Genomic DNA, 115,343 nt, shown 5'->3' with positions numbered 1-115,343 from the left:
TCCACACCACCGATTACGCCGGTTTGCAGTGCCGTATACACTTCGGTTAGCGGCATTGGGGTCGGGCTGACTTTGAGCGAAGTCAAGAAGTCAAGAATGGTTGGGCTCGGGGTCGTTCTCAGCTTAAAGTTCTCCAGATCCTTAATTCCTGTCACCGGCTTCGTAGCCAAGAAGTATCGGAAACCGGAGCTTGCATAGCCTAAGCCTTTGACATTGTCATTCGTTAATGTATCAAATAAGGCCATGGATTCCGGGCTTGTCCACAATTCGTAAGCTTGCTTGTGGTCATTCACCAGGAAAGGCATTAACCATGCGCCAAAGGCAGGGGAAGAACTGCTCAATTGAGCTGTGGTGATGATCGCCATATCCAGAGATCCGGTATTTAACTGCTGCATCATATCGGTTTCGTTACCCAATTGCCCTCCCGGGAACAATTGAACGGTAATCCGGCCGTTGGTTTTGGCCTTAAGCTCTTCACCTATTTTCCATGCCGTTTGGGCGAGTCCGCTGTTCTCCTTCGTAATGTTGGCGAATTTCAATACCAGCTTTTGTTGATTCTTCCCGTCATCACCGCTGCTTGTCCCCCCGGCGCTCTCGCCTCCGCCACCGCATGCGGCAAGCAAGGACGCAATCATGATCCCGATTGCCGCGGTTTTAAACACTTTTTTTGTTTTTCTCATTCTGTAAGCCTCCTAACTTAATGTGCACACATGATACAAGAGTAAAAATAGTTCTATATACAGGGCTGGTTTAACCAGTCTGAATAGAATCCAAATCGCAGCTACCCTTCATGAAAAGGGTGTAAAAGCCAGGGTGTAAAAGCCCATGAGCGGAGGCAACCTGCAGCCATTAGCGGCACTCATCGGGCTTCGTTCCCTTTGTCACGTTGCAATCGCAAATCTTTGCCAGGCACGTCCGTACTTCAATCCGTCATTTTCACAATAAGACCTGCTATATACCTATATCGGCATTCCTGCTGCCTTTTTTTCTATCATTTTGACCATTTTTTGCAAATGGTTTTATCACGCATGAATTTTATTGGCCTTTGGAATAATAACGTACCTCAAACGTCTTACAGCCATTTGGAGATATCCAAGGGCCGTGCTTCATACCCGGAGGTCGGCAAGCTACCATTCCCGCTGTAAATTCCTGATTGAGCGTCAGGTCAATCAAGGAGCCTTCGATCACGTAAAGCTCTTCCCAAAAATCATGAATTTGCACACCGTTCGGAGTGGTGTCCGTGCCCGGTTCGAAGATAAGAATCCGTGTAGCCACTCCCGTTTCCGGGTCCTTCGCAATCACTCGTTCACTTAGACCCTTTACGTTGGTAAAAGGCTTTTGTTCAAATTTCGTATAATGGGTAAATTCCAGTTCCGGTTTTGCCATTGTTAATCCACCTCTGAGTCCTTTAAAATTTTGGTTTCATAATTTATGGTAAGTTTTCTATTGTTTATCTTATCATGAAGTTCCGCCTTGAAAATACCTCCAAAGTAAAATTTTTCAGTTTTCAAGGGAAGCGTTCCGCAATACAGTGCAATACCAGGGCTGTCATACCCGCGCTGCTTTACCAATTCAAGCAAATCCATCGGATTCAAAAAGGCGCTAAGCGTACCTGATTGATACAGCACTTCTTCTCCGTCAACTTGAACCCAGCTGTTCAGCTCAATCTCGTCCCAGTGTTCGGAAATCGACTCAAACGTCCACAATTGCTTGGAAATGATTTTGGCGCACACCTGTTTTGACTTCTGAATCGATACGGCCTCAAGCACACGATCGGTATGGTCACTGCCCAAACCGATATACCAGGTGCCGTCGATATCCAGCAGTACGACCTCCGCCTCGCCGCTGCTGTCATTGCCGACAACGCTGATCACGTCAGTATTGCTTAATAATTCCGGCGCCAGGTCGTACATCATCGGAACCTGCCGGGGAGCCGGTATCCCCAATTCTTTTAATTCTTCAATATGGTGTTTGACCGCTTCCTGGTCTTTATTGGTATATCCCGCTATAACCAATCTTTGCGGTACAAAATTTAATATTTTTCTCTCGTGCTGAAATTCCATGTCTGTATCTATCCTCCCGGGTTTATCATTATAAAACGCGATGTTTTAGAGAAGGGAAGACTTCACGAATTTGGTCCACTTGCTCAGGATGGATTTCAGTTTTCACAATCGTTTCGTGTTCCCCGCCGGATGCGACAACCGTTCCCCATGGATCCACAACTCGGCTGTGGCCCCCCATGAAGACGTTTCTTGTCGTTCCGACGCAATTGCAAGAGATGAGGAAACATTGATTCTCCAATGCTCTGGCTGAATTAAACAGCTGCCAATGCGCCAAGCGGGAATGCGGCCATGCCGATGTAACGAGCAGCAGCTTGGCGCCTGCGTCCACCTGCTTACGGTATAATTCAGGAAAGCGCAGATCATAGCAGGTGGTGAGTCCGACGCGTCCGAATTCGGTATCGTAGACTCCAATGTCTTCTCCCCGCGTCAACAATTCGCCTTCCAATGAACCATAGCGGAACAAATGGATTTTGCGGTACGTACCCACGATGGCTCCCGTCCGGTCAAATAACACGCTCGTGTTATAATACTTATCCCCGTCTTTCTCCACAAAGCTTCCGGCAAACAAGTACGCGTTCATTTCTTTGGCTTTTGCGGAAAACCGCTTTACGAACGGGCCGTCCATAGGTTCGGCTTCCGCCTTGTAGCGGTCAAACGAGAAATACCCGGTAGCCCAAATCTCAGGCAGCACGATCAAATCGCTGCCCTTGGCCTGATCCAGCAGACCATCCGCCCGTTCGATTCTTTGTTCTTTCGTTTCGCTGTCCTTGATTTCTAATTGAATGGATGCTACTTTCATGCCCTCAGTTCCTTTCTGTTAAGCAGATCCGGAATTATCCTACCTCGATTTCTTTTTCCGTTTTTGCCGTTTCATTCCCAGGCAGCCCGTAGCTTGCCAGGAAGCGGTCAACGATAGCAACCGGCTCTCCGTATCCGTAATTGCGGAACGAGTACCCTTTAACCACAAACGGAGCTCCGTTGTAGAACATTTCGTACTGCTGGTGGCGTCCGCCGAACTCAGATCCGATAATGTCCCAGGCCAATTTGAACAGTTTTACTTTTTCCTCCCCTTTGGCCCCTGTGGAGGAACGGATATATTTTCTCATGTCGTCTTTCGTTTCAGGGTTTATCATTTCCTTATAGGAGGAAGGCACCTGCAGTACGCCGCCGCCTACCAATTCTCTCAAGATGCGGATAACAGACGAATAAATGGTATCCTGCATCCCTACGACGCCATACAGATAACGCGCATTCGGGCGGGCTACGCCGTTCTTATCGATGCTGCACTGATATTCCGAGGCCATCAGCATGCCTTCCACCATGGCCGCTTGCGACGCCAGCTCCCCAAGCCGCTCCTGAACCTGCGGGAATTTATCAGTACCGTTCATTTCCGTTACTTTCCTTGCCACGCCGATCACGAACTTCAGCTTGGCGGACAAGCGGGTTTGCGCCTGGTTGTTGCCCAGGACGTGAGCAGGCGTTCCGTGGAACTGCGCGCGGGTTGCTTCGATGTCTTTGTACACGAATACGTGCTCCCAAGGGATAAACACATCCTCAAATACAACAAGCGAATCGCTCTCATCATACTGCGTCGACAACGGATAATCGAAAGTGCTCGGCTTGTCGGCTGCGAAGCTGGGACGGGCATAAAGCTTCAGTCCCGGTGCATCCATCGGCACGACGAACGAAATCGCATAATCCTCGTCTCCTGGACGCAGCGGTGTAATGCAGCTGCAGAACAAATAGTTGCTGACGGCCGAGCTTGTGCCGAGCATTTGCGAGCCGCGCACGACAATACCGTCTTCTCTTTCCTCGTATACACCTACCGGCAGGAACTTCTCTTCCTGTTCGTTGGCTGCTTTGCTGCGGTCAATTTGCGGTGGAATGATGACGTAAGTGACGAACAGATCGTTGTCCCTTGCATATTTGTAAAAATCAATCACATACTTGGCACGGTCGCCGAATACCTCGGGATGGCTCGCGAACCCTGCCAGGAAACTGGCCACATGATCCGGGCTGCGTCCGGCAAAACCGCAGGTGGCTTCCGCCCATTTATACATTGCCTCACGGCGTGCAGCCAAATCCTCTCTGCTTCTTGGAATCATAAACATCTTGTTGGCAACCGTACCGTCTTCCGTTGTGTACGTCATGCCGTTAGCCGGATCAGCGGACATATCGTACATCTTGGAGAAGGTGTTCACGATTCCTGCGAATGCCGGGTGGGTCGTCACATCTTTTACACGCTCTCCCCCGATATAAATGGTTCTGTTATCCTTCAGAGATTCTACATATTGTTTGCCGTTTCTCATGCTTTTGATCTTCCTTTCCGAAGGTAAATATATATTTTTGAATTGTACACTGTGTGATGTATACACTGATAACGATAATTAAGCGTTATAGATGGCCTCTTTGACCTCAGTATCGAGTTTTTTGACCAGGTCAGCATTATATGTTTTAACAAATTCAAGCTTCGTAGTGATTTTCCCGCCGTAGAAAATAATATCTCTGATTCCTTCTACCTGTACTTCAATCAAGGCAAGCTTCAAGGTCAGCCCTTCGGTTTTGGCTACTTTGACAGAAGCTTTTCCCGTTAAGGAGAATACGGACTCTTGAGCAGTAAAATTCAAAAGCACCGCAGGATCTTGTTCAATGATTTTGATGAAATCGGACTTAGCGTCGATCGCAAAACGAATCGTTGTTGCGTTTACGGCATACACCCAAGACAAAGCCGTCGAATAAATAGCCCCGCTTTCCTTCTCAACCACATTAAGCAGCACGATGTTGTTTCCCTGCAGCGCATCCACCATTTCGGGAGTCAATTCCGTTAAAACTTTTGACATGGCATTCCTCTCCTTTTTGGAATATCAGATCTATAGGCATTTTATAAATCAACAGTGTAATAAAACAGCGGGCTTTGGAGCAAAATAGGAAAGGATTTCGTCCACTGTATGATGTATACACAAAAATTTTGTCGTTTTTAATCTTAACTTAGTGACTTATGTTATGGGATAAATAGTAATATAGTTCGATTTTGTTGTCAATATTTTTTTCGCTTGAATGTTACGTTATATAACATGTACTCGTTTTTTTGGATTTTTGTCGAATAACGTCAAATATTTTCCCATATTGACGACGCTTACAAAATAGAATATTAAAATTTTTCCATTTTTACTATTTTAATAAAATACAGAATTTTCAAGCTCACTAAAGCGTTAGTTGAACTGAGAAATTCTGTATCAGGTTTGAAGAGACTCCGACAGAAAAAAGCTTTCAGCGGATCTCCAGTTTTTCTTAATCTACTTTTTCCAGGATTCCTTGGTCTTACTCAAATGATGGATCATGGCTTTAGCTGCCAAATCCGAATTTTTCTTTTCCATACAAAGGATAATATATTCGTGTTCCGATAAAACCTCCCTCATCCGATTTCTTTTTTTAATCGCTCTCAGACCAATCAATTGAGATAAATTGTGCAAGTTCAATAATACCTGCTCAATCAAGTGGTAATCTGCAAATCGGGTTAAAGTGATATGGAAGGTTTGATCCAGGCTGATAAATGAAATTTCATCATCCTTCTCCATGGCTTCCTGCTGATTTTGATAAATTTGTCTTAGCTGCTCCAATTGCTCAGGTGTGATCGTTTCGGTTAATTTCTTAATGACCTCACCCTCAATGGTGGTTCTAAGCAAAAAGATTTGTTCGGCTTCGCTTTCCGTTACGTTCCGCACAGCCATCCCTTTTCTGGGAATCGTAACAATTAAGCCTTCTTTTAATAAATCTTGAAGCGCTTCCCGAACCGGAGTGCGAGAAGTATTCAGCAGTTCGGCCAGCTTCACCTCCGTGAATATTTCTTCTGAAGAAATATACCCATTTAAAATGACATCCTTAATTTCGTTATATGCTCTCTCTTTGGTTGTAATTTGTTTATCGATGGGTTTCAGATTAAAACTAGGCATCATTAACCACACTTTCTTTTCTTTGTGTATACATTGTACATTATACAGTGCACGTCTTATGTTAGTCAATCGTTTTCAAAAGCCGCCTTAAAATCTTTTTTTCGTATGTTCAATCTACACCCTGCCGTTTCGGGATCCTATCGAAATCTTCTTAACATACGACGCGTCGAGGCACCGTTTCCGGGCACCTCGACGCGTCGTATTTCATCTTTACTTTTGAGCTATATTACATCGAATGAATTCCTAACCCCAGCGCATTTTCGGCTGCCTCCATGATCATTTCCCCAAGCGTTGGATGAGCATGAATCGTTAAAGCCACATCTTCAAGCGTCGCTCCCATTTCAATAGCCAATCCCACCTCGGCTATCAAATTTGATGCTTCAGGACCTACAATTTGAGCGCCGATCACTACGCCCTCCTTCTTATCGGCAATCAGGGTCACCGATCCTTCCGCTGCATGCAGGGACAAGGCTCTGCCGTTGGCTGCATAAAAAAATTTCCCTACCCTGGTTTCAATCCCTTGGTCGTTGGCTTCTTTTTCCAATACGCCCACCACAGCGATTTCAGGATCCGAGAACACAACCGCAGGAATACAACGGTAATCGACCACACTTCCCCTGCCGGCAATCACTTCCGCTGCTGCCTTTCCTTCATAAGAAGCTTTGTGTGCCAAAGCAGGGCCGGGAACAATATCGCCTATGGCATAAATATGGGATACGTTTGTTCTGCACTGGCGATCCACAGCGATCAATTTTTTGTCATTTACTTGTATGCCCGCCGCTTCCAAACCTAATTGATCCGTGTTGGGCTTGCGTCCAACCGTAACCAATACATAATCGGCTGTGAGTTGTTTTTCCTCCCCCGCTGCTTCAAAAGTGACGGTGACCTCATGATTCTTTTCCGAGCAATGTTTAGCAAACGCCTTGGTATATACATCCACGTTCGCCTTTTTCAAATTTCGGTTCACTGTGCTTACTAAACGTTTGTCAAAGCCGGGCAGGATGGAGGCTCCGCCCTCAAGAATGGTAACCTTTGTGCCGAATTTGGCAAAAGCTTGACCCAGTTCAATTCCTATGTATCCGCCGCCGACCACGGCCAGCCGTTTAGGCACTTCTTCCAAATTCAATGCAGCTGTTGATGAAAGAACTCTTTGACTGAACGGCAAATCGGGCAGCTCCATCGGCCGGGAGCCCGCTGCAAGAATACAATGCTGAAAATGGTAATGGTCGGAGCCGTTTGCATGGGTAACGACAATTTCGTTCTTGCTGACGAAGCGGGCTTCGCCTTGGATGACTTCAATCTGATGTCCTTTCAGTAAACTGCTTACGCCGCCGGTCAGTCTGTCAATCACGCTCCGCTTCCACTTCTGCACTTTGGCATAATTTAGTTTGACATGATCGGCATCGATTTCAATGCCCATTTCCTGATAGCGTGACACATTTTGATAGGCTTCAGCCGCCGAGATTAGCGCTTTGGAAGGAATACAGCCTACGTTCAGGCAGACTCCCCCCAGATTCTCTTTCTCAATCACCGTCACTTTTTTACCTAATTGGGCCGCGCGGATGGCTGCCGTATATCCTCCGGGACCCGCACCGATCACCACGACATCAAGCTCAAGAGCCATCTTTCACTCCTCCGTTCCTATTTAAATATTTTTCCAATTTTTGAAATAAAATAGAAGACAGCACAGATACAACCAACCCGTTCCCGATAATGTTGCCTGCCATAGGATGGAGCTGCCTGCAGCATCATAAATATCCCGAGAGAGCTCTGTTTTTTGTACCAGTGCCATCGATTGAATGCTGACCACGATATGGGTTAACATAATCGAACCTGTTGAAGCGAAGCCGCACCAACCATGAAGAAGGTATTGCTCAAAAAAACGGAAGTGTCCGATGCATTGAGGTTAAACAAATGCGCAATGGATAACACCCCTTTAATCCGCAAATGGCCAGAAACCAGGCAAGTCTTTAACTGCCTGGTTTCATCCTATGCCGTATGGTGGTTACAACATCAATCCCGGGGTCTCCAGATAGTCGGCAATCGATTTCAGCAGCTGCGCAGCCGGGGCTCCATCTGCGGCCTGATGGTCCCAAGTCAGTGATAACGATAGAATAGAACGGATCTCGATCCGGTCTTCTACTACCCAAGGACGCTTCAGGATTCTTCCCAGGCCCAAAATGCCGGTTTGGCCGGGATACAATATAGGAGTAAACGTATCGACTCCACTCGCTCCCAGATTGGTGATCGTAAAATTGCCGTTCTCCACATCGCGGGACTCGAGTTTCGAGTTTCTGGCTTTCGTCACGATATCGTTCAGCTCCCTGGCGACCGCTGCCAGCGATTTGCTTTGTACATCCTTGATGATCGGCACCACGAGCCCTTTGTCGGTAGCCACAGCCACATTCAAATCGACGCTTGGGGGGATGACGATCTTCCCGTTCTCCAGCTTCCCGTTGAAGCGCCGATGTATCTGCAGCGCTTTGGCCACAGCCAAAATGATGAATGCTGTAAAAGTGATCTTATCCTTTTGGACCTTTTTTACCGATTCCAGCAGAGCCACGGCATCGGTAACATCGACATCCCTGGTCATCGTAAGCTGCGCCGTCGACTGAAGACTGTGCAGCATTCGTTCTCCGCTGATCGCTTCAATGCGGTTCAACTGATAAATTTCCATGTTCTGCGGCTGCGGCGGGCTGTGATCCTCTGCCTGCGGTTGTTGAATCTCTTCACGGTCCTCAACAACCGTATTCGCCGCTTCTGCATAATTTTGTATATCCTGATGGACAATGCGCCCGTTGGGACCTGTCCCCTTCACCTTGGATATATCTACCCCCAAGGTATGGGCCAGCCTGCGGGCCGATGGGGATATTTTGATGAAGGAATTATTCGGTTGGACATCTTTCCGCTCTTCTTGCTGAGGCGCGTCCGCCTTCGCCGCTGCGGCTCCAATCTCCGCAATCACAGCGCCTACAGGCACATCATCGTCTTCTTTAAAAAATTGTTTGATCAAAATGCCCTTTTCGGGGGCTTCAATCTCCATATTCACTTTATCGGTGGACACTTCCGCTATCACTTCATTGGCTTCCACGGGATCCCCTTCCGCTTTAAACCATCGGGTAAGGACGGCACTATCCATATTTGCGCCGAGTTTGGGTAAGATGATTTGCATGGAAATCCCTCCTTTCACATCGCTTTGTCCATGGCCTTCGCTTAAACAAGGGACAAGACCGCATTCTCAATTTTTTCGGGAGACGGAAGTGCAGCATCCTCGAGCGGCTTGCTGTGAGGAATCGGAACATTCTCCGTCCCTATTAATTTCGGTGGGGCATCCAAATAATCAAACACCTGCTCCATTACTTCATAGATGATGGATGTTCCGATCGAGCCCCATTTGTGCGATTCTTCCACAACGATAAGCCGTCCCGTTTTCTGAACCGATTGCTTCACGGTTTCCAAATCAAACGGTACCAGCGTACGGGGATCGATAATTTCGCAGGAGATTCCTCTTTCCTGCAACCGATGGGCGGCCTCTTTGGCAAGCTGTACCATCCTTGATACCGCTACAATGGTCACATCGCTGCCACTTTGGATCACGTTGGCTTTGCCGAATGGAATCGGATCCCCGCCCACTTCTACCTCATCCCTTATTCCGTAAAGCAATTTATGTTCGAGAAAGATGACCGGTTTGTTGTTGCGCACTGCGGTTTTAAATAACCCGTAAGCGTCATTGGGGCTGGATGGAAGCACGACCTCTATACCGGGCATATTACAAAATAACGATTCAAAGCTTTGCGAGTGCTGCGCACCGTTGCCTCTTCCCGCGCCCTGCTGACCGCGAAACACGACCGGAACCGGAAACTGGCCGCCCGACATATATGTCAATTTGTTCGCCTGATTAATCAGCTGATCCATGGCAACCGCACAAAAATCCATATATAAAATCTCCACAACCGGCCTTAACCCGGTCAGCGCGGCTCCGATCGCCATTCCGAAAAATCCCGTTTCCGAGATGGGGGTATCCAATACCCGGTCTGATCCAAACTGTTCCCACAGCCCCTTCGTAACTTGGAAGGCACCTCCCGGTTTGCCGATATCCTCCCCGAACAAAACGATCCGGTCATCACGTTCCATTTCTTCCTTGATCGCCAAATTGAGCGCTTGAGTATAGGTCATCTTCTGAGCCATATGTATTTTCCTCCTATTCTGCGTAATATAACCCGTCAAATAAATGCTTCGGATCCGGCCAAGGGCTTTCTTTGGCAAATTTGACCGCATCTTCGATTTCCTGTTCTATGGACGCATCCAGCTTTTTCACATCGACCTGCAGTTGGGACAGCTTCTCCGCTGCCGTCTTCAGCGCATCTCTGGCCGCCCAGGACGCAACTTCTTCCCTGCTGCGATAAACTTCCTGATCCCCGCACATATGGCCGACAAGCCTATACGTTTTCATTTCCAGAAATATCGGACCTTTTCCGGCACGAATGTCTTCAATCGCTCTTTTGGCCACTTCGTAGACTTCCTCTACATTGTAGGCATCGACCATATGGGCGGGAATTTTATACGCCTCCGCGCGTTCGGCCATATGCTCGACCGGTACGATTTCTTCAATCGGAGTCATTTCCGAATACAGGTTGTTCTCACAAACAAATAATACGGGAAGCTTATATACGGCGGCCAAATTCAACGCCTCATGAAACGCACCCTGGTTCGTCGCTCCATCGCCGAAGATCGTCACCGTCACATAATCTTCTTTGAGATATTTGGCACTGTACGCCGCACCAACGGCGTGAGGAAGTCCTGCGGCCACAATCGCATTCGCTCCAAGCACGCCCCGGCTTACGTCAGTAAAGTGCATCGAGCCTCCGCGTCCTTTATTGATCCCGGTCTCCCTTCCCAGCATTTCTGCCATCAGCAGTTTCACCGGTGTTTTTCTTGCAATGACATGTCCATGTCCGCGGTATGTCGTGGTCATTTTATCCTGCGGCGCCATCGCTAAACCAACGCCTGCAGCTACCGCCTCTTGACCGATCGACAAGTGAATGGAACCTCTGATGAAATTCTCGGCGAATAATACGCTTAACGTCTCTTCGAATCTTCTGATGGTCTTCATTATGGTATAAGCTTCTGTCAGCAAATCTTTATCCATGGGAACCTCCTGTTAAGTTTGATAAAATGGGGGCTACACGATCAGTTGGCCCCCATTGACATCGAGACATACACCTGTGATGTGGATAGCCTCTTCACTGGTTAAAAATACAATGGCCTGAGCAATTTCTTCTGGAGAAGCCAACGTTCCACGGGGAATCTCTTTCCCCCACAGGTCCATGACCTCTTCTCCTCTTACGGCGATAGCGCGATCCGTCTTCGTTGTGCCTGGAGCTACGGCATTCACCCGGATCCCATAGGGTCCCAGTTCCGCTGCGAGAACTTTTGTCATGGATTCAACCGCAGCCTTGGCGCAGGAATAATGAATCGGCGTGTTTTTCAGGGCGGTGCGGGCTGCTATGGAGCTCACGTTAACGAACGAACCCTTTCTTGAATACATCATCCGCTTGGCGAACTCCCTGGAGCTGTAGAATATACTGTGCATATTGAGCCGAATGACTTTATCCCATTCCTCATCGGTTAAATGGATCGTGGGTGTATAGCCCGTAAACCCGCCTGTACAATGGATAACGGCGTATAAATCCGTGCTATCCCCTGCAATTTCGGCGAACCTGCGAACCTGCTCCGGTTTGGTCGCATCGGTTTTAACATACGTGATCCGTCCGCCCCGTTCTTTGATCTCCCGGCATAGCTTCATGCTCTTTTCTTCGTTAATATCCGCCAAATAAATGTCAGCCTGCTGTTGTGCATATAGAAAGGCGCACGACTTTCCAATTCCTTCTGCGCCTCCCAAAATAGCAACTGCTTTGTTCCGGAAACATGTATAATGCGCCAAATAAATTCATTTCCTCTCTCTTAACGTTAATTTAACGTTAATTCCATGCGAGAAGCCTCTTCCTGACGACTTACCATATAATTCAAAATTTGGAATTCTGAAATTTCATCTCCTTCCAGATTCGCCTTCAGCTCTCCTTGATGCATGACAAGCACTCTGTGGGATATCCCCACAATCTCCGGAACATCCGAGGAAATCACGATAATGGATTGGCCGTTTCTGGAAAGATCGGCAATCAGATCATATATTTCAGATCTGGCTCCTACATCAACCCCTAGTGTCGGCTCGACAAAAATCAAAATTTTGGCTTGAGCAAACACCCCTCTGGCAATCAGGACTTTTTGACGGTTCCCTCCGCTTAACGTATCCACATGATAATCCACATTCACGGCGCGTACCTTCAATCTTCCCGCAAGCTCCTCAACGTCTTCGGTTTCCTTTTTCCGGTTGATCCTCACGCCGTTGGAATAGTTCCGAATTGCAGGCAGGCTGACATTTTCACAAATCGATTTGGATAAATACAGAGCTTCATTCCGGTTGTCGGGAATCAAAAATATGCCTTTATCAATGGCGGCTTTCGTATTGTGAACACGGGTTTCCTCGCCGTTTATTTTAATCAACCCTCTATCCGGCTCCATTCGTCCGAACAATGCCTGGGCCAGCTCGGTTTTCCCGCATCCCATCAATCCGGCGATGCCAAGGATTTCTCCCTCATGCAGTTGAAAACCGACATCTGAAAAATGCGGTAACAAGGATAGCCCTTTCACTTCGTAAACGACCTTGCTGCCTTTCCTCACTTCCTTGGCAGGGTAAATATCCCCGATTTCTTTGCCGACCATCCAATGAACGATTTGTTTTTCGTTGATTCCTTCCGCAGGTGTCGTCGTGACTTTCCTGCCGTCTTTAAGAACGGTGATGCGGTCGCTGATGCTTAATGCTTCCTTCAAATGATGCGAAACGAAAACAATTCCCGCGCCCTGATCCTTGAATTTTTGTACGACCTGAAACAATTTTTCCCGTTCATGCGGGGTTAGTGCGGTAGCCGGTTCATCCAAAATAAGAACCCGTGCGTTATTCAGAAAGGCCCGCGCCAGCTGGACCAGCTGTCTTGTGGCAATATTGAGATGCTTAACCGGAATGTCGGGATGAACGGTGTCCAGACCTACCTGCTTCAGCAAATCCGCCGATCGTTCAATCATGAGGGATTTATTGATTTTCCCCATATGGCTTGGAATCTGGCCCATGAAAATATTCTCTGCGACGGAGAGTTCGTGGAACAGCGCCTCTTCCTGAAACGCTGTACTGATCCCCGACCGGATGGCATCCAACGGACTGTCAAAATGGACCTCCTCATTTTGAACAAATATTTTACCGTAATTTGGGGTGATAATCCCGGCTATGACTTTGATCAATGTAGATTTGCCTGCACCGTTTTCCCCGAGAAGGGTATGGACTTCTCCCGATTGAACATCAAATGATACATCGTCCAAAGCCAGAACCCCGGGATATTGCTTCGTGATTTGTTCCACTCTTAATACTTCAGCCATTTCCCGCCCTCCTCCGTGAGAATCCATATGCTGCTTCCGGTTTTATTGAGCGACCGAAGGTTTGTAATGATCAGGCGCCAAATACTTGTTCACATCAAAACGATCGATATTCTCCTTTGTGATCGTTTCCACAGGAACTCCGATCCGTTTCGGGAGATTTCTCTCGCCGTTCAAATAGCGCACCATTATGTTGACCAGCATTCTCCCCTGCTCCACAGCCTGATAAGGCAGGGACATCGTAATTTCGCCATTTTTAATGAGCATCTGCGTATCCTTACCGATTCCCGACATGGTCACCACTTTGATTTGGCCTGTCTTTCCTACCGCTTTAATCGCATCCGCCACCCCTGCCGCAATCAGATCGGCCCCCGCATAAAAGGCATCGATATCGGGGTTCGCCTGCAGCGCATCCTGGGCGGCGTTGAGTCCCTCGGCCCTGTCGTTTTTACCGTAATGTTTACCTACAATCTCGATATCCGGATGGTTTTTTTGCATGTATTCTATAAATCCCTTTTCTCTGCCGAGCGCCCAGGAAGAGCCCGCTACCCCGGACAGCATATATACTTTACCTTTACCGTTCATTTCCTTGCCCAGGTATTCAGCCGTCATTGCGCCCAGCATTTCTTGCGTCGCCTGAATATCCGTAACAATTTTGTCGGTATTGATTCCTACGGCAAAATTGACGACAGGGACTTTTGCTCTTTCAGCCACCTCTACCGCAGTCACCAATGCATCAGGATTGGCAGGCCCTAGCAGCAGGCCGTCGATACCGCGAGAGAGTAAATCTTCCACTTGCGCAATTTGCTCTATGTGCTTATGATAACCGCCTGCGGCCGTAACGTAAGGCTTGGGCAAGCCCAGCTTTTCCAACTGCTGCTCTATCCCATATTGGAAGCCAACCCAAAGCGGATCGGATAGATAGACAAGCGATGCTCCGATTTGATATTTCTCTTTAGGCACGGGGTCCGGCTGCTGCAGATACCATTTCAGAGCCTCTTCCGGTTCAAGATCGACTACACTGGGTTCATTGGATGCCGTGCCGGCGGGCGTAGTGGCGGGAGCCGAACCTCCCTCGGCGGTTTCGCCGCCTTGGCTGCAACCCGCTGCTATAGCAGTCAGCGCAAAAACAATGGCCATTAGCAATAAGGTCTTCTTCTTGTTCTGTCCGATCATTCTCCGTTCCCCCTTAGCCCGGTTTATGTTTGGTGACGTTTTTTCCTTCTGCGAATTTGATCGAGGCTGACTGCCAATACCAAAACGACGCCGAGTGCAATGTCCTGTACATAAGAAGAAATACCGATCAAGTTCATGACATTATTTAAAAGAGCCAGCAAAAGGACGCCGAAGGCAACGTTGATGATGCTTCCCGCTCCCCCCGATAGTGACACCGCGCCGATCGCTACAGCAGCGATGGCCTCCAGCTCCAGTCCCTCGGCAATCGTCGGCTGCCCGGAATTTACCCTTGATGCAAGCAGAATTCCGCCGATTGCCGCAGCCAATCCGCTGATGACGAAAACCGAAATATCAATTTTGCGAACATTGATTCCGGTAAGCTTCGCCGCCTCTTCATTACCGCCCTTGGCATAAATGTGCCGGCCAAACACGGTTTGGGTTAAAACATAATACGAAACGGCAAGCAAAACGCAAACAATCAGCACGACTTGCGGAATGGGGCCAATAAAGCTGACAACGATTTCTCTGAAAGCAGGAGGAAGCCCGGTAACCGGCTCTCCGTTCGTAATGAGAAGACCAAGTCCTCTAAGAATCGTCATCATGCCCAAGGTGACGATCAGAGAGGGAACCATGGAATAAGCAACCAATAGTCCATTGATCAAGCCGATGACTACCCCGAGCAGCAGACCGGCAAGGATGCCAAACGCTATTCCGTATTGATTTATCGTCATCGCGGTGACCACACCGACAATAGCCGCATTGGCAGCTACGGACAGATCAAAATTTCTGGTCAGCATGACAAAGGTTTGCCCAAAAGCCAAAATAGCCAGAAAGGAAGCCTGAATCAACAGGTTTTGAAAATTGAACAAAGTGAAAAATCGGGGTTGAATGATCGTCGTCAACAGCGCTACCACAACAATAATCAAGGGCAGCATAAGGTTAGGCGTGACCTTCATAGCGGACTTTGTCTTTTTCGGTAGTTTGGTTGGTTCTATCGTATTGTTCATAGGCTCCCCCTCTTTTTACATTTTCAGAACCTTTTCAATGAAATAAGGAACGATCGCCCCCCAATCCCGGTCGCCCCAACCGTCCGCAACCGCTGTCGTATAGGAAAGAAACGTTATACTGGCGGCCGGAGTCGGAACTCCATAGAATTGACCGGCCGATATCATATTGGCCAGATCCTTTTTGACCCCCTTGATATCGAAGGATACTTCTTCCGTCGCTTGAAGTATCGCCGGAATCTTAACGGGAAGGACCTTGATTCCCGCAGGACTTTCCGCAATGAACTCGAGCATGGATTTCAAATCAATACCCGCCTTTACGCCTATGGCCAAGGCCTCCGATAAGGCGTAGGAGTATATATTCATCGGCATATTCAAAACGAGCTTCATTACCATGCCTGTTCCCGCAGGGCCGATATGTTTCATGCTTTTACAAAAAGTCCCCAAAACAGGCTTCGCCCGGGAAATGCTCTCTTCATCTCCGCCCATCAAAGCAATCAGGCTGCCTTCGCGGGCATGCACCACTGTTCCTGATACCGGCGAATCGATCAAACTCCCGCCTTTTTGGCAGATCATTTCCGCTAATTCACGGATGGTGGCCGGATGAACCGTGCTCATTTCAATAAAGAGCTTACCGTTAAGGCCGCCTTGCAGCAGGCCGGCTTCGCTTATATACATCTCTTTAACCGCTTGATCATCTGCAACCAACGAAAATAAGATTTCGCAATTTTCAGTTAATTCTAGCGGAGTTTCCGCCCACTTCGCACCTTGATCCAACAAATCTTGGGCCTTGGACTTGGTCCTGTTCCAGACGGTCAGATCAACGCCTGCCTGCAATAATCTTTGTGCCATAGCAAAGCCCATTCTACCCAGTCCTGCGAAACCGATTTTCATGTTATCCCTCTTTTGTTTCATAAATTGAAACACTTATGCAGGCCGGTTTAAAAATGGGTTACCCGCCAATCAGATGACGGGTAACACCCGGTTCATTTTAGTTTTTATAGTTCGTTTCCGTTACGTTAGTGAGATCTTCCTTGGCCACAAAAGCGGCTCCCTCGGCATTTGCGCTCGTATTCAATACCAGCAGGCGCCCGGTTCCCCCGCCGACATTATTAAAGCCTCTTAATACCCCTGGCGGAACCGAAATCACGTCCAATGGACCTAATGTTGCTCTCTCTTCGCCGTTAGGACCCCAAAAGAATTCCCATAGTCCATCGAGAGGCATAAAAATTTCTTCGACTTCATGGTCATGCAATCTGGCTTGGGGACCAGGTCCCGCTTCAATAATGCCCAACGAAATTGCGCTGTCCATCAGCACCGGCGGAATGGTGGTTTCCGTAGCCGCCAATGTGCCGATATATCTGTAAGTCGCTTTCTTAAAATCCGGAAATGCATCCCAATTGGCTTTTACATCCTGTCTGCGAATTACACGTTTGTGAACATCCTTTAGATTACTCATTGGTATTCCTCCTCAAAAAATTTTTTTATGTGGAAAATCAAAATTGATTTTCACTACCTCTGTCGTTTTTTTAATATAAAATGATGGCCGCAAACGCTTTCAGAAAGCGCAGGAGAAGCAGCCTGATCCACTTGATCATCCCGGACTGCAAAGATATTGAACGGATGTTGGGGCTTGCCGGGTTGAATTTCACCTCTGATAAACCTGATAATCACCTCCTTCAAAATCATAATAGCCTAAAGATTGCGAGGCTTGTTTGGCAATCATACAAACCTTCTGGATATACTCGTCTTTATGATGTCTGTATCGTTCGACCGGCATCGTCACGGAGTAGGCTGCTATCGGTTTTTTATTCGCTCCAAAAACCGGAGCTGCGATGCAGCAGATCCCTTTCATAAAATCTTCATCGTCCAAACAATAGCCACGCTTTTTGATTTCAGCCAACTCCGTTTTTAATTCATCCAGGTTGGATGGGGTCGATTCCGTTAATTGCTCGAACGGATTGTCTTTAAAATAATTCACGATTTTGGATTCAGGCCAAAACGCAATGACCGATTTAGGCAGAGCACGGGCATGGGGATATTCCTTATACCCGATATAAAGCGTTTTCACTTTTACGGCTTGAGGACAATCGATAATGCCCGTAAGAATCACGGAATCATCAATCTCTTTGCCTAAATAGGCCGTTTCCTGCGTAATGTTGGAAAGCTCCTGCAAATACATGTTCAGTGTGGCATCAGGGGTCATCGATTGCAAAAAAGCATTGTTTAAAAACGGGATCTGATAACCTACCGAGTAGACATCATCCTTGGTTTTGATGACATACCCGTAATCGAGCAGCGTATTGATTAAATGGTAAGTCGTGCTTAAGTTTAAGCGGAGGTCAATACTGATTTCCTTGATGAGCAATCCTCTCGGGTTTTTCCCGAGCAGATTTAAAATTTGAAGTGCCTTGGAAACCGACCTTATCCTAGTTTTCTCCTTTTCCATAGCATCACCCTAATGAAAATATAACAGTGAATATCGTTTAATTCAATGAAAATAAATTCATAATATGAAATATTTCAATAATTCAAAAATATCTGATCATATACGACAAAAAAACCCCTGAAGTTTCAAGGATTTTCGAGTAAAAACGCTAATTTGCATCAAATCAACAGGCTTATTTTATAAGCATTGGGGCTGCACTAAAAAAAGCAAATCGATTGATCAGGGGCAAACGCTTTCCCCCAGCGTTCCTATCAGATCCATTTCAACCCGTTCGCCGGCGGCATACCCTTTTTCCCCGGGCACTCTAACCAGGCAATTGCTTTCCAGAAAGCTGGACAGGATACCGGAAGCCTGCTTGCGGGCAATCTTCACCCGCAATTCACCCGAGGAAGAAATATAAGCGAACCCGCGTAAAAAACGGGTATGAGGCATCGGCATCATGGCAATCGGTTCGTCGCATATCCCGGTTAACCGTTGAGGCAGCGGATTCCTCCGCCCGCACATCCTGCGAATCGCCGGCAACAAATAAAGCCAAGCGTTTACGTAAGACGAGGCCGGATTTCCCGCTAAGGCAAAAATGGGCTTATCCTGCCAGGTTCCAAACAGCGCAGGCATCCCTGGACGGATTAATGTTTTCCAGAACACCACTTTTGCGCCGATTTTCTCAAATGTATTTCCGAGGAAATCATAGTCCCCCATAGAAACGCCTCCGCTGGTGACCAGAACATCCACCTGCTGAAGCGCTTCGGTTATGCGTTTTTCCAGCTCTTCCGGGTGATCCTGCACAATCCCTAAATAAACCGGGTCGCCTCCGGCCGCTCTCACCTGTCCTGCCAGCATGACACCGTTGCTGTCACGGTGTTTCCCGGGGGAGATCTGTTGATCGACAGGCAGCAGCTCGCTTCCCGTCGAGAGAATCCCGACCTTAGGTTTATCGTAAACCGGAACAACCCCGACTCCAAAAGTGGACAGAAGACCCGCCTCAACAGGTCCGATAAAGGTCCCTTCCGGGAGGATGATTGTGCCCTCCTCTACATCCGCTCCCTTCCTTAGAATCGATTCGCCGGCCGTAACCGAACGGTAAATCCATACGCTTGATCGCCCCTCATCTTCCCCAATCTCCGTCTCCTCCACTTTGACAACCGCATCCGCGCCTTTGGGGATAGGCGCTCCCGTCATAATGCGGCTGGCCATGCCCGGGGCAATCTGCTTCTCCGGTATATGTCCGGCGGGAATTTCTTCAATAGTGTTCAGCTTCACAGGGGTTGAACGGCTGGCCCATTTCACGTCCTCCGCCCTCAGGGCATACCCGTCTACCGTAGAACGGTCATACATCGGGACGTTATGATCGGACAGCACAGGGTCCGCAAGACAATACCCGTACGCTCGGGATAAAGGAATAGAAGCGACCGGAAGGGGACGAACTGTGGCGAGAACAAGACGCTGCGCCTCCTCCAACGGAATGGGCGAAGCATTAGGTATATATAACGCCATATCGGTTTCAGCCTCCAATGTAGGACATCTCGATTTTCTTTTTCTCCGGGTTCTTGGTGTGGAGAAGCCGCTCGTCGGAGTAACGGTCCCGGCGGCTGCCCCATACCCCCATAATCAACCGGCGTATCTCTTCATCCTCCGCTCCGGAATGGATCAGCGAACGCAGATCTGTTCCTTGAGAAGCAAACAGACAGGTGTACAGGAAACCGTCCGCCGACAGGCGAGCCCTTGTACAGGTCGAACAAAAGGAATCGGTTACGGAAGAAATAACGCCGATTTCTTCGTCCGTTCCCTCATAGCGGTAGCGGTCGGCCACTTCCCCCAAATACTCGGAACGCATTCGTTCCAAAGGCATCTCGGCATGAATGCGTTCGATGATTTCTTGCTTGGACACCACATGCTTGAGATTCCAGCCGTTGCTGTTTCCGACATCCATAAACTCAATATAACGTAAAATATGCCCCGTCCCGCGGAAAAATCGGGCCATAGGCACGATATCCTGATCATTGATCCCTCGAATGACGACCATGTTCACTTTGACTTTCATCCCGGCTTTCGATGCGGCATCGATGCCTTCCATTACCGTTCGGACATCGCATCGCCCGCCGTTCATTTGGCCAAACCGGTTCTCGTCTATGCTGTCCAAACTGACATTGATCCGCTGAAGACCTGCATTCTTCAGCTCCTCTGCATATTTTGCCAGCAGTGAACCATTGGTGGTTAAGGTGACGTCATTCACACCTTCGATCGACCGCAGCATCCGGATTAGATTCGGCAGTTCCTTGCGCAGCAGCGGCTCTCCGCCAGTGATGCGGATTTTTTCAACGCCGAGGGATGCGAAGATGCGGGCTAAACGGGCGATTTCCTCAAAACCGAGCAGCTGATCTTTTGGAAGGAACAGATGGTCTGGACCAAACAACTCTTTCGGCATACAATAACGGCAGCGGAAATTGCAGCGATCGGTTACGGAAATCCGCAAATCACGTAGAGGGCGCTTTAATGCGTCTGTCATTTTGCTGTTCTGATCCATCTTCTCTCCCCCTCATGTTACTTTTTATTTTTGATTTTCAACAGCTCGGCCATAATGCTGACACTGATCTCCTCAGGCCCTTCCGCACCGATACTTAAACCTATAGGTGAATGCACCCAATCAGGCAAAGCATCGGGCGCCATGAGGCGCGTGGTTCTCAATCGGGGTCCCAATACCCCCAGATACTGAGGCGGCGATGCAATCAAATCGCGTAAAATCGTTTGGTCCCGCTGGAAGCTGTGCGTCATAATGAGTACATAGCTTGTTTGGGGAATGTTATTTTTTTGCAGATAAGTCTCCGGATGCTCAGGGATCAATTGATCCGCCGTTGGAAAAATTTCTGCGTTACAGCGACTGGTTTTGGGGTCGATAATGGTAACAAAGAAATCCAAATGAGAGGCCAGTCTGGCTATCGGTTCCACATCCGGCCCTGCCCCGAAAATGTATAGCTGCTCTCTGGGTTCGTACAGCTCAAGTAAGAATTCGCCTTCAATGTCTGCTAAACGGATTAATTCAATCTTCCTGCCGCTGATTAAAAACCGCTTTAACTCCGGTATGATCTTCTCCTTCAAGCCTGTTTCCGCGTCCCCAAGGACCGCCCCGTTGTCCGTATAAAATAAATGCACCCTTTGCGCGTCATCGTCACTTACACGTTTTGCGCTTGCAACCTTGCTGCCGTTATTCAGAACCGATTCCACTTCAGGCCATATGGGCTGATGGTGATCAGGAGGGATATATTCCCATTCATTAGGCTCCACATAAACCCTGATGCTCCCGTTGCAGCCGGCTCCCTGCCCCCAGGACAAATCGTCCTCCGACCTTAAGTCATAAATGACTGTCTTGGGCTGCCGATGGTTAATGATCTCACGGGCATGGTAAGCTAAATCTTCTTCCAAACAGCCGGCGCTAATCGTTCCATATTGGCTGTCGTCTTCCCCGATTAACATTTTTGCTCCCGGGTGGCGGTATGTGGAACCATCTACGGCAATGATCGTCGCCATGGCGAATCGTTGTTGTTTCTTTTCTTTCATTTTCTTTAGAATCCGGTAAGAATCATTCATAGCCATTACTCCTCCGACATGAATATATTTTTCATACGCTGCTTTTCTCTTCAACTATTCATTGGATTAGCTCAGAGCCGAGTGTCAACAAGCACTTTCGGGTATTTGGAGGCAATATCCGAGTGGCATATGAATTATTTCTTAAATACATAAAAGGATTGGGAGACTTGATTCCATCCATGCCCAAATGGCGGATAGCGCCTTCCGTTACATCCTGAATCAACGTGTCGGAAGCTGCCTTTGCGCGTCTCAACCAAACGCCGGAATTGCCCTCGGACATGGGTCGGGAATCAATGGATTTATCCAATAATAATTGTGCGCTGTGTGAAAGCACATCGATTTGGCCTAGCCATCTCACGATCTCCATGTCTTCATTTGGTTTGACACAGCGCTGTCTTTCTTTCTCTATAAAAAGCTCTATTCCTAAATCGGCCATGCCGATGTTGATAGCGCATATTCCAAGGGGGAGAATGTCGGGATGGGTTAAACCCGTAATCGCTCCAGGCTGTCCGACCAACTCAGCCGGAGATAATGGATAGGATTTGAAACGGACGCTGTAGGTAGAAGAAGCGACCATGGCATCCAGACCATTGGATTTGATCACTTCAACGGCCGGATGCTTCCCGTTAACCAGGCAAAGCTGTAAAGAGTCCATCGATGGCTGACTCCACTCGGGCTGTGCAAAAACAACATAATAATCAGCCAGACCTGCAAGAGTGCAGAAATCCTTTTGGCCGTTGAGAATCATCGAAGCATGGTTTTGCGATATTCGGGTAGAAAAATCATACCTGTAGTCTCTTCCGTCCTCTGACCGGGCAAGCGCAAACAGGCTTGCATCATCCAGCCATGTTTTCAGGCGGCTCCGAAACGTTTTCTTTCCCAGCTCATACACCATGTACACAGCAACATTATGAACATGAACCGCCAGGGTCAATGCTCCGTCCCCGTAAGCCAATTGCCTTATCACCTGCAGGTAACTTCTCAGATCCAGCCCCAGTCCTCCGAAACGGGAGTCCACCAGCATGCGGTGAAACCCGGCTTGTATGAGCTGCGGCCAAACTTTTAACAGCACCCGTTCCTTATCCGCCTCTTGATCCATATGATTTCGAATGACTTCGGCAAGGTCTTTAGCAGTATCCAATAAGTCTTTCCATACCATAGGTTGCTGTCCCACCATCCTCCCCACCTTCCCCTATTGAAAAATCACACCAAAACCGCTATAAACCACAGACTTGTCTTCCAGCGATTTTGGTGCTCGTGAAATGAAGTTCGAATATTGTCAGCCGTCATGCAGCGTCGCTGCGTGTCATTCAGCTTGCTTCTTTCTTCATCGCGCTAAAAAATTGCCCCATTAATAAACTGGCTACACCCGACATCATCCGCTGTCCGATCCCGGCAATCACTCCCCCGACCGTAGCCTCGCCTTCGCATATGACGTTGGTTCGGTTGTCGGCCACCTGCTCGAGTTTGATCAGCATTTCCTGCTGTACAAATCCTAACGGCCCCTGGCCGTCCATACTCAACCGGAATTGTTCGCCTTCCACCGCATCAAACAGCTTTACCGTCCCTTTGTAACGCCCTTTCACCATCTTGATTCCAACCTCCAGCTCTGCACTGTAAGTATTGTCATCAATGGCTTGCAGTGATTTCAGCCCTGGCATGGTTCGGATCAAAACATCAGGATCCGTAAGCAATTGATATGCCGTAGCCGAATTGGTCGGAAGTTCATAAGTACCGGACACCTTCATTCATTCCACTCTCCTTGAGCATTGTTTATTGAAGAAAAACTTCCCGGGAGAGAACTCCCGAGAATCGTGTCTTTACTTTTGATTTAACGTTCTCCATATCGATTCCGCAGTCAAAGGCAGATTCAGAAGCTTAAACCCCGGACGGTCGATCGCATCTGTGATCGCACTGGCTAAGGTAGCGGGGACCGGTCCCGGAATTCCCTCTCCCTTGCCCTTTGTGCCCAAAGGTGTATAAGGAGTGGGAACGTTGTACTCGATCATTTCAATATCGGGAACATCGGCAGCCGATGGCATATGATACTCCATTAAGGTCGTGGATAAAGGCTGGCCCGTTTCATCGAAGTAATATTTCTCATACCGGGTGTTGCCTATTCCCAAAACTACACCGCCGTGAACTTGCCCGCGAACGATCATGGGATTAATCGGAACTCCGCAATCGTCTACGACGACATAACGTAAAATCTTGTAATCTCCCGTTTCCGGATTCACTTCAACCACCGCACCGTGTACACCAATACTCAGCATCCCGGCAATATCCGCTTCAAAGTAAGCGGTCGCTTCCAAACCGGCTTCCATTCCGGCCGGAAGTTTGGTTGGCCCCAGTATCGCTACATCGGCGATATCCCTAAGCTTTATTCTTTTGCTCGGTTCTTTATTCCAAATGACTTCTCCATTGGCAAAAGTAAAATCTTCCGGTTCGGCGTCTACTCCCAGGATGTGGGCGGCGATTTTTTGGATTTTCGGCTTCAGCTTCCGGCAAGCCAGAACAGCGGCACTAACCGTATAGGACGCTCCCCGGTTCCCCAAGGTTCCCGAAGCGAATGGAGTACCGAACGTATCGCCATAACTGATATATACATCGTCAATCGTAATCCCAAGCTCGTCCGCTACGGCTTGCGCAATGGTCGTTTCATGGCCCTGCCCTTGCGGGGAGTCCCCTTCAAATACCTGAACCATGCCATGAGCATCAATCTTAATGGTAGCCGCCCCATAACCCGGTTGATTTTCCATCGGCACAAAGATTTGCGAGCCCAGACCGGACATTTCACAGCCCATAGCAAAGCCGACACCGATCAAACGCCCGTTCTTTCGCGCTTCTTTTTGCTCCTCTTTCACCCGGTCATAATCGAGGTGTTCGAGAAGCTTTTGGAAAGCGCCTTCATAATCTCCGCTATCATGCGTGATTCCTGTAGCTGTAACATGGGGGAACTGCTTGATGATATTCGTTTCAAACACTTGACGGGGATCCAGTTTCAGCTCCCTCGCTACCAAATGCATCGCATAATCCATTGCAAACCGGCCGGGGAATTCTCCGAACGCCCTGCTGGGTGTAGATGAAGGCTTGTTGGTTACTACGCAAGACAAATCGATATGGACACTTGGAACATCGTAAGCGTTCGTTAAGTACGCCGCACCTAACCATGACATGACAAATCCCAGGTAAACTCCGATTCTGCCATCCCCGACATCGGCAATCATACGGTTTCTAAGGCCGAGAATTTTGCCATCCTTGCGAACGGCAAGCTCCAGATTATGAATTTGGTCACGTTCATGACCGATCGTCATCAGGCTTTCCATTCGGTTTTCGACCCATTTGACAGGTCTTTTCAGCTTTAACGCCAAATAACTGATGAGAAGTTCTTCACGATAGACAGGAGCCTTGGTTCCAAAGGCGCCGCCGACGTCCTTGGGAGCGATGACCCGCACCTTATGATGAGGAATGTTCATGATTTGCGATATCGCCATCCTCAAAATATGCGGCCGTTGTGAATTGACATGAACGGTCAAACCCTCAAATCCGTCATAGGTGGCAAGCGCCCCCCGCGTTTCCATCGGAGCCGCCCCCGTACGATGACCGTAAAACCGTTCGGAAAGGATAAAATCCGCTTCCTCAAAAGCTTTATCCACATCTCCGTTGGCGAGTACGCCATGCCAAAGCACATTATTTTTCCAATCCTCATAGATCTTCGGAGCTTCGGGCTTGAGCGCTTCCTCCGGATTGATAAGAGCAGGCAAAGGTTCATATTCAATCTCGACCAGCTGCGCCGCATCCTCGGCAATATATTTGCTTTCCGCTATCACAGCCACGACCGGATCGCCTACCCATAGGACTTTATCGATCGCCAGCGGATAAACGGTCGGGAGCTGCAGTTCCCCGCCCAAATTTGGGATAATGGATGGAACGAGCATCGGCTTCATGGCTGCGGCCACTTCCGCACCGGTCACAACCGCTACCACACCAGGGTAGTTCTCCGCCTTGCTGATATCGATATGGCGAATTCGCGCATGCGCATGAACACTTCGTACCACATGAAGATATGTTGTTCCGGGTAAGGTGTAATCGGCAATATATTTTCCCTCTCCCACTAATAACCGGGGGTCTTCACGACGACGAATAGGCCGTCCCACCCATTTCGTCTCAGATGCAGTTGTAGTAGTCATACACCGAATCCTCTCCTTAATAGAGAATAGTTATTTATCCTAGTTAGCCAATAATTTATCCCGCTGCTCCTTAGGCATAGAGGCTAAACGATCTGCGGCATATTGTACCGCTTCGATAATGTGCTGATAACCGGTACATCTGCATAAGTTGCCGACCAGCGCTTCTCTGATTTCGGTATCGGATGGATGCGGATTGACCTTTAATAAATTATATGCGGACATCATCATTCCGGGGGTGCAAAAACCGCATTGCAGGCCGTGTTTTTCCCAGAAGCCTTCCTGAATGGGATGAAGATTATCGGCCTCTCCCAGTCCTTCTACGGTCATAATGTTGGAGCCTTCGGCCTGAACCGCCAACATCAAACAAGATTTGATCGCCTCTCCGTTCAGCACCACGGTACATGCTCCGCATCTTCCTTCCACCGAACATCCCACGTGAGTCCCCGTAAAGCCCAGCTCTTCCCGCAAGAAATCCACCAGCAGCATACGGATCGGAACCTGCTTCTCTACGATCCGGCCATTGACGCGCACCTGAATCGTTTTTGTTCCATCTACACCGGCCGTTTGAACGCCCTGTACTGAATTCGCCATTAGAGAATTTCCCCCTTTGCTCTTCGGATTGCTTTGGATAACACATTAACCCCGTATTCCTTGAGAAGAACCTTGCGGTAGGAAGCTGTCGCGCGCATATCGGATTCCACTTCGATTTCCTGGGCCAGGACATCCGCTGCTTCCTGCAGAAGCTCCGTTGTAACCGTTTTCCCGACAAGGAACTTTTCGGTGTCTACAGCTCGCTGCGGACGGGGGTTCACTCCGCCGACGTAAATTCGGGAAGATTGACAAATATCGTCCGCCAGAGTAACCCGGGCTCCAACGCTAATCACCGAAAAATCGCCAAACACGACGGCGTGCTTACTGTAGGCAGATCCCGATCCCGGCTCCGGGGATGGAATGTCAATATATACAAGAAGTTCGTTATCCTCGACAACCGTCGTCATCAAACCAAGGAAAAAGTCTTCTGCAGAATAAATGCTCTCGCCTTCCTTCGAACGAATCCGGAAGGTGCCGTCCAAAACCAGGATCGGTACCGGAAGATCGGCTGCCGGATCCGCATGAACCAAACTGCCCCCAATGGTTCCTCTATTTCTGATCTGTACATCTCCTATATATTTTGCCGCATCAGAAATAATAGGATATTTGGATAACACCAAAGGATGGGTGGCCAGCGTTTTGTGTCGGGTCAATGCACCGATTCTGAGAATCCGATTTCCCGGTTCCCGGAATCTTTCGCCAAATTCCTGAATTTCCATCACCTTGTTAATGTCAATGACGGCTGATGTTTCCATCATTCTCAGCTTCAATATAGGCAGCACGCTTTGACCGCCGGCGACAATCTTCGCCTGGCTTCCGTACTGATCTAGCAGCTCTAAGCACTCCTCTAATGATGACGGAGCATAATATTCAGATATCGGTGCCGGATACATAAACTTTTCACCTCTTAATTTTAAAGTTATGCTTATGTCTACTGACCCTGTGGAGCAGCTACCATATCCATCTTGCTTTTTTAAGTCATATTCATCACCCCTTCATATTTTATAAGTGATCGGGCATTCAACATTTTGCTGCTTGTCATAGCAGAATGTTCTGTATAATATTTCCGGAATTAAGAGTAGTATAACAATTCAGGAAAGCGTTATCAATGAAACTGTTTTCATATTATGAAAAAAAAGATTTTCCTAGTTTTATGTTAAAAAGGCTGTTGATTTACCATCAACAGCCCCGGAAAAAAACAAACTATAACCAGCATATGCTGTGATAAAAAAAGTGTACAGCACCGCTGCAAATGTATACCTTCGATCCTGGAAAATGCGCGGGAGCATCCGCAATACTAAGAAAACGGATACTGCCGAGGTTCCTGCTGGACGGAAATCCATTTCACCGTTGTGAATTCCTCCAAAGCTGATTCTCCGCAATACCGGCCCAGTCCGGACGATTTTTCCCCGCCGAACGGGATATGGGATTCCACGTTTACGGTCTGATCATTGACGTGAATCATGCCCGTTACAATTTGCTGCGCCACTTTAATCCCCCGCTCGATCGATCCGGAGTGTACCGCGCCGCTTAATCCAAAATCGCAATCATTCGCGATCCGGATCGCTTCTTCCTCGCCGTCTACAGGAATAATAACCGCCACAGGGCCGAAGATCTCCGTCCTGGCGGCAGCCATATCGTTCGTTACATCCGTAAGAATATAAGGCTCGATGACGTTTCCTGCGACTTTGCCTTCAAGCTCAAGCTTGGCCCCTTCACTCAGGCTTTGTGTGATCAGGCTTTGAACCTTTTCGATTTGTTTTTGGTTGATCATCGGACCGATAATCGTATCGGGCTCGGCCGGGTTTCCGGCTTTCACTTTTAAAGTCGCTTCTTTAAATTTCTCAACAAATTCCGGATAGATTTTGCGATCTACGATAAAACGGTTGGTTGCAATACATATTTGACCCTGATGCAAATACTTGCCGAAGGCTGCGGAAGCGACGGCTTGATCCACATTCGCATCGTCAAGAATAATAAATGCGTTGTTGCCGCCAAGCTCTAAGGCCACCTTCTTCAAATGCCTGCCCGCAATTTCGGCAACTCTTTTCCCTGCCGCTGTAGAGCCCGTAAATGAAATCACTCTTGGAATCGGATGCTCCACAAAATTGTCGCCGACTTCTTCCAGGTCGTACACCACTACGCTGAACAATCCCTTCGGTATTCCCGCTTCTTCAAAGATTTGGGCTATGATCAGGCCGCCTGTGATCGGGGTCTGGGAATCCGCCTTTAATACAATCCCGTTACCGGTCGCAATCGCCGGCGCCACCACCCGGATACTCAAATAGAACGGCCAGTTCCAAGGTGTAATCGCTCCGACGACACCGACCGGATTACGATAAATACGGTTCTCCTTTCCCGGTATAAAGGAAGGAAGAATCTCGCCGTTCATCCGGAAGCAATACTTGGCCGCTTCCTTGACATCCCCGATGGCAGCGCCCACTTCAATCGATGCCTTTAATTGCGAGCTTCCGCTTTCTTCCACAAGCCATTTGACAATCTCCTCTTGACGTTCGGCTATAAGTGCTGCAGCCTTTTCCATCAGTGCGGCTTTCTCATGCGGGGGTACCTGCGCCCATTCCGCTTGAGCCTTCCTTGCCGCTTCATAGGCATCATGGATGTCCTGCTTATTGGCGAGCCTAATTTCAGTGATCACTTCATCGCTGAATTTGTTGGTAACCGCTGCGGTCCGCTGACTGGATCCTTCTTTCCATTCGCCGCCGATAAAAATTTTATTCCATAACGTAGCAGGAGACACCGTAGACATGCCGCTTCACTCCTCATTAAGTTTATTATCGATCCTTGACAACCATCATCATCCGGTTCAGTTGTGAATTTACGGCCTTAGCGTGTGTAAGGAACAGACATCACCTCCCCTAAGAAATGCCAACCTGCCTGTCACCACGTTCTTTAACACCTCCTTTTATCGAAATCGAATAGCGCCGCTCCGCTGATGCAACCAATGTCTTCCCCTGTTCATCCGGTCCGTGGTCTCATCTCAACGGGCGGGAAGGAATTAAAATTTCTCCGTTATTGATGTTAATCACCCCTTGGGAAGTCAGCCTTACCTTAGGCAAATGAGTGGAAGATAAAAATTCAAGCGAATAAATCGGGTCGGCAAAACCAAAGCCCGATTCGCGCAGGAGCTCAAGCAATCGTGACGTTTCCGCAATTAAGGCGTCCATATCCAGCAGACTCATCGTACCCAATAAGGGCAGGGACAAATCGAAACGCATGTCCCCTTGATGAACCACGCAAATCCCGCCTTGACCCGCAAGGACATGATTGGCCGCCCGGGCCATCTGAACCGGATCTCTTCCCAGAACGATCAAATCGCCTGTAAGAGAATAAGTAGAGGCCAAAGCATCCACTTCGCCAAAACCCTTCATCACGCCCACCGTGATCCATTCCCCTCTGCGGTCAAGAAGCGAGACGTACACATAACCCGGTGAATCGGTCAGCCGCACTTTTCCGTCGATGACGGTCAGCCGCTCCAATCGATTATGAGTAATCACGGCATTGACCAGTTCGATCACCGGTATTTTATCCTCCGCGCAATATACCTCGAACCATTCCGGCTGTACGCATGGATCCATGACGGCAAGGGGCCCGATACCATACCTGCTCCATTCCACCTCAGGAAAGGAGGCGGTCAGCATCCCCCTCTCAGCAGCGATCCGCCCATTGGCCATCACTTTCACAGGAGTGGGATTCCTCAGATCTTCCAGAAAGACAATATCCGCGATCCGTCCCGGACTGATTCCTCCCAAATCCTGATCAAGACCGTAATAGACGGCAGGATTAAGCGATGCCATCCGGTAGGCGTCCACCGGGTCCAATCCTGCGTCGATGGCGATCCGTATACAGGCATCCGTAAATCCCTCGGCAAGGAAGAAGGGCGGTGAGCCGTCGGTTGTCAGCATCATCCGGTCCCAGTAGCGGCAGCCGGTATTGAGCAAGCCTTTGATCAATTCACCCAAATCAGGCCGGATCGAAGAATGACGAAGGGTGGCATAGTAGCCTAAACGAAGCCTTCTCATCACTTCTTCCGCCGTAATACTTTCATGGCAGCCGGTCGCGCCCGCAGCCGCTACAGCATTCAAGGTTTCTACGGATGCGCCGGGGTTGTGGGTTTCGATCCTTTTGCCGGCGAGACGCGCTTCCCGCATGCGAGCGATCATAGACGGATCGCCGTTAATGGCTTCCTTCCAATAGGTAAGCTCCCCCGCTTGCAGCACAGACGGATTCCGCAGCATGCGCCGAACGCGGTCAACTGTAAACTGCCGCTGCATCTCCTTTTCCCTTACGTTCGGGTCCAGGCGCGCCCACCAAAAATTTTTGACCGGCATCCCCTCTAAAGCCTCGATCAATCCTTCGAATTCATGCTGCTGCAGCTGAAGAAAGAAGGATATATTATCATGCAGGATCGTTGTTGTTCCCCGGGCTAACGCATATTCGCCCAGCGACCGCGGATTGTACATATGAAACGAATGGGCGTGAGGTTCGATGTAGCCCGGCACAAGGGTATACCCTTGTGCCTCGATGATTTGGGTATTCGCATCGGTCAAAGGCTCTTTTTCACCCACGTAGGCGATGCGGTCTTCAAAAAGGACGACATTTTGTTTACTCCATTCGCCGGTATATAGGTTAAGTATGTGGGCTTCCTTGATCCAAGCGGTTGCCGGTGCTCTGAACCGGGAGACAGAAATCAACTCGCTTAATTTTTCCTCTGTAAAATGACGTAAAGTGCTGTTCATGATTTCTACCCCCTTCTCATGATGAGTGACCGCCAGAAACCTCGAATCCGGCTCTGTTCATGCCGCTACCTGCTTTTTCCTTCCAGGTGAATTGAACGGACTCCCGCTTCGGAATTCACATAATCCTCCAATTCGATCTTTTCGAATCCCGGAATCCGAACCCGCAAGTACCGCATGGGCTCGCTTTGCAGAGGAATCGTGCAGTCGAGCCCCATTTTTGCCCCCGTCCCCTCGTCCGTAGAGGGATCGAGCTTGGAGCCCTGTGCTCCATGGACGACCACCAAATCCCTATCCGCCTGAAAACGCGTGGCGATCGCCCATTCCACTTCCTCCATATTGAAGATGTCCACGTCTTCATCCACAACGACGACATGCTTGATGTCAAAGCTGTTTGCAAAGGCGGCGAATATCGCGTTTTTGGCTTCCCCTTCGTTTCTTTTTTTGATGGAAACGACAGCATGGTAGCGGCAAGTCCCTCCGGCGCTCATATGGACTGCCCGGACCGTCGGTACGGTTTGACGAATCGTTTGGAACAGGCTCGCTTCCCGGGGAATGCCCCCAAGCAGCAGATGTTCATAGCCTGCGGGAACGATGGTGTAAAACATCGGATGATTGCGGTGTGTCACTGCGGTAATTTGGACGACTTCTTTATCGCTGCGGGGACCATAGTACTTGGGAAATTCACCGAAGGGCCCTTCCGGCTCGCGTACGTGAGGCAGGATTTGGCCCTCCAGCACGATCTCCGCATACGCCGGGACGTCAATATCGACCGTTTCGCAGCGGACTACCTCCAGGGGCTCTCCGCGCAGGGCTCCTGCGATTTCCAGCTCATCTACCCCAAACGGAGTGCTGGCTTGAGAAGCCAGCAGCGTGACCGGATCAACGCCGATGACAATAGCGCATTCCAGCGGCCTGCCGGCCTCCTCGGCCTGTTTAAATAAGTGGTGCGTATGGCGGGGCAGCAGCAGGGCTCCCAGTTTGTCTTTTCCCGAAACCTGCAAACGATGAATCGAAACGTTCTGTTTGCGCGTGACCGGATCGCGCACGATAAATAACCCTGCGGTGATGTAATTTCCCGAATCCTTCTCATGGTGAACCGGAATCGGCAGCATCTTCATCAAATCGATATGCTCCCGAATGATATTTTCTTTGACAGGCGCTTCCGCGCGATCAACCGGTTTGCAAGGAAGCGGAGAGGAGACGGCCTGGGTAAACCTCGGAATGACTCCGTTTAGATCGGTTTCCAATGCTTCCGCAAAATCTTCCCGCGTAGAGCATATTCCCGACACAACCGGAATCGGATAGTCCTCCACGTGTGAGAAATATACGGCTTTCACACCGTCAAGCTTTTTGGCGACAGCCGCCGCTTCGTACTGCAAGCTGACCTTTTTGTCAACGACCGCCAAACGGTCTTTGGAGTGAAGGTACTCTATCCATGTGCGAAATGTCTTGGCCTTCATAAAGAATAGCCTCCCCGCATGATTGTTTCCTGCTTGCTTACACTGCGGCAGGCTTACCGAATATATCCTTAAGCCGCCGTTCGAACATTTTGGTTAAACGTTCACGCCCGCGAACTTCAGGAGGCGTCGGATACTCCTTCCCGTTCACGACGACCGGCTGGTCATAACGGATCAGAATGTACGGAAGATAATCGTCGTACACTGCGCGAATACGCTTGGCATGGACAGGATTGCGTGCAAACAGCTTCAACATGCGCAGTCCGAAGCCGACATGGCGGCCCTCGTCTTCCTTAATGCGGGCGAATCCTTCCGCCAGTCCCGGGAGCAGCCCTTTGCTTCCGTATACCGCTTCAAATACTTCGTACCCGGTCATGGCCTGAACGCCTTCAATGATCCCTTGGTAATGGGTCAGCCCTTCTACCAGTGCGGCCTCACGGTCCCCGGGTCCTTGCTCAAGAGCCGCCAGCATCTTTTTCACCCGATCATCGAGCTTCTGCTGAACGATATTTTTCACACCGGGAATGCGTTCCTTACCGAAAACCTCCTTGAAATAACGCATGAAAAACTCCGTATGCTTAAATTCCTCAAGCAGCTGAGTGCTTAAAAAAGCCTGCTGCTCCGTAGAAGAACCGAGCATAATCCACGGACAGAACTTTAGGGCCACGTTTTCTTCCGCATCCAGGAAGCCTGTGCAAAAATGAATGAGATAGCCTTGAAGATCCGGATCAAGAGACTCAAAATCAGCTTTGTCCTGACTCAGATCAATGGCGGCCGGGTCCCAGGTGCCGAAGCGGATCGCTTTGCGGTACAAGTCCCACGCCACTTCATCCGTAGACCGGTCAATGCTTGGGATCAGATCCCCGGATTCAACTTGCTTCTCGTTTAGACTCATCATCAATTACCTCCCCAATATAATATACATTCTTTGTAAAACTAGAAAATTCCTTCTAATAACTCCAATACTTCATGTTCCGTCGGCGTACGCGGATTAAACTTCATCATACCGCTTTTGAATGAATCCCTGGCGATATCCGTCAGCTTCTCTTCCGGTACGCCGACATCCCGAAGCCGGGTTGGAAGCCCGATATCGCGCACCATCTGGTCAACAGCCGATGCGGCTCCTTCCGCTTTGGTTCCCGCACCATTGGCTATGGCAACCATCAGCTGGGCAATCGTCGCCGCCTTTTCCGGACGGACGGAGGCGTTGAATTCGACGACGGAAGGAAGCAGCAGCCCGATCGCGACCCCGTGCGGAACGTGGCAATGTCCTGACAGAGCGCTGCCTATCGCATGGGCCAAGCCTAAAAATCCGTTATTGAAAGCCATGCCGGCGAGCAAGCTTCCATGGGACATTCCGATGCGGGCCTCGATATCGGACCCGTCATGAACGGCACGGCGCAAGTTGGCGCTGACGGCGGCAATGGCCCGCATGGCCAGGGCATCGGATGCCGGGCGGGATCTTACGGAGAAGAACGTTTCGATCCCGTGCGCCAAGGCATCAATACCTGAAGCCGCCGTCATCCTTGCCGGCAGATTCATCGTGAGCTCCGGATCAACCAAAGCGATCGTCGGAGCCATGTGCTGGCTTGTTACGGTTACTTTCACTTGATTATGCCAATCCGAGTAAACGCCGAATATTGTTACCTCGCTTCCCGTACCGGAAGTCGTCGGGATGGCAATAAGGGGAACGGGATTGGCCGCAGGAATTCGATTGACACCGGCATAATCTCCGATACTTCCCCCGTTGGCCGCTACTGCGCGAATGCCTTTGGCGGCATCGATCGAGCTGCCCCCGCCGACGGCAACGATGCCGTCGTAAGGTTGGGTCCTGAATGCGGCAGCTCCGCGATCGATCGTCTCCAGGCCGGGATCGGGCTCCACATCCGTATAGAGATCGAACGTGATCCCGGATGACCGCAGCGATTCCGTCATCGCGGTAAGCAAGCCCGCTGACGCTACCCCTTTGTCGCTGACTATGAATACTTTTCTTACATCAAGCTGCAGCAATCTTTCTCCAAGACGAGCCGCCTTGCCGTATCCGAACTCAATTAACGTAGGAAGATGGAAGGAAAACTCAAATTCCTTCGGTTCGACCGCCAGCTTTCCGATCATCGTTGTCCTGCCTCCTCTCGCAATCCGTTGGTTAATCCATTTCAAAATGGATATGCTTGGTTTCGCAGTATTCCATCAGGCCGTCCACACCTCTGGTCCGTCCCAGACCGCTCTGCTTGTAGCCCCCGAATTCGGCCTCCGGAAAGTTCTTATTATAGGTGTTGATCCAGACAGTCCCGGCCTGAATTTCGCGGGACATCCGCATCGCACGGTTCAAGCTGGACGTCCACACCCCCGCCGACAAGCCAAAGTCGGTATCGTTGGCCAGCGCAAGCGCTTCTTCGTCACTGGAAAAGGATTGCACCGCAAGCACCGGGCCAAAAATTTCTTCCCGGACGACACGGCAGTCCGATGAAAGATCGTCAATGATCGTTGGCGCAAAGAAATAGCCTTGATCGTACGCTCCGCCAGTCAGACGGTAACCGCCTGTAATGATTTTCCCTTCCCGGCGGCCGATTTCACAATATTCGTTCACTAAATCAAGCTGACTTTGCGAAACCAGCGGGCCCATATCCGTAGATTCCAGCAGTCCGTTGCCGACTGAAAGCTTCTCGGTATATTGTTTCAAGCGGAAGAGTACCTCCTCCTTGACGGACTCGTGAACCAATAGTCTGGAGCCGGCCATACAGATCTGTCCGGCGGAAATAAAAATGGAACGTCCGATCAGAGGTATCGCTTTATCCAACGGGGCATCCTCAAACACGACATTCGGCGACTTGCCGCCCAGCTCCAAAGCCAGTTTTTTGATGTTGCTTGCGGCAAGCGCCATGATCGTTTTCCCGGTGGATGTATCTCCCGTAAAGCTGATCATATCTATTTTTTTACTCGATCCCATGACGGCGCCGATCGATTGTCCGGGACCGGTCACAATACTGACAATGCCTTTGGGAAAATGCGGGACCTGATCAATCAGTTTAAACAGCTCTACGGAAATGATCGGCGTAAGACTCGCCGGTTTGACAATGACTCCGTTGCCTGCCGCCAAAGCGGGGGCCAGCTCCCGAATCATCAGCAGCGCCGGCCAGTTCCAGGGCGAGATAATCCCTACGACGCCGATGGGCTCTTTGGCTATAACGCCGAAATTCCCCGGCTCCAGCTGTACCGAGCGGCCGAATACGGTCCGGGCGGCGCCCGCAAAATATTTCAAGGTATCCACACACCCCGCAAGCTCCACACGGGATTCACGGATCGGCTTTCCTTGCTCCATCGTCATCAGCCGGGCCAAATGTTCGATATTGTTCTCGATTTGCCGGGCCAATTCCAATAAAGCTTCATAACGCCGCTTCGGATTCACTCCCCAGTCACTGGTGCGATAGGCTTCGTATACAGAATCGATGGATTGCAGAATATCCGTCTCCGTTGATTTCTGCGCATAGCCGACCAATTCCCCGGTAGCCGGATTTCGCGATTCCAGCCATTCCCGCGATGCGGACTCCGTCCATTCGCCGCCGACGTAATTGTAATAAACAGCCGGTTTCTGTTCGGTTAAAGAAGACATGTTTATCATCTCCCGCAGCATGATAATTTTGCAGTGCAGACGCGATTACTTGAACTCTCCCTTGGTTTCCGGTATGATGACGCTTCCAATCAGATAGATAACAAAAATCCCTATGGTAAAATAGCCGAGCATCGCAGGAATGTTTTGCGTCGTTCCGCTGGCTAATTGAACAAATGTCGGCATGATGCCTCCAACCGCAAACCCCATATTCCAGGAAAGTCCGGTACCGGTGGACCGTATGGCTGTAGGGAAACGTTCGTTGAGGAAAATGAGAACCGGGGCGTATGCGGCATTGCCCAAAAAAGCCAGCCCCCAGACATAAGCTGTGATGGAAGCAATTCCGGTTGCGCCTCCCAATTGGTTATAACAGATGGGAAGCATGACAAGATTGATCGTTCCGATGATCAAAAACGTTTTTTTGCGCCCGATAAAATCGCTGAGGGTACCAAACAACACGGAGGATATAATCGCGATCACACTGGCGCCCATGAGAATCATCGATGCGGTTTCCGCAGGGATCTGGTTGATGATTTTAAGAAAAGTGGGGAGATACCCGCTGGTCAGGTAATATGCCGTCCCGCCGCCGGCCACAATCATTACATTCACAATCAGAATGGAGCGGTAATTCCGCGAAAATACGACACGGGCAGGCGCTTTTTGGGGTTTGGAATCGTCTTGGGCCTGCTTAAGCTGCGCCCAGTAGGGGGACTCCTCCAGCGACTTGAAAACAAAAAGGCCAAGGATGGAACTGAGAATCCCAGTAAAGAACATAAACCGCCAGCCCCACTCGCCGAAGGCCTCTCCCGGAAAGATGGCCGATACGATAAAGTAAACAATGGAGGCAAGCAGTGCACCCAGTCCGGCTCCGCCGCCGCCGATCAGCCCTGACATGAATCCGCGATACTTGGGCGGAACCGATTCGGTGCCGATCGTATGTGTGGAGGCAACGACACCGCCGACGAATATACCCTGCACCAAACGCAGAATGATAAACAGGACCGATGCAAAAATCCCGATCTGCATAACGGTAGGCAGCGCTCCGAACAGGGCGGTAGAAATACCTACGCCGGTAACAGCGATGGTCATCGCCCGCTTTCTGCCGGTTCTGTCCGCCAGGTTGCCGAAAATCGCCGAGCCGAGCGGTCTCATAATCAGAGTGATGGCAAACGAAGCATAGACGGCAGCCAAAGAAAGTGTCGGTATACTCGTTGGGAAGAAGAGCCTTCCGATCTCAGGCGCCACAAAAAGCAGGATAAACAAATCAAACAAATCCAACGACCAGCCCAAAAGTGAAGCAATTGAAGCATTAATCATTTGTCTGCGGCTTACCGTAACATTCGGCACATTGATATTGGTATTTTCCTGAGTAGCGAGTGACATCTTCTTTCCCTCCGATATTGGGTATGTGATGCATGTGATCGCTTTGCCCCCGGGTTGAAACAATCAACCCGGGGCGGATGAATAACCATTTACTTGCCGGTAAAATTGGGCTTCCTTTTGCTGTAGAAGGCATCCACGCCTTCCTTGAAATCATCTGTGCTTCTAAGCATTCCGTATGCATATCCCTCGATCTCCAGACCGCTGCTGAGCGGACCCTCCTGAGAGGCGTTAAGCACCTGCTTCAAGGTCCTGAGCGCCAAAGGCGAGAATTCCAGCAGCTCATCCACCAGGCTTTGTACCGCAGCCTCCAGTTCATCCTGCGGCGTTACCAGGGTCAGTAGTCCCCATTGATAAGCCTCCGCTGCAGGAATTCGCCGTGCGCGCATGATCATGTCTTTGGCACGGCCCAGTCCTGCGATTCTTGCGACTCTCTGGGTGCCGCCGCTTCCCGGAATCATTCCCAATTTCAGCTCCGGCAGGGCAAGTAAAGTCGTGTCCGATGCGACCCGGAAATCGCAAGCCAGGGCGATCTCCAGCCCGACTCCGAACGTATAGCCCTGCAGCTGGGCGATGACCGGCTTAGGAGAACGTTCCGGAGCGGCTACGTTCTTGTGCAGTACGGAAAGCTCTTCCGGGGACCGCTCCAAAAATTCGCCGATGTTGCCTCCGGAAGTAAACGCCTTATCCCCCTCCCCTTTGATAATAATGACACGCACTTCGTCATCCTTGTTTAACTGTTCGAATATTTGATTTAGATGAGATCGCGCAATGTAGCTGAGCGTATTCATTTTTTCGGGACGATCCAGAATAATGGTCGCCGTCTTGCGTTCCGGTCTTTTTTCCACGCGGATATGATCCCATTCGATTTGTCCTAGTTTTTGTTCCATTTACGAAGCACTCTCCTTTTTCAGATATAATTCTTCATATTCTCCGCTGCGCAGCTTCCGGCGCAATATTTTCCCGACGGGACTCTTCGGTATGGCGGCAACCAATACATACTTCCTCGGTCGCTTAAAGTTGGATAATTCATTGCTCTCCTTGCAAAATTCGTCCAGCTCCTCTACCGTCAGAGAAGAATCCTTAGGGACTATAAAGGCGGTGACCACCTCTCCGAAACGCGGATCGGGCAAGCCTGCTACAGCCACCTCGGCTACCTTCGGATGCTTCGCAATTACATCCTCAACCTCCAGCGGATGGATATTCTCCCCGCCGGATATAATCGTATCGTCCAGACGTCCGAGGACAAACAGGTCGCCGTCTTCGTCGAGCATCCCCATATCGCCCGTGAAGTACCATCCGTCCCGGATCGACTTCTTGGTGGCGTCAGGACGGTTCCAATATCCCTGGAACGCTTCACTCGACCTTAGATCGACGATAATTTCACCCGGCTCACCGTAAGGCACGATGTCATCGGGAGTGGAGTTGCCTTCCGGATCGGGAATGACTACGCGAAGATGCTGATGAAATCCGGCTTTTCCCGCACATCCCGCTTTTTTGTTCAAATAATTGCAATAGGAGAACGTATACACCTCGGAGGAGCCGTAATGATTAACAAAAACCTCAGGCTTCAGCTTGTTGAAAATTTCCTGTGTCAGGACTTCCGTCATCGCCGCCCCAGCATATCCGACCTTCTTTAATGAAGAAAGATTATAATTTGCAAACTCGGTATGGTATACTACATCATGGAATATGGTTGGCACCAGATACACGCAGCTGATTTTTTCCTTTTCGATCAGCTCAAGAACAGCTAGCGGGCTGTAATCGGGTATCATCGCCATCTTTCCGTTCAGGAAAGCCATCGATAGGAGGGAACGCATGCCCATGGTATGATACAAGGGCATGACGCCTATGGTGCTTTCCTGAACTTCATATTGGTTTTGGATAATATGGGCGATTGCCGCCGTGTACTCATTTTTGTGGCTTCGCGGTACGCCTTTGGGACGTCCGGTCGTGCCTGACGTATATAGCATGAGACAAATGTCATCATCGTGAATTTTCGGCTGAACCGGTTTTCCCGATCCCTTTTCCCGCAATTGTTCGTACGTCACATCGGCACCCTGCGCGCCCTGCACGCTGATTTTCAAAACTTGCAGGTCTTTGACCGCTTCCAGCACCGTTTTTTCGCTTATCGGTTCATAAACGATGGCTTTAGCTGCCGCATCCTGCACACAATACTTGATCTCCTCCTGGGACAGCCGAAAATTGATCGGAGTAAAAACGGCTCCAAGCTTTTGGACCGCCCAATACAGCGTCACCATTTCGAGGCGGTTTTTCAGTACCGGCACTACCCGGTCGCCCTGTTCCACCCCCATGGCTTGCAGAGCGGAGGCCACCTTATTAATTTCAACGTTGATCTCTCTATAAGTGAACCGGGTGTTCCCCTGAATGAGAGCTTCGAACTGAGGATGCCTCTCGACCGCAAATTCAAACAGTGTCCCCAGATTCATTGACGTTCTCACCGTCCTTTCGTCTGATCGCCTCTTTCTCAATCGCTTCAATAATCCCCTTGTAACCGGTACATCGGCATAAATGGCCTGACAGCATTTCCTTAATCTCATCTGTCGTCGGGTCGGCATAAGTACCCAGGAATTCGACAGACGACATGAGGATACCAGGGGTACAGAAGCCGCACTGCAAAGCGTGGCACTCGTTGAATGCCTCCTGCAGGGGATCCGGCCTGTCGTCTTTGGCCAAGCCTTCCACAGTTGTGATCTCCATGCCCTCCGCCTGGACGGCGAACATCAGACAGCTTCGGACCGCCGATCCGTTCACCAGTACGGTACACGCTCCGCAGACTCCATGCTCGCAGCCGATATGCGTACCAGTTAATCCGCAATCCTCGCGCAGAAAGTCGCTCAGCAGCTTTCGAGGCTCCACGCGTTCGGCGTACACCTTGCCGTTAATGTTCACACGAACCTCTATCGTTTCGTTAGCGGACACTTGAATCATGCGTCCCCCTCCTTTCCGGTCGCTCTGTGGTAAGCGGCTTTTATTGCCTTCTTGGCGAATACGCCCGCCAAATGAAGCCTGTATTCCCGGGACGCATGGAGATCCCCTTCCGGATCGACATGAGCGGAAGCCAGCGTTCCCGCTTCTTCCAATATTGACTCCGTCAGTTTCTCTCCTAGAAGGAGGTCCGCCGCCTCTTCCGCCAGCAGCGGAACGGCATCCACTCCGCCCAATGCGAGCCGTGCGGTTGTAATTCGTCCCTCTGCATCGGTATCGATCACACAGGCGGCCGCCACCAAGGCAAAGTCGCCATGCCGCCGGCTGTATTCGTGAAACGAGTACCCCTTGGGCATCCCCTTCAGCGGGATTTTCAATTCCGTAAGCAGCTCGCCGGGCATAATGTCAGTGGTCAGATACGTGATGAAAAACTCGCGCAGCTCTACCTCCCTGGTTTCGTCGGCGCTTTGAATGACGGCTCTTCCATTTAGCGCCAGTAGCGACAAAGGAAGCTCTGCCGTAGGATCCGCATGGACCACGCTGCCGCCTACGGTCCCCCGGTTGCGGGTTTGCATATGCCCGATGAACGGAACCGCCTCCGACAGAAGCGGGCTTAGCTCCCGAATCAGTCCCGAGCGCTCCACATCCCGCTGCCGGGTTGTGGAGCCGATTCGGATCCATTCGTCCTCCCGGCGGATATAGTTCATATCCTGCAACCCGCTGATATCAATCAAGCACCCCGGAGCAGAGAGCCGCATATTCAAAATCGGTATAAGACTTTGTCCTCCGGCGATAAGCTTTCCCTCGTCCCCGGACTGAGACAGCAATTGAAACGCTTCTTCCACCGTCGAGGGACGGAAGTAATCAAAGGATGCCGGTTTCATGCCCTTCCCTTCCTCTCGTAGCTAGGCTTGTGTTCTATGCTTTAGAACCGTTCCTACGCCGATTGTTTGTCATTTTCAATTTCTTTTTTTATTTTTTTGAAAAAATCGCCGATAATCAGCTTCGCCACTCCACCCAGCATTCTTTGCCCGATCGCTGCCACTTTCCCGCCGACCTCCGCGTTATAGCTGTAAAAGAGCGCCGTTTTTCCATCGTCCAGCGAGGTCAGCCGAAGCTGCCCTTCCGCATCCAGAAAGCCCGGCCCTCCTTCCCCATGCACAATTAACTTGTAACTGGCCGGGGCCTGCACATCCGCCAGCGTGATCGTCGCGTCATATTTTCCCTTTACCGCCGCAATACCGACCGTAAGATCCGCACGGTATTTTCCTTCCTCCACCAGCTCCAGCTTCTTGCATCCCATGATGCACTCTGCCAGCACATCGGGATCCATTAATTTGTTCCATACCTGATCGATAGGCGCATTCAAGCTGATTTCACCACTGCCGTTCATATAACCGGTTCCTCCTTTAACAGCTTCGTTCTATTTCGGGCTTCCTGCATTAAAGTCCATATTCGATTCGGCGACAAAGGCAAGCTGTCAATCGAGATACCCAAAGGCGAGAGAGCGTCGGCAACCGCATTCGCGATCACAACCGGGGCGCTCATGGTGTTCCCCTCGCCCAGGCCTTTGGCGCCCAACGGCGTCAGCGGGGAAGCCGTTTCGCAATGCTTGATCGTCACCCTCGGCATTTCGGTCGCCGTCGGGCACAAGTAGTCCATGAAGCTTCCGGTAAGAAAGTGACCGTTTTGATCATATACCAACTCTTCGTATAACGCTCCGCCGAGCCCGTGAGCCAATCCTCCCATAATTTGACCGTCAACGATAAGCGGATTGAGCAGTTTGCCGGCATCATGAATCGTGATATAGTCGAGGATCTTTACTTCTCCCGTATCCGCATCGACCTCGACCGTGACCGCATCAGCCACAAAGCCGTAGGTGGCCGAACCGTTAACAAAGTCGTTCTCATCCGGCGGAAGCGCAGTCGGAATGGAATAAAAAGCGGTTTCATGGATGCCGGGCTCCACCCCCGCCGGCAGGCCCTGCGGGTTCCAGTGCGCCGAGCCGATGAGTCTTTTCAATGAAATTTGCTGCTGCGGATCGTCCAAGGCCACCACTTTACCGTTCTGAATGTCCAGACTCTCTGTAGGCTTGTTCATTTGACCAGAAGCAATATTCAGTAATTTTTGTTTAATTTTTCCAGACGCTTGATAAACGGCGCTTGACCCGATCGGGGCAAACCGGCTGGAATAGCTCCCCGATGCCACCGACCAGGGACTCGTCAGGGTATCCATCTCGGCAATCACCCGGACTGACCGCGGATCTACGCCCAGCACTTCCCCTACGATTTGAGCCGCAACCGTTTCATGGCCTTGACCGGTTGGCGTCGTGCTGATGCGGACGGAAATCCCGCCTGAGGGATCGATCGATACGGTGGCCCCTTCGGCGCATCCCGATTTGGGCAGTGACTTCGCCCGTTGCTCCGGAGTGAGGGCAATAGTGATATACCCCATATTCGATCCGGAAGGTTCTACGATACACGCCAACCCGATTCCCAGATATTTGCCTTCCTTCCGGGCCTGCGCCTGACGCTCCCGGAACCGCCTATAATCGACGCTCTCCAGAGCTTTCTCAAAGGCAGCGTGATAATCTCCGCTGTCGTATATCCCTCCGGAAGCGGTATGATAAGGAAATTCCTCCGCCCGAATCAGATTTCGTCTGATGACATCTGCCGGATCCATTCCAAGCTTGTCGGCGACCATTTGCATGATCCGTTCGAGCGGAAAATACAGCTGCTGACCGCCGTATCCCCGAATCAGACCCGTAGGGCACTTGTTTGTCATGACGGCGATGGTTTCCATAAACAGATTTTGAATCCGGTACGCTCCGGTACTGTTGGAGTGCGTTCGATACAGGCAGGCCGGCTCAGGAGCCCGGATGTAGCCGCCGACGTTATCGACCATTTTCATCTTCAACCCTGTTACGGTTCCGTCCTTTCGCACCGCCGCCTCGATCCAGGTCACCCTGTCGGTTCCGCTGGAGCTGGCCATCAGGTGCTCCTGACGATCCTCGATCCATTTGACCGGCAGCCCGAGCTTTTTGGAGACCACTCCCATCAGGACCATGTAAGGGAATACGCCCGATTTGATGCCGTAGCTGCCGCCCACATCCTTGGGGATGATGACCCGCAGATGATTGCTCGGCATTTGCAGCGCGGCCGCCATCACCGACTGCAGCGTGAAGGGCCCGTGAAAATTCGACCAGATTGTCAAATGGTTGCCGCTGGACTCGTAATGGGCAATCACCCCATAGGTCTCTACCGGGGTGGCGCTGTATTTTGGATACAGAAACTTATGCTTTAATACGATATCCGCTTCAGCAAAAGCTTGATTCACATTCCCGTAATCAAAAGTACGATGATTGGCGACATTGGAGCCGACCTCCTCATGGAGCAGCGGAGCATCCGCTTCCAGCGCTTCTTCAATGTCAACCACGGCAGGCAGCGGTTCGTATTCCACTTCAATCGCCTCAAGCGCATCCTCCGCCAAATACCGGTTTTTCGCTACGACCACAGCGACAGGCTCGCCTACAAATCGCACTTTCCCGACGGCCAGCGAATAATATTTTACCGGCGCGGTAACTCCTACGGGGAACGGCGCTGTCATCCCCGCAATGTCCTGTCCGGTAACAATCCCCTTTATCCCCGGCATTTGCGCCGCCCTGTCCGTTCGAATCGCTTTGATTTTTGCGTGGGGATACGGGCTGCGCAGGATCGCCGCATGATGAATATTGGGAAGCGGATTCATGTCCTCAATGTAGGTGCCCTGTCCCGAAGTCAGTCTGGCATCTTCCACCCGGGACATCGGCCGGCCAATTCGATTCGGATTCATCGATGGAAGCCTCCCTTCTCCTTCAGTCTTTCATAGTCTTCATAGACATCAATATCTTCCGGCTCGGCTGCCGGCACATGGACCAGCCGCCGCGCCTCCGCGTATTTCTTGATCAGCTCCCGCCCGCCTTGATCGCCGGTGACCTGCTGCAATTCATCGAATACCGTCCGGCTAAACAATACGGGGTGACCCGGCTTGCCCTGATACGCGGCCTGGACTATCGGCGCCCCGCTGTTCTCGTAATCCGCCAGCACTTGCTCGATGACGGACGGATCCATTCCCGGCTGATCCGCCAGCAGCATGCATCCCGCATCCGCCGATACGCGGGCGAGGTAATCCACCGCTAAACGGAGAGAGGAGCTCATCCCAAGATGGGACTCGGAGTTGGACAAGACGACCAGAGGCAAATCGTGAATGGCGGCGGCCAGTTCGGGAAATTCGGCATTAACGACAACGACGACGCCGGCGGCTTTTACACGCAGGGCTTTTTGGGCCACATAGCGGAGCATCGGCTCCTCCCCAATCGGCAGAAGCTGCTTCCGCATGCCCATGCGTCTGGAATAACCGGCGGCAAGGATGACTAACCATACCGATGGTTTCATAGGTTCACCACAAGAAGCCCGCCGCTATACTGCCGTTCATGCAGGAGCCCCTTGCGCAGCCGGAGGGATTGGCCGCTGCGCGCGTTTTTGCGGCAAACCAGTTCGGATAGAATGCTTAAAGCGATCTCCTCCGGCGAATCCGCTCCGATATCCAGACCGACAGGGGAGTGAAGCTTTTCCAATGACTCCTCGTTCAGCTCTCCACAGTCCGCCTGAATCTCATCGAGCATACGCTGAATCCGATTGTGGGATCCCAGCACCCCCAAATACGAGATCGAACCGGGGAGCAGCGATTGAACCAGCATGCGGTCCAGCTCGTAGTTGTGCGTCATCACGACAACATAAGCTTCATTCATAACGGACATATGCGAATATTGATGTCGGGACATCAGCACACGCTCATCCGCTGCCGCAAAATGATCCCGATCGAGGTAATCCTGGCGATGGTCCGCTACGGTCACATGCCAGTGAAGCCTCTTGGCTCCCTCCACCAGCGGAACGACATCTGCACCGGCCCCGAATATCATCAATCTGGGCCTGGGCTTCACCGTTTCTACAAACAGCTTAACGGAAACGCCGTGTACCGTATTGTTCGCAAGTCCGCACGTTACACCGGCACTGGCAGGATCCCCGAATTCCGTTTCCCCGCGGTTTAAAATCAAATATGAGCCCGCCGGAACCCGGGCCGGATCTTTCGATTCCAGCACCAGGCCCGATGTATATTCATTAAGAGCGGACACCCTTTGTTCAAACGCTTGCAGCTGCCGCTGCGCTTGTTCGGGTCGATGCACGGGGTCAAAAGGCTGAAGCCAAATCGTCAGGGCGCCATTGCAGCCCACTCCCAATCCCCAGAACAGGTCACCTTCCGACCTGAAATCATAGCGGATCTCCCGGGGGATGCCCGTGTCTATCACCTGCCGCGCATGCTCGAGCAAATCCCCCTCCACACAGCCGCCGCTGAGCGTTCCGATGACGCTCCCGTTTTCCAGGACCAGACACCTTGCTCCTTCCCGCCGGTATGCCGCACCATCCACATCCACAATCGTCGCCAATGCGGCTCGTTCCTTGTTCGTCCAACATTGCTGCAGCGCTTTCGCGATCTCAAGCATGTGTCATTCACCTCACTCGTCGTCTCTGCGAGTCCGTATTTTTATTGTAAAAAAGATTCGTCAGGAACGGTTTTGTTATTGCTTCAATCTCATTTTAACAATTATGCTAATTATTCATTAAATTGGAAAACAAGCTTCGGTACTCTGTAGGCGTCTTCCCTTCCAGCCGCTTAAAGGTTGTGGCAAAATAGCCGGCATTCGCAAATCCGGTATTATTCGCAATGACTTCAATCGGCAGCGAGGTCATTTTGATAAGCCGCTTCGATTGTTCCACCCTGTATTTCGTCAAGTATTCGATAAACGTAACGCCCATCTCCGCTTTAAATAAACGGCTGAAATGAGAAGCGCTAAGATACACCCAATCGGCCACTTCGTTCAAGGTAATCGGTTCGTAGAAATGGTTGTGAATATACCGGATTACGCTTTGAATCGGATTTCCGAGATCCATCTCGACCGGTTTGGAGGGGGATGGCGGGGTCCCCAAATAATTGGTTTCCATCATTAACCCCGGAAGCAGAAGGCCGTCCAAGGCCGTAAGCAGCTCCATGTCGGTAAGCGGTTTCAGAAAATATTTGGAAAATCCTGCGTTCATGGCCATTTGTACGGTTTCGAACATTTTCAAATACGTCGCTACGATGATCGAAACCTTCGGGTTCATTTCCATCATCTTTTTCCCCAGCTTGATCCCGTCCAAATCAGGCAAAGACAAATCCAGGATGACGATGTTCGGCTGATTTTGCTTTAACAGAAACAACCCCCGCTCGGCAGAAGCCGCTTCATAAACGGAGAGGTAGTTGTACTGGCTTTCTTCAATGATTAAACGAATGGCTTGGCGACTTTCCGCTTCATCGTCTACAATCAGTAGTCCAGTCAAGACCGTCCCTCCTGCCTTATAATTCCGTGATCGTTAAATGTTCTTTCCGCAATTCGCGGCGCAGCGTTTTTCCCGAAGGGCTTTTTGGAATCTCGTTGACAAAAACGTATTTCCGCGGCCGTTTGAAATTGGACAGCTTGGGATGCTGCTTACAGAACTGATCGAGTTCCTGGGCCGTGAGACTGCTGTCTTTGGGTACGATGAATGCGGCAACAATCTGTCCCCAGCGTTCATCCTCCTCACCCATAACTACGACTTCCCATACCTTAGGGTGCTGAAGCAAAACCTCCTCCACTTCCGTAGGAGCAATGTTTTCTCCCGCCGAAATCACCATTTCATCCACTCGGCCGACCACATACAGATCTCCGTCTTCATCAAAGTATCCCAAATCGCCCGTATGATACCAATGATTCCGGATCGCTTTTCTAGTTGCGTCCGGCCGGTTCCAATACCCTTTAAAGGCTTCTATCGATTCGGCCTGGACCGTGATTTCCCCGATTTCTCCCGGGCGGATGATGGTATCGGAAGAAGAGGCTTGGGAGCCGTCGGTTGGAACCAGCCGGATTTTTTGATGAATCCCGGGCCTTCCGGCGCATCCCGGCTTTTTATCCAGGTTCGAACAGGTGGTGAAGGTATAGATTTCCGTACTCCCATAATGATTGATAAAGTGAGCCGGTTTTAACATCTCAAAACACTTTTTGGTTAGCGCCGCAGACATCGGTGCACCTGCATAGCCGATTTTCTGAAGAGAGGACAGATCAAAATCTGAAAAACGGGGATCCTTCAACAATTCCAGGTACATGCTCGGATACATATAGAGGCAGGTGATCTTTTCTTCAGCCAGAAGCGCAAGGGCTTTTCGAACGTCGAAGTCCGGGGATAGCACATATTTGCCGTTCAATACGCACATGGAAAGAAGCGAGCGGATCCCCATCGTGTGATATAAAGGCATGGCCCCCAGCGTGCTGTCGAATATTTCATAGCGGTTTTGGATAATGTGCGCCATCGTGGAGGCATATTCATTTTTGTGATATCTCGGGACCCCCTTGGGCACCCCGGTCGTGCCTGAAGTGTACAGCATGACGGCTATATCGTCGCTATCATTATGGGAAAAACCGGAAAAATCGCCGATCCCTCTGGAAATCAACTCCTGATAAGAAAGGTCGCCTTCATCCGGATCGAGACTGATAAGAATGGGACGCTCATTAAATTTGGCGCATTGAACGGAGCGCTGACTGAATTTCTCGTATACAACGATTTTGGGTTCCGCATCATTGATGCAGTACTGCGTATCCTCGGGAGAAAGGCGAAGGTTAATCGGCGTAAAGATCGCGCCCAGTTTTTGTACGGCCCAAAACAAACAAACCGTCTCCAGCCGGTTTTTGAGCAGCGCCATAACCCGGTCCCTCTTGACGATTCCCAGTTTTTGAAGAGAAAAGGCCAGCCGGTTTACTTCTTCATTCAATTGCTGAAAGGTCAACACTTTATGGTCCTGCACAAGAGCGATTTTGTTCGGGTATCTCTCAATGGCATAATCAAACGCTGTTCCCAAATCCATTGTGACCGACTCCTCAAACGTTTGTTATTTCTATTGTACAATGATGGCGGCACTACAGTTTTTGTAATTTTGATATTCGGTCTTTTAGAAACCGATCACATTTTTTTCCTTTCTGTAATAAACATTCGTTAATGACCGGCAAAAACCCTCTTGCCTTGAGGCTAATATCGCTTTCACATTCGGCCGATCGAAAGAAAAGAGCTTTTGAAGCGAAGCCCTTTCGAGGAAGAACCATTCGTGGTTTAGATGAAGCTTTTGATGGAGTCTGTCTGACCACCCGCCGTACAGTCCCAACGCGCGCCTCACATACCGGTAATGCTAAGCTTGCCTCAAAGCAGCCGCCCAGCCCTCCAAATTGTTCGTGCAGACCAGCAGGTCGGAATAAGCGGTCAAAGAGCTTAGCGTCTTCTCGTCGTCCGGTGTCCAGACGATCAATTGAACGTTCTCGGCCCGGCACATTTCCATATAGGCCTGTGTCAAAAAAACGTACTTCATCGACAAGTAACGGATGTTCCATTCCTTCATATACGGGAAAACCGCCGGAGCTGCACCATAAATAATCAGCCCCAAATCAAGCCCGTTATGCAGCTTGCGCGTCCGTTCGACGGCATAGTGGTCAAAAGAAGTCACAATGACCTGCTTCTCCATCCCGGTGCGCCGGATCACATCCACTGCCGCTTCTTCCAAGCCCGGATAAAAATCGCCGGTTTGCTTCAGCTCTATATCAACAATCATTCTGTCCTTGGCGAACAGCAACGCTTCTTCCAATGTCGGAATGCGCTCGCCATCCCCCGCATCCAGCTCGCGAAGCTCCTGAAGCGTATAAGACTTGACGAGTCCTTGCCCATTTGTTGTCCGATTGACGCTGGGGTCATGAATGACGACGGGAACCCCGTCGCGTGTCAGATGCACGTCAAGCTCCACGTGGGTAAAACCAAGCTCCAAAGCGGCTCGGAAGCCGCGTATTGTGTTTTCCGGGAATTTTAGAGGATATCCTCGATGGGCTAAGCCTCTGATTTCCATCCATCACTACCTCCATATTATGAACTATTCCATGATTCCGAAGCAGCCTTCCCCTGCCAGCCTACTACTACCTGTTACCATATCTCCCGAATTTGTGCTGCGGTATATTTATTTAAAGGTTGAATTGGCCATAGCGGCCACAATATGCTTTTGCATAAGCGAAAAGATAATCACAATAGGGATGATCGCCATCACACTCGCCGCCATGATGATATGAAACTCCATGGCTTCGTTGCCGGCGATGGAATCGCGCAGCATGGCAATCCCGACGGTCAATACACGCATCTCGTTGGAATTGGTCATGATTAACGGCCAGAAGTAGGAATTCCAGCCGGATATAAAAATGAGAACGCCCAGCGTCACAACGGTCGGAAGCGCCATAGGAAGCAGAATGCGGTACAGCAACCCGAACCGGCCGGCACCGTCGACGCGGGCCGCTTCCAATACATCGTTATTGAGGGACTTCAGCGCCTGACGAAGCAGAAAGATGCCGAATGCCGATGCGCCGTGCGGGACGATGAGCGCCCAATAGGTGTCCAGCCAGCCCAGCTTGGACATCATGACATATACGGGCACGAAGGTGACCTGATCCGGAACAATCATAGCTGCGAGCACGAGGAAAAACAAAGGCTCCCTTCCCGGAAAACGCCCCTTGGCAAAGGCGTACGCCGCCATGAGCGATACGTTCAATTGCAGCACCACCATCCCGAGGGACATGATGAGCGTGTTGCCGAAAAAACGCGCATAGGGAATCACCTGAAAGGCTGCCATATAATTTTCCCATGCGAACGATTGGGGCCATAATGTCGGAATGGCCGACCTCATTTCAAACTGGGTCTTCAGGGAGCTTACCAGCATCCAAAACACAGGAAAGAACATGAGCAAGGTCACGATGACCGCAGCTGCGGCTCTTACCGCGGCCGTCAGACGGTTTCGGCTACCCCTCATAATGCACCTTCTTTCGGCTGATCATCCATTGTACAAGAGTAAGCGCCAGAATCATCACAAACAAAATGATGACCAAGGCCATAGCCCGCCCTGTCTTGAATTCGTCGAACGCCATGGTGTAAATCCAGTAGACCAATGCGTTGGACGCCTTCAGCGGCCCTCCGTTCGTCATAATGTCTACCGATTGGAATACCTGCATGGATGAGATGAATGTCGTGATCACCAGAAATAATGTCATAGGCGACAGCAAAGGCAGCGTAATATGACGGAATAAATGGTACCGGCCGGCACCGTCGATGGACGCCGCCTCATAATATTCTGACGGTATGCCGCGCATACCGGCGATAAATAAAATCATCGCAAAGCCCGCGCCTTTCCACACGGAAACGGCCACAAGCGCGGGAAGCACCGTCTTTTGATCCACCAGCCAATTGACCGGCTCGAATCCAAGCATGCCTATGAGATAATTAAGCAAACCGTATTGATTGTTATAAATCCAAATAAATACCATCGCGGCTACGACCATCGATACATAATAGGGCAGAAAGATCACGCCGCGCATAAAAGCGTAAAAGCGGGAATTGGCCACATTAAACAGCAGCGCCAGCAGCAATCCGGCGCCCAGCGTGAACACGACGTCCATCCCGGTATAGATCATGGTGACCTTCAAAGATTGGTAAAAATCCTCACTGGTTAACAATCGGACATAATTGTCCGCCCCGACAAATTTTTTGATGGGACGGGTCATGTTCCAGTTTGTGAAGCTGATATAAATGGAATAGAAGAGCGGATAGTACAAAAAGAGACCTAAAAATCCCAATGCCGGCAAAGCAAACGAAAAATCCTTCAGGGCTTCCCACCGTAGGGGACCGGATCGGCGGCGAGAGGAAGCGGCTTCCGTAACGGACGCCGCCTTCCCGCTGTGATGAGCATGCCATTCCTTCTTCATGTTCATTTACTCGAAATCCGCCAAGATATCGTTTATTTTGTTAGCGGCTTCCTTCATCAGGGGGACCGGGTCTTCATTGTTTAACGCCATTTTCCCCATCACTTCCAAATACTGCTTGCTGAATTCCGGATAAGCCGGATGCTGAAGGCGAGGGGTCACGCTGTCGAAATTATCGAATACCGCTTTATACTGCGGCCATCTTTTGAAATATTCGCTGCCTTCGTTCGAGGAAATCGCCGATTTGCGCGTCGGCAAATAGCCAACCGATTCGGCCCACTTAATATTGTGTTCGGAAGACGTCATGAACTCGATGAATTTCCAGGCGGCTTCCTTCTTTTTCGCATCCTCCTGCTCCATCATGACGATACCCGCTCCCCCGATATTGGAGGTGCGCTGTTTGTCACCCGGCAGGAACGATACGCCCACTTCAAACCCGGCATTTTCCCGATACATTTTCAGCATGGCGGACGTGTGCTGAACCATGGCGATCTGACCGTTCAGGAACATTTGCCGCATGTTGTCGGATGCCCCTTTTCCATATCCGATATGCATGTGCCCTTCATTTTTCCACTTATAGAATTTTTCAATATAGCGTAGTGACTCCGGTGTCTCCACAGCCGATTTTTTCATATCGGAGGTGAGGATCGTTCCTCCGCCGTTCACCAGCCACGGATCGTAGTACCAGGTATCCCAGCCCGGCACGGAGAAGGCATAGCGAACCGTCTTTCCATTCTCCTTCTGCGTCACCTTCTCGTTGAAGGCGTCAATGTCGCTCCACGTTTGCGGAGGCTGCACGCCCAGCTGATCCAGCAAGGTTTTGTTATACACGAATACGCTTGTGCTGACAATCAGAGGGAAGCCGTACTGCTTGTTGTTATATGCGTAAGCCTGCAGCATCCCTTTGGAGAAGTCATCCAACTGCACCTTGTCTCTTTGAATCCATGGCGTTAAATCGGCGAATACACCGCTGTTGGCAAAGTTCGGCAGGGAGGATACTTCCACGTTGGTAACGGCCGGCACGTCTCCCGCCGCAACGGCTGCCTGCAGCTTTTTATGGAGTTCGGCGTAAGCGCCTTGGAAAACGGGTTCTACCGTAATATGGGGATATTTCTTGCTAAACTCGGCGACCATGTAGTTCAAGCCTTCCATTTGGGCCTCGGCATGGGAGTGCCAGTATTGAATGGTTACCGGAGTAGTATCATCCTTCAACCCGGCATCCGCCTGAACCGTTCCTTCCGTCGTTGTTCCGCCGGAGCAGGCAGCCAAGCTCGCCGCCAGTGTACCGGCTGCCATCGCTGTCATCCATTTTTTCATTTTCATGCCGCATTTCGGCTCCCTTCACTAGTAAAAATCATTGGAAATTAAAAAAGAGACTTCAAGAAACCCGACCAAAAGACAGACCACCCCCTACAAAATACATCGTAAGCAGCGCGCTTTTGGGTTTTCTCATCGTCTCCACCCGTCCGCTTCATTATGAAATTGTTTCCATATCCCGCTTGTAAGCATCAGGCATGGAGCTTTAGGCAGAATCTTGTGCTACCAACGGAATCAAGATTAATCCCAGTCTACTACCCGATTGTTATGAGAATGTTATGGTATTGTTATGGTTTTGTAATGTTTTGACGAGTTTGCTCGGGATACACGGTCACCTTTTCACCGTCGGACACAAACAAGACGTTTCCATTCAATCCGGTGCTGTATACCGTCGCGTTTTCCTTCTCATAGCGTTTAAGAATATCCAGGCTTTGCAAAACATTCGCGCTGATCATTACAATCTCCGGCCGAACGCTTCTAATAAACGGGCCGGATGAAGAGGTCATGTCTCCGTGATGCGGGGCGTGCAGCAGCTTGGCCTGCAGACGATCTCCATACTTCTCGACGAGAGCGTATTCCTGGTTTTTGTACAAGTCGCCTGTCAAAAGAATGCGGTTGCTCCCATGGGTAATCAGCAGCACCAGCGAATGATTATTCAGCTCCTCGGTTCCCCATTTTTCGAAAGACCCGGGCGTTGTGCCGACCGGAGGATTCAACACCTCGACCGTTACATCCGATGCCCACGAAAGCCGGTCTCCTTCAAGGAGCTTCGTCTGCGGAATGCGCTTATCCTCCAGCAGCTTCTGCACCTTCCTGTACGTTTCCGTATCGTGAGGAATTCCGTTGTGATAGTATGCCCCTACCGGTTTCGTCAGAAGAAGCGTGGTTAACCCGCCGATATGATCGATATGCGGATGGGTGCTGAGAACCGCATCAAGCTTATGGATGCCAAGCTTGTTAAGCCTCTCCTCGATTTGCGGTCCGGCGGATGGAATACCGGCATCGACAAGCAGCTGCCTGCCGTCAGGAGCCGTAAGCAGGATGGCGTCACCCGATTTTTCCCCGGCTTCCAGGTCAAAGTATCGGATGGCCAGTTTGTCTTGATGCAGTGACGTGTCATAAAACGCCGCTTTCTTTACCGGATTCGAAAACGATTCGCCTTCAGCCGCCCCCCCGCTTGTGCTCGGTTCGCCCGTACAGGACACGAACAGCAGCAAAGCCGTCACAGCCGCGATACCTGTCAGCTTCAATCGCCGGAACCGATTCTTTTTGTGCTCCATCATTCATCACCTCCTGCAACCAAATGAATATCCAAGCCTTGCACAGTACAAGCGGATAACGTTCTAAGGTTAACCTTCGATTGTTAGGACAGTGTTAATGGAGTGTAAAACATATCTTGGACCGCGCGCGGAACCTTCCCGCATGAACGGACCGCTATAGAACGATAGGTAGCCAGGCTTCTCTCGGGATTTCCCGCATCGGTTTCGAAGCGAATTCATTGAGCAGGCCGTATCTAATCCCTATTTTATATATAGGAATTATACGAATTTTGTATTGACGACTGTACCGTCCGGACAGTATAGTAAATTATGGAGGTGAGCCATGAACCGAAATTCGAAACGCACCACGATTTTGCAGGTAGCCTGCCGGCTGGTCAGAAAGTTGGGGGCTTCCCATCTGACGCTGGATGCCGTTGCCAAAGAGGCGGGCGTTAGCAAAGGCGGTCTGCTCTATCACTTTCCCACGAAAGAAGCGTTGATTCAGGCTGCCCTGGATGACTTTCTGGACCGGTTCGATTCGGACACGGATGAAGAAGCCGCCCGCAACACCGCGCTTAACAACCGGTGGGCGCAGGCGTATCTGATCAAGACGTTCGAGATCAGCAAGGAGGATCTGGAGATGAGTTTCGGTATTCTGGCGGCCGCCGCGAATCAACCCAATCTGCTTGAACCCATGCGGCAGCGGTACCTGCTCTGGCAAAGCCGGATGACGGAGGAATGCAAAGACCCGGTTGAAGCGACGGTTGCCCGGCTGGCGGCGGACGGATTATTCTTTTGCGAGCTGTTCGGGTTCGCTCCGCTCGACGATCAGCTTCGTTCCGAAGTGCTGGCCTACCTGCTGACTAAGGTGGAGAGCCGTGAACCGCAACCGTAGGGGGCGGCCGTACGTGTACTTTGGCGGGCTCGGGCGCCCGGACTGAAAGCTCCCACGGCTTTCCGGCGATGGTACCGGGGGGCATCCCGCCGGTTTGCGCTGCAGGGAGCTGCGCCTTTACGCCAATCAGGCCTGTCTCCTCCCGATCGGTACGGCTTGCGCCGTATTCACAGGAATCGGCTCAGCCGGTTCCGTGGCGGCAGGCATCCTGCTGTTCCATGAAACATACAGCAAACGGAAGCTGTTCTAAACTAAGCGCCATCGCTGCGGGCATGATCGGACTGCGCCTTATTTCGTCATTTTGCCACAAAAAACCTACTATTTCAATCTGATTAATAAGTTTCGAACGAAAGGATGTGATCGTGTGGCCATCAAAATCCGCCAATCCAACGGCCGCCGGTCGTCCCCGGGAAATGGCTTTTATCTCGCCATTTCCGCCTGCTCGGTCATCGCCGTCCTGCTGTTATGGTGGATAGCCAGCCGCCATGCGTGGGTAAACCCGCTGTTCCTTCCCTCCCCTTCGGAGGTATGGTCGGCATTCGCCGATATCGTCCATGAGGGTTACAAAGGATCGACCCTGCTTGCCCATATCGGCGCAAGCTTCCGGCGGATTTTCCTCGCCTTGATCCTGGTCTTCCTTACAGCGGTGCCGCTTGGGATTGTCTGCGGGAGAAATCGTCTGCTCCGCGCCATCTTCGATCCGTTCATCGAGTTTTACCGGCCGCTTCCGCCGCTTGCCTATTACTCGCTGCTGGTGCTCTGGTTCGGGATTCAGGACACGTCCAAAATTGTTCTGCTGTTCCTCGGCGGCTTCGCCCCGATGTTCATTGCCGCCGTGTACAGCACCCGCCGCATTCCCGTCGACCGGATCAACGGAGCCCGCTCGTTAGGCGCGAACGGACTCCGCCTGTACCTCTTTGTCATCTTCCCTTCCTGTCTGCCCGATCTGTTAACCGGCCTGCGGACGGCGGTCGGAGTAACCTACGCCACCCTCGTGGCGGCGGAAATGGTCGCAGCCGTTTCGGGCATCGGCTGGATGGTGCTGGATGCCAGCAAATATTTGCGAAGCGATATTATTTATGCCGTGATCATCATTATGGGCATCATTGCGATTCTCATCGATTTGGCGATAAGGCTGCTGATTCGGCGGGTATCCCCCTGGATTGAACAATAACAATGGATTAGGAGCGATTAACCATGAACCGATTCGTCAAAATATCTTCCCGTTTGTTCGCCGTTTCCCTCATTGCATCGCTGCTGCTGCTTATTGCCGCCTGCGGCGGCGGCACAAAGGAAACGACCGGTACCGGCGCCGCATCTGCCGGCGAACCTAACGCAGAGCTGCCCAAAGAAATCCGTATCGGCTACCAGGTATCCCCGAACGGCGAACTGATGGCCAAGGCTCTCGGACTCGCAGAGAAGAAATTTCCCGGCGTAAAAATTTCTTGGCTGAAGTTCGATTCCGGACGGGACGTCAATACCGCCATCGCCAGCGGAAGCATCGACTTTGGCCTGGTCGGTACACCGCCGGGCGCTTCGGGCATCGCCCAAGGGCTGCCGAACCAAATCTACTATATACATGACGTCATCGGAGAGAGCGAAGCGCTTGTCGTGCAGGAGAAATCCGGTATCCGGTCGCTGCAGGATTTGACAGGCAAAACCATCGCCACGACCTTCGGCTCCACCTCCCACTTCAGCCTGCTGTCGGCGCTGAAACAAGCCAATATCGATCCGGGGACGATCAAAATCATCGACATGCAGGCGCCGGATCTTCTTGCAGCCTGGCAGCGGGGAGACATCGACGGCGCTTATACCTGGCAGCCTGTTCAATCGAAGCTGCTGGCCGCAAGCGGCAAGGTCATCATCAACTCGAAAGAGGTTGCCGATCAAGGCGCACCGACCGGCGAATTCGGCGTCGTCCACAACGACTTTATCGCCAAATACCCGAACGTCGTCAAACAGTATATCGAAGTGCTTGACGAAGGAACAAAGTACTACCGCGACCACCCGAAGGAAGCAGCCGAGTCGCTGTCCAAAGAGCTTGGCCTGACGCCGGAGGAAACGCTCAAGGCGATGAACGAGATTACCGTGCTCGACGCCTCCCAGCAGACGGACGCCAAATATATGGGAACGCCGGAACAGCCGGGCGCATTCGGTGCGCTGCTGAAAGCAACGGCCGACTTCCTCGTTGAGCAGAAATCCATTAAAAGCGCGCCGGATGCCGATGTCTTCCAAAAGGCCATCCGCAGCGATCTGTATACCAAGTAACGCAACAACCCTATCTCGGAAAGGTGGCATGATCATGTGCGCATATGTTGAATCGCCGGCCGTTCCCGGCCTGACGGAACCCGGTCGACCGGCGTTATCCGCTTCTCCTCCAAAACCGGCGGACACGGCGGGGATCCGACTGACGGACATTGCGTTAACGTACCGTCAAGGCTCCACACCGCTGCATGTGCTTCAGGACATCAACCTTGCTCTGGAACCCGATGAGTTCGTTTGCGTGCTGGGGCCTTCGGGCTGCGGCAAGTCCTCCTTGCTGAACATTATCGCGGGCTATTTGGAACCGACCGACGGCTCGGTGCGCATCAACGGCGCGCTTCATACGAAGCCCGATCCGCAGGTTGGCGTCGTCTTTCAACACGCCAACCTCTTCCCGTGGCTGACCATTGCCGGAAACGTCGCATTCGGCCTGCGGATGGCCGGCGTCCGCCGGAAAGAGCGCAGGCGCATAGCCGCCGACTATCTGGCCCTGGTCGGATTGGAAGCGGCGGCCGACCTGCTGCCGCATCAGCTTTCCGGCGGTATGAAGCAGCGCGCCGCATTGGCGAGGACGCTGGCCGCGAAGCCCAGCATTGTACTGATGGATGAACCGTTCAGCGCGCTGGACGCCCTCACCCGGGAATCGATGCAGCTGCATTTACGCGACATTTGGCGGCGGACGCTTACATGCATGTTTTTCATTACCCACGATGTGGACGAAGCGCTTCTGCTGGGCCGTCGTATTTTGGTCATGCAGCCGGACCCCGGGCGGATCGTGCAGGACTTTGTCAATCCGCTGTTCCGGCGGGAAGGCGGCGTGTCGTTCAATGAACTGCGCGCCGACAAGGAATTTGCCGCATTACGGCAGCATTTGGTGTCCCTGATCGCAGGAGGCCGCACAGCACAATACTAGGAGGAATCGACGTGGAAATGTTTTGGTATTTGCCCACGATGGGCGATGGGAGGTATCTGGGCACCACGAAAGGCGCCAAAATCACGAATATGCACTATTTCCGCCAGATCGCGCAGGCGGTGGACCAGCTCGGTTATTCCGGAATGCTTGTTCCCACGGGACACGCCTGCGAAGACGGATGGGTCGTGGCTTCGGCGCTGATGCAGGCGACGGAGAAGCTGAAGTTTCTCGTTGCGGTCCGTCCAGGCGGTATTTCGGTAAGCATCGCCGCCCGGATGGCGGCGTCGTTTGAAAGGCTGTCGTCCGGACGGCTGCTGATCAATGTGGTGACCGGCGGCGATCCCGCCGAAATGAAGGGCGACGGCATCTTCCTCTCACACGGAGAGCGTTACGAAGCGACCGACGAATTCCTGACCGTATGGAAACGGCTGATGAGGGGCGAAACCGTTACCTTCCACGGAAAACATATCCGGGTGGAAGGGGCGAAACTGCAATACGTCCCTTTCAGCCGGCAGTCTCCGCCGCTCTTTATAGGCGCCTCTTCGGAGGCGGGCCATGCCGTGGCTGCCAAGCATATCGATACGTACCTGACGTGGGCCGAAACGCCCGCCATGGTAGCGGAAAAAATCGCCGATGTGAGAAGCCGCGCCCAAGCCCTCGGCCGCCGGATCAAATTCGGACTTCGCGTCCAGATTATTGTCCGCGAAACGGCGGAAGAAGCATGGGCGGCAGCCCGGAAGCTGATACAGTATGTGTCTGAAGAGGACGTTCGCGAGGCGCAGGCGATGCTCGACCGGTTCGATTCCGTCGGCCAGCGCCGCATGACCCAGCTCGTACGCGACAATCGGCACAAGCCGGAAGTCAGCCCGAATCTTTGGGCCGGAATCGGTCAGGTGAGAGGCGGCGTTGGAACCGCACTGGTCGGCAGCCCCGACGAAGTGGCGGAACGGCTGAAGGAATATGCGGCTCTTGGAATCGATACGTTTATCCTTTCCGGTTATCCGCATCTCGAAGAAGCGTACAGAATTTCGGAGCTGCTGTTCCCGAGATTGCCCGTCACGTATCCCCAACGGCCGAAGGAAACGGAATGGACGCCGATGGGCGAGCTGCTGGCGGAAAACATAAAGCCCAAATCATCTTGAACAAACAAAAGCCCCTCCCAACAAGAGGGGCTTTCCCGACATTTTCGGACAGCTTTCGCACCGCCTGATCATCAGACCCCTGAATACGCCATGAATCCGCCGTCTACCGGAATCGTAATTCCGGTTACGAAGCCCGACATCTGCTCATCGGCCAACCAGATCATCGTTCCCAGAAGATCTTCGGGAGATCCGAATCTCCGCATCGGGGTATGGGCCAAAATTTTATTCGATCTTTCCGTTAAAGACCCGTCTTCGTTGGTTAACAGCTTCCGGTTTTGTTCGGTCAGGAAAAAACCCGGAGCAATGGCATTGACGCGAATGCCCACATTCGCCATATGCACCGCCAACCATTGAGTCAGGTTGTCAATCGCGGCTTTGGCCGCACTGTAGGCAGGAACCTTGGTCATCGGGGACGGCGCGCTCATAGAGGACATATTAATGACCACCGCGCCTTTGCGGTTTATCATTTTCCTGGTGAAGATTTGTGTCGGAATGAGCGTACCCATTAAATTCAAATCAAAAACATATTCGAACCCTTCTTTGCTCAAATCAAAAAAAGTCGTGATTTCATGATTATCAATATCTTCCAATTTTAAGATTTCATTCGTCGTCGTTCCTTTGGGATGATTACCTCCCGCTCCGTTGATCAGGATGTCGCAAATGCCCAGCTCTTTCGAAATGATTTCCTCGGCCTTCTTTACGCTCTCCACATCCAATACGTTGCAGGGGACAGCTATGGCCGTACCGCCTGAATTTCTGATTTCCTGAGCCACCTTTCGGCCCTTTTCTTCATTCAGATTCAAAATGGCCACTTTGACGCCTTGTCGTCCAAGCTCTTTGGCCATGGCCCCGCACAGGACTCCGCTTCCACCGGTAACGACCGCGACTTTCCCTTGCAAATTGCTGTTCAACTGCAGCATTACGCTCTCTCCTTTTGCAGTCTGTCTAGTGTATCCCAGATTCCCCACAGGTACATGATGCCGAGAGCCCTGTCATAAAGCCCGTAGCCGGGACGGCACTCTTCATTCCAGATATGTCTGCCGTGGTCGGGTCTGGCATACCCGGTAAACCCGTTTTCATGATAAGCTTTGACGATATCATATATGTCTACCGAACCGTCCCGGGTTCGATGGGAAGTCTCAATAAAATCGCCGTTATCGTACACCCTTACATTGCGGATATGGGCGAATGGAATCCGGTCCGCGAACTCCCGAACCATCTCCGCTATATTATTGTTTGGATTCGCGCCCAAAGAACCGCTGCAAAGCGTGACGCCATGGTATGGATTATCGACAAGCTTTAACAGCCTTCTGATGTTCTCCCGATTGGTGATAATTCTCGGCAGTCCAAATACGGACCACGGCGGGTCGTCGGGGTGAATCGCCATACGGATGTAGTTCGCCTCGGCTACGGGAATAATCTGCTCCAGGAAATAGTGCAGGTTATTCCATAAATCTTCCTCCGTTACATGCTTATAGGCTTCGAATAATTGGGAAAGATAAGCTAATCTCTCCGGCTCCCAGCCCGGTATCGTAAACTTTGGATTGTCCGCAATTTGATGTACCAATTCCATCGGGTCTATCTGATCCAGCTTCGCCTTTTCATAGAAGAGGGCGGTGGAGCCATCCTCCAGCTCCTTGTACAAGTCGGTTCGTATCCAATCAAAAACCGGCATGAAATTATAGCAAATCACCTTTACACCAACGGACGCCAGCTTCTCTATCGTTTTTTTATAGTTTTCAATATACTGATCCCGGGTAGGAAGACCCAGCTTAATATCCTCATGAACATTCACGCTTTCCACGACATCGATGTTGAACCCATAGTGTTCGGCATGGTTTTTAACTTCAATGATTTTGTCCATGGGCCACTCTTCCCCGACGGGAACGTCATGAAGCGCCCATACGATACCCTCTACGCCGGGGATTTGTTTAATTTGGTCAAGAGAAACATGATCGTTTCCCTCGCCAAACCATCTGAATACCATTCTCACGCTTGCTCCTGCCTTTCAGTCATTATCGGGATTCCACACAGTAAACATGCACATCAGCTTTCCAACGGCCTCCAATCGGGCAGCAGCCCGCATCTTATTCGGGAGGATAGCAAAGAATCACTTTCATCGGCTCCTTACCGGTATTGATCCAGATCACTTGCTCAAGAACAGCAGGAAAAAAGATCTCGTCCGCTTGGCTGACGTCTTGGGCTTGCCCCCGGCAAACGATGGTTCCCGTGCCGGAAATCACAATAGCGATAGAAAATGTGCCGTTCCCTTCGACCTGCAGCTCGTCTAGAATCTCCAGCAAATGCATGCGGAACCGGTCTGTAGAGCTTTGATCAATGAGTGCGTACTCGCTTCCGCCGGCCAGCTGTCTGACTAAAACCGGTTCTTTCTTCCATCGGCTCAATGTTTCCTGTTCGTCATAGGCTTCATAATGGAAGCATTCCAGCATCCGCTCAAAGCCTAACCCTTGATGGCAGGCCTGATCCGGCAGCGAATGGCCTCTGGGCGTCGTTCTTTCCACCCGTAAGGTGTAATCCGTAGGCTCTTGAATTTCGATTAAAAAGCATCCGCTCCCGATGGCATGCGGAACCCCGCCTTCCACAAGAAAGACATCGCCCGGCTGCACAGGAATTTTATGCAGCGCGCCGATCATGCCCGGAATATCCTGATCTTCAAAAAGCTGCTTCCATTTGGCCTGCGTCATTCCCGGTTTGAACCCGAGCAGCACATACGGATCTTCCCCGCCGATGGTGCGGCCTCCGAGAATATACCAGGCCTCCGTTTTGCCGAATACGGATTGGAAGGCGGATTGCGCGAATTCACGGTCCGGATGAACCTGAATCGTCAGCCTCTCCCCGGCGTCCAGAACTTTCCCCAGCACCGCCGTTTCGGAACCATATTTCGCCGTATGCCGACGGCCTAAGATATCTTCCGGATTGGAACGGATGAGATCCTTTAAAGTGATGGACTTTCCATTCTCCAGTACAATCTCGCTTAATCCTTCCACCACTTCTTCTCTTCCTGCATTCGAAGCGATCACCGTCGAGGCTACCCATTCCTCGGGAAAAGAGCTGTCCGATGGATGGGAGCCGCCCTGCCACCGCTCCAGGCATTCCCCTCCGGCATATGTTCGCCAAACCCGGTTTCTCGATAATTTAAACGGCTTTAATTCGATCTGATTCGCAGCCACGCTTTTCACCACCTGCAAAGTCTAAAGGATTCTACTTCAGTCCGGTCATACTCACGCTTTCGATAATATATCTGCGCAAGAAGATAAACACTATGAGAATCGGCAAAACGGAAATCACTGCACCGGCTGAGATAATATTGAGCTCTATTCCGAATGAAGATTGCAGCATGGCCAGCCCAAGCTCCATCGTATAGTAGGTTTTCTTCCCCATGACAAGAAGCGGCCAAACGAAAGCATTCCATGCCTCGATATAGGCAAAAATGGCCAGTGCGCTCATCGGAGATTTGCAAAGCGGAACAATAATTCTAACAAAAATTCCCCACTCCGACGCACCTTCCACTCTTGCGGATTCAATGATTTCATCGGGAATTTGTTGAATGATGTTTTGCCTCATGAAGAAGATCCCGAAGCTCATAATCAAATAAGGGATAAACAAGCTTTGGAAGGTATTGATTAAATCCAATTCCTTCATTTGCAAATAGAGCGGGATCATATAAATCTCAAAAGGGACGATCGCCGTTGCCAGAACGAGCGCAAACAAGAAGTTCTTGCCTTTGAACCGGAACTTGGCGAATATATATCCCGATAACGTCGAAGTAAAAACGATCGACGCCGCTGAGATCAAGGCCATGCCCAAGCTGTTTCTCAAGTACAGTGGAATTTCCACTTTACTAAACACCTCTGCAAAATTGTGCAGGTTCCATTGCTGCGGCCACATACTGGGCGGCCATTGGTTCAGTTCCGGAGCTGTTTTGAATGCCGTCAGAATCATCCAGATAAAAGGGATCAGCATGACGATCGAGCCCAGCATCAGAACGCTTCCCGCCAGTATGTTTTGTAAACGTACAGTACGAATCATCAGCTCAGCCCCTTCTTCGAGGACGTTCTTTCTTTAGCCAATCCCAATTGAATCAACGTTAAAGCGAGTACGATCAAGAATAAAATAACGGCTTCGGCAGAAGCATATCCCATTTTAAAGAAGCGGAATCCGTTCTCGATCATGTCGTACACAAGCACCCTTACCACATAACCCGGAGCGCCTTGCACGTCGGATGCCAGAATATAGATTTGACTAAATACATTGTAGCTGTGGATTAAGGTGATGACCGAGACAAACACCGTGATGGGCTTGAGAATCGGCACCGTAATGTGCCAAAACGCCTTAATCCCCGTCGCTCCGTCAATGGCAGCCGCTTCGTAGTATTCTTTGGAAATCCCTTTAAGCCCTACCATGAAAATGACCATATTGTACCCGAGCGTTTTCCATACGGTCAGCATAATGACCGAAACAATAGCCAGCTTGGGATCCAGCAGCCACGCTTTGGAGGAAATGCCGAAGAATGAAATAAAGTAGTTCATTAATCCATTGTTCGCATCCAGAATCCATTTCCAAATCACCGTCACCGGAACCATGGGTGCAATAAAGGGCAGGAAGTAGATGGCCTCATACCATGACTTGAACCGAACCTGGTTTAATATAAGCACGGCTAACATTAAAGCGAACGGTACGCTGAATAGAAAGACATTAAAAGCGATAATCGTCGTGTTTTTCAACGAGATCAGAAAGTTTTCATTCTGGAACAAGGTGATGTAGTTTTGCAAGCCGATAAACGGCTTCTTAGGAGAAACCATGTCCCATTGAAACAGACTCATATAGAACGTTTTGACAATAGGAATGAGACGGATATAAGTAAATAAGGCAAGGATCGGCAGCAATCCCAGGAAACAAAACCAAGTCGCTGATCTTGTCAGTTTATTGGAACGCTTCACACGTTTAGCCGGCGAACCTTCCGGTTTAATCGTTGTTGATGACAAGAGAACGATTCCCCTTCCATTAGGATATTGACAGATCCGGCCATACAATGACCGAATCTGCCAATTTGTCATTGATTATGGAGCCAGATGTCCGTATTGTTTCAAGATGTCATTCGTTTCCTTGGCAGCCTCGGCCAACAACGCTCTGATTTTGTCCGGATTGTCCACTAAGCTGGCATCGGTAAATATTTTATTGGCAAGCCTGTCTGCAAACTTGGTCATAATTTCATCAAACTCCGGCAGTGGCGGATACGTTTCCAATTCACGTTTTTCAAAGAAGCTCTTGTATTGAGGGACTTCCTTGAACAGGCTCTCCAAATCCAAATCCTCCCTTGCGGGCTGCCAGCCGGTCATGCGCATCAGCTCCACTTGATTTTCAGGCTTCATCATAAAGCGAATGAAGTCCCAAGCGGCCGCCGCAACATTGCCTTCCGCCGACTTGCTGACATGGAAGTTAAAAGGAACAACCAAAGTCGCCTTCGGCATGGGGGCCGTATCATACTGCAGATTTGGAGCTTTCTTCTGAATATCGCCGACCACCCAGGACTCCCGTGAGAAGAAGGCCGCCGCTTCCATTTCAAAAGCTTCTGCATCGTGCTTCAATGTCGGATCATCGGTTTTATATTTGTGAACCATGTCCACATACATTTGAACCGTCTTCAAACCCGCATCGTTGTCATAATTCGCTTTATATTGCCCGTCGCTTATTTTCTTCACGACGCTGCCGCCGTTTTGCATGAGCAAAACCCAGAATTTCTCGGCAACGCCGCTGCCGCCGCCGCTCAAGCGGAGAGATTGTCCGGCTCGAATCAGCTTTCCGGACGCGTCTCGTTTTGCTGTTTTTTGCGCATACTCCAAATATTGATCCATCGTGGTCGGAGGACCGCTAAGACCCGCTTCTTCAAACATTTTTTTGTTATAGAATAAAACGGCTTTCGATATATGAAGCGGAATGCCGTATACATTGCCGTTATAATTTGCGGTCTCCGAAATGATCTTAGGGAAGCTGCTCTCCGTGTTGACCAATTTGGCCAGATCTTCCGGGGCCTTATGCAGCATATCGCCTTCAATATATCGCAAAGCCACGACAGGATTGATCGTTACAATTTCCGCAGCGCTTTGGGAAGGCAGGGCCGCTGCAATTTTCTTTTCAAAGTCACGCAGAGGAAACGATGAAATCGTCACGTTTACATTGGGCTTCTCTTTTTTATATTCTTCAGCCATTTTCTTATACCAGGGATCGATTTCCGGATGGCCTCCCCAAAGATTCAATTCAACCGGGTCCGTAGAAGCGCTGCCGGGTGAAGCTGGCGCCTCTTCGTTACTTGAACATCCTGCAAGCAGCGTTGTTGCTGTAAGAACAGCAAGCGGAATGGAAATGAGTGCTTTCTTCATGTTTTTGACCTCCTAATGATCATATGAATTAAAGCGTTTACAAAAAGAACCTTCATCCGTTGCCCCTTATCACCACCTTATGTTAATTCAGAATATGTATCCGCTTTCAAATCCGATCCGCTCCTTGTTTGCAAGGAAGCGCTTTATCTATTTGAAAAAGGCGGGATATTTCATTTTCAACGCATCCCGATCGTGAATAACCAGATTCAGATGCTGCCGTATGATGGTTTCAGCCCGATCGGACCGCCGTTCTTTGATCACTTGTACGATCTCTTGATGCTGCATCAGAATGTCGGTCCAATTGTAATCCGTAGCCAATCTCAGCATACGAATCCGGTCCAGGTCCATCTTCATGGATTGAATCGTCTGCCATGAGCGCTTTTTATTGCAGCCTTCAAAGATCGTTTGATGGAATTGCTCGTCCAGTTCAAACAATTTGGTATAGTCGTGCTCCTGAGTGCAAAGCTCCTGCATTCTCAGATTTTTTTCAAGCTCAAAGAGATATTCCTTTGGAAAATGGTCACAAGCCAAAAGAATGACGGCTTTTTCTACCTGCTCGCGCATAAATCTGGCTTCTTCCACCCGTTCCAGATCAATCAAAGAAACAACGGTACCTTTTTGTGGATATATTTCCAGCAGGCCCTCTTGAGCCAAGCGAAGAAAAGCTTCCCTTATCGGGGTTCGGCTCACTGTGAATTTTTCAGAAATCTCATTCTCCGAAATGTTGGTTCCGGGTTCCAACTGCATGTTTAAAATGTTTTCTCTTAGTAATTGATACACATGATCCCGGGTAGATCTGGCCATCATCTTTCTTCCCCATTCCAATCTGGATCAACTCCTCCCACACTAGTATACAACCACACTACCATTCTTGTATATAAGTTTTTTAAAAAAATCAACAAAAAAACGATCGTAAGCAAGGTTGTTTTTCAACCGTTCCCGCGATCGTCCTATCTATTTCGTTATCGCACTTATTTTTGGTCGTTTTGATCATGCAGCAATTCATATCTATTGACGGGACGGCCTATCGTGCCGTAATGTACCTCGAGACGCACGATCCCGCGTTTCTCAAGAAATTCCAGGTATCGTCTTGCCGTCACGCGGGAGATGCCTACTCCTGCAGCCGTTTCCTCCGCGGACAGGCGGCCGCCCTGATGCTCCATGACGCTGAGCACCTGTTTAAGCGTCGCCGCATTAAGCCCTTTAGGCAGATCGTCAGACGAAATTTGCCAATAATCCACCGGCGTTTTCTTCATTTCCGCTTCACCTGCGGATTCGCCGCTAATCAGAATGTTATCCAACTGATCCTGGGTTACCGATGCTCCGGGCTTAAGCGTCATGTGCCGTTCACGGTACCGCTCCAACGTCTTGTGAACCCGTTCGATCTTGAACGGTTTAATGATATAATCAAACGCGCCGTTGCGCATCATCGAACGCACGGTCTCGGCATCTTTGGCAGCCGTCACGACGATCACGTCGACAGGCATCGTTGCAGAGCGGATGCGCTGCAGGGTGGCAATTCCGTCAAGCGAGGGCATGAAGATGTCAAGAAAGACCAGATCCGGCTTCAACTGCTCAATCAGCTTCAGTCCCTCTAAACCGTTGGTTGCCATGCCTACAACATGAAAACCTTCCACCTGCTCCACAAACTGGCGGTTCACTTCCTGGACCATAGGATCATCCTCAATCAACAGCACCCGAAAATACGGCTTCTCTGTGTTATTCATCACGTGTACCTGTCCCGCCTTTCATCGGAAATATGATTTCCATCGTTGTGCCCAAACCGACCGACGATTCACATGTTAACTTGCCGTTGCCTTTGGTTACAATATCGTTCAGCAAATACAGGCCCATCCCCCGATTCTCCCCCTCCTTGGTGGAAAAACCGCGTTCTAGCATGCGGTCAATCGTCTCTTGCGACATGCCGCACCCGTTGTCTTCGACCGCGATGGACAGCAGTTCCTCATTCTGCTCAATGCTGACATATACTTCTTTATGCTCGGCTTCCACATCGGCAAGGGCATCGAAGGCATTTTCGATCAGGTTACCGAGCAGCAGTACGAAGTCATGGCGGTCAAGAAGCTCCGGAAAGCGTTTCAATCTGCTGTTCGGGTTAATGCGGAGCTCAATGCCAAGCTCCTTGCCGCGGCTGATCTTGCCCAGAAGCAGTCCGGCCACGCCGTCATCGTCAAAATGCTGCTGCAGAAACCGCGTAATCTCTTCCTGCTGATCTGCGATTTCGAACAGGTAATTGAGCGCCTCCTGCTGTTTTCCAAGCTGAATCAATCCCGCCGCGGTGTGTATCTTGTTCATATGCTCATGATTTTGCGCCCGTAGAGCATGGACAAATTCACGTACGCCGGTCAATTCCTCGGCCATCCTCGTCACTTCCGTCCGATCCTGGAAGATCCCGATGGCTCCGACCGTATCCCCCGCCTCGCGGATCGGAATCAGGTTGCTCCACAGGATCGTCCCTCCGAATTTCAGTTCCTTGCCCAGCGCCGGCTGTCCCGAATCGAGCACTTCCATCAGCCGGGTTTCCGGAATGACATCGCCGATGGCCCGTCCCGTCGCATCATGTTTTATGCCGAAAATTTGTTTGGCGCGTTCATTGAATATCGTAATGACTCCGCTCCGGTCGATGGCAATAATCCCCTCCTGCATCGCCTGGAACGCCGCCGTACGTTCTCTGAACATTCTGGCGATTTCCTGGGGCTCCAGATTAAACATCTGCCGCTTGATATGGCGGGCCAGCAGTACGGAGCCGAAGATGCCGAACAGAAGCGATATCAGGGAAGTAACGGCGAGCGGACGTTTTTCCTCGCGGATCAGCTCATCTATACCCGGGAGCAGGCCGCCCGCCACGACCACCCCGACCTGCTCATGCGCGGCGTTCATGACCGGTACAAAAGCCCGAAGGCCGACGCCCGCTTCGTTTCGCACCTTTGAGACATACGTGTGCTCGGCGAATGCCGTCTCGTTCTCTTCTGCGGCGAACGTTCCGCCGATGCGCTCCGATAACGGATGGGACAATCGTCTCCGGTTCATGTCAAGCACGCTGATATAGGAGACACGATTTAAAATCCGGATCTTGTCCGCAACCGGAGCAATATGAGCCGCGGCATCGGGATCATCGATGGTTTCGATGACATTCGGCAGATTGGCAACGGTTTGCGCCGTTATCGTAAGCCGGTTTCTCAGTTCATCCTCCTTGAGCCGGGTAAGGCTGCCGATCAGTACAATGCCGCCAATCAAGAGGGAGAAAAGGACCAATCCGAACGAAAGAAGCATGATTTTCCAATAGATGCGCAGCCGGTTCACCGTTTCCCCTTCCTTTCGTGCGGTTTATTTTTCTACCTTATTGTGAAATAATAGGGCTGAAATAGCAATAACCCGGAGGTGAGTTCATATCAAAACGGTTGCGGGAATCGGCATCTTTCTTGTGCTTGGCTTGCTTGCCGCATATGTCATCGGTTTTCAACCTGATATCAAAGGCGAACTGCCTTACGATGAGGAGTTTACCGGCCTCAAAGACCGGATTATCATCAAATTCAGCCACGTCGTCGCCGAGAATACGCCCAAAGGACTCGCCGCGGCTCATTTTGCCCAGCTCGTCAAAGAGAAGTCGCAGGACCGTGTCGAAGTCCAGGTGTTCCCGAACGGCATGCTGTACACGGAAGACACCGAAATCGCCGCCCTGCAGCATGACGACGTTCAAATGATCGCTCCCTCATTTTCTAATATGAACAAAATCGATCCCATGTGGCTTGTCATGGATCTCCCGTTCCTTTTTCAGAATCAGGAGGAAGTCGACCGATCCCTTCAAGGAGCTTTGGGTCAGCGCCTGCTCGCGACGCTGGAGGCTAAAGGTTTGAAAGGAGCCGCCTTCTGGCATAACGGCTTCCGGCAGGTCACCAATAACGTCCGTCCGCTGCGGACGCCTGAAGACTTTCAAGGCCTGAAATTCCGGATTCAGCCAAGCACGGTGTTGGAGCGGCAGTTTAAAGCGCTGAACGCATCGACGATCAGCACGCCTTTTAATGAACTTTACCGGACGCTGGAGACTGGCAGAGCGGATGGGCAGGAGAATACCATCTCCAATATTCTAAGCAAACGGCTGTACCAGGTTCAGCGTTTTATGACGATAAGCAACCACGGTTATCTTGGCTATGTCGTCACATTCAACAAGCGGTTTTGGGAGAATCTCCCTCCCGACGTACAGCAGCTTCTCCAGGAAGCGTTAAGGGAAACGTCGGATTGGAACAACCGTGAATCGTTATTGCACCAGAATCAGCTGCAATCCCTTCTTCAAAATCAGTCTCTGCAAATCATCACGCTCTCCGATGAGGAAAAGGTCCTCTGGAAAAAACGCTTTGAGCCGTTATACGAGGAATTCACCGTCATCATCGGGAAAAACTTGATGAATGAGATCCGTTGACCAAAAGATACTAAACAAACAATATGACCGTATTATTGTTTTGATCCGCTTTCTTTAATACACTTGGGACACGAAAAAACGTTTTCAAAAAAGTGAAAGTGAGGCTGTCCCATGAAATTCCGGATCAATTTGAGAAACTTAACCGTTCAAGTCGTTATTGCCATCATACTAGGCATCCTCCTTGGACATTTCTTTCCCGCAACGGGCGAAAAATTGAAAGTCCTTGGAGATGTCTTTATCAAGTTAATCAAAATGGTTATTGCGCCTATCGTGTTCTTTACCGTTGTGCACGGGATCGCAAACATGGGCGATATGAAAAAAGTTGGCCGCATCGGCGGGAAAGCGCTTTTATATTTCGAAATCGTTACCACGATCGCTCTGGCGATCGGTCTTGTGGTTGTCAACTTGGTTAAACCGGGTGCAGGGATCGACGCTTCCAAAGCAACCGGAGACATTTCCAAGTACACGGAGAAAGCGGCGGAACAATCCAATCACGGCTTTGTCGACTTTCTTGTAGGCATCGTACCCGATAATGTCGTCGCCGCCATGGCCGGCGGAGATCTGCTGCCGATTCTGTTCTTTGCGATCCTGTTCGGTTTGTCTTTGACCGCTATGGGCGACAAGGCCAAGCCGGTCATTGATCTGTTCGATAAGCTTTCGCACGCCTTTTTCGGTGTCGTAAACATGGTCATGAAAGTGTCTCCGATTGCCGCCTTCGGCGCCATGTCGTATACGATCGGCAAATTCGGGATTGAGTCCCTTACTTCTTTAGGAAAGCTGATGGGTTCGGTTTATATTACGATGGCTTTGTTTATCATTGTCGTTCTCGGAATGATCACCAAAGCATACGGCTTCAGCATATTTAAATTTATCGCTTACATTAAAGAGGAAATCATGCTGGTGTTGGGCACTTCTTCCTCCGAGTCGGCACTGCCGCGCATGATGGATAAGCTCGAAAAATACGGCTGTTCCAAGTCGGTCGTCGGTTTGGTCGTCCCTACCGGCTACTCGTTCAATCTGGACGGCACGGCCATCTACCTGTCGATGGCCGCCATGTTTGTCGCCCAGGCATCCGGGGTGGAAATGACCATCTGGCAGCAGCTTACGCTGCTTGGCATACTGATGGTAACCTCAAAAGGCGCGGCGGGCGTCACTGGTTCGGGATTCATCACGCTTGCCGCCACTTTGGCCGCCTTTCCTTCCATCCCTCTGGCGGGTATGGCTCTGCTCCTCGGCGTCGACCGGTTCATGTCGGAAGCGCGCGCCATTACGAATCTGATCGGCAACGGCGTAGCCACCGTCATCGTCGCCAAATCGGAAAACGAATTTCATCCTGGCGGGCAGCTTGAATCCGCAGCAGGACAAACGGCGGAAGAAACTCAACCGATCAAAAACAGTGTTCCCAAATCGGTCTAACCTTATAAAGAACATTCATCCTTAATTGAAAAAGGGCCGTTCCAATAGTCATGAAAATGACGGAGGGACGACCCTGTTCTTCATGGCGCTCTTAACAAGATGGGTACATAAAATCGGGGCCGACTCAACCGCAGTCGTTTTAACTGCAGTTGGTCGGCCCATTTTCGGTGCAGCCGGCCTTCCGGATCGTTCTCAGGCGCCGGCCGGATGTACCGGTTCGCAGCACCATGGACATGCCGTCAGGCGAAATTATTTCATCGCTGTGCTTTCGGCATAGCGGATTCTCGCCGGTCTTTTTATAGCAAATTCGATCGCCTCGCTCGTATGACCGAATACGTGATCACGACCTACACGTTGGAGCAGCCCTGTCCTTTCCAGAATGGATAAGGGCTGCTGCCCTATTTCCGATAACAGCACCACACCGCCCGATTTCACCACATGCCCGATCAGCCGGTCCAGATGGGCCGCCCCTGTCGTATCGATATACGGAACCTTCCCCATCTGAAGCAGCAGTATCTTTGACTTATGATGCAGATTGCCGAGAATACTCTCTTCCAAAGGAAGAGCTGTCCCGAAAAAAAGAGGCCCTTCAATCGTATAAATGTTCATATGGTGCAATTCCCGGCTGTCGGCGTCCATAAGCGCTTTCACCTTCACTTGCTTGGCCGAATGGTTCGACGGCATTTCGTAAACGGTATTCAAGTCACTCATTCGCTTGACAAACCATAATACGGATAAAATTAAACCTATCCCTACTGCGATGGTCAGCGTTGTAAATACGGTTAATAAAAATGTGACCAAGAGAATGATGGAATCATTGGTTTTCGTCTTTAGGATACGTACGAATTCTTTGCGCTCGCTCATATTCCAGGCGACCATCATTAAAATCGGAGCCATGCTTGCAAGCGGAATAAGGGATGCGTACGGTGCCAGTAGAAGCAGCACCAATAGTACAATAAAGCCGTGAATAATACCCGACATGGGGGAAACGGCGCCATTTTTAATATTGGTTGCCGTCCGTGCAATGGCCCCGGTAGCCGGTATGCCTCCGAATAACGGAGTCACCATATTGGCAATGCCTTGACCGATTAATTCCCGGTTGCTGTTGTGACGGGTTCCTGTCATTTCATCGGCAACCAGCGCGGACAAAAGCGATTCAACTCCGCCTAACATGGCAATAATACAAGCCGGGATCAGCATCATTTCGATTTTCTCCCAGGTCAGAGACGGCCATTGGAAGTGCGGCAGGGTGTTTGGAATAGGCCCGAAGGTCGAAGCGATCGTAGCCACTTCCCCGTTAAACAACAAAGTAGCAACCACACTGGAAACGATAAGCCCTATTAATGCCCCCGGAATTTTAGGCGTAAACCGGGAACACAATAAAAGAATCACCAAACAAATACACGCCGTCAGAATGCTGTAGCCGTTAAACGTCGGTAGGTGGATGGCGATTTCTTTCATATTGGAAAAGAAATCTTCATGTTTGGCGATATCGCGCAAGCCCAAAAAATTGGCGATCTGGCCGCTGAATATGATAATGGCGATGCCGGCGGTAAAGCCAATCGTGACAGGCTTCGGAATAAACCGGATCAGAGTCCCTAATCTAAATATTCCCATCAGGACGAGAAGTATCCCGGCCAAAAATCCGGCAATCAGCAGGTTTTCATATCCATACTGCAATACGATGGCAAGCAGGACCGGAATAAATGCGCCGGTCGGCCCGCCGATTTGAAATTTAGAGCCCCCCAGTAAGGAAATTAAAATTCCGGCTACGATGGTTGTGTAAATCCCATACTCCGGCTTGACGCCGGATGCAATGGCAAAAGCCATTCCAAGCGGAATGGCAATAACCCCCACAATCAGTCCGGAAACCAGATCTTTGCGAAAAGCAATCATGGTATAACCTTTAAATCTGCCAGTGGGTTTCATTCGGACTAACCTTCTTTTCTTTAAATATTTGATTATTTGAATATATAAAGGATGATACGTCCCTGTTCCACCTTTGTCAAATGCCAAGAATGATCATCTCTTTAAAGTACAATCATCAAATCGATTTAAAGCGAAACCACGCTTCATTTCCTGCCCTTTTCCTTGTTCGGAACTAATCTTTACGGATATCTTCCAGCAGCGTAATCGCATCGACCAGGTGATTATCGAAAATTTGTTTGGCCACAGCCAACAGATCCTTAATTAATGGATCGCGTAAAGAATAAATGACGGAAGTCCCCTCTTTTCGGCCATAAACCACATTCTTATTCCGCAGCACGGCCAGCTGCTGCGAAACGGCCGAACCTTCAGAGCCTAATATATTTTGCAGTTCGTTGACATTCTTATCTCCTTCGCTTAACACTTCAAGAATCCGGATTCTCATCGGATGAGCCAACGCTTTGAAAAATTCCGATTTAAATTGTTGAATATTTTGCATAAGACTTCCCCTTTGTCCATTCCAGTATACAAGTATCATAACACAGTTCCAAGGGAAGATGCATTGAAAGGGATTCCTGCTTAACGCGGTCTCCCTTCTCCATTCGTATGTTCTTGCAACCGTCCGGAAAAGTCTATATCTTTAAATAAGTAAAAAACGCCCGTCATAAACCATCGGGCGTTTCCAATAAATGAGGTGTTTGGGATGCTGCTGCATAAGGGTGAGACACTGTTTCGCCAAGGGGAAACCGGCCCCCTCTATCACGTAAAAAGCGGACTGCTCAAAATCGTACGCTTACACGAAAACGGAAATCCGGTTTTAATCAATATCATCGTACCCGGGGAAATCATTCCTCATCATTCCTTGATCAGTCCAATGCCTTATCACGCAACGGCTATTGCACTTACAACAAGCGAAATCGAAACGCTTCCCCCGCAGCAGTGGTACGGCAGCTTGAAACAGGAGCCCGAGAAATGCCTTGAGATCGCCCGGCTCCTGCAGGACAAGCTTCGCATGATGCAGCAAAGAATAGACCAATTGAGCCAAATCGCTCCTGCGGACAAACTGCGAAAGCTGCAGCAATGGTTTGCAACCTATATCGGACCCAAACCTTTGACGGATGTGCTCACACAAGACGAAATCGGCCAACTGATCGGGCTCCGTCGCGAGACGGTCAACAGGCTGCTGCGGGCCCAATCGAATAAAGCCGACGTTTAAATTCAGATCGGGTTAGCCGCCTGCTCCCGCCGGCTCGGCGACATCGTCCAGACTCACCGCCGGTCCGAAAAATTCATAATGCATATCGGCTGCGGGAATACCCCAGGTTTTCAATGCCCGGTATACCGTCTTCATCAACGAAACCGGACCGCAAAAATAGAATTGGGCATCCGTGGTCGGAATCACCGTTTTCATCCACGGCAGGTTCAAGTATCCCTCATGATGGTGCACACGGGCCGTTTTATCGGAATCCGTCGGTCTTGTATAACAGAAGTAAACCGATAAATGAGGAAGCTTGGGCAGCAGCGATTTAACTTCCTCCCTCATGGCATGCATGTTTCCGTTCACAGCCGTGTGTATGAAGATCACCGGACGCTGCGGATCCGTATCTGCCAGTGTATTCAGCATGCTCATCATCGGTGTTATTCCGACTCCGCCGCTGATCAAAACAACCGGACGCGGGTCCTCGCGGTTTAACGTGAAGGCACCGCCGGGAGCCGATAACCGGAGGATATCGCCTTCCTTCACCTGCAGGTGCAAATATACGGACACCTTGCCTGCCGGGCGATCCGGATGCCCCTCTTCGCGTTTGACGGAGATGCGGTAGTACGGTTTCCCGGGAGCATCGGAAAGGCTGTATTGCCGAATTTGAGTATATTCTTCCCCGGGAATTTCCAGCTTGACGCTTACGTATTGCCCTGGTTCAAAACCGGCCAACGGCCCGCCATCCCGGGGAACAAGGTAAAACGACGAGATCACGTCACTCTCTTTCACTTTGCGCTTCACCACAAAGTCCCGATACCCTTCCCAGCCGCCGGCCTGCCGCGCGGACTGCTCATACATGCCGGCTTCCATGCCAATAAAAACATCAGCAATGACTTTATAGGCTTCAGCCCATGCCGCTATAATCTCCTCCGTTGCGGCCTCGCCCAGCACATCCTGGATGGCGACAAGCAAATATTTCCCGACGATCGGGTAATGCTCCGCCTGAATGCCAATGCTGCGGTGCTTATGTGCAATCTGCTTTACAGCGGGGAGAATAGCCGGCAAATGATCGATATGCATGGCCGCGGCGTAGACGGCATTCGCAAGAGCGGTCTGCTGCCGTTCCTGCTTCTGATTCGCATGATTAAAAATATGCAATAGTTCCGGATGATTCAAAAATAACAGCTGATAAAAACGTTTGGTAATGTTCACTCCGTGGATTTCCAATACCGGCACGGTTGACTTGATGATCCGAATCGTTTCTTTGCTTAGCATAACCATTCCCTCCATTGTCACAAGCTGTTTGCTTTCCATGAGCCAAGTATAATAGCTGAAACCGCCCGGCTGTGTGATTGCAATCACAGCAAATCGCAATGATCTGTGACATACCTGGAGAGAGTTTATATGGCAAAGAACCATTCTGGCCATCCTTATTTTCAATAAGTCCTGACGTCAGCCCTTAAGCGAACCCGCGGTAAGTCCTGCAACGAAATAGCGCTGGAGGAACAGAAACAGCAGAACCATCGGCACCGAGGTGACCACAACTCCCGTTAAAAGCATAGGATAATTGGTGACATACTCTCCGCGAAACTGCAGCATGGCCAGCGGCAGCGTCAGCTTTGACTTGCCGTTAATCATCAGCATTGGAATCAATAGGTCATTCCATACCATCACGAACAGGAACGAGGCCGCAGCTGCGATCGAGGGGGCGGACAACGGCAGGGCAAATCGGGTAAACAGCGTCCACTCTCCCGCTCCGTCGATGCTCCCCGCTTCTAGAATTTCCTTGCTGAGCAGCTGCATAAAGCCCGCCAGCATAAAGACCGTCACCGGCAGCAATAAGGCGACGGTGACCAGCACGAGTCCGTACAGCTGATCAGACCAGCCCAGCTTGTGCGCAAGCGAGTAGATCGGCAGCATGTTCACCTGCGAAGGAACGATCAGACCCGCTGCGAACAACGCGAAGATCCCTTTGCCCATTTTGCCTCCGAGGCGAAAAATCGCATAAGCGATCATGCTGCCAAGCAAGAGCTCCAACAGTACGGAACCCAAGGTTACGATGATGCTGTTCAGAAAATAGCTCCAGATCGGCTGCTCCTTGAACATGGACACAAAATTAGTCAACGTGAACGGCTTGGGCCAGTTCAGCGGGTTGGCAAAAAACGTCTGCGGCGACTTGAACGCGGAAATCAATACGACATACAGAGGCAGCGCGATCAGCAGCGCATACAGAAACAGTATCAGTCGGCCAGTCCATTTCATCAGCATGACGCTTCAACCTCTCTTTAATACGATACACGGTCTGCCCGCAGGGCTTTAAACTGCAGTACCGTCAGAACAGACAATAAAATGAGAAACAATACCGAAACGGCCGAAGCCTCTCCGAAGGAATAGCTGGCAAAGGCCAGGTGATAAATATAAGTCGTTAAAATTTCAGTCGAATAGTTTGGCCCCCCATCGGTCATCGTAAAAATGAGATCGAACGCTTTGAACGACTGAATCGTGGTATAAGCCACTACAATCGTTGCCGACGGAGCCAGCAGCGGCCAGGTGACCATACGAAAAACCTGCCATCGTCCGCCGCCGTCTATTTTCGCCGCCTCATACAGCTCCACAGGGATGGAGTGCAGCCCGGCGACGAATACGATCATCATCTGTCCGGCATGCGCCCAAACCTGAACGGCCGCAATCGAATACAATGCGATCTTCACATCTCCGATCCAGCTCTGCGTCCAGGCTTGAAGCCCCGCCTGTTGCAATCCCGTATTCAACAGGCCGATGGAAGGGTCGTAAATAAATGCCCAGATCAGTCCCACGGAAACCGAGGACAAAATGGTTGGAAAGAAATAAAGGGCGCGCAGAAATACGTTGATTTTTGTATTTTTGACCAAAAGCAACGCCAAGGATAACGAAATGAGCGTTTGAAAAAGAACGACAACCAACATAAACTTTACATTATTGGCCAACGCTTTTTGGAACACAATGTTTTGTACCGTATGGATGTAATTGTCCAAGCCAATGAACCGATAGGACGGCGAAACGCCGTCCCAGTTGGTGAAGGAATAGAATAAACCCGATATCGTCGGATACAGAAACAAAAAACCATAGAGCAAGGTGCCGGGCAGAATAAAAAGCCATAGAGCCTTACGATTTCTCATCGCTTATTTCTTTAGCTGCTGATCGACAATCGCCTGCGCTTCCTTCGCAGCATCCTCTGGCGATTTGCCGCTCAACACGGCTTGAATGGAATTGGTGACCGCCTTTTGATTCTCGGCATTTGTAATCGTAAATCGCGGCTGGAACAAGGTTTTCTTATTCGCCCATTCTGCCGCTGCTTTCAGCTCATCGGTGGTGTATTGCACATCCTTAACGGTCACATTCTGCCCTGTCTCGTTTGCATATTGGCCCGCGATATCCTTGCGGCTTAAGAACTCAATAAATTTCTTAGCTTCTTCCGGATGCTTGGACTTGTTATTTACCGCCAACAGGAAGGTGCTTGTATGAACGCCTTCATAGACGGCTTTGTCGGCGGTGACAGTGATCGGAGCGAGCAGCTTTTGCACCAGATTCGGATTCTGCTGCTTGTTCTGCGCCAGCTGATAAGAACCGCTGGCCAGAATGGCCGCCTTCTCCTGGATGAACAGTGCGCCTGCTGCGGCATCCTTCGTGCCAAGTGCGTTCGGCTGGAAATAGCCTTTATCGTTTAACTCTTTGAACTGCGTTAACGTCTTTACCCAAAATTCATCGGTCAGCTTCGCTTCTCCTGCTTCGACCTTCGTAAAGATATCGGCCGGTCCGTTGTTCATGACCATCGTGTTCATCAACTGTCCCGGACCGATATCGGCCCCCGCGAACGCAATCGGAATAATGCCGTTCGACTTCAGCTTCTCGCAAAGCGCCAGAAAGCCTTCCCAGTCCTTCGGCGGGGTCAGATTGTATTTCTCAAACAGCTTCACGTTATAGATGGGATCGTTATATACGAGCTGATAAGGGATGGCAAGCTGCTTCCCGTCTTTCTTCCCGACCTGAATTAAAGGCTCGTTGAAATTCTCCAGAAATTTCTCTCCAGTGAGATCCTTAAAAATGCCTGCCTTCGATAACGCCTGAAACTGGGCTCCCGGGAAGGAGGTAAAAACGTCGCCTACGGATCCGTCGGCAAGCTTCGCCTGCGCTGTGGATTGATACTGATCGGAAGGCATCGTTTGCATCTCTACTTTAATGTTCGGATATTCCTTCTGGAACTGCTCAATGATGCCGTTAAAGGACTTTACGTCCTCACCCCGCCAATGAAGGAAGCTGATCGTGACCGGCTTGTCGGAAGCCTGCGGAGACGCGGCATCCGAAGCCGGAGCCGATGGAGACGCTGTTCCTCCGCTTGTTCCGCCGCAAGCAGATAATAGGGAAATTGAGGATACGGCGCCAGCCAATAAGATCGATCTAACTTGATTCCATTTCACCATGAAGACCTCCTGTACTCCATATTTGGATTATGATTGCTGCTTTTGTGCCCATTTTTTGCGGAAAAGCGGCAGTGCTTCCCGTCCGAAAATTTCCGCTTCCTCCAGGTGGGGATAGCCTGACAGGATGAAGGTCGATACGCCGAGTTCAGCGTATTCCAGCAGCCGGTCAGTCACCTGCTCAGCGGTGCCGACGATGAGAATCGCTCCCCCGGACCGCACCAGCGACAGTCCCGTCCACAGATTAGGGCCGACTACGAAGCGATCGTTCCTGGATTGCTCCCTCAATTCATTCTGCCTGCGTTGGTTCGTTGCGTCCGTTTGGGCAAACTGCCGCTGCGCCTGTTCTATGGCCTCCGGAGATACCTTGCTGATCAGTTCCCATGCCGCAGCCCAAGCTTCCTCTTCCGTGTCGCGCACAAGAACCTGGGCTCGAAGGCCATAGCGCAGAGGACGGTCAATGCCCTTTTCCGCACGGTACTCCGCTCGTATGCTCTCGATTTCCTTGATTTGCTCTTGAATCCAGGCATGCGGCTCGCCCCACATGAGGAATGTATCTGCATATTCAACAGCCACTCTCTTGGCAATCGGAGAGCTGCCCCCGAGATAGAAGGGCGGATACGGTTTTTGGACCGTCAGCGGTGTACTTACCGGCCGCTGAAATTGATAGTACTTGCCGACAAAAGGCTGCTGCCGTTCCGGATCCGACCCGATGTTACTCCTTGTAAATTCCGAAGCGGATAAGCCGCCCGATTGTGTCCAGGCCCGGGTCATGACCTCGAGATATTCCCGTGCTCTTTCGTACCTTTCGTCATGAGCATGGGCCAGCGGGTCTCCCAGCTCCTCCAAGTCTTGAACCGAGCTGCCCGTCACCACATTGATCATCGCGCGGCCTTCCGACAGGATGTCCAGCGCCGCAGCCATCCGGGCCGCCAGGACGGGAGCCGTCAAACCGGGACGAACCGCTACCAACGGCCGCAGCGTCTTCGTATGGCTCATCACGGCGGACCCGACGACCCAGGCATCCATACAAGCTCCCCCTGTCGGAATGAGTACGAACCCGAATCCGGCATGTTCCGCCGCCTGAGCCACCTGGATCAAATAATCGAGTGTCGGTTTTCTTTCCGGTGCCACCCCCACATACTTTCCGTCACCCGCTGTAGGCAAAAACCACCCAAACTGAATTTCCTTCTGCTGATTACTCATCTTGTAGTCTCCTTTTTTGAACATTCTCCAGTGAACCGGTCGATATCCAACAAAACTGCTTGGAATAGTTTGTGATTAAACTATAGCAAGCGCCCCGGGTGGGGTCAATGTCATTATGAGGTGATTTTAATTTGTCATTTTGTGGCGTTATGATACAATAATGAACAAAATCAACCGGAGAAACATAGCAAAATGAGGTGAAACCCATGACTGGCAATATGCGCGAGGACCATCATGAATACCTGGAGATTTACTTTTTCACCCCCTCCGAATTCGAGAAATCCGGGGCGGCCTGGCCGATCCGCTTGGGACATAATATAGCAAAGCCTAACTACCATATCGGCCCTCGAACGTCTCCATACTATTACCTGCTGTTTGTACTGGAGGGTCAGGGAACATTCATTCAAAACCATCAAACCTTCAGGCTGAAGAAAAATGATATGTTTTGCCTGTTTCCTCAGGTGATACATGAATATTACACGGACCCGGATGCCCCTTTGCGCAAAATATTTTTTGCGTTTGACGGCAAGCAAGCCCTCCATTTGCTGGACCGCATCGGTCTCCGGCCGCACACTCCCCATGCGGCGGACGCCCTCACCCCCCAATCTATTCAACTGATGTGGGAATTTTACCGTCTGGTCAGCTCTCACGAGCATACGGATTTAGCGAGGCTCCGGATGTTCTACAGCATCTTCGAAGAGCTTTCCGGCGCGAATATCCAGCCCAGTGCGCAGGACAACCGGACGGTCTCCTGGCTTCAGAAAGGAAAGGAATATTTGGAAATTCATTATGTGGAAGGGATTACTGTAGAGCGTGCAGCAGAGTTTGTCGGCGTGGACCGAACCCATTATACGAAACAATTTCGCAAAGCTTACGGGGTTACGCCCATCCAATACATTCAACAGCTGCGGATGAAGGAGGCGAAGCAGCTGATAGAGCAGACCAATTATACGATGACGGAAATTGCGCAATCGGTCGGATACCCCGATCTGTTTACCTTTTCCAAAGCGTTTAAGAAAATGGTCGGCGTCTCACCAAAGGAGTATCGGATAAAACAAAGCAGCAGGCGCGAGGAAAATGAAGATGTTTTAAACTTTTCCATATAAATCGAAAATCCCCCCGTACCGACAGTCTCGTGCTGTCTTCCGAGGGGATCCTCTTCTCCAACGTTTATTACTGCGTGACGGCCTTTCGTTTCTGCGCGTAGCGGTTCTCAGGCACCGGCAAGCCGAGATGGCCCCGCAGCGTATCCGATTCGTACTCCTTGCGGAATAACCCGCGCTGCTGCAAAATCGGCACGACAAGATCAACGAATTCCTCCAGTCCCCTTGGCACGGCTGAACTGACAATGAAGCCGTCGGCCGCTCCCGCCTCAAACCAGGCTTGAAGCTTATCGGCAACGGCTTCCGGCGTACCGATAAACGTCGGCTTCGGTGTCGCAACCCGCAGCGCCACCTGACGGAGGGTGAGACCCTCCTGCTTGGCCCAGGCTTTCATCTTGTCCGTTGCGCTCTGGAAGCTGTTGCTTCCAAGATCCCCGATATCGGGAAACGGTGCGTCAAGCGGATACTGCGAGAAGTCGTGATGTTCGTAGAAGCGTCCCAGAAAGTCCAAAGCTTTATCAATCGATACCAGACCTGCTATTTCTTCATATTTACGCTCCGCTTCCTCCTGCGTCCGGCCGATAATCGGACCGATACCGGGCATAATGACAATTTCATCGGGGTTGCGCCCCAGTGCTTTAGCCCGGCCCTTGACGTCGTCGTAGTACTGTTTTGCCTCCTCCGTCGTCTCTTGGCCGGTGAAGATGGCATTTGCCCATTTGGCCGCGAAATTTTTTCCGGACTCCGACGCCCCCGCCTGGAAGATGACGGGCTGCCCCTGCTTGGATCGGGCGATATTCAGCGGTCCTTTGACCGAGAAATACTCACCCTTATGATTTAGCGTGTGCATTTTGGACGGGTCGAAGAAAACGCCGGACTCCTTGTCGCGAACGAACGCGTCATCTTCCCAGGAGTCCCACAGCCCCGTCGCCACTTCCAGATATTCGTCGGCTATCTTGTAACGCTCCGGGTGCGACGGATGCTGCTGCTTCGTCTTGCCATAGTTTAGCGCAGAGCCTTCCAACGGCGAAGTCACCACATTCCAGCCTGCCCTTCCGTGACTGATCATGTCCAAGGAGGCGAATTGACGCGCAACCGTAAAGGGCTCGCTATAGGAGGTAGACAGCGTGCCGACCAAACCGATCTTCGAACTGATTCCGGCCAGAGCGCTCAGGATCGTGACAGGCTCGAAACGATTTAAGAAATGAGGGATTGATTTTTCGGTAATATAGAGGCCATCGGCAATAAAGACGAAGTCAAATTTGCCCTCCTCCGCTTTCTGCGTCCATTTCTTATACAGCTCAAAATTGACGCTGGCGTCTGTGATCGCATCCGGATGCCGCCATCCGGAAATATTGCCGCCGACGCCGTGCAGAATGGCGCCAAGCTTAATGTTTTTCTTTGCTCCCATAGTTTTCCCTCCTGCCAGATATGGTGGTAAAACGCGACAATGAAAACATCCCCGGCTCCACGGCCGGCTTCTTCCCTTCCAGAAGATCGGCCGGTACCGCTCCGACAAGCGCCCCTCCCCGGCATTACAGCTCCGAAGCGAACCGTTTCAGCTCCGCAGACGCCAATTCGGCGAAATAAGAAGCGCTGATGAACAAGGCCCGTTCATCGACGTCAAAGGCAGGATGGTGCCACTCCTTCGGCCCGGACGTCCCTATAAAGGCGAAAAAGCCCGGTATTCGTTTCTGGTAAAAGGCGAAATCCTCTCCTGCCGGAGACGGCTTCGGCGTAACGACGGCGATGCCGAGCCGTTCCGCTGTCCTCCTGGCCGCCTCCGCCAGGTCCGCATCATTGTTGACGGGAGGCGGGCCTTGAATCCAACGCAAGTTGGCCTTCGTCCCGTATGCGGCGGCAACCCCGTTGACGACCTCGCCGAATCGTTCAACCACCCTTGTGCGCACCTCCTCGTCGAAGGTTCGCACGGTACCGTCGAGCACCGCCGTCTCCGGTATCACGTTCCAAGTCGTTCCGGTGTTCAAACGCGTTACACTGATCACAGCGCTCTCCAACGGACTTACATTGCGGCTGACGATCGACTGAAGCGCCGTGACCAAATGAGCCGCAGCCACAACGGGGTCAACGCTTGCCTCCGGTACGGCCGCATGCGACCCAATTCCCTCCAGCTCGACAAGAAAGCCGTCGGCGGCGGCCATTAGCGGCCCGGGTCTGATGCCGATCGTGCCCACAGGCAGATCCGGCTTGTTATGCATGCCGTAGATTGCCCGTACCCCTTCCAGCGCGCCGCTCCGCAGCACCTTTTCAGCTCCGGCGGCCTTCTCCTCCGCCGGCTGGAACACAAGCCGGACGGTACCTGGCAGCTCGTGCTCCTTCTCCTTTAACAGAAAGGCTGCGCCTAGAATGACAGCCGTATGGAAATCGTGACCGCACGCATGCATCTTCCCCGGAATCCTGGAAGCAAAGGGCAGCCCCGTATCCTCCTGTATCGGAAGCGCGTCGATATCGGCCCGTAATGCAATGACGGGTCCCCCTTGCAATCCCCCGACTTCGGCGATAAGCCCGGTCTTTAAAGTGTACTGCGCCGCAATCCGTATCCCCGCATCCTCAAGGAGTTTACGGATATAAGCGGTCGTCTCGAATTCTTCATGGGACAGCTCCGGATACTGGTGCAGGTGGCGCCGGATGTCCACGATTTTCCGCTCTATTTGTTCGGCATTTACGATCGTTCCGCTGCCGTTTGCTTCCATGCTGCCGCCTCCTCCTCAGCGAATGCCTCCTTCAGTAACGTGTAGGAGCGCATGCGCTGTTCAGCATTTTTCAAGTGGTTAGAAACAACGATACATTCTTGAATGCCGTAAACACGCTGGAGCTCAAGGAGCTGGGTGCGCACCGATTCCTTCGTCCCTTTTATGATTTGCGCCTGCTGCGTCTCGATCGTATATTCCTCGTTGGACTGCCGACCGTATTCCTCCGCCTGCTCAATCGTTGCGACAGTCAGGGTCCTGCCGCCGGCCAGCTTGATTTTGACCAGCGTACAATCTCTTGCCAGCTCCTGCGCTTCCTTCTCGGTATCTGCAACGATAACCGACAAAGCCAGAATCGGCTGCGGATTACGGCCGTGCTTCGGCTGGAATCGTTCCAAGTACGTCTTGAACGCTTCTTGGGCCGTCTGCTCGCAGTTGTTGATAAACAACGCATAGACATAAGGCAGGCCTGAAGCCGCCGCGATTTCCGCGCTGGCCGCACTGGTGCCGAGCACATAAATTTCGGCCGGTTGTTCGGCAACCGGCCCGGCAATAATGCCCGCAAACGGATGATCGTCCGGGACCCGGTTCGTAACATAATGCTGAAGCTCGGTCAGTTTCTCCGATAACGACGCCGCTTCCGTGACTCCCTGCTGCAGCGCCCTGGTCGAACGGGGCAGCCCACCCGGTGCGCGGCCTACGCCCAGGTCGACCCGTCCCGGCGCGAGCGATGCGAGCACATTGAAATTTTCCGCAACCTTGTAAGGGCTGTAATGCTGCAGCATGACGCCTCCGGAGCCAATGCGGAGACGCTCCGTCTTCGCCAGCAGATAGGAAATGAGCACCTCGGGTGAAGTACCTGCGACCCGCACGGAATCATGATGCTCCGATACCCAGAAGCGGTAATAGCCCAGCTGCTCCGCCAAACGAGCTAACTCGACCGTATGCCGAAAAGCCTGCGAAGGCGTTTCCTCCGGCATGAGGGGGGTTTGGTCCAAAATACTGAGCCTGATTCCCATGACGTTCAACTCCCGTTCATTGTCCTCAATCAAATCGATTAGAAATTAAAAACTGTACAATCTCCGACGGGTCTTCGTTTAGCGTGATGATGTTCGTCTGCAGGGCAATCCCCGCCACTTCGACTACATCCATCGGAAACAGAAGCTGTTCCCGGACTTCCTTGCGCGCGCACAGTCCCGGCAGAAAGCAGATGCCGGCCTTGTTCAACACCAGCTTCTTTGCCGTTTCCGCATTATCGGTATGGATCTCGATCGCCGGAGGCTTGTTTAAGCTCTGAAACACCCGGTGAATCTGAAGCCAGTCCAGAGATCCGCATTCGAAGAAGACAAACGGCTGATCAACGATCCATTCCACCGGTACCTCCGTATGGCCCGCAAGAGGATGGTCCGCATAGGTGTATAAACGAATCGGATCCTCATAATACTTCACCGATTGCAGATTCGGGTGGCTTACATTGCGGACAAAGCCGATATCCAGCTCCCGATTCAGCACCTTGTTTACGATGTCTTCGGTAACGGACGTCGTCACCTTGATCTGCAGGCCAGGGTATTGTGCCTTCAGCTTCGGCAGCAGCTCCGGTATCATGTAGTTGGAAACCGATACCGTACAGCCGATCCGCAGCTCATGGGGGATCGCCCGCTGCCGCTGGATGTGCTGCTTGCCCTTGCGGTAAATTTGCAGCAATTGCTGCGCGTACGGAAGAAATTGCCGTCCTTTCTCAGTCAGCTGCACCTGCTTGCCCAAACGATCGAACAGCCGGCAGTCCAGCTCCCGCTCCAACGATTGAATCCGTGCAGTTACCGATGGCTGTGAAAGAAAGAGCACCTCTGCCGCCTTATTGAAGCTGCCATAATGAAACACATATACAAATGCTTCAATGTTCTCGATATTCATACGCATTTCTCCAAATTGACATAGAATAGGAAAATCAGGTGTGTAAAACAAAAAAGACCCTTGAAGCGCATCAAACTCAAATTCAGGATGAAGGCTTGGCAGGTCTCCGGCCGCCCGGTTGACAGCTATAGATTTATCCTATACTTTACCTATTATTACCAAGTATGTCAATTGGATTTAAGAAATTGAAACGAGACTTTCGATGGCTGCTTGGAAGCTCGGCATATTGTCCGCCTTATATCACAGGATCATGACAAGCCGCATAATGGCCGTGCCCAACCTCTTTGAACAAGGGCTGCTCGATAGCGCATCTCGCCGTAGCAGCCGGACAGCGCGTACGGAAGCGGCAGCCCGAAGGGGGGCTTGCCGGCGACGGTATTTCTCCTTCGATAGCGGCAAATGTGCGCTGACGGCGCGGATCCGGTACCGGAATGGAGGATACGAGGGCCTTCGTGTAATGATGCGCCGGATGACGGAACAGCTGCTCGCTTGGGGCAATTTCAACCAGCTTGCCCAAGTACATGACGCCGATCCGATCCGATACGTACCGGACGATATTGAGCCCATGACCGATAAACATCAAAGTTAAATCCAACTGTTGGCGCAGATCCTGCAGCAGATTGACGATCTGCGCCTGAACGGAAACGTCGAGCGCCGATACCGGCTCATCGGCCAACACGAACTTCGGACGCAGGGCAATCGCTCTCGCGATGCCGATACGCTGCCGCTGTCCGCCGGAAAATTCGTGCGGATAACGATCGTAAGCGGCAGGGTTCAGACCAACGAGCTGCAGCAGTTCCCCGACAGCCTCCCTCTTCTCCCTGGCGTTTAAAGCACCGTGAACGGAGAACGGCTCCCCGATGATATCCCCAACCTTCCATCGCGGGTCGACGGAACCGTACGGATCCTGGAAAATCATCTGCATATGCTTGCGCTCCTCCCGCAAGCGGGCGCCGGACAATAAAGCCAGATCCCGGCCCTCGAGCAGAATAGTTCCGGAGGTAGGCTTTTCCAGATGAAGAAGAACTCTGCCGAGCGTCGATTTCCCGCTTCCGGATTCGCCGACCAGGCCGAACGTTTCACCCTTGCGAATCGAGAAAGAGACGTCATCGACCGCCCGGATCGCTTTCTTCTCTTTTGAGAAGACCGATCGTCCATAGGGATAATGTTTTGTCACATGGACAAGCTCGAACAGCGAATCCGTATGCGGCTTTGCTTGCTCGGCCGCCGGCTGCAGAGAAGCGGAGGCGATTTCGGCATGGGGCGCTGTAGGCGCAGCAGGGATGTCCGAATCGCCGCCAATAAGCTGCTCCACGTTCCAGCAGGCCGATTGCCTGCCGCCTCTGTCCTGCAGAGCCGGCGCCTCCCGGACACACTGCTCCGATGCATAGGGACAGCGGGGATGGAAGCGGCATCCGCCTGGCAGGTCGGCAAGACTGGGAATCGAGCCCGGAATCGCATACAGACGCTTTGCGCGGTCGCTGTCCATCGTCGTTATCGACCGCAGAAGACCCTGTGTATAGGGATGATGAGGCTGCTCAAACAATTCCGACTTCGACGCCTTCTCGACCACCTGCCCGGCGTACATCACGATGATGCGATCGGCGATTTCCGCAGCGATGCCAAGATCATGGGTGATGAGCAAAATCGACATGTTGTATTCCGTTTTCAAATCCTGCAGCAGCTGCAGAATTTGCGCTTGAATCGTGACATCGAGCGCCGTCGTCGGTTCATCTGCGATCAGCAGCTCCGGTTCGCAGCTTAAGGCCATGGCGATCATCGCCCTTTGCAGCATCCCGCCGGAAAGCTCGTTCGGATACTGCTTCATTCGCAGCTCCGGCTCCGGTATGCCGACGCGGCGCAGCAGTTCCACGGCTCGGTGCCATGCCTGGCTAGAGGTTTCCTTCCGGTTATGGCGCCGAATGGTCTCGACAATCTGGCTCCCGATCGTAAATACGGGGTCAAACGCCGCCATCGGCTCCTGGAACACCATCGCCATCTTCTTTCCGCGCAGCGACCGGAGCGCGTGCCGCGAAAGCCCCGCCACGTCAACGCCGTCCAGTTTGATCGCGCCCGCAGCAATGGACCCGTTCTCATCATCGATCAGCCGCATGATGGCTTTGGAGGTCACCGTCTTCCCGCTCCCTGATTCGCCTACCAAACATACGATCTCGCCGGCTTTCATCGAGAAGCTTACGTCGCTGACCGCCTGCAGCCTCCCCCGGCCCGTATCGAATTCGACACTCAGCCGTTCTATGTCCAGTAAAGGATTCATCTGCAGCTCCTCCTATGAACGGCGCTTCTTCGGATCGAGGGCGTCGCGGAGCGCGTCACCGATCACATTAACGGACAAAACGAACAGCGTAATCGCCAATCCGGGAAACGTGCAAATCCACCATGCAACCGTCAGATACCCTCTTCCTTGCGACAGCAGTGAGCCCCAGTCGGGTATTTCCTTCAACTCGCCGAGACCCAGGAAGCTTAGGCCCGAACCGGTCAGAATGGAGGTGCCTACGCCGATGGCGGCCATGACCAATAGCGGAGACAACGAATTGGGCAGAACGTGCCGGATGAATACCGGGAATTCGGCAGCGCCGATCGAACGCGATGCCATGATGAACGGGCGGTTCTTGATGCTGAGAATTTGCCCTCTCATGATCCTGGCATAATTCGGCACGGTCGATAAGGCAACGGCTAAAATAATATTCCACAATCCCGGACCCAGCGCAGCGGCGACCGCCAGTGCAAGCATTACGCTGGGAATCGTCATGAGAACGTCAATTACCCGCATCAGCGCGTTGTCCACCCGGCCGCCAAAGTAGCCTGACAAAGCCCCGATGGCTCCTCCGGAAAGACCGCCGACAATCACCGAAGCGAAGCCGATGAACAGCGACTCACGGGCTCCATAAACAATGACGCTGAAAACGTCCCTGCCGAAATAATCCGTGCCCATCCAGTGCGCCGCCCCGGGGGGCAACAGGATTTGATCCGCCTGCATATCCGTAGGGGAGTAACGGGCAATCCACTGCGGAGCAAGCGCACAGACGATAAGGAAAAGAACGATAAGCGCAGCGGCATACACAAGCAATCTCGAAACGGTTGGTTTCGGGAGGGCGCGATGATACGCCGCAGCTGTCCTTTTCACCCGCCATATCGGTTTCATGGTTGCGGCTTCTCTCATCTTCATTCATCCTCCTTCTAGCTTTGCGGGCGTCTAACCCGCGGGTCAATGTACAAATACGAAATGTCGACCAATACGTTCACAATGACATACACCATGGCCGAAAACAAAATGACTCCCTGCACAACCGGTAAGTCCTTGGCCATAATGGCGTCCGCTATAATCCGGCCGATGCCTTGCCTTGAGAAGACCGTTTCGATGACGACCGTGCCCGCCAGCATCTCGCCGATCAGGATCCCCAGCATGGTGACGGCCGGTATGAGGGCGTTGCGCAGCGCGTGGCGGTACATGACCGCCCGTTCCGGCAAGCCTTTGGCGCGAAGCGTCGTGATGAATGGTTCCCCGAGCACCTCCAGCATCGAGTTGCGTACAATCCGGACAATGAACCCTGCGCCGAGCATGCCGAGCGTTAACGCCGGAAGAACCAGTGTTTCCAGTCCGTCCGAGCCCATCGCGGGAAACCAGCCCAAGTACACTGAGAAAATGAGAATCAGCAGAATACCTGACCAGAAGGTGGGCATCGAAATCCCGAATAAACCGACGACCCGGGCAACGATATCAATGACCGTATTGCGATGGATGGCCGACAGCACACCCAGCACGACTCCGACGATCACAGAGACAACTGAAGCTGCGGCCGTAAGCGCCAGAGTGGCCGGGAAATGCGTGATGATTTTGGGCAGAACCGGCTCCGAATTCACCAGCGAGGTCCCGAAATCGCCCTGCAGGACACGGCCGAAATAGCTGAGAAATTGTTCATGGAACGGCCGGTCTACCCCCAGCTGGCGCCGCAAATTGGCAATGGCCTCAGGGCTCATCGAGCTTGGATCGATCATGTTCATTACGACATCGCCGGGAAGCACGTACAGAATGCAGAACACGAGAATGGAGGAGCCCGCAACGACACCCAGCGAGCTTAATAATCGAAATGCTATCGCCTTGCCCATCTCCGCGGCCTCCTACTTTTGGACTAGAGAGACGTCGTTGAAAATCGGATAGCCAAGCGAATCGAATTTTAAGCCCGTAACGTTCTTTGAGGCCGCCACCGTATAAGGGAAAACATAGATCGGAAGAATGACGGCATTGTCGATAATATAATGCTGCACCTTCTTGTAAATCTCTTTGCGCTTTGCCTCGTCATGCTCTACGACGCCTTGATCAAGCAGCTTGTCGAGCTCGGGATCAGACAGACGGGACAGCGATGGGCGCGCATTTGGAGCGGTTGTACGATAGAACGAATTCAGCGCGGCAGGATCCGAATTCACCTGGCTGTTGCCATATAGGTCATATGCCTGTTTGGTATAGATGACGGTTTGTACGTCCTTTGTAATTTCCACCTCGACGGCGATGCCGACTTTTTTCAACTCCTGCTGTACGATCGCGGCGATATCATTGCGCTTCTCCCGGTTCGGCGAACCGTCGACATAATGCAGCGTAAGCCTCTTGCCGTCCTTCTGGCGTATACCGTCTGCCCCCTTGACCCAGCCCAGCTCGTCGAGCAAGCGGTTCGCTTTGTCGAGGTCGGGCTTGATCGAATGTTCTAAAGAAGGGTCATACCCAAAAATATCGGGTGTCAGCGGCGACCAGGCCCGCTGGTATGTCCCCAGATACAACGTCTTGACAATAGCGTCGACATCAACGGCATACTGTACGGCCTGCCGCGCCTTTACGTCATTCCATGGCTCACGCTTCTGGTTAAAGAACAGCGTATACGGAAGCCCCCTTGTGTTGACCTGCAGCACCTGCAGCTTGGCATCTTTGTTCAATGCCACCACATGTTGGGGAGGAACGGTCTCGGCCGCCGTCACCTGCCCGCTCTGGACGCTGCCGATGCGCGTCCCCTCTTCCGGAATAATTTTGAATGTGATGGCACCCAGATAAGCTTTGCCTTTGTTGCCGACCAGTTCCGGCGCCCAGTTGTAGTCAGGGTTGCGTTCGACCTTAATCTCCAGATTATCGTTCCATTTCACGAATTTGAACGGTCCGGTGCCCACCGGATTTTTACCGAATTGATCGCCGTACTTCTTCGCTGCGGTCGGAGATACGATTCCCAGCATCGCTTGGCTTAAATTTCCAAGAAAGGCGACGGACGGCGTCTCCAGGTTCAGCTTGATCGTATACTCGTCGATAACCTCGGATGATTTGTAGGGCTTCAGCAGAGCCGACGCGTTCGCGGCCTTGGTGGCCGGATCAAGGATCCGGTCATAGCTGTATTTCACCGCCTCGGCATTAAACGGAGTGCCGTCATGGAACTTGACATCCTTGCGCAGCTTGAACGTATAGCTTTTACCGTCCGGAGATATCGTCCACTCGGTGGCCAGCCATGGCTTGATCGTGTTGTCGGGCAGCTGCACGACAAGATTGTCATAGATCGTGCGGAACACCCTTACGGCTACGGCCAGACCGCTGCGGTGCGGATCGAGGGAATCGGGCGAAGTGGCCAAAGCGTACGAAAATTCTCCGCCAGGCAAGGCTTCCGATTTATCTTCCGTGCTTCCGTCATTGCCGGGCAGGCTTGTTTCCGCTTTCGGATGAATACCTCCGCATGCCGACAAAACCATGATGACAGACATAAGAGCGATTAAATTGACCCATCGGGATCTTTTCACACAGTCCACTCTCCCAAAACGGATTTCATCATATCATTCCAAACCATTGCGTATGAATGATTTCAAATCCAGCTATTTTATAAAAAAGAAAACCGGATAACATCGGCCTGACTGACAACGGTCATGACGATTCTTCTATGGTGTGCGGCTGCTTGGCGCGCGCTCCACTCCATACCGTACTTGGAATTTCCCGCCGCAGCACAGGGGCTACTTCGGCGGCAAAGCGCTCCATCTGCTCCCGCTGCTCCGCCTCGGTCAAGCCGTCTACGCTAATGGAAAGCACCTGGTGACCGAAGGCCTTATGGTACCTCAAAATCTTCTCTATCACGCTGTCGGGACTTCCAACAAGAATCGGGCCGTTCTCCAAATTGTCCTCAAGACTCTTGAACGGCGACTGATTGTGCTTTGCCGAATCGGTCGCATGAAATGCATCGTAATAAGGGCGGTAGCGCTTGATGGCCTCCTCGGTCGAATCGGCTAAATACAGGCTCCCCGCCCCTGCTCCTACGATCGCGTCCCTGGGATCGCGCCCGTAATATTCCCAACGCTCGCGGTAGTGGTCGATGAGCGCTTTATACTTGGCGAGCGGGTGAAACGTATTGGATGAGAAAATCGGCTCGCCGTATTTGGCCGCCAGCTCGGTGGACAGAGGGCTGGATGCGCTGCCGTGCCAGACTGGAATGGACTGCTGGTAAGGCCTCGGCAGAACGGTGACTTCATGAAGAGGCGGACGATACTTGCCCTGCCAACTGACACTTTCTTCACTCCACAGCTGTTTAAGCAGCGCGTATCTCTCGGCAAGCGAATCCCACTGCTCCTCCTCCGTAATTCCGAAAAGAGGATAATGCCGAGGATCGTTGCCTTTGCCGATGATCATCTCCAGACGTCCCCCCGAGAGATGGTCGAGGGTAGCATAATCCTCTGCTACTCGTACCGGGTCCAGCACACTTAGCACCGCAACCGTCGTTAACAAACGAATCCGGGACGTTCTGGCAGCAATAGCCGTCAAGAGCACCGGAGGCGAAGAGGAAAGAAAGGGCGGACCGTGTCTTTCTCCTATGCCATACGCATCAAAGCCCAGCTTCTCGGCAAGGATGGCTTGCTTCAGGATATTGCGGAACTTCTGCTGCGCTGTCAGCGTTTCTCCGGTTACCGCATTGCGGATATTCATGACCAAACTGAATAATGCGAATTTCATAGGCGCCCCCTGAATGAATAGGATTTACGCTGAAACTCCGCAAAATGTCCGGCGGATTGCCTGCGGTTGACCCGAAATCGCGTATACCCGCTTCCCGAATACCGACGCATCCGGGAGCCGGGGCTTTAGCCCGCAGCATTACGCCGAACCCGTCAGGCTGATGCTCAGACCTTTGGCTTGCGCTTGAATAAGGCGGTTCTCTTTTGCAAGGTCGTTCTATGTAGTTACTTGAGAGGAGCGAAGCTGTGCCTCATACAATGCTGGGTTTACAATTTTCCGCAGGAGATGCATCGTACCGTCTTCGTTGCCCCAGTCTATCGACTCTATGCGTTGATATCCCTTTCGTTCATACATAGCCAACAGCCACGGGTGCTTCTCGGCTGTTGCCAGCGTAAGGGCGGATGCTCCCAGCTTGTCACGGATAATCGTTTCTTCCACCCAGTCAAGCAGCCTGCTGCCGATTCGACGCCCTTGATATTCGGGATCTACCGCAAACCATTTGACAAAAGGAAGATCCGAGTTCCAACGGATCGGCTTATCCTTCGACAATGTCAGCGTGGCCACGATCTTTCCGTCCAGCTCCAGGACATAGCATTCGTTAAGTTTGATATTATCTTGGATCAGGGCAAGATCGGCATGAGCCGCAGGCCATTGAAGCTCCAACTCCCGAATCGTCACGTAAGCCTCATAAATGACGTCCAACAGTCTTTCTGCATCTTCCTGGGTGGCAAGACGGTAAACTTCACTCATCTAAGCCCTCCTCTTCCACAGGCAACATTTGCTGCTTGTTCACCCATGACAAATCCTTCTGATAAGCAAGCACTTGATCCCACGTTCCGCTGAATACCGGAGCAGCACAGCTGCTTTCGGGTACCGGCTTTTCCGGACGGGCAGACCCAAATGCCATGCACCGTCTCGCTGTCGGCGCCTTATATGGCGATGGAAGCCTGCTTGATTCGTTCGATTTGGCCCAAATGGGTGTTCACATGATTCGTGAAGCCTTTGACGATATCGGCGATCCGAACGGTTTCGCCCTGGGCATTCACCCCCGCCTTCTCCAAATCCTCATCGGTCAGGCGATGGAATAACAAGCTATTGTAATGAAGCAATTGCCCGAACAGCGACAGAAAGTCGGCCGCATCGCCATCATTCGCTTTTTGTCCTGCGACCCATGCATCCTGATTGAACGCAGGCAGCCGGGCCGTCGTGCCTGCCAGTATATCGCGAATCCGAAAGGATATAACGATGCTGTGATCGGCAAGATGGGCAAGCACTTCAGTCACGCTCCATGAGTCCGGCGCCGCCTTCCACGTTAACCGCTGCTGATCCAATCCCTTCACAGCCTGAACTAACTGACGATGCGTATCAAGGTATGCTTGAATATCGACTTGACTCATCCGATTTCCTCCTCAAATATGGTGTGGTCACGCCGGCCAGTGCGGACAGAATGGGTTAACGGCTCAAACCGGTTCAGAAAATGCGGATTGGACATCTCGTTGATATGTTTCCGACTCCGTTCAAATGGCCCCCGGCTTTAAGCGTCGTTGTGTCATTTGCACCTCCTGCATTTATCATTAAATACACATCGGTATTATCGGATTAACGCCGCACATCTATAATGTACACCAATCATCCGCCATACCGTATAAAGCTTTCTTCTATTGATCCATTCAAAACTTCTATATCTGCAGATGTAAAATAAACCGGCGGCAGCGATGTCATTTGCTCTTCATCCAGCCGCTGATGCATTCATTTTCCGCAACCACTTTTAGAGCTTATCCGGTCAGCGTCCGGTCGGGCTGCTTAGAGAAGATCGCCTTAATGGTCCAGGCGGCACCAATCAACGTTAATCCCGTAAGCAGAAAAATGAATTGAATACCGATCCATCCGCCGAGAATACCGCCGGCAAGCGGACCTATCACGATTCCGAACTGGCTTGCAGTTTGGCTCAAGCTGACGGCCCTTCCCCGGAATTCATCGTCGGCATAATTGATGATGAGCGCATTCAAAGCTGGATAAACGGCTGCAAAAAACAATCCGTAACTGAAACGCAGAATGCCGAAGCCCACAAGGTGATGAACACCGAGCTGAAGAATATTGCCGATGCCTCCGCCCAACAAACCGATAAAAAGTGTTTTTTCATAACCGATTCGCCCCCCGATCCTTCCCCAACGTGGTCCCATGATGACCGTAGCAATACCTACTGCTGAAAAAACAATACCTGAACTGAGCAAAGCATGGTTTATGCTTCCGCCGAGTTCCACCACATAGATCGCCAATAACGGTTCCAAAATCATAGCCGAGGTCGAGACCAGCAAGATCAGCCCATATATCCTCATCAATCGGGTATTGACGGCAGCCTGCTTAAGATCGTCGAGAACACTGGGACGGGTCCCTGCCTGTCTCTCACGAACCTCTATAACCCCAACCATGACGATCATAGCGGAAAATAACGTAATCAGTCCGGATGCTATGAAGCATCCCCTCAATCCAATCCACTGGCTCATCAAGCCTCCTGCCAGCGGTCCAAGAATCCCTCCCGCAGCTGTGGACGTCGATATGACGCCCAGGGCATATCCCACATGCTTCTCCGGTGTATTCGTGCCAACCAAAGCGATGGAAGCGGGACTAAAGCCTGCCATAAGTCCCTGAAATACCCGGACAAGAAGGAAGGTACAGAGATCATAGACGAAATAGTTTGCCAGATGTGCCAAGCCTAAACCAATTCCCGAACGAATCAGCATCGGCTTTTTGCCGAATTTATCGGCGAGCGAGCCCCAAAACGGTGCACACAAACCGCTGATCAGAAAACTGATCGAAATCGAAAAACCGGACCAGGCTTCCAGACCGCTTTGAACGCCCAGATCGTTGTGCAGAAATAGAGGAAAAAATGGAACTGAAAGAGTAAATGCCATGTGATTAAAAAATAAACCCAGCCATAACATATAAAGATTGCGTTTCCAGTACCGTTCCATGCTCTCCCCCCATTGGTTCGTACATCGTCTCATCCGCCTGCTGTTTTCCTTTCGGTATGCGGCCGTTGTATTGGATTTGACATTGTCGAATTTACTTTATCACCCCCGTCAACCATCGGCTAATAGAGAAAATCTATTTTCTTATTCAATAGTCCGATTTCTGCATGGACAGAGCGTCCGAACGGAATCGCAAATGCCTGCCGCAAGAAGCGTTATTTCCCATCCCTTACCGATTTAAAGCTAACGTGGTTGGTTTTTGTTTCAGAAAGTTTGTTCAGAAATATTGAACGTTAGAAAACCTGACGTTATACTTTACTTAGGAGGGGAGATTCCACTGTATTTTACTTGATCGAATTCTAATCCCCCTCTTTCGGCACCACTTTTGTGCCTTTTGAGCTTATACCAAAGCAATTAATGGCAATTAATCTAACAAACCAATTGAAACTTAAGGAAGGTATAAATTGTATTTATATAGAATATCAAACTTATACAAATATATTGATGAATAACGCGACTCAACGACATTGGAGAAAGGAAGTGTTCTTATGGATGTGCAGTACGTTATTGATGAAGCTTTTCATCCTCGCCATTTCGGGCCGCTGCCGCCTGAGGTCAGTGAAGCAGCCGCACAAAGATTTTTCCCACGGGGGAGTAACATCATCTTTCAAGGAGAGCCGGCAGAGCATTTCTTCTATGTACACACAGGACAGGTGCGGGCAACGATTATCCGGCCGGATGGAATCGAAAAAGCATTTGCCTTCGCGGAACGCGGCCAGTTTTTTGCCGATGTTCCTTTCTTCCAGCAGTCTAATCACTGGTATACGGTCGTAGCCGTGGAGTCGACCCAAGTTAGCGAGTTCTCCAGAGAAAGCATGGAGACCATCACCCGCGTTCGTCCGGATTTCGTGTTCTCGTTAATGCAATCGATAGCCCATAAAGTTTGGATGTTGAGCAATCAAATGATGACCCTTACCTTCGACCCCACCGAAGTCCGCTTAGCCCGTATTGTTGTTGAAATCCTCAACCGCAAGCCCGAAGGGTTTCGTTCGCTGGCTATTACTCATCAGGAGCTTTCCGCTTTGACGGGTACCTCGAGGGTGATGGTTACGCGGGTGCTGAATGACTGGCGGGCACGCGGAATAGTTGAGCTGCGGAAGAGAACCCTTTGTGTAATGGATCTGCCGGCTCTTGAGCGCATTGCCGCTTTTGGTATGGAGTAATCAAATCATATCCGAAATCATGTTACCATTCACAAACCCCGATAGCTGTAAGCTTGAAATCCATTTGTCATGTTACCTGATGAACTGGATATACAAGCTTATTTTTTTCTTCTTATCATTTTCGTGGTACGTAACTAATGAACCGATCGGGAGGCCGGTGCTGTGTTACACTAGGTCCGGAAACATCACGGCGGAACCCACACCGATGGCGCCATCCGATCCGGAAATCAGAACCAGAACGTCGGGTAATTACGCTTTTTGTCCTGATTATTAACGAGAAGAGCTACTAATACAATCATGACCGCCCCAATTAGAACGGGAGCTACCAAGAAACTCCAGCCGCTTCCAGACATCATGACAACTAATGGATCAGCTCCGGCCGGCGGATGGGTTGTTTTCGTCAAAACCATTAGGCTGATGGCCAAGCCAACCCCAATAGCCATCGCAACAGGACCATTGCCTGCAGCATGATATACCGCTAAGCCTGCCAGCGTTGAAATGAAATGCCCTCCTATAATATTTCTGGGTTGTGAGAAGGGCGCATCCCAAACCGCAAAAGCCAATACACAACTCGCGCCGAACGGAGCCATAATCCATAAATCGGAAGTAACATTTGTCAAGAAAGCTAATAAGCCTATGGCCAGAAACCCGCCGATAAACCCCATAAAGGCATTCCACGGATTGGCTTTCAGGGGGCTCCTGGCCTTCCCCCTCATCTTCATGAGAAAACCAATAAAATGCGAATTCACACTCTTCACTCCATTCATAAATACATAGTTATTTAGTAATTAATGATAATAAGCTAACTACGGAGTGTCAATAGTCCTGTTCAAGATTTCATTAGAAATTACCCTGTTCTGCCGGCTGCCGATCCATTGTCCGGTCGGGTTGAATCTCAACCGCAACACCGTGCAATGGGTCTGCACCTTTCGCCGGTTTGAATATATTGCGCATAGGTGTATAATGATGATAAAAACTAGTATACTATGCAAGGGGTAATATTTAATGGATAATGATATCCTCTTGAAAGTCGACCCTAACTTAACTTTTTGTATAAATACCCAAATCAAAGAACAATTGAAGTGGCTGATCGGCATCGAAAAAATCAAAACAGGCGAGATGCTTCCTCCCGCAAACCAGATGGCGGACTTATTAGGCATTAATCGAAACACGGTTAACTTGGTTTATAACCAGTTACGTGACGAAGGTTATGTTTCCATACAAAAAGGCCGAGGCACACAAGTCATCGACAGCGCCAAAATCAAAGAATTACAAAAAATGCGGCAACCTATGCATGAGCTTGTCACAAAGACAATCGCAGAAGCCGAAGCGCAAGGTATTCCCTTAACCGAATTTTTCAAAGCCAGCCTCGCATATATTCTCTTGCATCATCAAACACCGACGGATCAATTGCGGCTCCTGTTCGTTGAATGCAAAGGACATGATCATACGTTCTATCGCGATGAAATTAAACGGGTAACGGGCGCCGAAATCAAAACGGTTTTTTTAGAGGATCTGTTGACGACCGAAAGCGTCACGATCGAAGCGCTTGACTATTCGAACGTCGTTGTCACCACTTTGAATCATTCTGATGAGGTAAAAAAATTATTCGCCCGCTATCAAAAAAATGTATTAACCATAGGAGCGACAATCGAAATGCCGCTGCTCCTCCAAATCGCGCAGCTCAAACCAGGCAGTCAGGTCAGCTTCGTTTGCCTTGGAAAAGCAGGCGGCCAATGGATGGCCAGCCGGGTGCAGGATGCCAATATTACACACATTCAATCCCATGCCATTGGCATAGATGATGAGGCACTCTTGAAAGAAAACATCGAGAAGTCTGATAAGGTGTATGCTTCCGCGGCCGTCTATTCTGAATTAAAAGCATTAGCTCCGGATAAGGTCGAATTGTATCCGATGGTTCTTGAAAAGAGCAGTGAAAATCTTCTTCAAGAGTTTGCAAAATCAGCCAACTAAACACTGATCACCGAATGCCGCTTTCCCGTGAGGAGAGTGGTATTTTTTCTTGACAACACATAAAACAGCAGCCGGTTTGGCTGCTGTTGGTCTTGTGCTCTATTTGCAAGGCAATTATTATCGCAGATCCCCTGTTTCATTAGCGCGGCTTTTATCATGCTCGTTGCCGGGTTTCATGATTTGCAGCTGAGAATCCTTGATCAGCCGCGTGCAAAAGCCGTTCTGCACGTCAATCAAAATCGTAGCGTTGCTCCTTGAAGGGATCGCCATACATGTGGTATCCGTTGCGCTCCCAGAATCCCGGCTTATCCTTCTCCATAAACTCGATGCCGCGGAGCCATTTGGCACTTTTCCAGAAGTACAGGTGCGGGACGACCATGCGAACCGGATAGCCGTGCTCAGGAGTCAACAGTTCGCCGCCGTGCTTGATGCCAAAGAAGCTGGTTTCTCGGGTAAAGTCCTCGATCGGCAGGTTCGTCGTCCAGCCCTGTTCCGCGTGCAGCATCACATAGCGCGCCTCCGGCTTCAGCTTTACGCGCTCCATAACGGTGGATACGGCAACGCCTTCCCAGACGTTATCCAGCTTCGACCAGGTGGTCACGCAATGGATATCGTTCTTATATTCCTGCCGCGGCAAGCTCATAAACTCATTATAGCTGAGGGTGATCTCTTCCTCCACCAAACCGAAAATGCGCAAATTCCATTTACTCATATCCCTGTAATAAGGCACGTCGCCGTAATGCAGCACCGGAAAACCGGTGGTCAGCGTCTGCCCGGGAGGGATGCGGTCCGCCAACGAAGCTTTGCTTTCCGATCGTTGTTCGAAGTTCATTCATTCTCACTCCTCTTCGTTAATTGACGCCTTATCTTATGACGCAGCGGGTAAAGTCACTTCCAATGCCTTTCCTGCATGGATGCCGCTTTCCATAACCATTGCGCCTCCGTGATGCCCGATCATAAAAGCAATGATTACCTGTTTAATTTGTCCCGGATCGCAGAGAATCATTAACTTCCCGGCCGTCTTAACCGGTATTCATCGCTTGTGGCCCCGGAGGAAGCGCCGCACCATATCATTACAATATGTTTACTATTTTCCATCCATCCAACCGGTACAACGACTATACGTCATTATGATAAGATAAATACGTTCACTGCTGCAACACACAAGCTTAACATCTGGGGGAATTCACTTTGAAATGGAAGTCCAAAGCGTTATGGCTCAGTCTCTCCATTATTGTGTTCATCACTTTACTGGGCCTTGCCGTTTATTTTGAATCTGCCGTCTATTTGTACGCAGCAAGCGCGCTTCCGGTTGTGATTGTGCCGCTGCTGCCCGATATGGCCAAGCATCGGTATGCGGATGCAGCCAAGAATAAAAACGTACGATTCGCCAAGCTCACGATCGGCGGCGATCCCATGCTCGCCATATCGTTTTCCCCGGGGTATATCCGTTGGAAACGGGCGACCGGCAAGCTGTATTTTCAATGGAGTCAAATCAGCGGGAATCCGGAGCTTGACGAAACTCCCGGCCAGGGGCACAAAGAAGCCTCTTTAACCGTGCTTCCCTTTGATTTGTCCGTTCATCCGCGTAAGCAGGGCTGGGTCGGCATCGATCTCGGCCAGCTCGCACAGCGCGCCGGCAGCCTGCCCTATACGGCAGGCGAGGTAACGCGGCTGCTGATTCGCATGAGCGATTTGGAAGCTGTGGTCATGCCCGTTGCGCCCCAAACCGGGCTGCCCTCCGGCACCAGGAAACAGCTGCAGGTGTGATTCAAACATTCCTGCAAGTCAAATATCCCCTTCAGCCGCCGGCGATCCGCACAAGTAATGCCCCAATGTCCGCACCATTGCTCCCGTACCGCCTTGCGGCTCCGTCCCCCGTTCATTCCACAGCCATGCCGTGCCGCCGGTATCCAGATGCACCCAGGGAGTGTCTCCCGCAAAAAAGCCGATGAACAGCCCGGCGGTTATACTGCCCGCCCAGCGGTCCCGCGACGCGGCGTTCTTAATATCGGCCACCCGGCTTTTCAGCATGTCGTGGTATTCGGGATAATTGGGAAACGGCCAAACCTTCTCCCCCGCCTGCCGCGCATACGACAGCAGCTCCTGCAGGAACGGCTCGTCGTTGCTTACTGCGCCGGTCGCTACGTCGGCAAAGCTTACGAGCACCGCGCCGGTCAGGGTAGCCACGTCAATGAGCCGGGTAGCGCCCAGCGCTTTGGCGTACAGCACGCCGTCCGCAAGCACAACGCGCCCTTCCGCGTCCGTATTCAGGATTTCAACCGTCTGCCCGTTCATGACGCTGATGACATCCCCCGGCTTGAAGGCGGAGCCGGACGGCATGTTCTCTGCGGCAGGGATGACGATCACCGCGTGAACTTGCGGCCGCAGCCGCCCCAAAACATGAAGGAGACCGAGCAGCACCGCAGCGCCGCCCATATCGCTGATCATCTCTTCCATACCCTCCGGTTTTTTCAGGGAGATCCCGCCCGTATCGAACGTAATCCCTTTACCGACGAGGCCGATTACATCGGCGTTCTCCTCATCCGTCCCGCGGTAACGGATGGCGATCATGCGCGGCGGGTTGGCGCTTCCCCCGCCGACAGCGGCCAGGCCGCCCATGCCCTGCTCGCGAATGCCGTGCTCGTCGAGCACCGTGCATTCCAGCCCGTAACGGGCGGCCAGGGTTTGCGCCTCGCGGGCGAGCGTCTCCGGCACCAGATAGTTGCCGGGCAGGTTCGTGAGGTCGCGCGCGTAATGCGTCGCCAGGGCCATGGCGTACGCCGCTTCCAGCGAGCGCTGCAGCCCGGCGCGCTCGTCCGCTGTCGCCCTGCCGCACAGCAGGGCGACTTCTTTCAGCGCGGGCGGCCGGGTCCCGCGCGAAGCGGCGAAGCTCGGCATGCGGTAGCAGCCGAGCCAGAGCCCTTCCGCGAGCGCGTACACGAGCTCGCGGACAGCCGAGCGCCCGGCGCGCGGCAGCGGCGCCGCCAGGCGCTCGAGCCCTTGGGCGAGCGCCGCGCGCGCCGCGTAGACGCCGGCATCGCGCCAGGCGTCTGTGCCTTCAGCGCGGGCGGCCTCGCCCAGCCCGCACAAGAGCAGGGCCTGATAGCCCGGCATCAGGCCGAGCGTGGGCAGCGCCTCGGTCTCCCCGAGGCGGCCCGAGAACCGCCCGCGCGCCGCAAGCTCGCGGACCGCGCCGACGATGGCTGCCGGCACCTCCGTACCGGCAGCCATCGTCCATGCGCCCGACTCCAGCTCCTCCCGCGTGATAAACACCGCGAGCGCCTGCGAAGCGTCCTCCTCCGCTTCGTTGTCTTCCCGCGGCTCATCCCAAACCGGACGAATCTTCATGCTGAGTTCTTGCGTCACCAACCGGTCAAGCGGTTCCACTTCATTCATCCCTCCGTCCCTGCGGGCACGTGTCTCGCCGGCCCGGGTTCATCGTGTCGTTAGTTGTTTATCGTAATCATTCGCCGCCTCCATGACCATCCGCCGCATCGGCAGGTGGTATGGGCACTGCTGCTCGCACAGCGGCTTGTCCTTACAGGGCTCATAATCCGCACAAGATAATATCTTATCCTTGTTGATTTGGTAAAATTCGTCGCCCTTCGGCAATAATCCCAATGTCTTGCGGATCTGGCTGGAGATCATCACATCGGGAATTTTAATCTCAAGAGGACAGGTACAGTAGTTGCAGCGCCGGCAGTTATGATTCCCCAGCTCCGCCGCCAAGGCTTCCAGCTCCCGTCGTTCGTCGTCGCCCACTTCCTCGCGGATGGCGGCCAGGTTCTCCTTGACTTCCTCAACGCTCACCATACCCGACAGCACGACGTGCACGTCCTGGCTATAGGGATAACGCATCGCCTTGGATACAGGCTGAATAAATCCTCCCGACAGCGGCTTCATCGCGGTTTTGCCCATATTTAGCCGTGTCGCCTCGGGGATCAGCTCATCCAGAGAAAAAGGCTGCGCCAGATTCAAATGAAACAACACTTGATCGAACTGTCTTTTCGCTATCCACTTCGCGAGCAGCTCAGGCCGGTGTCCGGTAATGCCGATAAACCGTATGTACCCCTTCCGTTTCATTTCCAGCGCGGCCTCATAAGCGCCGCCTTCATTCATCGCCGCTTTAAACTCCTGAACCGTATTGACGTAATGAATCTGCACCAGATCGATGACATCCGTCTTCATTCGCTTCAGGCTGCGTTCCATATCTTCCATCGCACTGGCATAATCCCGATTCTTCGTTTTCGTCGCCAGAAAAAATTCCGAGCGGCGGTGTGAAATGCTTTCCCCGATAATCTCCTCACTGTTTCGGTAGCCCGCCGCCGTATCGATATAATTAATGCCTTCATCCAGCGCGTAATTCAGGGCTGCCTTGGCCTGCTCAAAAGGGACTCCCGGCAGATTCATCGCCCCAAACCCCAGCGAGGATACGCGGTGCCCTGTATGGCCGAACATGGTATACCGCATCGCAGATTTCCCTCCCCATTCGTCAACCTTGCGCTTGCCCGATAAGCTGAATCTAACCTTTATGCCATTATATTACGATCTCCGGCAAAAAAACAGCAGAACTGTGGCGACCCCCGATCCTTAATCTCAATGCTGTCCGCCAAATTTTCCAGCGCTTCCGGCACCTGATCCCCGCTGACGGAACATATCTTTCAAAAAAAACAGCCGACGCTGATGGCGTCGGCTGCTGCGGGGACTTGGGTCCGGCGGCAAATGATTTTTCTATGGATGCGGATTAAAGATCGGAAAAGTGAACGACCCGTTCCAAACCTTCTCCGGCTCCCTGTCGGCGTTCTGCAGCGATCGGCCTCCGGAAGCCGGCTCTTTTTTCGAGTCGGAGTCATCGTCATCCTTCTTCTTACGCTGGTTTTCGTCTCTGTTCCCCTGCTCTTTACGCTTCTCCTCGTCCTTACCCCGCTGTTCCTCAGCCTTTTTCCTTTCTTCTTCCAACCGTTTGCGATACTCTTCGGCCTGTTTTTTCTTCAGCTCTTCAGCCTTCTCGCGAAGCTCTTCCAGCTTCTTGCGCGCTTCTTCCTCCCGCTTCTTCTGCTCTTCCAGGCGCTTTGCCGCTTCCTCGCGGAGGCTTTTCTCTGCGCTATTCCTGTTATCCCAGATGCTGCGTGAGTTCCGGTCGTCATCGTCGTCGCGATTGTTGCCTCTCCTCCGGTCGTCCCTGTCATCCCGGTCGTCCTTTTTATCGGCCTGACGTACTACACCCGGAATCGTGACGACGGACGAATGGGGTGAGCCCGGCCTGGCATTGACGGTTCTGGAGTTCCCTGAATCCTTGTCATCCTTATTATTGTCATTTTTCCCGCTGCCGGACGGAACAGTCGAGCTCTTCTGTTCGTTAGCAGGGGCAGTATTGTCCGGGAGGCTTATCGTACTTCCCTTATTCGTATCGGCCTTTTCCCTATTGATCAGCCGCTCCTGAAGCCTCTTATCCAGCTCGCCGGACTTTTCTTCCTCCATCAGCTGCTTGATGGCCGCCTTCGTCGGAAGACGGTCGGGCGCCATCATCTGAGCCATTTCCGGGCTTTCCTTGAAGATGCTCAATACCGAACGCGTCTTCAGCTCATCGAGCGTAATGGCGGCGCCGCTGCTTTTGGCATTCAGATATACGGTATATTTCCCCATAGACACACCGTTCTGGCTGGCGACCTCACGAACTTCCTGGGGAGCGGCGAAGGAGGCTATCTGATATGAATCTACTTGCGTCGGGTGCGATGTTTGTATGTATTCCTTCACCTGCAGGCGCAGCTTTTCCGCAATCAGTGTGTCACTGATCTTGCTGTCCGGCTGAATGACCGTGCTGGCAATGACGATTTCGGCCTCTCCTTTGGAGAACGCCATGGATTCAGCCCTGTTCAAAATGCCCGCCGTCACGGTTTCCAGAGGCTTTTTCTTATAATCGACCTGTTGAATTAGCGCCTCGCCGTCTTCATTCAGACCGTGAAGCTCAACAACCCGCTCCCGGATGTCGATGCCCATCTCCACGCTCGGGTTAATGTCGATAGAGATATATGCCACAACCTCCTGGCTTCCGAGCTTGCCGTGAAAGCTCGCGAACAGCACCAGACAGAACACCACCGCCGCCACGATGGCCGAACGCCCGGCGACAGACAAATTCCTCCAGTTGATGCCTTCGTCGGCATAAGTGATTTCTTCCCCGATCTCGCATTTTCTTTTTTTGCGGGCCAACCGCTGAAACCGGCCATCGGGCCGCATGACAATGACACTTTTCTCCGTGATTTCCATCACGATCCCTTTGTTCAATTCACGTCCCCCCCTTCTTCCGAATCGCTTCTGATATGAAGGTAATCTCTAAGATACGGATAGGGTCCTTTATATATCAGAGCGACAGCGATAATAAACTTACGGTTTCGTTCCAGCGTCTTGCGCGACACCTCCACTTGATCCAGCAATTCCTTGATGGGCAGCATTCTCTTTGACATCATCGTCTGCATCAGCCCGGCATCCTCGGACAGCTTTTTCGCAATTGCGAAGAGCGCCTGGCGCGAATCGTCGTGCTTGGGCGAAGCGTCGACCAGATCGGCAAAACCAATCCCGAAATCGGTCAGTGAACGGTTCAGCTCCATAATTTCACTACGTCGCTCCTGGTTGCCTTTTTGCTTCTCATACTGTTCGATCGCCTGGTGGATCTCGATGGGATTAACAATGTTATCCTCTTCGTCCTCCACCTCGAACGTACTGTAAGGGATCTGCTGCGAGAACCGCTGCTCCTTTCGAATATAATCAATAAGCCGACGGCGGATCACCTGTTCGGCAAAACCAAGAAACGAACGTCCTGCCTGAGGAGAAAATTGATTGATCGCCTCATTAAAAGCTCCGAGCGCGATGCTGAACTCATCGTCCCGGGTAGGATCTATATATCTTTTACAAAATCTGCTCGTCACCTTGGCTACGTACGGCTGATAATCCGTAATAAATTGATTGCGAAGGCGCAAATCACCCTCTTGAATGCGAATTACGATTTGTTCCGGCGATTGCGAATCCGCGTTATCCGGGTGGGGAGACTGGCGTTTTCCTAAAAACTTCTTAAATAAAACGAGCAGCAATCGTTCCACCTCACACTACAAATTTTTCGCTGGTTCCCTAACGATTACGGGGGTAAGCTTAGGGTCTTCCCTCTCTAAATTTTCACAATATTTTGGATGCCCAGGTTATCGTTTCCATATCGTCCGACAACAAAAAAACATCCCCTCCCGAGCCGCAATTCCTGCGGATCGGTCCCGCTGGCCTGGGCTGCATGCTATGCGGCCGAAAGCGCGGCTCCCGGCTGAATGCACAGGCCGACAAGCGGTCTTATGCACCAGCCGGGAAGAAGCGGGCTAATGAAGGGACGTTATGGTTTAGACGGCCTAGGACAGGCCTCGCATGGTTTTTTTGCTCTTTAACTTATGCCGCCGCTGGCTAAGTACGTTCAGCCGCTTCTTCAGCTGCCGCTCCCATTCGGCGTCCCCGATTTCTTTGGCCACCATGAGGAGATCCAGCGCCATATCGATCTGGCTGCGGACAACCTCAAGCGGCTCCTCGTCCTCATGGTTTACGCAATTCTCAAACAGCTTCGACGAATCGTGGCCGTCAACATAATCTCCAAAATCTACTTCAGGGGCACCGTCTCCGTGTGCATATTCGGCCAGGATTTCATACTCGTTCTCGACCAGATGGTGCACTTCCACTCGGTGGCACACTGGGCAGAATAACAGAGGTACATTGTGTATATACGTTCTGATATGTTTTAACGTCCCTTTCGTTCCCAACATGCTGGCACCGCAGCAAAAGCTCATCCTTTTCGCCTCCAAATCCCGGTTTAAAATCCTCTCAACCTATATTCATTCAACTTATATTCAATCCGAGCCAAAAAAACACATGCCGATATCCTAGACTTATATTCGACCTAAGGATACAAAAATCCTCTTTTTTCATCTTTTGAAGGCCAGTTAAATCTTTCCTGACCCCGTTCAAAAAGCGCCTTGCGCCTAGGATTTGGACAAACTTGAAATGAAATACAGCGTTATTTCAACTGTATGAAATAAGGTCGTCCTTTTATGTTATATCATATGCGGACGAGGTCTTTTTGCATATACGGCTGGAGCATACTTTTCAAACTTGCGACTCCTCAGCTAAACGATTCTAAATGTTCCGCCTTCGGCATAAGGTAAGGTATCCATCCAAAACAAAAAACTCCGCCGCAGGTACTTCCTCACGCAGACGGATTGTTCATGATCAGCCTCTAAAAGGAGAGATGAGTTTATGAAGCTGCTTCCGATCGGTTCGAAGCAGATCGCATTTGTGAGCTATGACGATCAATCCTCGCAAATGCATATTCAGTATCATACGGGCCAAACTCTCACCTGCAGCGGCATAAAACCGGAGCAATACCAGTCGCTGCTGCAATCCCCCAACCGGTACGATATGATCATGAAGCTGACAACCGAGCAAAGTTTTTTGCCCCCTCGCATCCAATAAACGCATAAGCACAGGATAACGAATAACGAATAAAGCTTCACCCCAATCTCCACTTGGCTGGCGGCGGACATCGAAGAAGATGCACCCGGACCGCAGCTTCGGGTTGGAGATTTTATTATTTCCGTATACGCCCTGGAAAACCGGAAATAATAGTTTCATAGGATCGAAGCGCGATTTCACCCTTGAGCTTTCGCCGAAAGTGCGCCGGTCTCCGTTTTCATTCCATTTTCATGGATTGACCGGATTGTCATAAAAAGGTACTCTGAAAACTAGATTGCATTCTGGATAGAGAAGGATGTGGGTGGATTGCCAAGGCATTTAGTCATCGGGAACGGCAAATTTTTGATCAATTTGGATCGTCAAACGTATATCCGCGATTTGTATTATCCTTATGTAGGCCAATTAAACCATGTCGGCGGCTATCAGTGCAGAATCGGCCTGTGGGTTGACGGCGCGTTCAGCTGGCTCTCCGATCCGGACTGGAATATTGAGCTTTCCTATGCAGAGGATTCGTTGGTCACCGAGGTCAAGGCCTCCCACTATCATCTTGGAATTACCCTGCTCATTAACGACGGCGTCCACCAGCGTGAAAATATATATTTGAAGCGGGTGCAAGTTCACAATCATTGGGACAAAGTACGCGAAGTGAGGATGTTCTTCAATCAGGATCTGGTCATTAACGAGACCGAAGTCGGAGATACGGCGGCCTACTACCCGCAGAACAACACGGTATTTCATTATAAAAAAGACCGCTACTTTATGTTCAACGGGCAGACCGGCAGCGAGGGTCTGTTTCAATATACAACCGGGGTCAAGCGTTTCTACAACGCCGAAGGCACCTGGCGCGATGCGGAGGACGGCCATCTGATGGGCAACGCCATCGCCCAGGGGTCTGTCGACAGCACCATCAGCTTCCGGCTTCATGTGCCCCCGAATTCGGATGAATGGCTTTACTATTGGATGACGGCGGGCAAAAACCTCGAAGAGGTCAAGAAGCTCGACGCCTATGTCAAAGAAAGCCATCCCGGCAAGCTTCTGGACAGGGTTAAAATTTACTGGCAGCGCTGGGTGAATAAATCGGAACGCGATTACGGCAACCTGAGCAAGGCCTGTATTCGTCTTTACAAGCAGAGCCTTCTGATCGTCCGTACCCAGACGGATGTAAACGGCGCCATTATCGCCGCGAACGATTCCGATATCATGCAGTCCAACCGCGATCATTACAGCTATATGTGGCCGCGCGACGGCGCTCTGATCGCCTATGCGATGACCATGGCGGGATATCAGGGAATGATTACGCCTTTCTTTCATTTTTGCGCGAACAGCCTGTCGCCGGAAGGCTACCTACATCATAAATACAACCCGGACGGAACGGTCGGTTCCAGCTGGCATCCTTATCTGAACGGCGGAAAAATGCAGCTCCCCATTCAAGAGGACGAAACGGCGCTTGTCCTGTTCGCGCTCTGGCAGGACTATGTCAGACACGGCGATATCGAGCTCCCGCAATCGTTGTACCGAACGCTGATCCGCCCCGCCGCACGGTTCATGTCGAGCTACATCGAGCACGACCTGAACCTGCCGAAGCCCAGCTACGACTTATGGGAGGAGCGGTACGGCATCTTCACCTTCACCTCATCGGCGGTGTATGGCGGACTCATCGCCGCGTCCAACTTCTGCAGCTTGTTCGGCGACGAAGAACGGGCCAGCCGTTACCGCCATACGGCGGAGAAGATCAAGTCTGGAATCCTGAAGCATTTGTACAATGAGGAGGAAGGCCGTTTTGTGCGCGGTTTGGTTCTGGATAACGGCGTTTGGATCCAGGACAAAACGCTCGAAAGCAGCGTCTACGGCATCTTCGAGTTCGGCGTTCTGCCCGCCGATGACCCCCGCGTGGTCAAGACGATCGAAACCAACCGCGCCGGGCTTACGATCAAAACCGATGTCGGCGGCGTTGCCCGCTACCATCACGATTATTACTTTCAGCGCTCGTCCGACATTAAGAACATCCCGGGCAATCCCTGGATCATCTGCACTTTGTGGATCGCTGAATGGGAAATTGAATGTGCCAAGACGGTGGAGGATTTGGAGGCTCCAAGACGCACGCTGGAGTGGGTCGTCCAGCATGCGATGGAAAGCGGCATTCTGCCGGAGCAGCTCGATCCGTTCGACGGCGGGCCGGTATCCGTCGCCCCGCTCTCCTGGTCCCACGCAACCTACGTGCTGGCCGTGGTGAAATACATCGAGAAATATCAAAAGCTGAAGCCCCCGGCCAAGGCCTGACGATAAACAAGCCGGATTCAACCGGGCAGTTCTTTGAATCCGGCCTTCATGGCTCAGCTCCGCTGAAACCTTTTTTTAGTAAAAAAAGCAACCCGACCTTCGTCAGGCTGCTTCTTATTCATGAACGTAGGTTGCTTCGTATTTGTCCGCGTCCCATAACCGTTCCAGATCGGAGGGGTCGGTCAGCTCGACTACGATCATCCATCCCTCTCCGTATGGCGCCAGGTTGATCAATCCGGGGTTGTCCGCCAGCTTGCGGTTTACCTCGATCACTTTACCGGATACCGGCGCGTAAAGCTCCGTTACCGTTTTTACCGATTCCATACTGCCGAACGGCTCTCCCGCCTGCAGTTCATCTCCTGCTTCGGGCAGCTCCACGAAGACGATCATGCCAAATTCCTCTTGGGCAAAATCCGTCAATCCGATGATCGCACGCTTGCCTTCCAACCGCACCCATTCATGGTTCTCGCTATATTTGAGCCCTTGTAAAATTTCCATTCCTGCTCCCCTTTGCTTATGTAGTAAAAAAACCTCAGACCCGCCGGGGAGGCGAGTTGAGGAATCTATTTTTAAAGACGATTACTTCGCAACCAGGTGCTTGTCGCCTTTTTTCCAGCCTACAGGGCACAAACCGCCGGATTGCAGCGCTTCAAGCACACGGTAGGTTTCCTCCACGCTGCGGCCAACGTTGTTGTGATGTACCACTTGATATACCAGTTCGCCTTCTGGATTGATGATGAACAGGCCGCGCAGCGCAATACCTTCTTCTTCGATCAATACACCGTAGTCACGGGCAACTTGCTTCGTAATGTCGGAAGCCAATGGGAAGTTCAGCTTGCCAAGACCGTTTTGGTCAACCGGAGTGTTGATCCATGCACGGTGGGAGTGAATGCTATCCGTCGATACGCCGAGGATTTCAGCATTAATAGCATTGAATTGACCGGCTGCTTCGCTAAGCGCCGTAATTTCAGTCGGGCATACGAATGTGAAGTCGAGCGGATAGAAGAACAGTACGAGCCATTTGCCTTTGTAATCAGACAAAGAAACTTTACCGAACTCTTGGCCGTCTCCGGTTGCCGTTGCCATGGTGAAATCCGGTGCCGGTTTGCCTACCAATCTTTCCGTCATATCTGAAAATCCTCCTTAATTGATAATGGTTATCATGGTATAGATGGTAACATTTTGACCTATAGAAAGTCAATAATTGGAATTCTTATCTTATTATAAATATTATAATCTGTTATATTTCTGACATTTGTTTCTTTGCGTGCAGAAAAACTCTTAAGAAGTCCTATTTCTCAAGAGTTTTCCGATTGCTTTATATTTTATTTTCGGATGGCGTTTACAATCAATTCACCCATAGCGCTCGTTCCGATCGCTTTGCTCTTGTCTACGGCGATGTCTCCCGTACGGTGGCCGGCGTCCAGCACTTCTTTCACGGCCCGCTCAATCGCTTCCGCAGCATCATGATATCCGAATGTCAGTCTGTACATCAATGCTACAGAGAGGATCGTCGCAATCGGGTTGGCAAGGCCTTGACCTGCGATATCCGGCGCGGAACCGTGTACAGGCTCGTACAAACCGAAGGCTCCTTCACCCAGCGAAGCGGAGGACAGCATACCGATGGAGCCTGTCAGCATAGCCGCTTCATCGCTCAAAATGTCACCGAACATGTTCTCCGTCACGATAACGTCGAAGCTCGACGGCCGGCGCAGAAGCTGCATCGCGCAGTTGTCTACAAGCACATGCTCAAGCTCTACATCCGGGTAGTCCGGCGCGATGCGGTTGACCGTTTCTCTCCACAGGCGGGACGTTTCGAGTACATTCGCTTTATCGACGGACGCAAGTTTCTTTCTGCGGGTCCGGGCAATGTCGAAGGCCTGGCGAACGATGCGCTCCACTTCCGCTACATTGTAAACGCAGGTGTCCACTGCTTCCTGGCCGTTCTCTCCCTCGCGGCGGAACTTCTCGCCGAAATAGATGCCGCCGGTCAGCTCGCGGACAACGATCAGATCCGTCCCTTCCAGAACCTCAGGCTTCAACGTGGAAGCATCCTTCAGGCAGTCGAAGATGACCGCGGGACGAATGTTGGAGAACAATCCAAGCGCTTTGCGGATACCCAGAAGCCCTGTTTCCGGACGCAGCTCCTTCGGATTGTTGTCCCATTTGGGCCCGCCGACAGCCCCCAACAGAACGGCATCGGACTTTTTGCATATCTCCAGCGTTTCTTCCGGCAGCGGCGTTCCTTTCTCATCAATGGCGATTCCGCCAAACAGGCCGTGTTCAAACTCAAAACGGTAGCCGAACACTTCCTCTGTTTTCTTCATAACCTTAATTGCTTCCGCCACAACCTCGGGACCGATACCGTCTCCGGCGATTACGGCAATTTTTTTCACGTCTGCCATGAGTTGCATTCACTCCTAATCTAGTTCATTATATCTTTTGTAGCATATTTCCCTCTGTTTTACAAAGATATAAAATCTATCATCTTGATAGGCAAAAGCTATAGATATAATCCTTATGAAAATGAAAAACATATGCAAATCAAAGGTTCTTCCTGTCACCAACTTCATTAGCCGATAGTATTGGGAATGGATAACCTTTCTTTCTTTTTGGATTTGCCTCTTGTCTGCACGTTGCCGACGATATATTTACCGAATGGAAATCTGTTCAAGATCGCCGCCAGCAGGATGGACCCCGCAATCGCTGTAACAAATAAGTAAATGATATAAGCTATTGCGCCCATTATGGGCAGTGGACGCAATACCAAAATAAAAGCCAGATGTAATAAGTAAATACTGAATGAATAGTTACTTATTAAATAAATAAAGCGGGGGACATTTTTAAGCTTTGATGTAATGTACATCAGTAAAAAAATCATGGAAGTCGAAAATAATATATTGTCAAACCGCTTCGACGACAGGTCAATTCCCGTATAGTTGAGAATGGAGACGGACAACAAAAAAGTTAATATCGGCGCAAGCAGAACGATAACTCTGTATTTGTGAAGGTTTGACTTTAAGATGTCATAATGAGCGCCGCAATAGTATCCCAGGGCAAAGTAGAAAATCCATCCCGGGAATAACATAAAGTAACCGCGATTCCATATATACCCGCTAAATGGAACACCCGATACCGGGTCTGTCAGGTTAAACGCTGCGAGATATACAAAATTAATGAGGAATGCGACGGTCAAAATCATCCTCGGCGACGCCATACTTAACATGTTGGCAAACAGCACATGCAGAATATGAAATTGCAATATAATCAAAATAAAATACGCAATGAAATCTCCGAATATGATATTTTTAGCGGATTCAATGATATATGTCTTCACTCCTGTCAGTTGAACATTGCTCAAAAAGGGATATACCATCCCTAAAATAATATAAGGGAAAAGGAGGATTTTCGCTCTTTTCAACAAGAATCCTCTTGGCGTTCCGTCTCTATAGGCTTTTGCGTTTAAAAACTCGGATATAAAAACAAAAGTAGGCGTCGCAAACAAAAGAAAAGCTTTTAACATCTCCGCAGCCGGGACAACCGCGCTATCCGGATAATTGTTCATACCGAAATTAATGGAATGAATCAAGACAATCGAAAGACAAGAAAGGGCCCTCAACCAAAAAATTTCGCTCACGACATTAGCATTCATTCAATCTCCTCCATGATACAATCTGTATCAAATAAGTATACATATTGTATCATATTGCAGCAAGAACTTATGCCAACTGCCCACAATACCGCAGCTGCGACGCCTTCTCGGGCCGCCGGCTGCGTCCTCTACCCGACTTTTGAATCGCCATGGCATGACGCAATGAATGGACCGGCAAACGATCAGTTCATTTTCACAGTTGTCACAGGGCTTGGAAAGGATTAAAATGAAATTTATACAATGACTTTACTTCTTTTTAATAAAAAGGAGCCTTGCGCTTATGAACTATCATTTCTCAGATACGATTAATAGCTTTGAATCCTCAGCCGTTCGCGAAATTCTCAAGCTGACGCAGGGCCGTTCGATCATTTCACTGGCCGGAGGACTTCCCAACGAGCAGTATTTTCCGCATGAAGCGGTGCGCGACGCCTTCGCGCGCGTTTTTGAGCGGGGGAGCAAATCCGTTTTGCAGTACGGGCTTACGGAAGGCTATACGCCGCTTCGGGAAAGCCTGACGAAGCATCTGGCTCGCAAGGGAATCAAAGCAGGCATAGAAAACATGCTGCTGACCACCGGCTCTCAGCAGGCAATCGATTTGCTGACTCGCATATATATCGACCCGGGTGACGTCATTCTGGTCGAAAAACCGACTTATCTCGCTGCCATTCAAGTGTTTCAATCCTATAAAGCCAAGCTCGTTTCCGTAGATTGCGATGAAAACGGAATGAATCTGGAAGATCTGGAACGCAAAATCAAGCAGCATCGTCCTAAAATGATTTATGTCATTCCTACGTTCGCAAATCCGACTGGCAAAGCATGGAGCCTGGAGCGCCGGCAGGGCACGCTGAACCTGTGCAAATCCAATAGCGTGCTTATTCTGGAGGACGACCCTTATGGAGAGCTGCGTTTCAACGACACCGAAATCTTCCCGTCCATTTATTCGTTGGACGACGGTCCGAACGGAGGAGCGGTCGTATACACGAGCACCTTCTCCAAAATCGTCGCCCCGGCGCTGCGTACCGGCTGGGTTGTCGGCGACAAGAACGTGATCCTTCATATGACCCGCGCCAAGCAAGCTGCGGATCTGCACTCCAGCACCATGGACCAGCAGGCGCTGCACGAGCTGTTCCAGCAGTTTGACTTGTACTCGCATATCGATCTGATCCGGACGCAATACGAATCGCGGATGCGCGAGATGGTCAGATTGCTGCAGGCCAAAAACTGGGAAGGGGTCCGCTGGAACGAGCCGAAGGGCGGCATGTTCATCTGGGTGGAGATGCCGCAAGGGATCGATACGCAGGAGCTGTTCAAGCTGGCCGTCGAGGAAGGCGTCGCCTTCGTTCCAGGAATCAGCTTTTTTGCGGACGAGCCTCAAAGGAACTCGATGCGCCTAAACTTTACGCATACGGACAGCGAGGAGATGGTCCTTGCTTTTGACCGGCTGGAACGAGCGCTGCAGCGCATGAAAACCGCCGCTCACTGATAGTAGATCAGCTCAAAGCCCGTCCGGAAACGCCTGAATCCGGACGGGCTTTTGCGCTTCCGCTGCGGGCCGGTCCCGGCCGCTTGCACAAAACAACAAAGGGTCCGTCCCATAAGTAGTTTTTAACTACGCAGGGACGGCCCTGTTTTCTTAACTTCTCGT

At 51.2% G+C, this 115,343-nt stretch carries 104 protein-coding genes (1 of these 104 running past the window's edge); 16 read left to right on the top strand and 88 right to left on the bottom strand.

The features are described 5' to 3' along the window. The 48 genes from NR121_RS05875 to NR121_RS05640 form a co-directional block, all read right to left on the bottom strand. Nucleotides 1–680 carry the 5' portion of a TRAP transporter substrate-binding protein gene (locus tag NR121_RS05875; RefSeq protein WP_256830896.1) on the bottom strand. 370 nt of this gene lie to the left of the window's left edge, so 680 of the gene's 1,050 nt are visible here — the first part of the coding sequence; its start codon is at nucleotides 678–680; the stop codon falls past the left edge of the window. Between the two features lie 355 nt (nucleotides 681–1,035). Then, complete coding sequence (locus NR121_RS05870) at nucleotides 1,036–1,386, bottom strand: cupin domain-containing protein (protein ID WP_054817548.1); 351 nt, start codon at nucleotides 1,384–1,386, stop codon at nucleotides 1,036–1,038. A gap of 2 nt (nucleotides 1,387–1,388) precedes the next feature. Next, nucleotides 1,389–2,063: a DUF2848 family protein gene (locus NR121_RS05865; RefSeq protein ID WP_054817547.1), complete on the bottom strand. Its 675-nt coding sequence runs from the start codon at nucleotides 2,061–2,063 to the stop codon at nucleotides 1,389–1,391. A 28-nt stretch (nucleotides 2,064–2,091) separates the two neighbouring features. Beyond that, nucleotides 2,092–2,862 carry a carbon-nitrogen family hydrolase gene (locus tag NR121_RS05860; RefSeq protein ID WP_054817546.1) on the bottom strand — a complete coding sequence of 257 codons (771 nt, stop codon included), beginning with the start codon at nucleotides 2,860–2,862 and terminating at the stop codon, nucleotides 2,092–2,094. Nucleotides 2,863–2,896: 34 nt separating this feature from the next. Next, a complete protein-coding gene (locus NR121_RS05855) occupies nucleotides 2,897–4,372 on the bottom strand; it encodes a 4-hydroxyphenylacetate 3-hydroxylase family protein (RefSeq protein WP_054817545.1) in 1,476 nt (491 codons plus the stop codon). 78 nt (nucleotides 4,373–4,450) lie between these two features. Continuing rightward, nucleotides 4,451–4,903, bottom strand: coding sequence for a PNPOx family protein (locus tag NR121_RS05850; protein WP_062409754.1), 453 nt, complete (start codon nucleotides 4,901–4,903; stop codon nucleotides 4,451–4,453). Nucleotides 4,904–5,359: 456 nt separating this feature from the next. After that, a complete protein-coding gene (locus NR121_RS05845; protein ID WP_054817543.1) occupies nucleotides 5,360–6,019 on the bottom strand; it encodes a GntR family transcriptional regulator in 660 nt (219 codons plus the stop codon). Between the two features lie 223 nt (nucleotides 6,020–6,242). Then, complete coding sequence (gene lpdA, locus NR121_RS05840) at nucleotides 6,243–7,640, bottom strand: dihydrolipoyl dehydrogenase (protein ID WP_256830893.1); 1,398 nt, start codon at nucleotides 7,638–7,640, stop codon at nucleotides 6,243–6,245. A gap of 381 nt (nucleotides 7,641–8,021) precedes the next feature. Next, nucleotides 8,022–9,188, bottom strand: a complete 1,167-nt coding sequence (locus NR121_RS05835) for a dihydrolipoamide acetyltransferase family protein (RefSeq protein WP_256830892.1) — start codon at nucleotides 9,186–9,188, stop codon at nucleotides 8,022–8,024. Nucleotides 9,189–9,229: 41 nt separating this feature from the next. Next, entirely contained in the window at nucleotides 9,230–10,204 is a 975-nt protein-coding gene (locus tag NR121_RS05830) for an alpha-ketoacid dehydrogenase subunit beta (protein ID WP_062409757.1), read from the bottom strand. A 13-nt stretch (nucleotides 10,205–10,217) separates the two neighbouring features. Further along, complete coding sequence (locus NR121_RS05825; protein WP_062409758.1) at nucleotides 10,218–11,165, bottom strand: thiamine pyrophosphate-dependent dehydrogenase E1 component subunit alpha; 948 nt, start codon at nucleotides 11,163–11,165, stop codon at nucleotides 10,218–10,220. A 33-nt stretch (nucleotides 11,166–11,198) separates the two neighbouring features. Further along, on the bottom strand, nucleotides 11,199–11,960 hold the full coding sequence (locus tag NR121_RS05820; RefSeq protein ID WP_054817535.1) for an SDR family NAD(P)-dependent oxidoreductase: 762 nt from the start codon (nucleotides 11,958–11,960) through the stop codon (nucleotides 11,199–11,201). A 26-nt stretch (nucleotides 11,961–11,986) separates the two neighbouring features. After that, nucleotides 11,987–13,507, bottom strand: a complete 1,521-nt coding sequence (locus tag NR121_RS05815; RefSeq protein ID WP_256830890.1) for a sugar ABC transporter ATP-binding protein — start codon at nucleotides 13,505–13,507, stop codon at nucleotides 11,987–11,989. A 42-nt stretch (nucleotides 13,508–13,549) separates the two neighbouring features. Beyond that, complete coding sequence (locus tag NR121_RS05810; protein ID WP_054817532.1) at nucleotides 13,550–14,680, bottom strand: TMAO reductase system protein TorT; 1,131 nt, start codon at nucleotides 14,678–14,680, stop codon at nucleotides 13,550–13,552. 23 nt (nucleotides 14,681–14,703) lie between these two features. Next, nucleotides 14,704–15,687 carry an ABC transporter permease gene (locus NR121_RS05805; protein WP_256830889.1) on the bottom strand — a complete coding sequence of 328 codons (984 nt, stop codon included), beginning with the start codon at nucleotides 15,685–15,687 and terminating at the stop codon, nucleotides 14,704–14,706. A 15-nt stretch (nucleotides 15,688–15,702) separates the two neighbouring features. Then, nucleotides 15,703–16,599: an NAD(P)-dependent oxidoreductase gene (locus tag NR121_RS05800; RefSeq protein WP_256830887.1), complete on the bottom strand. Its 897-nt coding sequence runs from the start codon at nucleotides 16,597–16,599 to the stop codon at nucleotides 15,703–15,705. 76 nt (nucleotides 16,600–16,675) lie between these two features. Continuing rightward, on the bottom strand, nucleotides 16,676–17,143 hold the full coding sequence (locus tag NR121_RS05795; RefSeq protein ID WP_054817529.1) for a cupin domain-containing protein: 468 nt from the start codon (nucleotides 17,141–17,143) through the stop codon (nucleotides 16,676–16,678). 189 nt (nucleotides 17,144–17,332) lie between these two features. Then, a complete protein-coding gene (locus NR121_RS05790) occupies nucleotides 17,333–18,133 on the bottom strand; it encodes an IclR family transcriptional regulator (protein ID WP_062409763.1) in 801 nt (266 codons plus the stop codon). 219 nt (nucleotides 18,134–18,352) lie between these two features. Then, nucleotides 18,353–19,627, bottom strand: a complete 1,275-nt coding sequence (locus NR121_RS05785; protein ID WP_137670369.1) for a molybdopterin molybdotransferase MoeA — start codon at nucleotides 19,625–19,627, stop codon at nucleotides 18,353–18,355. 7 nt (nucleotides 19,628–19,634) lie between these two features. Next, nucleotides 19,635–20,657, bottom strand: coding sequence for a GTP 3',8-cyclase MoaA (gene moaA, locus NR121_RS05780; RefSeq protein ID WP_062409765.1), 1,023 nt, complete (start codon nucleotides 20,655–20,657; stop codon nucleotides 19,635–19,637). A 17-nt stretch (nucleotides 20,658–20,674) separates the two neighbouring features. Continuing rightward, a complete protein-coding gene (locus NR121_RS05775) occupies nucleotides 20,675–21,718 on the bottom strand; it encodes an XdhC family protein (protein ID WP_171005910.1) in 1,044 nt (347 codons plus the stop codon). Nucleotides 21,719–21,776: 58 nt separating this feature from the next. After that, on the bottom strand, nucleotides 21,777–22,895 hold the full coding sequence (locus tag NR121_RS05770; RefSeq protein WP_062409767.1) for an acyl-CoA dehydrogenase family protein: 1,119 nt from the start codon (nucleotides 22,893–22,895) through the stop codon (nucleotides 21,777–21,779). Between the two features lie 133 nt (nucleotides 22,896–23,028). Further along, nucleotides 23,029–23,466, bottom strand: coding sequence for an SRPBCC family protein (locus NR121_RS05765; protein ID WP_062409768.1), 438 nt, complete (start codon nucleotides 23,464–23,466; stop codon nucleotides 23,029–23,031). Between the two features lie 72 nt (nucleotides 23,467–23,538). Next, nucleotides 23,539–25,908: a xanthine dehydrogenase family protein molybdopterin-binding subunit gene (locus NR121_RS05760; protein ID WP_062409769.1), complete on the bottom strand. Its 2,370-nt coding sequence runs from the start codon at nucleotides 25,906–25,908 to the stop codon at nucleotides 23,539–23,541. A 39-nt stretch (nucleotides 25,909–25,947) separates the two neighbouring features. Continuing rightward, the gene (locus NR121_RS05755) at nucleotides 25,948–26,499 is read right to left on the bottom strand and encodes a (2Fe-2S)-binding protein (RefSeq protein WP_062409770.1); all 552 of its coding nucleotides are present in this window, start codon (nucleotides 26,497–26,499) and stop codon (nucleotides 25,948–25,950) included. After that, complete coding sequence (locus NR121_RS05750; RefSeq protein WP_256830886.1) at nucleotides 26,499–27,392, bottom strand: FAD binding domain-containing protein; 894 nt, start codon at nucleotides 27,390–27,392, stop codon at nucleotides 26,499–26,501. Before NR121_RS05750 ends, NR121_RS05755 begins: the two co-directional genes overlap by 1 nt. Nucleotides 27,393–27,796: 404 nt before the next feature. Continuing rightward, on the bottom strand, nucleotides 27,797–29,266 hold the full coding sequence (locus NR121_RS05745) for an aldehyde dehydrogenase family protein (RefSeq protein ID WP_054817514.1): 1,470 nt from the start codon (nucleotides 29,264–29,266) through the stop codon (nucleotides 27,797–27,799). Nucleotides 29,267–29,492: 226 nt separating this feature from the next. Continuing rightward, complete coding sequence (locus tag NR121_RS05740) at nucleotides 29,493–31,256, bottom strand: adenine deaminase C-terminal domain-containing protein (protein ID WP_062409773.1); 1,764 nt, start codon at nucleotides 31,254–31,256, stop codon at nucleotides 29,493–29,495. A 65-nt stretch (nucleotides 31,257–31,321) separates the two neighbouring features. Continuing rightward, complete coding sequence (locus tag NR121_RS05735) at nucleotides 31,322–32,716, bottom strand: UbiD family decarboxylase (protein WP_062409774.1); 1,395 nt, start codon at nucleotides 32,714–32,716, stop codon at nucleotides 31,322–31,324. A 37-nt stretch (nucleotides 32,717–32,753) separates the two neighbouring features. Continuing rightward, nucleotides 32,754–33,611 (bottom strand): R2-like ligand-binding oxidase, encoded by an 858-nt coding sequence (locus NR121_RS05730; RefSeq protein ID WP_256830885.1) that lies wholly within the window; start codon nucleotides 33,609–33,611, stop codon nucleotides 32,754–32,756. A 38-nt stretch (nucleotides 33,612–33,649) separates the two neighbouring features. Then, nucleotides 33,650–34,828 (bottom strand): iron-containing alcohol dehydrogenase family protein, encoded by a 1,179-nt coding sequence (locus NR121_RS05725; protein WP_054817508.1) that lies wholly within the window; start codon nucleotides 34,826–34,828, stop codon nucleotides 33,650–33,652. Between the two features lie 31 nt (nucleotides 34,829–34,859). Further along, entirely contained in the window at nucleotides 34,860–36,326 is a 1,467-nt protein-coding gene (locus tag NR121_RS05720; protein ID WP_256830884.1) for an aldehyde dehydrogenase family protein, read from the bottom strand. 45 nt (nucleotides 36,327–36,371) lie between these two features. After that, nucleotides 36,372–37,706 (bottom strand): MFS transporter, encoded by a 1,335-nt coding sequence (locus tag NR121_RS05715; RefSeq protein WP_062409777.1) that lies wholly within the window; start codon nucleotides 37,704–37,706, stop codon nucleotides 36,372–36,374. Nucleotides 37,707–37,795: 89 nt separating this feature from the next. Beyond that, entirely contained in the window at nucleotides 37,796–38,593 is a 798-nt protein-coding gene (locus NR121_RS05710; RefSeq protein WP_062409778.1) for an enoyl-CoA hydratase/isomerase family protein, read from the bottom strand. After that, on the bottom strand, nucleotides 38,594–40,153 hold the full coding sequence (locus tag NR121_RS05705) for an AMP-binding protein (protein WP_062409779.1): 1,560 nt from the start codon (nucleotides 40,151–40,153) through the stop codon (nucleotides 38,594–38,596). Beyond that, nucleotides 40,131–40,655, bottom strand: coding sequence for a (2Fe-2S)-binding protein (locus NR121_RS05700; protein WP_054817503.1), 525 nt, complete (start codon nucleotides 40,653–40,655; stop codon nucleotides 40,131–40,133). The genes NR121_RS05705 and NR121_RS05700 overlap by 23 nt, the downstream gene beginning before the upstream one ends. Further along, a complete protein-coding gene (locus tag NR121_RS05695) occupies nucleotides 40,652–41,536 on the bottom strand; it encodes an FAD binding domain-containing protein (protein WP_062409780.1) in 885 nt (294 codons plus the stop codon). The genes NR121_RS05700 and NR121_RS05695 overlap by 4 nt, the downstream gene beginning before the upstream one ends. A gap of 53 nt (nucleotides 41,537–41,589) precedes the next feature. Beyond that, nucleotides 41,590–42,045, bottom strand: coding sequence for an SRPBCC family protein (locus tag NR121_RS05690; RefSeq protein WP_062409781.1), 456 nt, complete (start codon nucleotides 42,043–42,045; stop codon nucleotides 41,590–41,592). Continuing rightward, nucleotides 42,042–44,483 (bottom strand): xanthine dehydrogenase family protein molybdopterin-binding subunit, encoded by a 2,442-nt coding sequence (locus tag NR121_RS05685; protein WP_054817502.1) that lies wholly within the window; start codon nucleotides 44,481–44,483, stop codon nucleotides 42,042–42,044. The genes NR121_RS05690 and NR121_RS05685 overlap by 4 nt, the downstream gene beginning before the upstream one ends. After that, nucleotides 44,480–45,085 carry a nucleotidyltransferase family protein gene (locus NR121_RS05680; RefSeq protein WP_062409783.1) on the bottom strand — a complete coding sequence of 202 codons (606 nt, stop codon included), beginning with the start codon at nucleotides 45,083–45,085 and terminating at the stop codon, nucleotides 44,480–44,482. Before NR121_RS05680 ends, NR121_RS05685 begins: the two co-directional genes overlap by 4 nt. After that, nucleotides 45,082–46,194 (bottom strand): XdhC family protein, encoded by a 1,113-nt coding sequence (locus NR121_RS05675; RefSeq protein WP_054817500.1) that lies wholly within the window; start codon nucleotides 46,192–46,194, stop codon nucleotides 45,082–45,084. Before NR121_RS05675 ends, NR121_RS05680 begins: the two co-directional genes overlap by 4 nt. A gap of 106 nt (nucleotides 46,195–46,300) precedes the next feature. Continuing rightward, on the bottom strand, nucleotides 46,301–47,068 hold the full coding sequence (locus NR121_RS05670; RefSeq protein ID WP_062409785.1) for a helix-turn-helix domain-containing protein: 768 nt from the start codon (nucleotides 47,066–47,068) through the stop codon (nucleotides 46,301–46,303). A 16-nt stretch (nucleotides 47,069–47,084) separates the two neighbouring features. Beyond that, nucleotides 47,085–48,626 (bottom strand): class I adenylate-forming enzyme family protein, encoded by a 1,542-nt coding sequence (locus NR121_RS05665; RefSeq protein ID WP_074728577.1) that lies wholly within the window; start codon nucleotides 48,624–48,626, stop codon nucleotides 47,085–47,087. A 318-nt stretch (nucleotides 48,627–48,944) separates the two neighbouring features. Next, nucleotides 48,945–49,649: a glycerophosphodiester phosphodiesterase gene (locus NR121_RS05660; protein ID WP_062409788.1), complete on the bottom strand. Its 705-nt coding sequence runs from the start codon at nucleotides 49,647–49,649 to the stop codon at nucleotides 48,945–48,947. A gap of 108 nt (nucleotides 49,650–49,757) precedes the next feature. Next, nucleotides 49,758–50,597, bottom strand: a complete 840-nt coding sequence (locus NR121_RS05655) for a carbohydrate ABC transporter permease (protein ID WP_074728581.1) — start codon at nucleotides 50,595–50,597, stop codon at nucleotides 49,758–49,760. After that, nucleotides 50,587–51,552, bottom strand: a complete 966-nt coding sequence (locus tag NR121_RS05650; RefSeq protein WP_249929596.1) for a carbohydrate ABC transporter permease — start codon at nucleotides 51,550–51,552, stop codon at nucleotides 50,587–50,589. Before NR121_RS05650 ends, NR121_RS05655 begins: the two co-directional genes overlap by 11 nt. Next, nucleotides 51,553–52,866 carry an ABC transporter substrate-binding protein gene (locus tag NR121_RS05645; RefSeq protein WP_256830876.1) on the bottom strand — a complete coding sequence of 438 codons (1,314 nt, stop codon included), beginning with the start codon at nucleotides 52,864–52,866 and terminating at the stop codon, nucleotides 51,553–51,555. A 281-nt stretch (nucleotides 52,867–53,147) separates the two neighbouring features. After that, a complete protein-coding gene (locus NR121_RS05640; protein WP_062409791.1) occupies nucleotides 53,148–54,143 on the bottom strand; it encodes a ComEC/Rec2 family competence protein in 996 nt (331 codons plus the stop codon). 319 nt (nucleotides 54,144–54,462) lie between these two features. On the opposite strand from NR121_RS05640, the gene NR121_RS05635 reads away from it, so the two are divergent. From NR121_RS05635 to ssuD, 6 genes are all read left to right on the top strand, one after another. Next, the gene (locus tag NR121_RS05635; protein WP_054817497.1) at nucleotides 54,463–55,014 is read left to right on the top strand and encodes a TetR/AcrR family transcriptional regulator; all 552 of its coding nucleotides are present in this window, start codon (nucleotides 54,463–54,465) and stop codon (nucleotides 55,012–55,014) included. 94 nt (nucleotides 55,015–55,108) lie between these two features. Next, nucleotides 55,109–55,264, top strand: coding sequence for an SMR family transporter (locus tag NR121_RS05630; protein WP_082660873.1), 156 nt, complete (start codon nucleotides 55,109–55,111; stop codon nucleotides 55,262–55,264). A 120-nt stretch (nucleotides 55,265–55,384) separates the two neighbouring features. Further along, nucleotides 55,385–56,188 (top strand): ABC transporter permease subunit, encoded by an 804-nt coding sequence (locus tag NR121_RS05625; RefSeq protein ID WP_074728645.1) that lies wholly within the window; start codon nucleotides 55,385–55,387, stop codon nucleotides 56,186–56,188. Between the two features lie 23 nt (nucleotides 56,189–56,211). Further along, nucleotides 56,212–57,282 carry a taurine ABC transporter substrate-binding protein gene (locus tag NR121_RS05620; protein WP_054817496.1) on the top strand — a complete coding sequence of 357 codons (1,071 nt, stop codon included), beginning with the start codon at nucleotides 56,212–56,214 and terminating at the stop codon, nucleotides 57,280–57,282. 34 nt (nucleotides 57,283–57,316) lie between these two features. Continuing rightward, nucleotides 57,317–58,189 (top strand): ABC transporter ATP-binding protein, encoded by an 873-nt coding sequence (locus NR121_RS05615; protein ID WP_083351303.1) that lies wholly within the window; start codon nucleotides 57,317–57,319, stop codon nucleotides 58,187–58,189. Between the two features lie 11 nt (nucleotides 58,190–58,200). Beyond that, nucleotides 58,201–59,331 (top strand): FMNH2-dependent alkanesulfonate monooxygenase, encoded by a 1,131-nt coding sequence (gene ssuD / locus NR121_RS05610; protein WP_062409792.1) that lies wholly within the window; start codon nucleotides 58,201–58,203, stop codon nucleotides 59,329–59,331. 71 nt (nucleotides 59,332–59,402) lie between these two features. Here ssuD and NR121_RS05605 read toward each other — a convergent pair whose 3' ends face one another. The 9 genes from NR121_RS05605 to NR121_RS05565 form a co-directional block, all read right to left on the bottom strand. After that, nucleotides 59,403–60,251, bottom strand: a complete 849-nt coding sequence (locus tag NR121_RS05605; protein WP_062409793.1) for an SDR family oxidoreductase — start codon at nucleotides 60,249–60,251, stop codon at nucleotides 59,403–59,405. Continuing rightward, nucleotides 60,251–61,324, bottom strand: a complete 1,074-nt coding sequence (gene uxuA / locus NR121_RS05600) for a mannonate dehydratase (protein WP_054817495.1) — start codon at nucleotides 61,322–61,324, stop codon at nucleotides 60,251–60,253. The genes NR121_RS05605 and uxuA overlap by 1 nt, the downstream gene beginning before the upstream one ends. A 94-nt stretch (nucleotides 61,325–61,418) precedes the next feature. Then, nucleotides 61,419–62,522 (bottom strand): type I phosphomannose isomerase catalytic subunit, encoded by a 1,104-nt coding sequence (locus NR121_RS05595; RefSeq protein WP_256830869.1) that lies wholly within the window; start codon nucleotides 62,520–62,522, stop codon nucleotides 61,419–61,421. A gap of 31 nt (nucleotides 62,523–62,553) precedes the next feature. After that, the gene (locus tag NR121_RS05590) at nucleotides 62,554–63,381 is read right to left on the bottom strand and encodes a carbohydrate ABC transporter permease (RefSeq protein WP_054817493.1); all 828 of its coding nucleotides are present in this window, start codon (nucleotides 63,379–63,381) and stop codon (nucleotides 62,554–62,556) included. Continuing rightward, complete coding sequence (locus NR121_RS05585) at nucleotides 63,381–64,337, bottom strand: carbohydrate ABC transporter permease (protein ID WP_054817492.1); 957 nt, start codon at nucleotides 64,335–64,337, stop codon at nucleotides 63,381–63,383. The genes NR121_RS05590 and NR121_RS05585 overlap by 1 nt, the downstream gene beginning before the upstream one ends. A gap of 75 nt (nucleotides 64,338–64,412) precedes the next feature. Beyond that, nucleotides 64,413–65,732, bottom strand: coding sequence for an extracellular solute-binding protein (locus NR121_RS05580; RefSeq protein WP_062409796.1), 1,320 nt, complete (start codon nucleotides 65,730–65,732; stop codon nucleotides 64,413–64,415). A gap of 147 nt (nucleotides 65,733–65,879) precedes the next feature. After that, the gene (locus NR121_RS05575) at nucleotides 65,880–66,557 is read right to left on the bottom strand and encodes a GntR family transcriptional regulator (RefSeq protein ID WP_306274291.1); all 678 of its coding nucleotides are present in this window, start codon (nucleotides 66,555–66,557) and stop codon (nucleotides 65,880–65,882) included. 146 nt (nucleotides 66,558–66,703) lie between these two features. Next, complete coding sequence (locus NR121_RS05570) at nucleotides 66,704–67,459, bottom strand: response regulator (RefSeq protein ID WP_062409797.1); 756 nt, start codon at nucleotides 67,457–67,459, stop codon at nucleotides 66,704–66,706. Continuing rightward, nucleotides 67,452–69,053, bottom strand: a complete 1,602-nt coding sequence (locus NR121_RS05565) for an ATP-binding protein (RefSeq protein WP_082660877.1) — start codon at nucleotides 69,051–69,053, stop codon at nucleotides 67,452–67,454. Before NR121_RS05565 ends, NR121_RS05570 begins: the two co-directional genes overlap by 8 nt. An 88-nt stretch (nucleotides 69,054–69,141) precedes the next feature. Here NR121_RS05565 and NR121_RS05560 point away from each other — a divergent pair, with 88 nt between their 5' ends. Both NR121_RS05560 and NR121_RS05555 read left to right on the top strand, forming a co-directional pair. Beyond that, nucleotides 69,142–70,170 (top strand): DctP family TRAP transporter solute-binding subunit, encoded by a 1,029-nt coding sequence (locus NR121_RS05560; RefSeq protein ID WP_256830941.1) that lies wholly within the window; start codon nucleotides 69,142–69,144, stop codon nucleotides 70,168–70,170. A 111-nt stretch (nucleotides 70,171–70,281) separates the two neighbouring features. Next, nucleotides 70,282–71,586: a dicarboxylate/amino acid:cation symporter gene (locus tag NR121_RS05555; protein ID WP_054817488.1), complete on the top strand. Its 1,305-nt coding sequence runs from the start codon at nucleotides 70,282–70,284 to the stop codon at nucleotides 71,584–71,586. A gap of 249 nt (nucleotides 71,587–71,835) precedes the next feature. On the opposite strand, the gene NR121_RS05550 is transcribed toward NR121_RS05555, so the two are convergent. Continuing rightward, a complete protein-coding gene (locus NR121_RS05550; protein ID WP_062409799.1) occupies nucleotides 71,836–73,515 on the bottom strand; it encodes a SulP family inorganic anion transporter in 1,680 nt (559 codons plus the stop codon). Between the two features lie 172 nt (nucleotides 73,516–73,687). Further along, the gene (locus NR121_RS05545; protein WP_235594164.1) at nucleotides 73,688–74,011 is read right to left on the bottom strand and encodes an ArsR/SmtB family transcription factor; all 324 of its coding nucleotides are present in this window, start codon (nucleotides 74,009–74,011) and stop codon (nucleotides 73,688–73,690) included. A gap of 204 nt (nucleotides 74,012–74,215) precedes the next feature. Between NR121_RS05545 and NR121_RS05540 the strand changes: the two genes are divergently transcribed. After that, nucleotides 74,216–74,728, top strand: coding sequence for a Crp/Fnr family transcriptional regulator (locus NR121_RS05540; protein ID WP_054817483.1), 513 nt, complete (start codon nucleotides 74,216–74,218; stop codon nucleotides 74,726–74,728). Between the two features lie 12 nt (nucleotides 74,729–74,740). Here the strand turns inward: NR121_RS05540 and hmpA are convergent, their stop codons facing one another. The 5 genes from hmpA to NR121_RS05515 all read right to left on the bottom strand — a co-directional run bounded on the left by hmpA (nucleotide 74,741) and on the right by NR121_RS05515 (nucleotide 80,376). Next, on the bottom strand, nucleotides 74,741–75,988 hold the full coding sequence (gene hmpA, locus NR121_RS05535) for an NO-inducible flavohemoprotein (RefSeq protein ID WP_256830863.1): 1,248 nt from the start codon (nucleotides 75,986–75,988) through the stop codon (nucleotides 74,741–74,743). A gap of 177 nt (nucleotides 75,989–76,165) precedes the next feature. Further along, nucleotides 76,166–76,981, bottom strand: a complete 816-nt coding sequence (locus tag NR121_RS05530) for a carbohydrate ABC transporter permease (RefSeq protein WP_062409800.1) — start codon at nucleotides 76,979–76,981, stop codon at nucleotides 76,166–76,168. Nucleotides 76,982–76,998: 17 nt separating this feature from the next. After that, nucleotides 76,999–77,871 carry a carbohydrate ABC transporter permease gene (locus tag NR121_RS05525; protein WP_062409801.1) on the bottom strand — a complete coding sequence of 291 codons (873 nt, stop codon included), beginning with the start codon at nucleotides 77,869–77,871 and terminating at the stop codon, nucleotides 76,999–77,001. Between the two features lie 3 nt (nucleotides 77,872–77,874). Continuing rightward, on the bottom strand, nucleotides 77,875–79,173 hold the full coding sequence (locus tag NR121_RS05520; RefSeq protein ID WP_054817482.1) for an ABC transporter substrate-binding protein: 1,299 nt from the start codon (nucleotides 79,171–79,173) through the stop codon (nucleotides 77,875–77,877). Nucleotides 79,174–79,200: 27 nt separating this feature from the next. Continuing rightward, complete coding sequence (locus tag NR121_RS05515; RefSeq protein WP_062409802.1) at nucleotides 79,201–80,376, bottom strand: LLM class flavin-dependent oxidoreductase; 1,176 nt, start codon at nucleotides 80,374–80,376, stop codon at nucleotides 79,201–79,203. 206 nt (nucleotides 80,377–80,582) lie between these two features. Between NR121_RS05515 and NR121_RS05510 the strand changes: the two genes are divergently transcribed. Further along, nucleotides 80,583–81,482: a helix-turn-helix transcriptional regulator gene (locus NR121_RS05510; protein WP_062409803.1), complete on the top strand. Its 900-nt coding sequence runs from the start codon at nucleotides 80,583–80,585 to the stop codon at nucleotides 81,480–81,482. Nucleotides 81,483–81,549: 67 nt separating this feature from the next. Here NR121_RS05510 and NR121_RS05505 read toward each other — a convergent pair whose 3' ends face one another. From NR121_RS05505 to NR121_RS05445, 13 genes are all read right to left on the bottom strand, one after another. Continuing rightward, complete coding sequence (locus NR121_RS05505; protein WP_062409804.1) at nucleotides 81,550–82,890, bottom strand: LLM class flavin-dependent oxidoreductase; 1,341 nt, start codon at nucleotides 82,888–82,890, stop codon at nucleotides 81,550–81,552. A gap of 124 nt (nucleotides 82,891–83,014) precedes the next feature. Then, a complete protein-coding gene (locus tag NR121_RS05500) occupies nucleotides 83,015–84,193 on the bottom strand; it encodes an amidohydrolase (protein ID WP_062409805.1) in 1,179 nt (392 codons plus the stop codon). Then, nucleotides 84,163–85,209: an LLM class flavin-dependent oxidoreductase gene (locus tag NR121_RS05495; protein ID WP_062409806.1), complete on the bottom strand. Its 1,047-nt coding sequence runs from the start codon at nucleotides 85,207–85,209 to the stop codon at nucleotides 84,163–84,165. Before NR121_RS05495 ends, NR121_RS05500 begins: the two co-directional genes overlap by 31 nt. 25 nt (nucleotides 85,210–85,234) lie before the next feature. Next, nucleotides 85,235–86,104, bottom strand: coding sequence for a LysR family transcriptional regulator (locus NR121_RS05490; RefSeq protein WP_054817481.1), 870 nt, complete (start codon nucleotides 86,102–86,104; stop codon nucleotides 85,235–85,237). A gap of 235 nt (nucleotides 86,105–86,339) precedes the next feature. Further along, a complete protein-coding gene (locus tag NR121_RS05485; protein ID WP_062409807.1) occupies nucleotides 86,340–88,379 on the bottom strand; it encodes an ABC transporter ATP-binding protein in 2,040 nt (679 codons plus the stop codon). 12 nt (nucleotides 88,380–88,391) lie between these two features. Then, complete coding sequence (locus NR121_RS05480) at nucleotides 88,392–89,285, bottom strand: ABC transporter permease (RefSeq protein ID WP_062409808.1); 894 nt, start codon at nucleotides 89,283–89,285, stop codon at nucleotides 88,392–88,394. 17 nt (nucleotides 89,286–89,302) lie between these two features. After that, entirely contained in the window at nucleotides 89,303–90,232 is a 930-nt protein-coding gene (locus tag NR121_RS05475; protein ID WP_062409809.1) for an ABC transporter permease, read from the bottom strand. 12 nt (nucleotides 90,233–90,244) lie between these two features. After that, the gene (locus NR121_RS05470) at nucleotides 90,245–91,858 is read right to left on the bottom strand and encodes an ABC transporter substrate-binding protein (RefSeq protein WP_062411049.1); all 1,614 of its coding nucleotides are present in this window, start codon (nucleotides 91,856–91,858) and stop codon (nucleotides 90,245–90,247) included. Nucleotides 91,859–92,015: 157 nt separating this feature from the next. Further along, entirely contained in the window at nucleotides 92,016–93,092 is a 1,077-nt protein-coding gene (locus NR121_RS05465) for an LLM class flavin-dependent oxidoreductase (protein ID WP_054817478.1), read from the bottom strand. A gap of 216 nt (nucleotides 93,093–93,308) precedes the next feature. After that, nucleotides 93,309–93,842 (bottom strand): GNAT family N-acetyltransferase, encoded by a 534-nt coding sequence (locus NR121_RS05460; RefSeq protein ID WP_062409810.1) that lies wholly within the window; start codon nucleotides 93,840–93,842, stop codon nucleotides 93,309–93,311. Continuing rightward, nucleotides 93,835–93,999 carry a hypothetical protein gene (locus NR121_RS05455; protein WP_160327391.1) on the bottom strand — a complete coding sequence of 55 codons (165 nt, stop codon included), beginning with the start codon at nucleotides 93,997–93,999 and terminating at the stop codon, nucleotides 93,835–93,837. Before NR121_RS05455 ends, NR121_RS05460 begins: the two co-directional genes overlap by 8 nt. Nucleotides 94,000–94,021: 22 nt before the next feature. Then, entirely contained in the window at nucleotides 94,022–94,489 is a 468-nt protein-coding gene (locus NR121_RS05450) for a DinB family protein (RefSeq protein ID WP_062409811.1), read from the bottom strand. A 378-nt stretch (nucleotides 94,490–94,867) separates the two neighbouring features. Next, nucleotides 94,868–96,067 (bottom strand): MFS transporter, encoded by a 1,200-nt coding sequence (locus NR121_RS05445; RefSeq protein ID WP_062409812.1) that lies wholly within the window; start codon nucleotides 96,065–96,067, stop codon nucleotides 94,868–94,870. A gap of 545 nt (nucleotides 96,068–96,612) precedes the next feature. On the opposite strand from NR121_RS05445, the gene NR121_RS05440 reads away from it, so the two are divergent. Then, nucleotides 96,613–97,287: a Crp/Fnr family transcriptional regulator gene (locus NR121_RS05440; RefSeq protein ID WP_062409813.1), complete on the top strand. Its 675-nt coding sequence runs from the start codon at nucleotides 96,613–96,615 to the stop codon at nucleotides 97,285–97,287. 227 nt (nucleotides 97,288–97,514) lie between these two features. Here the strand turns inward: NR121_RS05440 and NR121_RS05435 are convergent, their stop codons facing one another. Continuing rightward, on the bottom strand, nucleotides 97,515–98,009 hold the full coding sequence (locus NR121_RS05435) for an HPP family protein (RefSeq protein WP_235594362.1): 495 nt from the start codon (nucleotides 98,007–98,009) through the stop codon (nucleotides 97,515–97,517). 283 nt (nucleotides 98,010–98,292) lie between these two features. On the opposite strand from NR121_RS05435, the gene NR121_RS05430 reads away from it, so the two are divergent. Beyond that, nucleotides 98,293–99,261 carry a GntR family transcriptional regulator gene (locus NR121_RS05430; protein WP_062409814.1) on the top strand — a complete coding sequence of 323 codons (969 nt, stop codon included), beginning with the start codon at nucleotides 98,293–98,295 and terminating at the stop codon, nucleotides 99,259–99,261. 229 nt (nucleotides 99,262–99,490) lie between these two features. On the opposite strand, the gene NR121_RS05425 is transcribed toward NR121_RS05430, so the two are convergent. After that, nucleotides 99,491–100,093: a sulfite oxidase-like oxidoreductase gene (locus NR121_RS05425; protein WP_054817471.1), complete on the bottom strand. Its 603-nt coding sequence runs from the start codon at nucleotides 100,091–100,093 to the stop codon at nucleotides 99,491–99,493. Nucleotides 100,094–100,452: 359 nt separating this feature from the next. Here NR121_RS05425 and NR121_RS05420 point away from each other — a divergent pair, with 359 nt between their 5' ends. Further along, a complete protein-coding gene (locus NR121_RS05420; RefSeq protein WP_054817470.1) occupies nucleotides 100,453–101,031 on the top strand; it encodes a hypothetical protein in 579 nt (192 codons plus the stop codon). A gap of 18 nt (nucleotides 101,032–101,049) precedes the next feature. Here NR121_RS05420 and NR121_RS05415 read toward each other — a convergent pair whose 3' ends face one another. From NR121_RS05415 to NR121_RS05395, 5 genes are all read right to left on the bottom strand, one after another. Beyond that, nucleotides 101,050–102,660 carry a leucyl aminopeptidase gene (locus NR121_RS05415; protein WP_256830857.1) on the bottom strand — a complete coding sequence of 537 codons (1,611 nt, stop codon included), beginning with the start codon at nucleotides 102,658–102,660 and terminating at the stop codon, nucleotides 101,050–101,052. A gap of 39 nt (nucleotides 102,661–102,699) precedes the next feature. Next, nucleotides 102,700–103,734 (bottom strand): aldo/keto reductase, encoded by a 1,035-nt coding sequence (locus NR121_RS05410; protein WP_137670389.1) that lies wholly within the window; start codon nucleotides 103,732–103,734, stop codon nucleotides 102,700–102,702. 261 nt (nucleotides 103,735–103,995) lie between these two features. Further along, nucleotides 103,996–105,549 carry an anti-sigma factor domain-containing protein gene (locus NR121_RS05405; protein ID WP_256830856.1) on the bottom strand — a complete coding sequence of 518 codons (1,554 nt, stop codon included), beginning with the start codon at nucleotides 105,547–105,549 and terminating at the stop codon, nucleotides 103,996–103,998. Next, nucleotides 105,546–106,352: an RNA polymerase sigma factor SigI gene (sigI, locus tag NR121_RS05400; RefSeq protein WP_062409831.1), complete on the bottom strand. Its 807-nt coding sequence runs from the start codon at nucleotides 106,350–106,352 to the stop codon at nucleotides 105,546–105,548. Before sigI ends, NR121_RS05405 begins: the two co-directional genes overlap by 4 nt. Before the next feature lie 303 nt (nucleotides 106,353–106,655). Then, nucleotides 106,656–107,084: a hypothetical protein gene (locus NR121_RS05395; RefSeq protein WP_062409832.1), complete on the bottom strand. Its 429-nt coding sequence runs from the start codon at nucleotides 107,082–107,084 to the stop codon at nucleotides 106,656–106,658. Between the two features lie 466 nt (nucleotides 107,085–107,550). Between NR121_RS05395 and NR121_RS05390 the strand changes: the two genes are divergently transcribed. Beyond that, nucleotides 107,551–107,766 (top strand): KTSC domain-containing protein, encoded by a 216-nt coding sequence (locus tag NR121_RS05390; protein ID WP_054820132.1) that lies wholly within the window; start codon nucleotides 107,551–107,553, stop codon nucleotides 107,764–107,766. A gap of 306 nt (nucleotides 107,767–108,072) precedes the next feature. Then, complete coding sequence (locus NR121_RS05385; protein ID WP_256830854.1) at nucleotides 108,073–110,046, top strand: glycoside hydrolase family 15 protein; 1,974 nt, start codon at nucleotides 108,073–108,075, stop codon at nucleotides 110,044–110,046. A 114-nt stretch (nucleotides 110,047–110,160) separates the two neighbouring features. Here NR121_RS05385 and gcvH read toward each other — a convergent pair whose 3' ends face one another. The 4 genes from gcvH to NR121_RS05365 all read right to left on the bottom strand — a co-directional run bounded on the left by gcvH (nucleotide 110,161) and on the right by NR121_RS05365 (nucleotide 113,698). Then, the gene (gene gcvH, locus NR121_RS05380; protein WP_054820131.1) at nucleotides 110,161–110,544 is read right to left on the bottom strand and encodes a glycine cleavage system protein GcvH; all 384 of its coding nucleotides are present in this window, start codon (nucleotides 110,542–110,544) and stop codon (nucleotides 110,161–110,163) included. 81 nt (nucleotides 110,545–110,625) lie between these two features. Further along, a complete protein-coding gene (locus NR121_RS05375) occupies nucleotides 110,626–111,174 on the bottom strand; it encodes a peroxiredoxin (RefSeq protein ID WP_062409835.1) in 549 nt (182 codons plus the stop codon). A gap of 197 nt (nucleotides 111,175–111,371) precedes the next feature. Then, on the bottom strand, nucleotides 111,372–112,451 hold the full coding sequence (gene leuB, locus NR121_RS05370; RefSeq protein WP_054820130.1) for a 3-isopropylmalate dehydrogenase: 1,080 nt from the start codon (nucleotides 112,449–112,451) through the stop codon (nucleotides 111,372–111,374). A gap of 167 nt (nucleotides 112,452–112,618) precedes the next feature. Then, the gene (locus NR121_RS05365; RefSeq protein ID WP_256830850.1) at nucleotides 112,619–113,698 is read right to left on the bottom strand and encodes an acyltransferase family protein; all 1,080 of its coding nucleotides are present in this window, start codon (nucleotides 113,696–113,698) and stop codon (nucleotides 112,619–112,621) included. 280 nt (nucleotides 113,699–113,978) lie between these two features. Here NR121_RS05365 and NR121_RS05360 point away from each other — a divergent pair, with 280 nt between their 5' ends. Further along, a complete protein-coding gene (locus NR121_RS05360; protein ID WP_256830849.1) occupies nucleotides 113,979–115,181 on the top strand; it encodes an aminotransferase-like domain-containing protein in 1,203 nt (400 codons plus the stop codon). Nucleotides 115,182–115,343 lie beyond the last annotated feature (162 nt).

Source organism: Paenibacillus sp. Pae15, from assembly GCF_024519685.1.
GTDB lineage: Bacteria > Bacillota > Bacilli > Paenibacillales > NBRC-103111 > Paenibacillus_G > Paenibacillus_G naphthalenovorans.
The sequence above is the reverse complement of the archived record's forward strand: the minus strand, read 5'-3'. Positions and strand labels throughout refer to the sequence as shown.

Bases quoted from the DNA above. Each gene is read 5' to 3' on its own strand.
- NR121_RS05710 (WP_062409778.1), bottom strand. From the start codon at position 38,593: ATGGAACAAAAACTAGGACAAATCGAATGGGATCATATCCGCGTGGAA.
- NR121_RS05695 (WP_062409780.1), bottom strand. From the start codon at position 41,536: ATGAAACCGGCATCCTTTGATTACTTCCGTCCCTCGACGGTGGAAGAA.
- NR121_RS05390 (WP_054820132.1), top strand. From the start codon at position 107,551: ATGAAGCTGCTTCCGATCGGTTCGAAGCAGATCGCATTTGTGAGCTAT.
- NR121_RS05620 (WP_054817496.1), top strand. From the start codon at position 56,212: ATGAACCGATTCGTCAAAATATCTTCCCGTTTGTTCGCCGTTTCCCTC.
- NR121_RS05835 (WP_256830892.1), bottom strand. From the start codon at position 9,188: ATGCAAATCATCTTACCCAAACTCGGCGCAAATATGGATAGTGCCGTC.
- NR121_RS05505 (WP_062409804.1), bottom strand. From the start codon at position 82,890: ATGGGAGCAAAGAAAAACATTAAGCTTGGCGCCATTCTGCACGGCGTC.
- NR121_RS05635 (WP_054817497.1), top strand. From the start codon at position 54,463: ATGAACCGAAATTCGAAACGCACCACGATTTTGCAGGTAGCCTGCCGG.
- NR121_RS05730 (WP_256830885.1), bottom strand. From the start codon at position 33,611: ATGATGAGTCTAAACGAGAAGCAAGTTGAATCCGGGGATCTGATCCCA.
- NR121_RS05740 (WP_062409773.1), bottom strand. From the start codon at position 31,256: ATGAACAGCACTTTACGTCATTTTACAGAGGAAAAATTAAGCGAGTTG.
- NR121_RS05790 (WP_062409763.1), bottom strand. From the start codon at position 18,133: ATGGAAAAGGAGAAAACTAGGATAAGGTCGGTTTCCAAGGCACTTCAA.
- NR121_RS05490 (WP_054817481.1), bottom strand. From the start codon at position 86,104: ATGAATATCGAGAACATTGAAGCATTTGTATATGTGTTTCATTATGGC.
- NR121_RS05515 (WP_062409802.1), bottom strand. From the start codon at position 80,376: ATGAGTAATCAGCAGAAGGAAATTCAGTTTGGGTGGTTTTTGCCTACA.
- NR121_RS05700 (WP_054817503.1), bottom strand. From the start codon at position 40,655: ATGATTCAAGTGTCCGCTAACGAAACGATAGAGGTTCGTGTGAACATT.
- NR121_RS05745 (WP_054817514.1), bottom strand. From the start codon at position 29,266: ATGTCTACGGTGTCTCCTGCTACGTTATGGAATAAAATTTTTATCGGC.
- NR121_RS05550 (WP_062409799.1), bottom strand. From the start codon at position 73,515: ATGAAACCCACTGGCAGATTTAAAGGTTATACCATGATTGCTTTTCGC.
- NR121_RS05755 (WP_062409770.1), bottom strand. From the start codon at position 26,499: ATGGCGAATTCAGTACAGGGCGTTCAAACGGCCGGTGTAGATGGAACA.
- NR121_RS05450 (WP_062409811.1), bottom strand. From the start codon at position 94,489: ATGAGTCAAGTCGATATTCAAGCATACCTTGATACGCATCGTCAGTTA.
- NR121_RS05725 (WP_054817508.1), bottom strand. From the start codon at position 34,828: ATGATCGGAAAGCTGGCGGTCGAACCGAAGGAATTTGAGTTTTCCTTC.
- NR121_RS05785 (WP_137670369.1), bottom strand. From the start codon at position 19,627: ATGGCGTTATATATACCTAATGCTTCGCCCATTCCGTTGGAGGAGGCG.
- NR121_RS05815 (WP_256830890.1), bottom strand. From the start codon at position 13,507: ATGGCTGAAGTATTAAGAGTGGAACAAATCACGAAGCAATATCCCGGG.
- NR121_RS05750 (WP_256830886.1), bottom strand. From the start codon at position 27,392: ATGTATCCGGCACCGATATCTGAATATTATGCTCCGTCATCATTAGAG.
- NR121_RS05485 (WP_062409807.1), bottom strand. From the start codon at position 88,379: ATGAATCCTTTACTGGACATAGAACGGCTGAGTGTCGAATTCGATACG.
- NR121_RS05760 (WP_062409769.1), bottom strand. From the start codon at position 25,908: ATGACTACTACAACTGCATCTGAGACGAAATGGGTGGGACGGCCTATT.
- NR121_RS05640 (WP_062409791.1), bottom strand. From the start codon at position 54,143: ATGATGGAGCACAAAAAGAATCGGTTCCGGCGATTGAAGCTGACAGGT.
- NR121_RS05770 (WP_062409767.1), bottom strand. From the start codon at position 22,895: ATGGTGGGACAGCAACCTATGGTATGGAAAGACTTATTGGATACTGCT.
- NR121_RS05445 (WP_062409812.1), bottom strand. From the start codon at position 96,067: ATGGAACGGTACTGGAAACGCAATCTTTATATGTTATGGCTGGGTTTA.
- NR121_RS05395 (WP_062409832.1), bottom strand. From the start codon at position 107,084: ATGAGCTTTTGCTGCGGTGCCAGCATGTTGGGAACGAAAGGGACGTTA.
- NR121_RS05615 (WP_083351303.1), top strand. From the start codon at position 57,317: ATGTGCGCATATGTTGAATCGCCGGCCGTTCCCGGCCTGACGGAACCC.
- NR121_RS05440 (WP_062409813.1), top strand. From the start codon at position 96,613: ATGGATGTGCAGTACGTTATTGATGAAGCTTTTCATCCTCGCCATTTC.
- NR121_RS05860 (WP_054817546.1), bottom strand. From the start codon at position 2,862: ATGAAAGTAGCATCCATTCAATTAGAAATCAAGGACAGCGAAACGAAA.
- NR121_RS05430 (WP_062409814.1), top strand. From the start codon at position 98,293: ATGGATAATGATATCCTCTTGAAAGTCGACCCTAACTTAACTTTTTGT.
- NR121_RS05810 (WP_054817532.1), bottom strand. From the start codon at position 14,680: ATGATCGGACAGAACAAGAAGAAGACCTTATTGCTAATGGCCATTGTT.
- NR121_RS05570 (WP_062409797.1), bottom strand. From the start codon at position 67,459: ATGAATAACACAGAGAAGCCGTATTTTCGGGTGCTGTTGATTGAGGAT.
- NR121_RS05425 (WP_054817471.1), bottom strand. From the start codon at position 100,093: ATGAACTTCGAACAACGATCGGAAAGCAAAGCTTCGTTGGCGGACCGC.
- NR121_RS05775 (WP_171005910.1), bottom strand. From the start codon at position 21,718: ATGAATGATTCTTACCGGATTCTAAAGAAAATGAAAGAAAAGAAACAA.
- NR121_RS05460 (WP_062409810.1), bottom strand. From the start codon at position 93,842: ATGAGTGAAGTTTACCGTCTTGCCACCCAGGAAGATGCAGAAAGACTG.
- NR121_RS05830 (WP_062409757.1), bottom strand. From the start codon at position 10,204: ATGGCTCAGAAGATGACCTATACTCAAGCGCTCAATTTGGCGATCAAG.
- NR121_RS05715 (WP_062409777.1), bottom strand. From the start codon at position 37,706: ATGTCACTCGCTACTCAGGAAAATACCAATATCAATGTGCCGAATGTT.
- NR121_RS05660 (WP_062409788.1), bottom strand. From the start codon at position 49,649: ATGGAAATCAGAGGCTTAGCCCATCGAGGATATCCTCTAAAATTCCCG.
- gcvH (WP_054820131.1), bottom strand. From the start codon at position 110,544: ATGGAAATTTTACAAGGGCTCAAATATAGCGAGAACCATGAATGGGTG.
- NR121_RS05415 (WP_256830857.1), bottom strand. From the start codon at position 102,660: ATGAATGAAGTGGAACCGCTTGACCGGTTGGTGACGCAAGAACTCAGC.
- NR121_RS05375 (WP_062409835.1), bottom strand. From the start codon at position 111,174: ATGACGGAAAGATTGGTAGGCAAACCGGCACCGGATTTCACCATGGCA.
- NR121_RS05500 (WP_062409805.1), bottom strand. From the start codon at position 84,193: ATGGAAGCAAACGGCAGCGGAACGATCGTAAATGCCGAACAAATAGAG.
- NR121_RS05850 (WP_062409754.1), bottom strand. From the start codon at position 4,903: ATGTCAAAAGTTTTAACGGAATTGACTCCCGAAATGGTGGATGCGCTG.
- NR121_RS05605 (WP_062409793.1), bottom strand. From the start codon at position 60,251: ATGCTGCAGTTGAACAGCAATTTGCAAGGGAAAGTCGCGGTCGTTACC.
- NR121_RS05705 (WP_062409779.1), bottom strand. From the start codon at position 40,153: ATGAATCTGGGGACACTGTTTGAATTTGCGGTCGAGAGGCATCCTCAG.
- NR121_RS05495 (WP_062409806.1), bottom strand. From the start codon at position 85,209: ATGGGAATCAGGCTCAGTATTTTGGACCAAACCCCCCTCATGCCGGAG.
- NR121_RS05545 (WP_235594164.1), bottom strand. From the start codon at position 74,011: ATGCAAAATATTCAACAATTTAAATCGGAATTTTTCAAAGCGTTGGCT.
- NR121_RS05825 (WP_062409758.1), bottom strand. From the start codon at position 11,165: ATGGATAAAGATTTGCTGACAGAAGCTTATACCATAATGAAGACCATC.
- NR121_RS05525 (WP_062409801.1), bottom strand. From the start codon at position 77,871: ATGAGAAATCGTAAGGCTCTATGGCTTTTTATTCTGCCCGGCACCTTG.
- NR121_RS05650 (WP_249929596.1), bottom strand. From the start codon at position 51,552: ATGAACATGAAGAAGGAATGGCATGCTCATCACAGCGGGAAGGCGGCG.
- NR121_RS05510 (WP_062409803.1), top strand. From the start codon at position 80,583: ATGACTGGCAATATGCGCGAGGACCATCATGAATACCTGGAGATTTAC.
- moaA (WP_062409765.1), bottom strand. From the start codon at position 20,657: ATGGATCAGAACAGCAAAATGACAGACGCATTAAAGCGCCCTCTACGT.
- hmpA (WP_256830863.1), bottom strand. From the start codon at position 75,988: ATGCTAAGCAAAGAAACGATTCGGATCATCAAGTCAACCGTGCCGGTA.
- NR121_RS05580 (WP_062409796.1), bottom strand. From the start codon at position 65,732: ATGAAGAAAGCACTCATTTCCATTCCGCTTGCTGTTCTTACAGCAACA.
- NR121_RS05870 (WP_054817548.1), bottom strand. From the start codon at position 1,386: ATGGCAAAACCGGAACTGGAATTTACCCATTATACGAAATTTGAACAA.
- NR121_RS05795 (WP_054817529.1), bottom strand. From the start codon at position 17,143: ATGAGTAATCTAAAGGATGTTCACAAACGTGTAATTCGCAGACAGGAT.
- NR121_RS05435 (WP_235594362.1), bottom strand. From the start codon at position 98,009: ATGAAGATGAGGGGGAAGGCCAGGAGCCCCCTGAAAGCCAATCCGTGG.
- NR121_RS05720 (WP_256830884.1), bottom strand. From the start codon at position 36,326: ATGTCTTCTTTAACCGAACAGAAACCGGCTGTTTATTACAATTACGTC.
- leuB (WP_054820130.1), bottom strand. From the start codon at position 112,451: ATGGCAGACGTGAAAAAAATTGCCGTAATCGCCGGAGACGGTATCGGT.
- NR121_RS05470 (WP_062411049.1), bottom strand. From the start codon at position 91,858: ATGTCTGTCATCATGGTTTTGTCGGCATGCGGAGGTATTCATCCGAAA.
- NR121_RS05765 (WP_062409768.1), bottom strand. From the start codon at position 23,466: ATGAAGGTGTCCGGTACTTATGAACTTCCGACCAATTCGGCTACGGCA.
- NR121_RS05555 (WP_054817488.1), top strand. From the start codon at position 70,282: ATGAAATTCCGGATCAATTTGAGAAACTTAACCGTTCAAGTCGTTATT.
- NR121_RS05690 (WP_062409781.1), bottom strand. From the start codon at position 42,045: ATGAACGGCAGTGGTGAAATCAGCTTGAATGCGCCTATCGATCAGGTA.
- NR121_RS05855 (WP_054817545.1), bottom strand. From the start codon at position 4,372: ATGAGAAACGGCAAACAATATGTAGAATCTCTGAAGGATAACAGAACC.
- NR121_RS05845 (WP_054817543.1), bottom strand. From the start codon at position 6,019: ATGATGCCTAGTTTTAATCTGAAACCCATCGATAAACAAATTACAACC.
- NR121_RS05800 (WP_256830887.1), bottom strand. From the start codon at position 16,599: ATGAAACAAAAGAGGGATAACATGAAAATCGGTTTCGCAGGACTGGGT.
- NR121_RS05865 (WP_054817547.1), bottom strand. From the start codon at position 2,063: ATGGAATTTCAGCACGAGAGAAAAATATTAAATTTTGTACCGCAAAGA.
- NR121_RS05365 (WP_256830850.1), bottom strand. From the start codon at position 113,698: ATGAATGCTAATGTCGTGAGCGAAATTTTTTGGTTGAGGGCCCTTTCT.
- NR121_RS05665 (WP_074728577.1), bottom strand. From the start codon at position 48,626: ATGGATTTGGGAACAGCGTTTGATTATGCCATTGAGAGATACCCGAAC.
- NR121_RS05590 (WP_054817493.1), bottom strand. From the start codon at position 63,381: ATGATTCGTACTGTACGTTTACAAAACATACTGGCGGGAAGCGTTCTG.
- NR121_RS05520 (WP_054817482.1), bottom strand. From the start codon at position 79,173: ATGGTGAAATGGAATCAAGTTAGATCGATCTTATTGGCTGGCGCCGTA.
- NR121_RS05735 (WP_062409774.1), bottom strand. From the start codon at position 32,716: ATGAAGGCCAAGACATTTCGCACATGGATAGAGTACCTTCACTCCAAA.
- NR121_RS05540 (WP_054817483.1), top strand. From the start codon at position 74,216: ATGCTGCTGCATAAGGGTGAGACACTGTTTCGCCAAGGGGAAACCGGC.
- lpdA (WP_256830893.1), bottom strand. From the start codon at position 7,640: ATGGCTCTTGAGCTTGATGTCGTGGTGATCGGTGCGGGTCCCGGAGGA.
- NR121_RS05475 (WP_062409809.1), bottom strand. From the start codon at position 90,232: ATGGGCAAGGCGATAGCATTTCGATTATTAAGCTCGCTGGGTGTCGTT.
- NR121_RS05805 (WP_256830889.1), bottom strand. From the start codon at position 15,687: ATGAACAATACGATAGAACCAACCAAACTACCGAAAAAGACAAAGTCC.
- NR121_RS05530 (WP_062409800.1), bottom strand. From the start codon at position 76,981: ATGCTGATGAAATGGACTGGCCGACTGATACTGTTTCTGTATGCGCTG.
- NR121_RS05685 (WP_054817502.1), bottom strand. From the start codon at position 44,483: ATGAATCCGAATCGAATTGGCCGGCCGATGTCCCGGGTGGAAGATGCC.
- NR121_RS05675 (WP_054817500.1), bottom strand. From the start codon at position 46,194: ATGCTTGAGATCGCGAAAGCGCTGCAGCAATGTTGGACGAACAAGGAA.
- NR121_RS05680 (WP_062409783.1), bottom strand. From the start codon at position 45,085: ATGAAACCATCGGTATGGTTAGTCATCCTTGCCGCCGGTTATTCCAGA.
- NR121_RS05455 (WP_160327391.1), bottom strand. From the start codon at position 93,999: ATGGCATTTGGGTCTGCCCGTCCGGAAAAGCCGGTACCCGAAAGCAGC.
- NR121_RS05360 (WP_256830849.1), top strand. From the start codon at position 113,979: ATGAACTATCATTTCTCAGATACGATTAATAGCTTTGAATCCTCAGCC.
- NR121_RS05655 (WP_074728581.1), bottom strand. From the start codon at position 50,597: ATGAGGGGTAGCCGAAACCGTCTGACGGCCGCGGTAAGAGCCGCAGCT.
- NR121_RS05480 (WP_062409808.1), bottom strand. From the start codon at position 89,285: ATGAGAGAAGCCGCAACCATGAAACCGATATGGCGGGTGAAAAGGACA.
- NR121_RS05410 (WP_137670389.1), bottom strand. From the start codon at position 103,734: ATGCGGTATACCATGTTCGGCCATACAGGGCACCGCGTATCCTCGCTG.
- NR121_RS05465 (WP_054817478.1), bottom strand. From the start codon at position 93,092: ATGAAATTCGCATTATTCAGTTTGGTCATGAATATCCGCAATGCGGTA.
- NR121_RS05645 (WP_256830876.1), bottom strand. From the start codon at position 52,866: ATGAAAATGAAAAAATGGATGACAGCGATGGCAGCCGGTACACTGGCG.